Source organism: Streptomyces sp. NPDC055632, from assembly GCF_053618675.1.
The window spans coordinates 57,209-172,551 of the sequence record NZ_JBSHHY010000006.1 but is presented as its reverse complement, the minus strand read 5'-3'; the positions used below and the strand labels follow the sequence as shown (position 1 = coordinate 172,551).

General features: G+C 73.2%; 88 protein-coding genes, 1 tRNA gene and 3 pseudogenes (2 of these 92 running past the window's edge). 43 read left to right on the top strand and 49 right to left on the bottom strand.

The window, feature by feature from the left end; translation table 11 throughout:
- From ACWGSR_RS11480 to ACWGSR_RS11460, 5 genes are all read right to left on the bottom strand, one after another.
- Nucleotides 1-642: the 5' portion of a gluconeogenesis factor YvcK family protein gene (locus tag ACWGSR_RS11480; RefSeq protein ID WP_376237374.1), read on the bottom strand. Its footprint begins 384 nt before the window's first position; only the first 642 of its 1,026 coding nucleotides appear in the window; its start codon is at nt 640-642; its stop codon lies off the left edge, out of view.
- Entirely contained in the window at nt 639-1,547 is a 909-nt protein-coding gene (gene rapZ, locus ACWGSR_RS11475; RefSeq protein WP_366376715.1) for an RNase adapter RapZ, read from the bottom strand. The genes ACWGSR_RS11480 and rapZ overlap by 4 nt, the downstream gene beginning before the upstream one ends.
- Nucleotides 1,544-3,649 carry an excinuclease ABC subunit UvrC gene (gene uvrC, locus ACWGSR_RS11470; protein ID WP_453565616.1) on the bottom strand — a complete coding sequence of 702 codons (2,106 nt, stop codon included), beginning with the start codon at nt 3,647-3,649 and terminating at the stop codon, nt 1,544-1,546. The genes rapZ and uvrC overlap by 4 nt, the downstream gene beginning before the upstream one ends.
- 178 nt (nt 3,650-3,827) lie before the next feature.
- Nucleotides 3,828-4,694 (bottom strand): hypothetical protein, encoded by an 867-nt coding sequence (locus ACWGSR_RS11465; RefSeq protein WP_453565614.1) that lies wholly within the window; start codon nt 4,692-4,694, stop codon nt 3,828-3,830.
- Nucleotides 4,691-5,278 (bottom strand): papain-like cysteine protease family protein, encoded by a 588-nt coding sequence (locus ACWGSR_RS11460; protein ID WP_453565612.1) that lies wholly within the window; start codon nt 5,276-5,278, stop codon nt 4,691-4,693. The genes ACWGSR_RS11465 and ACWGSR_RS11460 overlap by 4 nt, the downstream gene beginning before the upstream one ends.
- Before the next feature lie 225 nt (nt 5,279-5,503).
- On the opposite strand from ACWGSR_RS11460, the gene ACWGSR_RS11455 reads away from it, so the two are divergent.
- Complete coding sequence (locus ACWGSR_RS11455; protein ID WP_453565610.1) at nt 5,504-6,433, top strand: hypothetical protein; 930 nt, start codon at nt 5,504-5,506, stop codon at nt 6,431-6,433.
- A 73-nt stretch (nt 6,434-6,506) separates the two neighbouring features.
- Here the strand turns inward: ACWGSR_RS11455 and ACWGSR_RS11450 are convergent, their stop codons facing one another.
- Both ACWGSR_RS11450 and uvrA read right to left on the bottom strand, forming a co-directional pair.
- Nucleotides 6,507-6,932, bottom strand: a complete 426-nt coding sequence (locus ACWGSR_RS11450) for a Rieske (2Fe-2S) protein (protein ID WP_376237386.1) — start codon at nt 6,930-6,932, stop codon at nt 6,507-6,509.
- Between the two features lie 363 nt (nt 6,933-7,295).
- A complete protein-coding gene (gene uvrA, locus ACWGSR_RS11445) occupies nt 7,296-10,337 on the bottom strand; it encodes an excinuclease ABC subunit UvrA (RefSeq protein ID WP_453565608.1) in 3,042 nt (1,013 codons plus the stop codon).
- Nucleotides 10,338-10,502: 165 nt separating this feature from the next.
- Between uvrA and ACWGSR_RS11440 the strand changes: the two genes are divergently transcribed.
- From ACWGSR_RS11440 to ACWGSR_RS11430, 3 genes are all read left to right on the top strand, one after another.
- Entirely contained in the window at nt 10,503-11,204 is a 702-nt protein-coding gene (locus ACWGSR_RS11440; RefSeq protein ID WP_376237390.1) for a maleylpyruvate isomerase family mycothiol-dependent enzyme, read from the top strand.
- A 9-nt stretch (nt 11,205-11,213) separates the two neighbouring features.
- A complete protein-coding gene (locus ACWGSR_RS11435; RefSeq protein ID WP_453565606.1) occupies nt 11,214-11,870 on the top strand; it encodes an MBL fold metallo-hydrolase in 657 nt (218 codons plus the stop codon).
- A gap of 132 nt (nt 11,871-12,002) precedes the next feature.
- Entirely contained in the window at nt 12,003-13,283 is a 1,281-nt protein-coding gene (locus ACWGSR_RS11430; RefSeq protein WP_376237477.1) for an MFS transporter, read from the top strand.
- A 119-nt stretch (nt 13,284-13,402) separates the two neighbouring features.
- Here the strand turns inward: ACWGSR_RS11430 and ACWGSR_RS11425 are convergent, their stop codons facing one another.
- The 5 genes from ACWGSR_RS11425 to ACWGSR_RS11405 all read right to left on the bottom strand — a co-directional run bounded on the left by ACWGSR_RS11425 (nt 13,403) and on the right by ACWGSR_RS11405 (nt 20,714).
- Nucleotides 13,403-14,410, bottom strand: coding sequence for a TerC family protein (locus tag ACWGSR_RS11425; protein ID WP_453565604.1), 1,008 nt, complete (start codon nt 14,408-14,410; stop codon nt 13,403-13,405).
- 232 nt (nt 14,411-14,642) lie between these two features.
- Nucleotides 14,643-16,700: a TerD family protein gene (locus ACWGSR_RS11420; protein ID WP_453565602.1), complete on the bottom strand. Its 2,058-nt coding sequence runs from the start codon at nt 16,698-16,700 to the stop codon at nt 14,643-14,645.
- Between the two features lie 164 nt (nt 16,701-16,864).
- On the bottom strand, nt 16,865-17,443 hold the full coding sequence (locus ACWGSR_RS11415; protein ID WP_366376694.1) for a TerD family protein: 579 nt from the start codon (nt 17,441-17,443) through the stop codon (nt 16,865-16,867).
- Nucleotides 17,444-17,616: 173 nt separating this feature from the next.
- Complete coding sequence (gene uvrB, locus ACWGSR_RS11410) at nt 17,617-19,746, bottom strand: excinuclease ABC subunit UvrB (RefSeq protein ID WP_376237400.1); 2,130 nt, start codon at nt 19,744-19,746, stop codon at nt 17,617-17,619.
- 71 nt (nt 19,747-19,817) lie between these two features.
- Complete coding sequence (locus tag ACWGSR_RS11405; RefSeq protein ID WP_453565599.1) at nt 19,818-20,714, bottom strand: MHYT domain-containing protein; 897 nt, start codon at nt 20,712-20,714, stop codon at nt 19,818-19,820.
- Nucleotides 20,715-20,943: 229 nt separating this feature from the next.
- Between ACWGSR_RS11405 and ACWGSR_RS11400 the strand changes: the two genes are divergently transcribed.
- Both ACWGSR_RS11400 and ACWGSR_RS11395 read left to right on the top strand, forming a co-directional pair.
- The gene (locus ACWGSR_RS11400) at nt 20,944-21,480 is read left to right on the top strand and encodes a methylated-DNA--[protein]-cysteine S-methyltransferase (protein ID WP_453565597.1); all 537 of its coding nucleotides are present in this window, start codon (nt 20,944-20,946) and stop codon (nt 21,478-21,480) included.
- Nucleotides 21,481-21,720: 240 nt separating this feature from the next.
- Nucleotides 21,721-23,025 carry an MFS transporter gene (locus tag ACWGSR_RS11395; RefSeq protein WP_453565594.1) on the top strand — a complete coding sequence of 435 codons (1,305 nt, stop codon included), beginning with the start codon at nt 21,721-21,723 and terminating at the stop codon, nt 23,023-23,025.
- Between the two features lie 129 nt (nt 23,026-23,154).
- Here the strand turns inward: ACWGSR_RS11395 and ACWGSR_RS11390 are convergent, their stop codons facing one another.
- Nucleotides 23,155-23,511, bottom strand: a complete 357-nt coding sequence (locus tag ACWGSR_RS11390; protein WP_366376685.1) for a cupin domain-containing protein — start codon at nt 23,509-23,511, stop codon at nt 23,155-23,157.
- A 264-nt stretch (nt 23,512-23,775) separates the two neighbouring features.
- Here ACWGSR_RS11390 and ACWGSR_RS11385 point away from each other — a divergent pair.
- Nucleotides 23,776-24,678: pseudogene (locus ACWGSR_RS11385) on the top strand (pseudouridine-5'-phosphate glycosidase); the annotation flags it as partial.
- Nucleotides 24,679-24,818: 140 nt separating this feature from the next.
- Nucleotides 24,819-25,733, top strand: a complete 915-nt coding sequence (locus tag ACWGSR_RS11380; protein ID WP_453565592.1) for a carbohydrate kinase family protein — start codon at nt 24,819-24,821, stop codon at nt 25,731-25,733.
- Between the two features lie 33 nt (nt 25,734-25,766).
- Here ACWGSR_RS11380 and ACWGSR_RS11375 read toward each other — a convergent pair whose 3' ends face one another.
- Entirely contained in the window at nt 25,767-26,402 is a 636-nt protein-coding gene (locus tag ACWGSR_RS11375; RefSeq protein ID WP_453565590.1) for a uridine kinase, read from the bottom strand.
- Between the two features lie 351 nt (nt 26,403-26,753).
- Between ACWGSR_RS11375 and ACWGSR_RS11370 the strand changes: the two genes are divergently transcribed.
- Together ACWGSR_RS11370 and ACWGSR_RS11365 are read left to right on the top strand one after the other, a co-directional pair.
- A complete protein-coding gene (locus ACWGSR_RS11370) occupies nt 26,754-27,506 on the top strand; it encodes an SDR family NAD(P)-dependent oxidoreductase (RefSeq protein WP_453565588.1) in 753 nt (250 codons plus the stop codon).
- Nucleotides 27,507-27,554: 48 nt separating this feature from the next.
- A complete protein-coding gene (locus ACWGSR_RS11365) occupies nt 27,555-27,911 on the top strand; it encodes a MerR family transcriptional regulator (RefSeq protein WP_376237426.1) in 357 nt (118 codons plus the stop codon).
- On the opposite strand, the gene ACWGSR_RS11360 is transcribed toward ACWGSR_RS11365, so the two are convergent.
- Nucleotides 27,901-28,575 (bottom strand): winged helix-turn-helix transcriptional regulator, encoded by a 675-nt coding sequence (locus ACWGSR_RS11360; protein ID WP_376237429.1) that lies wholly within the window; start codon nt 28,573-28,575, stop codon nt 27,901-27,903. The two genes, ACWGSR_RS11365 and ACWGSR_RS11360, sit on opposite strands and share 11 nt — an antisense overlap.
- Nucleotides 28,576-28,675: 100 nt before the next feature.
- On the opposite strand from ACWGSR_RS11360, the gene ACWGSR_RS11355 reads away from it, so the two are divergent.
- From ACWGSR_RS11355 to ACWGSR_RS11345, 3 genes are all read left to right on the top strand, one after another.
- Complete coding sequence (locus ACWGSR_RS11355) at nt 28,676-29,887, top strand: pyridoxal phosphate-dependent aminotransferase (RefSeq protein ID WP_453565584.1); 1,212 nt, start codon at nt 28,676-28,678, stop codon at nt 29,885-29,887.
- A gap of 84 nt (nt 29,888-29,971) precedes the next feature.
- A complete protein-coding gene (locus tag ACWGSR_RS11350) occupies nt 29,972-30,430 on the top strand; it encodes a hypothetical protein (protein WP_376237434.1) in 459 nt (152 codons plus the stop codon).
- An 11-nt stretch (nt 30,431-30,441) separates the two neighbouring features.
- Entirely contained in the window at nt 30,442-31,119 is a 678-nt protein-coding gene (locus ACWGSR_RS11345) for a DUF2293 domain-containing protein (RefSeq protein ID WP_453565581.1), read from the top strand.
- Nucleotides 31,120-31,166: 47 nt separating this feature from the next.
- Here the strand turns inward: ACWGSR_RS11345 and ACWGSR_RS11340 are convergent, their stop codons facing one another.
- The 3 genes from ACWGSR_RS11340 to ACWGSR_RS11330 form a co-directional block, all read right to left on the bottom strand.
- Entirely contained in the window at nt 31,167-31,958 is a 792-nt protein-coding gene (locus tag ACWGSR_RS11340; protein WP_453565579.1) for a chaplin, read from the bottom strand.
- 162 nt (nt 31,959-32,120) lie between these two features.
- Nucleotides 32,121-33,389 (bottom strand): SWIM zinc finger family protein, encoded by a 1,269-nt coding sequence (locus ACWGSR_RS11335; protein ID WP_453565576.1) that lies wholly within the window; start codon nt 33,387-33,389, stop codon nt 32,121-32,123.
- Entirely contained in the window at nt 33,386-36,298 is a 2,913-nt protein-coding gene (locus tag ACWGSR_RS11330) for a DEAD/DEAH box helicase (protein ID WP_453565789.1), read from the bottom strand. The genes ACWGSR_RS11335 and ACWGSR_RS11330 overlap by 4 nt, the downstream gene beginning before the upstream one ends.
- A 332-nt stretch (nt 36,299-36,630) precedes the next feature.
- Here ACWGSR_RS11330 and ACWGSR_RS11325 point away from each other — a divergent pair, with 332 nt between their 5' ends.
- Both ACWGSR_RS11325 and ACWGSR_RS11320 read left to right on the top strand, forming a co-directional pair.
- The gene (locus tag ACWGSR_RS11325; protein WP_376237443.1) at nt 36,631-36,966 is read left to right on the top strand and encodes a hypothetical protein; all 336 of its coding nucleotides are present in this window, start codon (nt 36,631-36,633) and stop codon (nt 36,964-36,966) included.
- Nucleotides 36,967-37,100: 134 nt separating this feature from the next.
- The gene (locus tag ACWGSR_RS11320) at nt 37,101-37,373 is read left to right on the top strand and encodes a DUF6343 family protein (protein WP_376237446.1); all 273 of its coding nucleotides are present in this window, start codon (nt 37,101-37,103) and stop codon (nt 37,371-37,373) included.
- An 85-nt stretch (nt 37,374-37,458) separates the two neighbouring features.
- Here the strand turns inward: ACWGSR_RS11320 and ACWGSR_RS11315 are convergent, their stop codons facing one another.
- The 3 genes from ACWGSR_RS11315 to ACWGSR_RS11305 all read right to left on the bottom strand — a co-directional run bounded on the left by ACWGSR_RS11315 (nt 37,459) and on the right by ACWGSR_RS11305 (nt 39,489).
- A complete protein-coding gene (locus tag ACWGSR_RS11315; protein WP_366376656.1) occupies nt 37,459-37,827 on the bottom strand; it encodes a tetratricopeptide repeat protein in 369 nt (122 codons plus the stop codon).
- A gap of 86 nt (nt 37,828-37,913) precedes the next feature.
- On the bottom strand, nt 37,914-38,519 hold the full coding sequence (coaE, locus tag ACWGSR_RS11310; RefSeq protein WP_376237449.1) for a dephospho-CoA kinase: 606 nt from the start codon (nt 38,517-38,519) through the stop codon (nt 37,914-37,916).
- A gap of 31 nt (nt 38,520-38,550) precedes the next feature.
- Nucleotides 38,551-39,489, bottom strand: coding sequence for a PAC2 family protein (locus ACWGSR_RS11305; protein WP_366376652.1), 939 nt, complete (start codon nt 39,487-39,489; stop codon nt 38,551-38,553).
- A gap of 262 nt (nt 39,490-39,751) precedes the next feature.
- Between ACWGSR_RS11305 and ACWGSR_RS11300 the strand changes: the two genes are divergently transcribed.
- Nucleotides 39,752-40,699: a right-handed parallel beta-helix repeat-containing protein gene (locus ACWGSR_RS11300; RefSeq protein ID WP_376237452.1), complete on the top strand. Its 948-nt coding sequence runs from the start codon at nt 39,752-39,754 to the stop codon at nt 40,697-40,699.
- Nucleotides 40,700-40,794: 95 nt separating this feature from the next.
- Here the strand turns inward: ACWGSR_RS11300 and rpsA are convergent, their stop codons facing one another.
- Complete coding sequence (gene rpsA, locus ACWGSR_RS11295; protein WP_030325237.1) at nt 40,795-42,309, bottom strand: 30S ribosomal protein S1; 1,515 nt, start codon at nt 42,307-42,309, stop codon at nt 40,795-40,797.
- A gap of 346 nt (nt 42,310-42,655) precedes the next feature.
- Between rpsA and ACWGSR_RS11290 the strand changes: the two genes are divergently transcribed.
- Together ACWGSR_RS11290 and hrpB are read left to right on the top strand one after the other, a co-directional pair.
- Nucleotides 42,656-43,495, top strand: a complete 840-nt coding sequence (locus ACWGSR_RS11290; RefSeq protein WP_453565570.1) for a class I SAM-dependent methyltransferase — start codon at nt 42,656-42,658, stop codon at nt 43,493-43,495.
- Between the two features lie 194 nt (nt 43,496-43,689).
- Entirely contained in the window at nt 43,690-46,245 is a 2,556-nt protein-coding gene (gene hrpB, locus ACWGSR_RS11285; RefSeq protein ID WP_453565568.1) for an ATP-dependent helicase HrpB, read from the top strand.
- Nucleotides 46,246-46,376: 131 nt separating this feature from the next.
- Here hrpB and ACWGSR_RS11280 read toward each other — a convergent pair whose 3' ends face one another.
- Nucleotides 46,377-48,245, bottom strand: coding sequence for a lytic transglycosylase domain-containing protein (locus tag ACWGSR_RS11280; RefSeq protein WP_453565565.1), 1,869 nt, complete (start codon nt 48,243-48,245; stop codon nt 46,377-46,379).
- Nucleotides 48,246-48,506: 261 nt separating this feature from the next.
- On the opposite strand from ACWGSR_RS11280, the gene ACWGSR_RS11275 reads away from it, so the two are divergent.
- On the top strand, nt 48,507-49,454 hold the full coding sequence (locus tag ACWGSR_RS11275; RefSeq protein WP_453565563.1) for a DUF4184 family protein: 948 nt from the start codon (nt 48,507-48,509) through the stop codon (nt 49,452-49,454).
- A 226-nt stretch (nt 49,455-49,680) separates the two neighbouring features.
- On the opposite strand, the pseudogene ACWGSR_RS11270 reads toward ACWGSR_RS11275, so the two are convergent.
- Nucleotides 49,681-50,007 (bottom strand): annotated as a pseudogene (locus ACWGSR_RS11270) (serine hydrolase); the annotation flags it as partial.
- A gap of 623 nt (nt 50,008-50,630) precedes the next feature.
- A complete protein-coding gene (polA, locus tag ACWGSR_RS11265) occupies nt 50,631-53,342 on the bottom strand; it encodes a DNA polymerase I (protein ID WP_376237464.1) in 2,712 nt (903 codons plus the stop codon).
- A gap of 122 nt (nt 53,343-53,464) precedes the next feature.
- On the opposite strand from polA, the gene ACWGSR_RS11260 reads away from it, so the two are divergent.
- The 8 genes from ACWGSR_RS11260 (at nt 53,465) to ACWGSR_RS11225 (ending at nt 63,498) form a co-directional block, all read left to right on the top strand.
- Nucleotides 53,465-55,747 carry an FdhF/YdeP family oxidoreductase gene (locus ACWGSR_RS11260; protein ID WP_453565560.1) on the top strand — a complete coding sequence of 761 codons (2,283 nt, stop codon included), beginning with the start codon at nt 53,465-53,467 and terminating at the stop codon, nt 55,745-55,747.
- 71 nt (nt 55,748-55,818) lie between these two features.
- Nucleotides 55,819-56,310, top strand: a complete 492-nt coding sequence (locus ACWGSR_RS11255; protein WP_376237469.1) for a PaaI family thioesterase — start codon at nt 55,819-55,821, stop codon at nt 56,308-56,310.
- A gap of 420 nt (nt 56,311-56,730) precedes the next feature.
- Entirely contained in the window at nt 56,731-57,111 is a 381-nt protein-coding gene (locus ACWGSR_RS11250; RefSeq protein ID WP_453565557.1) for a hypothetical protein, read from the top strand.
- 507 nt (nt 57,112-57,618) lie between these two features.
- Nucleotides 57,619-58,863, top strand: coding sequence for a branched-chain amino acid ABC transporter substrate-binding protein (locus ACWGSR_RS11245; RefSeq protein WP_453565555.1), 1,245 nt, complete (start codon nt 57,619-57,621; stop codon nt 58,861-58,863).
- Nucleotides 58,864-58,999: 136 nt separating this feature from the next.
- Complete coding sequence (locus ACWGSR_RS11240; RefSeq protein ID WP_366376632.1) at nt 59,000-59,932, top strand: branched-chain amino acid ABC transporter permease; 933 nt, start codon at nt 59,000-59,002, stop codon at nt 59,930-59,932.
- Nucleotides 59,929-61,671, top strand: coding sequence for a branched-chain amino acid ABC transporter permease (locus tag ACWGSR_RS11235; RefSeq protein WP_376240157.1), 1,743 nt, complete (start codon nt 59,929-59,931; stop codon nt 61,669-61,671). The genes ACWGSR_RS11240 and ACWGSR_RS11235 overlap by 4 nt, the downstream gene beginning before the upstream one ends.
- A 4-nt stretch (nt 61,672-61,675) precedes the next feature.
- Nucleotides 61,676-62,785 (top strand): ABC transporter ATP-binding protein, encoded by a 1,110-nt coding sequence (locus tag ACWGSR_RS11230; protein ID WP_453565551.1) that lies wholly within the window; start codon nt 61,676-61,678, stop codon nt 62,783-62,785.
- On the top strand, nt 62,782-63,498 hold the full coding sequence (locus tag ACWGSR_RS11225) for an ABC transporter ATP-binding protein (RefSeq protein ID WP_376240152.1): 717 nt from the start codon (nt 62,782-62,784) through the stop codon (nt 63,496-63,498). Before ACWGSR_RS11230 ends, ACWGSR_RS11225 begins: the two co-directional genes overlap by 4 nt.
- An 81-nt stretch (nt 63,499-63,579) precedes the next feature.
- Here the strand turns inward: ACWGSR_RS11225 and ACWGSR_RS11220 are convergent, their stop codons facing one another.
- Nucleotides 63,580-64,239: an ANTAR domain-containing response regulator gene (locus ACWGSR_RS11220; protein WP_376240150.1), complete on the bottom strand. Its 660-nt coding sequence runs from the start codon at nt 64,237-64,239 to the stop codon at nt 63,580-63,582.
- 112 nt (nt 64,240-64,351) lie between these two features.
- Here ACWGSR_RS11220 and ACWGSR_RS11215 point away from each other — a divergent pair.
- Both ACWGSR_RS11215 and ACWGSR_RS11210 read left to right on the top strand, forming a co-directional pair.
- Nucleotides 64,352-64,426, top strand: a tRNA-Leu gene (locus ACWGSR_RS11215).
- Nucleotides 64,427-64,536: 110 nt separating this feature from the next.
- Nucleotides 64,537-65,226 carry a hypothetical protein gene (locus ACWGSR_RS11210; protein ID WP_453565547.1) on the top strand — a complete coding sequence of 230 codons (690 nt, stop codon included), beginning with the start codon at nt 64,537-64,539 and terminating at the stop codon, nt 65,224-65,226.
- A gap of 4 nt (nt 65,227-65,230) precedes the next feature.
- On the opposite strand, the gene ACWGSR_RS11205 is transcribed toward ACWGSR_RS11210, so the two are convergent.
- Nucleotides 65,231-65,992 (bottom strand): isocitrate lyase/PEP mutase family protein, encoded by a 762-nt coding sequence (locus tag ACWGSR_RS11205; protein ID WP_376240145.1) that lies wholly within the window; start codon nt 65,990-65,992, stop codon nt 65,231-65,233.
- A 47-nt stretch (nt 65,993-66,039) separates the two neighbouring features.
- On the bottom strand, nt 66,040-67,467 hold the full coding sequence (gene pyk, locus ACWGSR_RS11200; protein WP_383318240.1) for a pyruvate kinase: 1,428 nt from the start codon (nt 67,465-67,467) through the stop codon (nt 66,040-66,042).
- A gap of 283 nt (nt 67,468-67,750) precedes the next feature.
- On the opposite strand from pyk, the gene ACWGSR_RS11195 reads away from it, so the two are divergent.
- Nucleotides 67,751-69,559, top strand: coding sequence for a bifunctional metallophosphatase/5'-nucleotidase (locus tag ACWGSR_RS11195; protein ID WP_453565543.1), 1,809 nt, complete (start codon nt 67,751-67,753; stop codon nt 69,557-69,559).
- Nucleotides 69,560-69,567: 8 nt separating this feature from the next.
- On the opposite strand, the gene ACWGSR_RS11190 is transcribed toward ACWGSR_RS11195, so the two are convergent.
- The 6 genes from ACWGSR_RS11190 to ACWGSR_RS11165 form a co-directional block, all read right to left on the bottom strand.
- On the bottom strand, nt 69,568-71,016 hold the full coding sequence (locus tag ACWGSR_RS11190) for a lysine N(6)-hydroxylase/L-ornithine N(5)-oxygenase family protein (protein ID WP_376240136.1): 1,449 nt from the start codon (nt 71,014-71,016) through the stop codon (nt 69,568-69,570).
- Nucleotides 71,013-72,398 carry a pyridoxal phosphate-dependent decarboxylase family protein gene (locus ACWGSR_RS11185; RefSeq protein ID WP_376240134.1) on the bottom strand — a complete coding sequence of 462 codons (1,386 nt, stop codon included), beginning with the start codon at nt 72,396-72,398 and terminating at the stop codon, nt 71,013-71,015. The genes ACWGSR_RS11190 and ACWGSR_RS11185 overlap by 4 nt, the downstream gene beginning before the upstream one ends.
- A 319-nt stretch (nt 72,399-72,717) precedes the next feature.
- Nucleotides 72,718-75,204 (bottom strand): aminopeptidase N, encoded by a 2,487-nt coding sequence (gene pepN, locus ACWGSR_RS11180; RefSeq protein WP_376240131.1) that lies wholly within the window; start codon nt 75,202-75,204, stop codon nt 72,718-72,720.
- A 255-nt stretch (nt 75,205-75,459) separates the two neighbouring features.
- Nucleotides 75,460-76,449: an asparaginase gene (locus ACWGSR_RS11175; protein ID WP_453565539.1), complete on the bottom strand. Its 990-nt coding sequence runs from the start codon at nt 76,447-76,449 to the stop codon at nt 75,460-75,462.
- A 46-nt stretch (nt 76,450-76,495) separates the two neighbouring features.
- Nucleotides 76,496-76,831 (bottom strand): chorismate mutase, encoded by a 336-nt coding sequence (locus ACWGSR_RS11170; RefSeq protein WP_453565536.1) that lies wholly within the window; start codon nt 76,829-76,831, stop codon nt 76,496-76,498.
- Between the two features lie 11 nt (nt 76,832-76,842).
- Nucleotides 76,843-77,730 carry an AraC family transcriptional regulator gene (locus tag ACWGSR_RS11165; protein ID WP_453565534.1) on the bottom strand — a complete coding sequence of 296 codons (888 nt, stop codon included), beginning with the start codon at nt 77,728-77,730 and terminating at the stop codon, nt 76,843-76,845.
- A gap of 108 nt (nt 77,731-77,838) precedes the next feature.
- Here ACWGSR_RS11165 and ACWGSR_RS11160 point away from each other — a divergent pair, with 108 nt between their 5' ends.
- Complete coding sequence (locus tag ACWGSR_RS11160) at nt 77,839-79,593, top strand: glycoside hydrolase family 35 protein (RefSeq protein ID WP_453565532.1); 1,755 nt, start codon at nt 77,839-77,841, stop codon at nt 79,591-79,593.
- A 137-nt stretch (nt 79,594-79,730) separates the two neighbouring features.
- Here the strand turns inward: ACWGSR_RS11160 and ACWGSR_RS11155 are convergent, their stop codons facing one another.
- Entirely contained in the window at nt 79,731-80,501 is a 771-nt protein-coding gene (locus tag ACWGSR_RS11155) for a S1 family peptidase (protein WP_376240164.1), read from the bottom strand.
- A gap of 178 nt (nt 80,502-80,679) precedes the next feature.
- Between ACWGSR_RS11155 and ACWGSR_RS11150 the strand changes: the two genes are divergently transcribed.
- Together ACWGSR_RS11150 and ACWGSR_RS11145 are read left to right on the top strand one after the other, a co-directional pair.
- On the top strand, nt 80,680-81,564 hold the full coding sequence (locus ACWGSR_RS11150) for a hypothetical protein (protein ID WP_453565529.1): 885 nt from the start codon (nt 80,680-80,682) through the stop codon (nt 81,562-81,564).
- Between the two features lie 67 nt (nt 81,565-81,631).
- Nucleotides 81,632-83,110: an ankyrin repeat domain-containing protein gene (locus tag ACWGSR_RS11145; RefSeq protein WP_453565526.1), complete on the top strand. Its 1,479-nt coding sequence runs from the start codon at nt 81,632-81,634 to the stop codon at nt 83,108-83,110.
- 14 nt (nt 83,111-83,124) lie between these two features.
- On the opposite strand, the gene ACWGSR_RS11140 is transcribed toward ACWGSR_RS11145, so the two are convergent.
- From ACWGSR_RS11140 to ACWGSR_RS11120, 5 genes and pseudogenes are all read right to left on the bottom strand, one after another.
- Entirely contained in the window at nt 83,125-83,547 is a 423-nt protein-coding gene (locus tag ACWGSR_RS11140) for a ribonuclease domain-containing protein (protein ID WP_376240115.1), read from the bottom strand.
- Nucleotides 83,548-83,722: 175 nt separating this feature from the next.
- Nucleotides 83,723-85,429 carry a DEAD/DEAH box helicase gene (locus tag ACWGSR_RS11135; protein WP_376240112.1) on the bottom strand — a complete coding sequence of 569 codons (1,707 nt, stop codon included), beginning with the start codon at nt 85,427-85,429 and terminating at the stop codon, nt 83,723-83,725.
- Nucleotides 85,430-85,793: 364 nt separating this feature from the next.
- Nucleotides 85,794-86,303 (bottom strand): pyridoxamine 5'-phosphate oxidase family protein, encoded by a 510-nt coding sequence (locus ACWGSR_RS11130; RefSeq protein ID WP_453565523.1) that lies wholly within the window; start codon nt 86,301-86,303, stop codon nt 85,794-85,796.
- 72 nt (nt 86,304-86,375) lie between these two features.
- A pseudogene (locus tag ACWGSR_RS11125) lies at nt 86,376-86,747 on the bottom strand (VOC family protein); the annotation flags it as partial.
- A 52-nt stretch (nt 86,748-86,799) separates the two neighbouring features.
- On the bottom strand, nt 86,800-87,519 hold the full coding sequence (locus ACWGSR_RS11120; RefSeq protein WP_453565520.1) for a vWA domain-containing protein: 720 nt from the start codon (nt 87,517-87,519) through the stop codon (nt 86,800-86,802).
- Between the two features lie 146 nt (nt 87,520-87,665).
- On the opposite strand from ACWGSR_RS11120, the gene ACWGSR_RS11115 reads away from it, so the two are divergent.
- From ACWGSR_RS11115 to ACWGSR_RS11105, 3 genes are read left to right on the top strand one after another with little or no spacing between them, the layout of a single operon-like run.
- Nucleotides 87,666-92,819, top strand: coding sequence for an HD domain-containing protein (locus ACWGSR_RS11115; RefSeq protein ID WP_453565518.1), 5,154 nt, complete (start codon nt 87,666-87,668; stop codon nt 92,817-92,819).
- A complete protein-coding gene (locus ACWGSR_RS11110; RefSeq protein WP_453565516.1) occupies nt 92,816-93,142 on the top strand; it encodes a hypothetical protein in 327 nt (108 codons plus the stop codon). The genes ACWGSR_RS11115 and ACWGSR_RS11110 overlap by 4 nt, the downstream gene beginning before the upstream one ends.
- Complete coding sequence (locus tag ACWGSR_RS11105) at nt 93,139-93,591, top strand: hypothetical protein (RefSeq protein ID WP_453565514.1); 453 nt, start codon at nt 93,139-93,141, stop codon at nt 93,589-93,591. The genes ACWGSR_RS11110 and ACWGSR_RS11105 overlap by 4 nt, the downstream gene beginning before the upstream one ends.
- Nucleotides 93,592-93,717: 126 nt before the next feature.
- Here the strand turns inward: ACWGSR_RS11105 and ACWGSR_RS11100 are convergent, their stop codons facing one another.
- From ACWGSR_RS11100 to ACWGSR_RS11090, 3 genes are all read right to left on the bottom strand, one after another.
- Nucleotides 93,718-95,178 (bottom strand): glutamate synthase subunit beta, encoded by a 1,461-nt coding sequence (locus ACWGSR_RS11100; RefSeq protein WP_376240107.1) that lies wholly within the window; start codon nt 95,176-95,178, stop codon nt 93,718-93,720.
- Nucleotides 95,171-99,730 carry a glutamate synthase large subunit gene (gene gltB / locus ACWGSR_RS11095; protein ID WP_453565512.1) on the bottom strand — a complete coding sequence of 1,520 codons (4,560 nt, stop codon included), beginning with the start codon at nt 99,728-99,730 and terminating at the stop codon, nt 95,171-95,173. The genes ACWGSR_RS11100 and gltB overlap by 8 nt, the downstream gene beginning before the upstream one ends.
- Nucleotides 99,731-100,169: 439 nt before the next feature.
- Nucleotides 100,170-100,898, bottom strand: a complete 729-nt coding sequence (locus tag ACWGSR_RS11090; RefSeq protein WP_376240103.1) for a VIT1/CCC1 transporter family protein — start codon at nt 100,896-100,898, stop codon at nt 100,170-100,172.
- A gap of 256 nt (nt 100,899-101,154) precedes the next feature.
- On the opposite strand from ACWGSR_RS11090, the gene ACWGSR_RS11085 reads away from it, so the two are divergent.
- The 7 genes from ACWGSR_RS11085 to ACWGSR_RS11055 all read left to right on the top strand — a co-directional run bounded on the left by ACWGSR_RS11085 (nt 101,155) and on the right by ACWGSR_RS11055 (nt 109,850).
- Nucleotides 101,155-102,150, top strand: coding sequence for an ADP-ribosylglycohydrolase family protein (locus tag ACWGSR_RS11085; RefSeq protein ID WP_376240101.1), 996 nt, complete (start codon nt 101,155-101,157; stop codon nt 102,148-102,150).
- 593 nt (nt 102,151-102,743) lie between these two features.
- The gene (locus ACWGSR_RS11080; RefSeq protein WP_453565785.1) at nt 102,744-104,054 is read left to right on the top strand and encodes an ADP-ribosylglycohydrolase family protein; all 1,311 of its coding nucleotides are present in this window, start codon (nt 102,744-102,746) and stop codon (nt 104,052-104,054) included.
- Entirely contained in the window at nt 103,963-105,186 is a 1,224-nt protein-coding gene (locus tag ACWGSR_RS11075; protein ID WP_453565508.1) for an ADP-ribosylglycohydrolase family protein, read from the top strand. The genes ACWGSR_RS11080 and ACWGSR_RS11075 overlap by 92 nt, the downstream gene beginning before the upstream one ends.
- Before the next feature lie 35 nt (nt 105,187-105,221).
- Nucleotides 105,222-106,811, top strand: coding sequence for an ADP-ribosylglycohydrolase family protein (locus ACWGSR_RS11070; RefSeq protein ID WP_453565782.1), 1,590 nt, complete (start codon nt 105,222-105,224; stop codon nt 106,809-106,811).
- On the top strand, nt 106,808-107,728 hold the full coding sequence (gene rbsK / locus ACWGSR_RS11065) for a ribokinase (protein WP_453565506.1): 921 nt from the start codon (nt 106,808-106,810) through the stop codon (nt 107,726-107,728). Before ACWGSR_RS11070 ends, rbsK begins: the two co-directional genes overlap by 4 nt.
- Complete coding sequence (locus ACWGSR_RS11060; protein ID WP_376240090.1) at nt 107,725-108,972, top strand: CaiB/BaiF CoA transferase family protein; 1,248 nt, start codon at nt 107,725-107,727, stop codon at nt 108,970-108,972. Before rbsK ends, ACWGSR_RS11060 begins: the two co-directional genes overlap by 4 nt.
- On the top strand, nt 108,969-109,850 hold the full coding sequence (locus ACWGSR_RS11055; RefSeq protein WP_376240087.1) for an HpcH/HpaI aldolase/citrate lyase family protein: 882 nt from the start codon (nt 108,969-108,971) through the stop codon (nt 109,848-109,850). Before ACWGSR_RS11060 ends, ACWGSR_RS11055 begins: the two co-directional genes overlap by 4 nt.
- Nucleotides 109,851-109,927: 77 nt before the next feature.
- Here ACWGSR_RS11055 and lgt read toward each other — a convergent pair whose 3' ends face one another.
- The 6 genes from lgt to trpC all read right to left on the bottom strand — a co-directional run.
- Complete coding sequence (gene lgt / locus ACWGSR_RS11050) at nt 109,928-110,884, bottom strand: prolipoprotein diacylglyceryl transferase (RefSeq protein ID WP_453565503.1); 957 nt, start codon at nt 110,882-110,884, stop codon at nt 109,928-109,930.
- Between the two features lie 99 nt (nt 110,885-110,983).
- Entirely contained in the window at nt 110,984-111,805 is an 822-nt protein-coding gene (locus tag ACWGSR_RS11045) for a DsbA family protein (RefSeq protein WP_453565500.1), read from the bottom strand.
- Between the two features lie 64 nt (nt 111,806-111,869).
- Nucleotides 111,870-112,700 (bottom strand): tryptophan synthase subunit alpha, encoded by an 831-nt coding sequence (trpA, locus tag ACWGSR_RS11040; RefSeq protein ID WP_453565497.1) that lies wholly within the window; start codon nt 112,698-112,700, stop codon nt 111,870-111,872.
- Complete coding sequence (trpB, locus tag ACWGSR_RS11035) at nt 112,697-113,986, bottom strand: tryptophan synthase subunit beta (RefSeq protein WP_453565494.1); 1,290 nt, start codon at nt 113,984-113,986, stop codon at nt 112,697-112,699. Before trpB ends, trpA begins: the two co-directional genes overlap by 4 nt.
- A gap of 575 nt (nt 113,987-114,561) precedes the next feature.
- Nucleotides 114,562-114,834, bottom strand: a complete 273-nt coding sequence (gene trpM / locus ACWGSR_RS11030; RefSeq protein WP_376241808.1) for a tryptophan biosynthesis modulator TrpM — start codon at nt 114,832-114,834, stop codon at nt 114,562-114,564.
- 7 nt (nt 114,835-114,841) lie between these two features.
- A protein-coding gene (gene trpC, locus ACWGSR_RS11025) for an indole-3-glycerol phosphate synthase TrpC (RefSeq protein ID WP_453565491.1) crosses the window boundary here: on the bottom strand, nt 114,842-115,343 show its 3' portion. Its footprint extends 308 nt past the window's final position; only the last 502 of its 810 coding nucleotides appear in the window; its start codon lies beyond the right edge, outside the window — the gene reads right to left on this strand; the stop codon is at nt 114,842-114,844.

Sequence of the window (115,343 nt, the reverse complement as noted above, 5' to 3'; positions counted from 1 at the left end):
CAGGACGACCCAGTCGGCGTCCAGGACGGCGGCGACCGCCTCGGGGACGGCCGGCGGGTCGTTCGGCACGAGGTGCACGGACTGCACCTCGCCGGGGGTGAGCGCCACGGTCGCCTGGCCGCACACGGTGTCCACGTCGTCCGGCCGCTCCGGGTCGTGGCCCTTGACCAGGGCCTGGAGCTCCAGGGGCACGGCGGACATGGGCAGCACCCGGCCCTGGGCGCCGAGCAGCAGGCCGACCAGGTCCAGGGCCTGCACGGGGTCGCCGAGCTGCTCCCAGAGGGCGACGATCAGCAGGTTGCCGACGGCGTGTCCGTTGATCTCGCCCTTGGACTGGAAGCGGTGCTGGATGACCCGGGCCCAGGTCTGGCCCCAGTCGTCGTCGCCGCAGAGCGCGGCGAGCGCCTTCCGCAGGTCGCCGGGGGGCAGCACGCCCAGCTCCTCCCGGAGCCGGCCGCTGGAGCCGCCGTCGTCGGCGACGGTGACGACGGCGGTGAGGTCGCCGGTGATCCGGCGGAGCGCGGCGAGGGAGGCCGAGAGGCCCATGCCCCCGCCCAGCGCGACGACCTTGGGCTGGGTGCCGCGTCTGCGGAGCGTGCGCCGCACCGTGAGGGTGGAGGCACGCCGACGGTACGGCTTCACTCTCGCCCCATGTCCCGGTGCACGACGACGGTCTCGACCCCTTCGGCGGCGAGGCGGGCGGCGAGGCGCTCGGCGGTGGCCACCGAGCGGTGCTTGCCGCCCGTGCAGCCGACGGCGATCGTCACGTACCGCTTGCCCTCGCGGCGGTAGCCCGCGGCGATCAGCTGGAGCAGCTCGGTGTAGCGGTCCAGGAACTCCTTGGCGCCGGGCTGGTTGTAGACGTAGTTCGACACCTCCTCGTTGAGGCCGGTGAAGGGGCGCAGCTCGGGGACCCAGTGCGGGTTCGGCAGGAAGCGCATGTCCACGACGAGGTCGGCGTCGACGGGCAGGCCGTACTTGAAGCCGAAGGACATCACGGTGGCCCGCAGCTCGGGCTCCTCGTCGCCGGCGAACTGGGCGTCCATCTTGGCGCGCAGCTCGTGGACGTTGAGGCTGGAGGTGTCGATCACGAGGTCGGCGTCGCCGCGCAGCTCGCGCAGCAGGTCGCGCTCGGCGGCGATGCCGTCGGTGATGCGGCCGTCGCCCTGGAGCGGGTGGGGCCTGCGGACCGACTCGAAGCGCCGGACGAGGGCCTCGTCGGAGGACTCCAGGAAGACGATCCGGCGGGTGACCTGCTTGGCGTCCAGGTCGGCGAGGGACTCCCGCAGGTTGTCGAAGAACTGCCGGCCGCGGACGTCCACGACGACGGCGATCCGGGCGACGTTGCCCTGGGAGCGGGCGCCGAGCTCCACCATGGTGGGGATCAGCGCGGGCGGCAGGTTGTCCACGACGAACCAGCCGAGGTCCTCCAGACACTTCGCCGCGGTGGACCGGCCGGCCCCGGACATGCCGGAGATGATCACCAGCTCGGGAATGGCCGCCTCGGCGCCGCTGTCGCCGGGGATCTCCTTGGTGCCCGTACTCACGTGTCCTGCTCCGTCTTCTCGGTGGTGCTCGTCGTGCCGTGCGCGCGCGGCCGTGCCGTGACGTCCGCGTCGTCCTCCATGATCTCCCCTGTCGCCGTGTTCACGGCGGGGGCGGCCGGGGCCGCCTGTGCGGGAGCCGTGTCGTCCTCCATGATCTCCCCTGTCGCCGTGTTCACGGCGGGGGCGCCGGGAGCCGCCCCGGCCAGGGCCGCGACGACCGCCTCCGCGGTCTTCCGGCCCATGCCGGGGACCTCGCAGATCTGCTCGATTGTCGCCTGCCGGAGCCGCTTCACCGAGCCGAAGTGCTTGATCAGGGTCTGCTTCCGGGTCTCCCCGAGGCCGGGGACGGCGTCGAGGGGCCCGGTCCTGATGCGTTTCGTCCGCTTGGACCGCTGGTAGCGGATGGCGAAGTCGTGAGCCGTGTCACGCACCCGCTGGAGAAGGTACAGGCCTTCGCTGGAGCGGGGCAGCACCACGGGATCGTCGTCGCCGGGCAGCCAGACCTCCTCCAGGCGCTTGGCGAGGCCGCAGACCGCGATGTCGTCGATGCCGAGCTCGTCGAGGGCGCGCTGCGCGGCGGCGACCTGGGGCTGTCCGCCGTCGACCACGACGAGCTGCGGCGGGTACGCGAACCGCTTGGGCCGCCCGTCGTCCTCGGGGTCCTCGGCCGGGACCTCGCCGTCCCCCCACTCCCCCGTCCTCTCCTTCTCGGCGAGGTAGCGCTTGAAGCGGCGGCCGATCACCTCGTGCATGGAGCGGACGTCGTCCTGCCCCTCGAAGCCCTTGATCTGGAAGCGGCGGTACTCGCTCTTGCGGGGCAGTCCGTCCTCGAAGACGACCATGGAGGCGACGACGTCCTCGCCCTGGAGGTGCGAGATGTCGAAGCACTCGATCCGCAGCGGCGCCGAGTCCAGGTCCAGGGCCTCGGCGATCTCCTCCAGGGCCCGGGAGCGGGTGGTGAGGTCGCTGGCCCGCTTGGTCTTGTGGAGCACGAGCGCCTGCTGGGCGTTGCGCGCGACGGTCTCCATCAGGTCCTTCTTGTCGCCGCGCTGGGGCACCCGCAGCGAGACGAGGGAGCCGCGGCGGCCGGAGAGCCAGGCGGAGACGGCCTCGGCGTCCTCGGGGAGCGCCGGGACCAGGACCTCCTTGGGGACCGTCTCGCCGCTCTCCTCGCCGTACAGCTGCTGGAGGGCGTGCTCGACGAGCCCGGCGGTGTCGACGGCCTCGACCTTGTCGGTGACCCAGCCGCGCTGGCCGCGGACGCGTCCGCCGCGCACGTGGAAGATCTGCACGGCGGCCTCCAGCTCGTCCTCGGCGAGGGCGATCAGGTCGGCGTCGGTGGCGTCGGCGAGGACGACCGCGTTCTTCTCCATGGCCCGGCGCAGGGCCGCGATGTCGTCGCGGAGCCGGGCGGCCCTCTCGTACTCCATGTCCTCGGCCGCGATCGTCATCCGCTTTTCGAGCCGGCGGATGTACGTGCCGGTGCGGCCGGCCATGAAGTCGCTGAACTCCTCGGCGAGTTCGCGGTGCTCCTCGGGGGTGACCCGGCCGACGCAGGGCGCCGAGCACTTGCCGATGTAGCCGAGGAGGCAGGGCCGGCCGGCCGAGGCGGCGTTCCGGAAGACGCCCGCCGAACAGGTGCGGACGGGGAAGACCCGCAGCATGAGGTCGACGGTCTCGCGGATCGCCCACGCGTGCGCGTACGGCCCGAAGTAGCGCACGCCCTTCTTCTTGTGGCCGCGCATGACCTGGACGCGGGGGAACTCCTCGTTCATGGTCACGGCGAGGTACGGGTAGCTCTTGTCGTCCCGGTACTTGACGTTGAACCGGGGGTCGAACTCCTTGATCCAGGAGTACTCCAGCTGGAGCGCCTCGACCTCGGTGGACACCACGGTCCACTCCACGGAGGCGGCCGTGGTCACCATGGTGGCCGTGCGCGGGTGCAGGCTCGTGAGCGGCTGGAAGTAGTTGGCGAGGCGCTGGCGCAGGGACTTCGCCTTGCCCACGTAGATCACCCGGCGGTGCTCGTCGCGGAACTTGTAGACCCCCGGGGAGTCGGGGATCTGACCCGGCTTGGGGCGGTAGCTGGAGGGGTCTGCCATGGTCCCCACCCTACTGGCGGGGACCGACACTCCGGCCGGGCGCGCACGTGCGTCCGGCCCCGTGCGGACGGGGCGGGGACCCGCCCGCACGGGGCCCGCCCCGGTCGGGACCGGGACGGGCTTGAGCGGGGCCGGGACGGGCCTGAGCGGGGCCGGATCAGGCCCGAGCGGGGCCGGATCAGGCCGCCGGGCCGCTCCCGGCCGCCCGGCGGCGGCGTATCGCGGCCGTGGCCGCCAGGGCGAGGCCCAGGGCGGCGCCGACGCCGGCCACGGTGGCGGCGGCCTCCCCGGAGGCGTCCGTACGGGGCGCCGGGGCCGCCTGGGGCGCGGCAGCCGCTTGTGCCACGGCCTCCTGCGGCCCGTACCCGCCCGCCGCGCCCTTCTTCGCGTAGGCGGAGCCGGGGAGCTTGTCGCCGTACGCCCGTGCGACCCGCTCGCGGTACGCGGCGAGGCTCGTCCCGTTCTTCCCGACGGCCCGCACCGCGTCCTCGTCCAGCGGGAGCACCTTCGCGCCCTTGTGGACGTACCAGGCGTCGATCTGGGGCTCGCGGAAGACGAGGCCGCCGGGCAGCAGGCGCCCGCCCTGCTCCGCGTACCGGATCTCGTCGTCGCCGGTGGCGATGTTCACCACCCGCCAGCCGTCGGCCCCCCGGACCGTCCACAGGGAGGCCTTCTGCCCGTCCGGGGCGACGGCCCGGCTCGCGCGGAACTCGACGCGGGCGACCGGGGCCCCGGCCTTCCCGGCGACGAAGTCCGGGGAGAGGATCCGGACGGGGACGGAGGCGCCCTCGATCCGCGGGGCGCCCGCCGGGCGGGCGGCGTCCGCGGCGGCCGCCCCGGCTCCCTTCCCGTCCCGGGCGAAGAACCGGGACAGGGTCTCCAGGGTCTGCGGCGCGGAGGCGGCCCGCTCGGGGGTGGGAGCGGACGGCAGGCTCTCGGCGGCGGACGCGGGGAACGTGCCGAGGGCGACGAGGGCGGCGGCGGTCAGGAGGCCGGCGGCGGTGGCACGCGCGCGTGTCGTGGTCGCGGTGATCACGGTGGTCACGCCCCGATCCGGTAGAGCGAGTGGGTCCAGGAGAAGGAGTTGTTGTCGACGTACCAGGCGTGCGAGGCCCAGTTGTAGCGGTCGCTGGAGGGCCAGGGGTCGCCCCAGTAGACCCAGCTGCTCGCGTCGTCGTAGCCGTAGATCACGTGCATGTGCCCGCCGCCGCTCGACCACTGGATCCGGGTCTCGATCGGCCGGTCGGCGTTGATCTCGGTCTGCACGGTGGGGTAGCGCAGCCAGCCGGTGACGTACGAGCCGGGGCGGACGCCGGCCCAGCTCAGACCGGTCTGGACGTTGCCGAGGGTGGCCTGGTTGTTGGGGCAGTCGTAGCCCTGCTGACGGTTGAAGGCGGCGTTGCAGAACTGGTTCTGGCTGTAGCCGCGGCCGAACCAGGTGGCGATGGTGTTGCCGCCCGCCGCCCAGCACCAGTTGCTCTTCTGCTGGGCCTGCATGGTGATGTTCAGGCGCTTGGCGGCGAGGGCGGAGGCGTCCTCACCGGCCGGCGCGGCGGACGCCGAGGTGGTGGGGACGAGGAAGAGGGCGGCTGCGGCGAGTGCCGCGAGGTTCAGCTTTCTTCTGCGCATCGCGTTCCTCCCGGGTGGGGTGGGGGTGTGGAGGAGCGCGTCCGGACGCTGGTCAGGAGCATCTGCCGTTGTCCGGTCCGGGTCAACACGCTTCAATGCGGGATGACATCGGACTGTGAACGGTGTGACCCGGGTGTGAACGGACGCCCTCGGCCCACCTGCCCGCCCGTCCCCAGCGGTGCGACGGTCCGCTCCCCCACCGTGAACGTTCACCGAGGAGTCCTCGTGAGCCACACCGAGGCCGATCTTGCGCAGTTGCTGCACACCGGTCCCTTCCATCTGGCGCTGCGCACCGCGCTCGCCGTGCGCGGGCTGCCGCTCCAGCGGGTCCAGCACCATCTGGCGCACCGGGGCGTGAAGGTCGGGGTGACGAGTCTGAGCTACTGGCAGCAGGGCGCCCGCCGTCCGCAGCGGCCGGAGTCCCTGAAGGCCGTCCGGGCCCTGGAGGAGGTGCTCCAGCTCCCGGGCAACTCACTGCTGCGGCTGCTTTCGGAGGACACGGCCGCCCGGCCCGAGGTGGAGCGCCCGGCGGGCCGCTCGTACCGCTCGCTGGTGGAGGCGTCCGGCTCGGTGGAGGAGCTGCTCGCGGAGATGGAGTGCCCGACGGACGGGGGGCTGCACACGGTGGGGCACCACGAGCGGGTGCGGATCGGGGCGGGGCGGGAGCTGGTGGGGCGCGAGTCCCAGCACGTGGTGCGGGCGCACCGGGACGGGGTGGACCGCTATCTGGCCATCCACCACGGGGACCCGGGCTGCGACCCGTCGCGGGTGGTGGTGCGGGCGGTGGAGAACTGCCGGACCGGGCGGGTGCGGTGGCACGCGGGGACGGGGGTGCTGGTCGCGGAGCTGCTCTTCGACGCACGGCTGCGCGCCGGGGACACGTACCTCTTCTCGTACGGCTTCGAGGACGGTACGGCGGGGGCGAGCGGGGAGTACGTGCGCGGGTTCAGCTTCGCGGGCGGGCAGTACGTGCTCCAGGTGCGCTTCGACGAGGCGGCGCTTCCGGTGCGGTGCCGGAGGTTCGCGCAGGTCTCGGCGGGTGCGCCGCGCGGCGGCCGCGCGGAGCTGACCCTGAGCGGCCGGCACCGCACGGTGCACCTGGTGGAGCAGGGGGTGCGCCCGGGGATCCTGGGGGTCGACTGGGACTGGTCCTGAACCGTCCGCCCGTCAGGCCTAGGGTCCGGAATCGTCCGTACCGTCAGGCCTCGGGTCCTGAACCGTCCGTGCGTCAGGCCTCGGGTCCGGCGACGAGCTTGCCGCCCTCGACGCGGACCGGGACCTCGGGGAGCGGGACGGTGGCCGGGCCCCGGAGCGCCTTGCCGGTCGTGACGTCGAAGCGGCTGCCGTGGCAGGGGCAGTTGCCCTCGTTCTCCTCGACCTTGTCGAGGACGCAGCCCGCGTGGGTGCACTGGGCGCTGAAGGCCTTGTACCGGCCCTCGGCGGGGCAGCTCACCACGAGGCGCTGCTCGCGGTAGAGCTTGGAGCCGCCGACCGGGACCTCGTCCGGGGAGCCGAGGGAGACCGGGGCGGTCGGGGTCGGGACCTCGGCGTGGCCGAGCTTGGACTCGGTGGAGCAGGCGGCGACCCCCAGCCCGGCGGCACCGGCGAGGGCGGCGCCTTTCAGTACGGTGCGGCGGCTGGACTGGCCGGACATGAGCGCTCCACGGTGAGATCGGGGACGAGACACCCCAGCGGTGACCGAACCGACGATACCGGCGCGTCCCGCGCACGGGTCGCGGGGGCTCCGCGCACGGGCCGCGGGGGCCCGTGTGGGTACGGGCGGGGTCTCCGGGGCGGGAGCCGTGGGTACGGACGGGGTCTCCGGGGCGGGGCCCGTAGGTACGGACGGGGTCTCCGGGGCGGGAGCCCGCCCGTACGGAGGGGCCCCGTACCCATGAACCGCGGGTACGGCGGCGCCCCCGGCGCGGAACCCCGCCGGTGGGGCGGAGGTCCGTGCGCGGGGGCGCACCGGCCCGGCGGAGGCCCCGGACGGGGCCCTGCCGGGTGACGGCCCGGGTCAGGCCTTGCGGGCCCGGGTCGCCGTCTTCTTGGCGGCGGCCTTGGTCGCGGTCGCCTTGGTCGTGGTCGCCTTCGTGGCGGCCGTCTTCTTCGCCGGGGCGGCCTTCGCGGTGGCGGCCTTCTTCGCCGTCGCCGTCTTCTTCGCCGCCGTCTTCTTCGTGCCGCGCGCCGCCGGGATCGCCGCGTCGCTGATCCGGTCGGCACCGAGGACCTCGCGGAGGAACTTGCCGGTGTGGCTCGCCGGGACCGAGGCGACCTCCTCCGGCGTGCCCTCGGCGACCACCAGGCCGCCGCCGCTGCCGCCCTCCGGGCCCATGTCGACGACCCAGTCCGCGGTCTTGATGACGTCGAGGTTGTGCTCGATGACGATCACCGAGTTCCCCTTGTCGACCAGGCCGGAGAGGACCTTGATCAGCTTCGAGATGTCCTCGAAGTGCAGACCGGTGGTCGGCTCGTCCAGGACGTAGACCGTGCGGCCCGTCGAGCGCTTCTGGAGCTCGGAGGCGAGCTTCACGCGCTGGGCCTCGCCGCCCGAGAGCGTCGGCGCGGACTGCCCGAGGCGGACGTAGCCGAGGCCGACCTCGTTGAGCGTGCGCAGGTGGCGGGCGATGGTCGGGACGGCCTCGAAGAAGTCGAGGGCCTCCTCGATCGGCATGTTCAGGACTTCGGCGATGGACTTGCCCTTGTAGTGGACCTCCAGGGTCTCCCGGTTGTACCGGTCGCCGTGGCAGACCTCGCACGGGACGTAGACGTCCGGGAGGAAGTTCATCTCGATCTTGATCGTGCCGTCGCCGGAGCAGTTCTCGCAGCGGCCGCCCTTGACGTTGAAGGAGAAGCGGCCGGGCAGGTAGCCCCGGACCTTCGCCTCCATCGTCTCGGCGAAGAGCTTGCGGACGTGGTCGAAGACGCCGGTGTAGGTCGCCGGGTTCGACCGCGGGGTGCGGCCGATCGGGGACTGGTCGACGTGCACGACCTTGTCGACGAGGTCGTCGCCGTCCACGCGCGTGTGCCGTCCGGGCACCGACTTGGCGCCGTTCAGCTCGCGTGCCAGGTGGGTGTAGAGGATGTCGTTGACCAGGGTCGACTTGCCGGAGCCGGAGACGCCGGTGACGGCGGTGAGGACGCCGAGCGGGAAGGAGACGTCGATGTCCCGCAGGTTGTTCTCGCGGGCGCCGTGCACGGTGAGCCTGCGCTCGGGGTCCACCGGCCGGCGGACGTCCGGGGTGGTGATCGACCTGCGGCCGGACAGGTACTGCCCGGTCATCGACTCCTCGTTGGCGAGGAGCTCCTTCAGGGAGCCGGAGTGGACGACCTTGCCGCCGTGCTCGCCGGCGCCGGGGCCGATGTCCACGACCCAGTCGGCCACCTTGATGGTGTCCTCGTCGTGCTCGACCACGATGAGCGTGTTGCCCATGTCCCGGAGCCGCACCAGGGTCTCGATCAGCCGGTGGTTGTCGCGCTGGTGGAGGCCGATGGAGGGCTCGTCGAGCACGTAGAGCACGCCGACCAGGCCGGAGCCGATCTGGGTGGCGAGCCGGATGCGCTGGGCCTCGCCGCCGGAGAGCGTCCCGGCGGCCCGGTTGAGCGAGAGGTAGTCGAGGCCGACGTCGACGAGGAAGCGCAGCCGCTCGTTGACCTCCTTGAGGACCCGCTCGGCGATCTTCTTGTCCCGGGCGCTGAGGGTGAGCCGGGAGAGGAACTCGGCGCAGTCGCTGATGGACATCGCGGAGACCTCGGCGATGGACTTGTCCATGACCGTGACCGCGAGGACGATCGGCTTCAGCCGGGTGCCCTCGCAGGTGGGGCAGGGCACCTCGCGCATGTAGCCCTCGAAGCGCTCGCGGCTGGAGTCGCTCTCGGCCTCGGTGTGGCGCCGCTTGACGAAGGAGACGGCTCCCTCGAAGGCCGGGGTGGTGTACGCCCGCTCCCGCCCGTACCGGTTCCGGTAGCGGACCTCGACCTGGGTCTTGTGGCCGTGCATCAGCGCCTTCTTGGCGCGCTGCGGCAGCCCCGCGTACGGGATGTCCGTGCGGAAGCCGAGGGCCTGGGAGAGGCCGCCGATGAGCCGGCCGAAGTACTCCTTGGTGTGGCCGTGCGACCAGGGGTGGATGGCGCCCTCGTCGAGGGACTTGTCCTCGTCGGGGACGATCAGCTCCGGGTCGACCTCCATGCGGGTGCCGATGCCGGTGCAGTCCGGGCAGGCGCCGAAGGGCGAGTTGAAGGAGAAGGAGCGCGGCTCCAGCTCCTCGAAGGAGAGGTCGTCGTACGGGCAGTAGAGGTGCTCCGAGTACATCTTCTCGCGCTCGGGGTCGTCCTCGGGGAGGTCGACGAAGTCGAGCACGACCATGCCGCCGGAGAGTCCGAGCGCGGTCTCGACGGAGTCGGTGAGCCGGCGCTTGGCGCTGTCCTTGACGGTGAGGCGGTCGACGACCACCTCGATGGTGTGCTTCTCCTGCTTCTTCAGCGCCGGCGGCTCGCTGAGCTGCACGGTCGCGCCGTCGACGCGGGCGCGGCTGTAGCCCTTGGTCTGGAGGTCGGCGAAGAGGTCGACGAACTCGCCCTTGCGCTCGCGCACGAGCGGGGAGAGCACCTGGAAGCGGCTGCCCTCGGGCAGCTCCAGGACCCTGTCGACGATGGCCTGCGGCGACTGGCGCGAGATGGGGCGGTGGCACTCGGGACAGTGCGGCTTGCCGATGCGCGCGAAGAGCAGGCGGAGGTAGTCGTAGACCTCCGTGATGGTGCCGACCGTCGAGCGCGGGTTGCGCGAGGTCGACTTCTGGTCGATGGAGACGGCGGGCGACAGACCTTCGATGAAGTCGACGTCCGGCTTGTCCATCTGGCCGAGGAACTGCCGGGCGTACGAGGAGAGCGACTCGACGTACCGGCGCTGCCCCTCGGCGAAGATCGTGTCGAACGCGAGGGAGGACTTGCCCGACCCCGAGAGCCCGGTGAAGACGATGAGGGAGTCACGCGGGAGATCGAGGGAGACGTTCTTGAGGTTGTGCTCGCGAGCGCCACGGACGATGAGACGGTCGGCCACGCCGGTCCGCACCTTTCTTGAGAGAGCGGATGTGCCTACACACCAACAACCGGGGACGCCGGATGCTTCCATCGAGCGTATAGCACGTACATTCGATTTCCGGTCTTCCGGAGACCTCTTCACCCGAACGAGTGGTCCGGCCCGGTCGGCGCTAGGGTCGGCGCCATGATCGACCACGAGCGTGACCTTGTTTCCGTACAAGAGGCGACCGATCGGCTCCTGGAAGCCGCCGCCTCCTGGGACAACGCCGCGACGGCCGAGCCGTCACGGCTTCCCGGCTGGACCCGCGGCCATGTCCTCGCCCACCTGGCCCGCAACGCCGACGCCCTGGTGAACGTCCTCGAAGGACGCCCCATGTACCCGGACGCCGCGACCCGCGAGGCCGACATCGAGCGCGACGCGTACCGCCCGCTCGACGTGCAGCTCGCCGACGTGCGCGAGAGCGCCGACCGGCTGCGGGCCGTGGGCGAGAAGCCCGCCGACTGGGGCCGGACCGTCGAGCTGCGCAACGGCGTCACCGACAGCGCGGCCCGGGTCCCCTTCCGCCGCTGGGTGGAGGTGGAGCTGCACCACGTCGACCTGGGCGCCGGCTACGACTTGGACGACCTTCCGGAGGAGTTCGTCCTGCGGGAGATCGAGTTCCTCGCCGACCGCTGGTCGGGACGGCCGGAGGTCCCCCCGGTGACGCTCGGCCTCGGACAGGACGGATCCGGCCCCACCTGGCGGACCGGCGGTACCGAAGGCACTCCCGTCGTCCTCGCGGGCACCGGCCCCGAACTGCTCGGCTGGCTGTCCGGCCGCGGCGACAAGGGCGCCCGTCTCGTCGTCCTCTCCGGCGACGGCCTCCCGGACCTGCCCCCGCTATAGGCTGAGCGCATGACGTACAGCGGAGTGGTGAGGGTCGGCGGCCCTGCGGACGTGCACGAGCTGGCGGACCTGATGATCTCGAAGGTCGCGGTCGGGCCGATGGACAACAACGCGTACCTGCTGCGCTGCCGGGCCACCGGCGAGCAGCTGCTGATCGACGCGGCGAACGACGCCGAGACGCTGCTCACGCTGATCGGTGACGACGGCATCGGCGCCGTCGTCACCACCCACCGGCACGGCGACCACTGGCAGGCCCTGGCCGAGGTGGTCGCCGCGACCGGCGCGCGCACCTACGCGGGCGCGTACGACGCGGAGGGCATCCCGGTCGCGACCGACGTGCCCGTCGAGGACGGCGACACGATCCGGGTGGGCCGGGTCGGGCTGACCGCGCGCCGGCTCGTCGGCCACACCCCGGGCTCGATCGCCCTCGTCTACGACGACCCGCACGGCCACCCCCACGTCTTCACCGGCGACTGCCTCTTCCCCGGTGGCGTGGGCAACACCCACAAGGACCCGGAGGCCTTCGCGAGCCTGCTCCACGACGTGGAGACCAAGCTCTTCGAGGCCCTCCCGGACGAGTCCTGGGTCTACCCGGGCCACGGCAAGGACACGACGCTCGGTGACGAGCGCCCCCACCTCGGGGAGTGGCGCGAGCGCGGCTGGTGACCCGAGGGCGGACGGAGGGCGCGCGCCCCACCAGCGGCGCGCTCCCGCACGCCCCCGTAGCGGGGGTGGTCGGCGGGTAGATCGCGGGACATGCACCGCCGTCACTCTCCGTCGCCGCCCACCGGCCCCTCGATGGGCCGGATCGCCGCCGCCTCCCTGGTCGGCACCGCCATCGAGTTCTTCGACTTCTACGTCTACGGGACCGCCGCCGCCCTCGTCCTGGGGCCGCTCTTCTTCCCGACCTTCTCCCCGCTCGCCGGAACCCTGGCCGCCTTCGGCACCTTCGCCGTCGGCTTCGTGGCCCGGCCGCTCGGCTCGGTCCTCTTCGGCCACGTCGGCGACCGGTACGGCCGGCGCCCGGTCCTCTTCGCCTCGCTGCTCCTGACCGGCTGCGCCACGGTCGCGGTCGGCTGCCTCCCCACGTACGCGACACTCGGCATCGCCGCCCCCGTGCTGCTGCTCCTGCTCCGCTTCCTCCAGGGGCTCGGTCTGGGCGGCGAGTGGGGCGGGGCGGTGCTGCTCACCGCCGAGCACGCGCCGGAGCACCGGCGCGCGCTGTGGGCGAGCTTCCCGCAGATCGGCCCGGCGGTCGGCTTCCTCCTGGCGAACGGGGTGATGCTGGGGCTCACGGCCGGGCTGAGCGACGCGGAGTTCCGCTCCTGGGGCTGGCGGGTGCCGTTCTGGGCGGCGGGGCTGCTCGCCGCGGGCGGGCTGCTGCTGCGCTCCTCGCTCGCGGAGACCCCGCAGTTCGAGGAGCTGTCCGCGTCCGGGCGGCGCGCGGGCGCCCCGCTGACCGAGGTGGTCCGGGACCACTGGCGGCTGGTGCTGCTGACGGCGGGGGCCCTCGCCGTCGGGTACGCCGTCTTCTACGCGGTCTCCACCTGGGCCCTGGCCTACGGCACCGGGCGGCTCGGCCTGAGCGGTCCGGTGATGCTGGGCTGCGTCATGGCGGCGGTGGCGGTGATGGGCGCGGCCACCCCGGTCGCGGCGCTCCTCGCCGACCGCTGGGGCCGCCGGACGCTCTGCCTGGCCGGGTGCGCGGGCTGCGCGCTCTGGATGTTCCCGATGGTGGCGCTGCTGCACACCGCGCGGCCGCCGCTGATGTTCCTCGGCTTCCTGGGCGCGCTGCTGGCCTTCATCACCATGTTCGCGGTGGTCTCCGCGTACCTGCCGGAGCTGTACGAGCCCCGGGTCCGCTGCACGGGCGCGGCCGTGGGCTACAACCTCGCGGGCGTCCTCGGCGGCGCCCTGACCCCCCTCGCGGCCACCGCGCTCTCCGAGGGCGGCTCCGGCCCGCCGTGGGGCGTGGCGGCGTATCTGACCCTGGTGGCCCTGGTCAGCCTGGGCTGCTTCGCGCTCCTCCCGGAGACCCTGCCGGCCCGCACCGCGGTGAAGGAGCCCGCGCCCGCCTAGGGCCTGTCCGACCCCGATCCGCCGGACAGGCCCTGGAGCCCGTTCGGGACAGGAGCGCGGAAACGGCGAAGGCCGGCCGGGGAGGGGGTCCCGGGCCGGCCGTCGCCGTGTGTGCCGCGTCAGGCGCCGATGCTGTCCTTCTCGGTGCCGTCGGCGTCGGCCACGCTCTCGGCGGCCTCCCGCTCGGCCTGCCGCTTGGAGGCGATCAGGCTGGTGATCGTGGTGATGATCAGAACACCGCAGATGACCGCGAGGGAGACCGGGATGGAGATCTCCGGAACGTGCACCCCGGACTCGTGCAGGGCGTGCAGCACCAGCTTGACGCCGATGAAGCCGAGGATCACCGACAGGCCGTAGCTGAGGTGGACCAGCTTCTTGAGCAGGCCGCCGATCAGGAAGTACAGCTGCCGCAGGCCCATGAGGGCGAAGGCATTGGCGGTGAAGACGATGTACGGGTCCTGGGTGAGGCCGAAGATCGCCGGGATGGAGTCGAGGGCGAAGAGGATGTCGGTGGTGCCGATGGCGAGCATGACCACCATCAGCGGGGTCATCACCCGCTTGCCGTTGGCCCGGATGAAGAGCTTGGTGCCGTGGTAGCGGTCGGCGACGCCGAACTTCTTCTCGACGCTCTTGAGGAGCCTGTTCTCCTCGAACTCGTCCTCCTCCTCGTCGGAGCGCGCCTCCTGGATGAGCTTCCAGGCGGTGTAGATCAGGAACGCGCCGAAGATGTAGAAGACCCAGGAGAAGCTCGCGATGATCGCGGCGCCGGCGGCGATGAAGATCGCGCGGAGCACCAGGGCGATCAGGACACCGATCAGCAGCACGCGCTGCTGGAGGTGCGAGGGGACCGAGAACTTCGCCATGATCAGGACGAAGACGAACAGGTTGTCGACACTGAGCGACTTCTCGGTGATGTATCCGGCGAAGAACTCTCCGGACGCCTGGGCGTTGCCGAAGAAGAGCAGGCCGATCCCGAAGAGTGCGGCGAGCACGATCCAGACGATCGTCCAGATTCCGGCTTCCTTGACCGACACGTCATGGGGCTTGCGCCCGATGAAGAAGTCGGCACCGATCAGGGCACCCAGACCGAGAATGGTCAGGACCCACATGGTCGTTGAAACGTCCATTGCGCCTCCGGCGTCGTACGGCTACTGATCAGCGTCGTCGCTGCCGGAGGTCTCTTCCACCCGGGCGGCGGGCTGACCGCCGCCGGGCCGACGCCCCGGGATCGGATCACTGGGATCCGTCCGTACTGACGGGCACGCCGCGCTTGGGGAGTACTCCCCTCCGCACGAAGAACACTACCCGAAACACCAAGAGAAGGTAAAGGCGAGGCTAAAGGATCATCAAAACTCCAGTTCAGAACTGCTTCCCTCGGCGAGCTTCCGCCATCTGGGCGAGGACCTGCCCCAGCACCCCGCTGCCCGGCGGGAGCATCGGCGGCTCGTACGACCAGGCGTGCCCCACCCACGGGTCGGCGAGGTGGTCGTCGGGCACGGGGGTGAGCCGCAGCAGCGACCGCCACAGGGGGTCGAGCAGCGGGCCGTACGCGGCCGCGTCCGCCCGGTCCGCCACCATCAGCAGGTGGACGCCGACCGAGGGGCCCTCGTCGGCGAGGTACCGGAGCCGGGTGACCGCCCGGTCGTCGAAGCCGTGCGGGAAGTCGTGCACGATCAGGAGCTGCCGGGCCGTGTCCAGGCCGGGCGGCAGCGCGTCGGCCGCGCCGCCCCGCAGCGCCATCTGGAGCAGGTCGACCCGCTCGGTGAGCTGCTCCAGGACCGCCGAGACGCCGGCCGCGCCCCGGGCCGGCGGGGCGGCGAGGACGCCCGAGTCCACGAGTGGCGCGAGGGAGGCGGCGCCCGCTCCGGCCGCGTCGAGGACGTGGACGGAGAAGCCGTCCGCCGGGTGCGCCGCGAGCAGCCGGGCCGCGTGCGCGACCGCGCTGTCCAGGGCGAGCCGTCGCAGCTCGGTCTCGTCGAGGAGGCCGGCCGCCTCCGAGTGGCCCCGGCCGCTGTCCACCCACAGCCCCCGCTCCAGCGGCAGCCGGACGAGCATGGGGATCCGCAGCTCGGCCCGCTCGGGCAGGTGGAGGTCGCCGAGCCGGACGGCCATCGGCTCCTCGGTCGGGACCCGGTAGGCGTGCCAGACGGGGTTGTCCCAGCGGGCGTAGGCGGGCGGCAGGGCCGGCTCGACCACCTCGGACTCGGCCGCGAGCTGGGCGAGGTCCCGGTCCAGGACCGCCCGGGCCCGCTCCACCAGCTCGTCGTGCCGGGCCCTGGCGGTCGCCCGGGCGGCGTCGTTCGCGCCCCCGTTCCGCGCGCGGTAGTCGGAGAGCGTCTGGTCCAGCTCGCGGTCGAGCCGGGACTCCGCGAAGTCGCAGGCGCTGCGGTAGGCGGCGGCGGTGCGGGCCAGGTCCTCGAACATCCCCCACACCTGGTTGTACAGGCGCTCGTCCATGGACCAGCCGGAGGCGTCCCCGGCGACCGGCGCGGGCGGCGCCTGGGGCGGGGCCTGCGGCGGCTCGGGCGCGGCGGGCCTGCGGCGCGGGTGGGAGTAGTCGATGGGGCCGCCCGGGGCGCGCGTGTCCGTGCCCCGCGGCGGGGTCACCGGCACGGTCGGCGTCGGGTCGGAGACGACCGGCGGGAGGGGCGGGGGCGGAGGCGTGGGGTCCGAGGTCGTCGGGGAGGCGGGGGCCGGGACGACCGGGGTGGCCAGGGGCGTGGGGTGGTCCGAGCCGGCCGGGGCCACCGGGGCCGGGAGGACGGGGTCCGGGGCCGCCGGGGGTACGGAGTCCGGGGCCGGGGGCGTCGACCGGGGCACCCGCTCCGGCTCGGGGGCGCGCGGCCGCGGGGCGGTCGCCGCGGGGGCGGGCTCCGGGGCGGCCGCCGCCAGGATCGCCGCGGCCGCGTCGGCGGACCGCTCCAGGCCCTGGTCGCCGAGGAGGGCGGCGAGCCCGCCCTCGTACCCCTGGCCCATGGCGCGGACCTTCCAGGCGCCCTGGCGTCGGTACAGCTCCAGGGCGACGACGGCGGACTCGCTGTCGAGCCCCGTGAGGGTGTAGCTGGCGATCTCGTCGCCGTCGGGTCCCGCGACGGCGACGAAGGGGGCGGCGACGGCCCCGAAGCGGGTGACTCCGCCGTGTCCGGGCAGCGCCAGGAGGACCGAGATCCGGTGGACGGTCCCGGGCATCGCCCCCAGGTCGACGGAGAGGCGGTGGTCGGCCGCGGCGGCCCGGGAGACGTCGACGCCGGGGAGCGAGGGCGCGCCAGGATGGGCGATCCACTCCGCGCCGGGGACCCTGCCCGCCTCGTCGCCGAGGGTGGCTCCGGCGAGGACCGGATGACCGGCCGACACCCGGATCTCCAGTCGGGTGTCGGGCAGGGGGTGGTTCTGCCCCCGGACCAGCTCGGCCGTCATCGACTCTGTCCCCTCGGTGCTTCCCGGCGCGGATTCGCGTGTTCCGGTGCGGTTCAAACGGGTCGTTCGCGGGCCGTCCGGATCAGGGCGCCGGACGGGTCATGCGGGACAGCTCCCGGCGGCGGCTGCCTCCGGGAGCTGTGGGTGCGGGGCGCGCGGGCCGCCTACAGGTGCGGCAGGATCGCCGGCATCAGGTCCTGGAAGGTGCGGCCGTTGGCCGGGTTGCCCAGGGCCGTCATCTGCCAGCCGGAGCCGGCCCGGTGCACCTTCGCCATGATCTGCGCGGTGTAGCGGCCGCCGCCGTCGAGGGTGTAGCGCGCCAGCTCCTGCCCGTTCGTCTCGTCGACGAGCCGGCAGAAGGCGTTCTGCACCTCCTGGAACGTCTGGCCGGTGAAGGAGTTCACCGTGAAGACGATCTGGTCGATGTGGACCGGGATCCGCTCCAGGTCGACGAGGATCGCCTCGTCGTCGCCGCCCTGGCCGGCACCGCCCACCAGGTTGTCGCCGGTGTGCTTGACCGAGCCGTCGTCGCTGACCAGGTGCCGGAAGAAGACCACGTCGACCGGCTGCTTGTCGGCGAAGAGGACGGCCGAGGCGTCCAGGTCGATCTCGCGGGTGCGCGAGCCGAACAGACCGCGGCGCGGCGCCGCCTGCCAGCCGAGCCCCATCCGCACCTGGGTGAGGCTGCCTCCGCCCTGCTTCTCCAGGCTGATGGCCTGACCCTTGGTCATGTTCACGGTCACGCGCGTGCCCCTCTCGTTGCGTTCCCCGCGCCCGCGGTCCGGTGCGTGCGGTTGTCCAGCACCCTACGCAGGGTCACTGACACCGCGGAGGGGCGGTCCGGTTTTGTGTCGGTCTTGCAACACACCGGACCGCCTCCGGCCGGGCGGGACCTGTCGTCGGGCGAGACCCGCTGTCAGGCGAGGCCCGCCTCCTTCATCTGGCGCAGCTCCTTCTTCAGTTCTCCCACCTCGTCGCGGAGCCGGGCCGCCACCTCGAACTGGAGCTCGGCGGCGGCGGCGCGCATCCGATCCGTCATCTCCTCGATGATCGCGGCCAGTTCGGTGGCGGGCCGGTCGCCGAGCTCGACCGTGGACCCGGCCCTGCCCCGGCCCCTGGGCGCGTGCGCGGCGAGCGCGGGGACGGGGGCCTTGGCGCCCTTGCCCTCCTTCGCCTGGCGGTAGCCGGTGCCGAGCAGTTCCTCGGTGTCGATCTCCTCGCGCGCGATGGTCGCCACGATGTCGTTGATCTTCTTGCGGAGCGGCTGCGGGTCGATGCCGTGCTCCGTGTTGTACGCGATCTGCTTCTCGCGGCGCCGGTTGGTCTCGTCGATGGCCTGCTCCATCGCCGGGGTGATCCGGTCCGCGTACATGTGGACCTGGCCCGAGACGTTCCGCGCGGCGCGGCCGATCGTCTGGATGAGGGAGGTCCCGGAGCGCAGGAAGCCCTGCTTGTCGGCGTCGAGGATGGCGACCAGGGACACCTCGGGGAGGTCGAGGCCCTCCCGGAGGAGGTTGATGCCGACCAGGACGTCGTACTCGCCGGCGCGCAGCTCGCGCAGCAGCTCGATGCGGCGCAGGGTGTCGACGTCGCTGTGCAGGTAGCGCACCTGGATGCCGAGCTCCAGGAAGTAGTCCGTGAGGTCCTCGGCCATCTTCTTGGTGAGGGTGGTGACGAGGACCCGCTCGTCCCGCTCGGTGCGCAGCCGGATCTCGTGGACCAGGTCGTCGATCTGGCCCTCGGTGGGCTTGACGACGACCTCGGGGTCGACGAGGCCGGTGGGGCGGATGATCTGCTCGACGAAGCCGTCGCCCCGGGAGAGCTCGTACGTGCCGGGGGTCGCGGAGAGGTAGACGGTCTGGCCGATCCGCTCCTGGAACTCCTCCCACTTCAGCGGGCGGTTGTCCAGGGCCGACGGGAGCCGGAAGCCGTGGTCGACCAGGGTCCGCTTGCGGGAGGCGTCGCCCTCGTACATGGCGCCGATCTGCGGCACGGTGACGTGCGACTCGTCGATGACGAGGAGGAAGTCCTCGGGGAAGTAGTCCAGGAGCGTGTTGGGCGCGGAGCCGGGCTCGCGTCCGTCGAAGTGCATCGAGTAGTTCTCGATGCCGGAGCAGGAGCCGATCTGGCGCATCATCTCGATGTCGTACGTGGTCCGCATGCGCAGCCGCTGGGACTCCAGGTGCTTGCCCTGCTTGTCCAGCTCGGCGAGGCGGCCCTCCAGCTCGCGCTCGATGTCGTTGACGGCCCGCTCCATGCGCTCGGGTCCGGCGACGTAGTGGCTGGCCGGGAAGACGTACAGGTGCTCGTCCTCGCTGATGACCTCGCCGGTGAGCGGGTGGAGGGTGGAGAGGGCCTCGATCTCGTCGCCGAACATCTCGATGCGGACGGCGAGCTCCTCGTACACCGGGAAGATCTCGATGGTGTCGCCGCGGACGCGGAAGGTGCCCCGGGTGAACGCCAGGTCGTTCCGGGTGTACTGGATGTCGACGAAGCGGCGGAGGAGCTGGTCGCGGTCGATCTCCTCGCCGACCTTGAGCGGGACCATCCGGTCCACGTACTCCTGGGGCGTGCCGAGGCCGTAGATGCAGGAGACGGAGGCGACGACGATCACGTCCCGGCGGGTGAGCAGGGAGTTCGTCGCGGAGTGGCGGAGCCGCTCCACCTCCTCGTTGATGGAGGAGTCCTTCTCGATGTAGGTGTCCGACTGCGGGACGTACGCCTCGGGCTGGTAGTAGTCGTAGTACGAGACGAAGTACTCGACGGCGTTGTTGGGCAGGAGCTCGCGGAACTCGTTCGCCAGCTGGGCGGCCAGCGTCTTGTTCGGCGCCATCACCAGGGTGGGGCGCTGGAGCTTCTCGATCATCCAGGCGGTGGTCGCCGACTTGCCGGTGCCGGTGGCACCGAGGAGGACGACGTCCTTCTCGCCCGCGCGGATCCGCCGCTCGAGGTCGGCGATGGCCGTCGGCTGGTCACCGCTGGGCTGGTAGGAGCTGACGACCTCGAAGGGCGCCACCGTACGTTCGATCTTGGAAACGGGCCGCATGCAACCACCGTACGACCCGGCACTGACACTCGGGCGGCGATCGGCTCACCGCACGGCCTCCGGGCCGCTCCTCACCAGTCCTGGGAGCGGTGCACGCCGTGGAGCGCGGCGGCCCCGCGGGTGGCGCGGCGGGCGGGCCGGCGGACGGGCTCGCCGTAGTGGGTCGGCACGTGGCGCGGGGCGGGCACGCCGGGGCGGTGCACGGTCCGGGCGGGGGTCCGCCTCCATTCGGGGTCGCCCATCACGAGCAGCGGGTCGAACATGACGACGACCGCGGCGAGGATCAGGAAGACCGCCGGGCCGATCAGCATCGGCAGGAGGAGCGAGGCGGCGGGGGCGGTGGCGGCCCCGGGGGCCACGGCCCCGTTCAGGTGGACGGTGACGGCGGCCATGGCCGTGTAGTGCATACCACTGACGGCGACGCCCATCACCAGGCTCGCACCGAGACTGGCCAGAAATCCATGGACGGAGACGGCCGCCCAGAGGGCCGTGGTGGCGGCCACGACGGCGATGACCACGGAGAGGGCCACGGTCGCCGTGTCGTACTCGATGCGGCCGTGGAGGCGCATGCCGGCCATGCCGAGGTAGTGCATGGTGGCGATGCCGAGACCGGTGATGGTGCCGCCGGTGACCAGGGTGAGGGCGGTCGCCCCGCGGTAGCCGACGATGAGGATGCCGATGCCGACCATGAGGATGGCGACGCCCAGGCTGGCGAAGGTGAGGGGCCGGTCGTAGTCGACCGGGGCCTGCTGGACCGAGAAGCCCATCATGGCGATGAAGTGCATGGTCCAGATGCCGGTGCCGATCGAGGTGGCGCCGAGGACGAGCCAGCCCGCCTTGAAGCTGTCGCGGTGGCGGAGGGATCTGGTGGTGCACCTCAGGCCGAGGGCGCCGCCGAGGCAGGCCATGAGGAACGAGGCCACCGGGGTGACGAGCCCGTAACTGAATCCGTCGACCGTGCCCTGCATGAGCTGTGTCCTCCACCCCTGGTGCGACGTCGGCCGAAAACAGTCGGTTCCGCCGGCTCCTGACTCCCCGGGGCGAGATTATGGCGCGCGGGAGTCGCGGCGACCATGTGACCGGGGAATTTCCCGTCGCGAGTCCGGAGCGAGACCGGTCCGTGATCTTGGCGCCGGTCCCGGACGGCTCCCCGTGGTCGCGGCCGGGTTGTCGGTGGGGGGTCGTAGCGTGGTCGGCATGGACATCGAAGCGGTGGAGTGGGCGGTCGTGGAGAGCGACGTCGGGCCGCTCTTCCTCGCCGCGACCGGGCGGGGGCTCGTACGGGTCGAGTTCCACGCGGACGCGGTGCGGCGGGAGCGGATGCCGGACCGGCTGGGGTCCCGGCTCGGCGCGGAGCCGGTGGAGCGCGCCTCGGGGCTGCTCGCGGAGCCGATACGCCGGCTGGAGCGGTACTTCGCGGGCGATCCGGACGAGCTCGACCTGCCCCTGGACTGGAGCCTGACGGCCGGGTTCAACCGGCAGGTGCTGCGCGAGCTGGCGACCGGCGTCCCGTACGGGACGGTCGTCGGGTACGGGGAGCTGGCGAGGCGCGTGGGGCAGCCGGGCGCCGCGCAGGCGGTGGGGGCGGCGATGGGCTCCAATCCGCTGCCGGTGGTGGTGCCGTGCCACCGCGTGGTGGAGAGCGACGGCGGGCTCGGCGGCTTCGGGGGCGGCCTGGAGACCAAGCGGCGGCTGCTGGCCCTCGAAGGCGTGCTGCCGGCGCCGTTGTTCTGAGGGGGTTGCTCTGAGGGTGGTTGCTCTGAGGGGGGTTGCTCTGAGGGTGGTGTTGTTTCGAGGGCCGCCGCTCCGAGGGGCGCCGTAGGGCGGAGGGGCGTCGTAGGGCGGAGGGGCGTCGTAGGGCGGAGGGGCGTCGTAGGGCGGAGGGGCGCTGCCGGCCGGGCCGCATCGGCGGTCGGCGGCGCATCGGCGGTCGGGACGTTCCCATCAGGTGGGACGGCTGGCACACTCTCGTAAGTGACCCAGACCCCCGGTGCCCCTGACGCCACCCTGCCCGGCCGCATACCCGGCCCCGCCCCCGTCACCGCCGCCGAACTGCCCGCGCTGCGCCGCCGCGTCCAGGCCGTGCTGATCGCCACCCAGATCCTCGGCGGACTCGGCATCGCCATCGGTGTCGCGCTCGCCGCCGTCCTGGCCACGGAGGTCGGCGGCACCGAGGCGCTGGCCGGTCTGGCGTCGACGGCGACGGTGGCCGGTCCCGCGCTGCTCGCCATGCCGCTGGCCGCCCTGATGGCCTCGCGGGGGCGCCGGGCGGGGCTCGTCCTCGCGTATCTGCTCGGGGCGGTGGGCGCCGGGGTCGTGGTGCTCGGGGCGGTCGTCGGGAGCTTCGCCCTGCTGCTCGCCGGGCTCGTCGGCTTCGGCGCCGGTTCCTCGGCCAATCTGGCGGCCCGTTTCGCCGCCGCCGACCTGGCCGAGCCGGACCACCGGGCCCGGGCCATCTCCACGGTGGTGTGGGCGACCACGATCGGCGCGGTGCTCGGGCCGAACGTCGCGGCGCCCGCCGGGAAGAGCGTCGCGGGCCTGGGCATACCGGCCACGGCGGGCCCCTTCGTCTGGGCCGCCGGCGTCTTCGTGGTCTCCGCGGCCGTGGTGGCCCTGCTGCTGCGCCCGGACCCGCTGCTCACCGCCCGCGCGCTGAACGACGAGGAGCCGGGCGGGAAGGCGGCGGTCGAGGGCCGCTCCCTGCGGGCCGGGATGCGGGCGGTGCGGGAGTCCCCGAAGGCCCGCCTCGCCCTGGTCACCGTCGCGGGCTCGCACACCGCCATGGTGTCGATCATGTCGATGACCCCGGTGGCGCTCACCCACCACGGCGCGGACATCCAGCTGATCGGCCTCGTCATCAGCGGCCACATCGCGGGCATGTACGCCTTCTCGCCGCTGATGGGCTGGCTCTCCGACCGGCTGGGGCGCCTGTCGGTGATCGGGCTCGCGGTCGGGCTGATCGGCGCGGCGGCGCTCGTCGCGGGCACGGCCGGGGCGAGCCACGGCCGGGTCGCCCTGGGGCTCTTCGTCCTCGGCCTGGGCTGGTCCGCGGGGCTCGTGTCCGGTTCGGCGCTGCTCACGGACTCGGTGCCGCAGGCCGCCCGGGCCGCCGTCCAGGGGCTCTCCGACTTCATCATGAACACGGCCGCCGGGCTCGGCGGCCTCGCGGCGGGCCTGATCGTCTCGCAGGCGGGCTACGGGCCGCTGAACGCGATCGCCGCCTGTCTGCTCCTTCCGATGGCGGCGCTCGCCCTGCGGAGCGTCTTCCGGAAGGCCTGAGCAGAGCCCCCGGAAGACGCGCCGTCAGCGCGGTGCCGCCGGGGAGGGGGCTCCGGCGGCCGGGCGGCGCGGGGCGCCCGTGCAGTGGAGGGCGAGGGGCATTCGACGTTCTCCCGCAGGGCGCGGGCCTCAGAGACTGATGTGGTACGCCTTGCGCAGGGTCTCGTGGACGGTCCAGGTGGTCCGGTCGCCCTCGCGCAGGACACAGGCGTCGCCGGGGCCGATCTCCAGGGTGTCCCCGCCCTCGACGGCGACGGTCGCGCGCCCGGAGACCACCACGAACAGCTCGTTCGCCTCGGTGTCGGTGACGACGCCGGGCGTGATCTGCCAGATGCCGCGCACCTGCTTGCCGTCGGCGGACTCCCACAGCACCCTGCCCGTCACCTCGGGCGTGCCGGAGACGATCTGGGCGGGGTCGAGCGGCTCCGCTTCGAGCTCCGCGTCGGGGATGTGGACGGCGAAGGAGGGCAGGTCGTGTGTCGTCATGGGCGGTGACTGTAGCGGGGATCCGGGGGCCGTCCGAGACCGGGACCACACGAACGGCACGGCTCCCACCAGGCACGATGCCCGGTACCGGAGAAGGCGACGGAATCCGTACCCCCGTCCCGGCGCGGCGCGGCAAGGGTGCCGCGGACGCCAGGGAGGGTCGCCGGGGGTGGCCGGTGACGGATTCCGCAGGGCGCGGCGACCGCGTTGGCGGGAGGTCGCCAACGAGGTTTGCGGGGCCCGTGGGTGCGCCAGGAATGGGGCATGTCCACACAGGTGTCCGAAGAGGTACGGGAGGCGCTCTACGAGGGCCGTCCCGTCGTCGCGCTGGAATCGACGCTCATCGCCCACGGCCTGCCGCGCCCGCGCAACCTCGCGGTGGCCCGTGAGCTGGAGGAGCTGGTACGGGCCGGGGGCGCCGTCCCCGCCACGATCGCCGTGGTGGACGGCAGGGCCAGGGTGGGCCTGGACGAGGCGGCGCTGATACGGATCGCCGAGGACCCGACGGTGCGGAAGCTGGGCCACCGCGATCTGGCCCCCGCCCTGGCGACGGGCGCGACCGGCGCGACGACGGTCTCGGCGACGGCCTGGCTGGCGGACGCGGCGGGCGTCCGGGTGTTCGCGACGGGCGGCCTCGGCGGGGTGCACCGCGAGTGGAGCGAGACGCAGGACGAGTCCGCCGATCTGCGGCTGCTCGCCCGGGTCGGGACCACCGTCGTCTGCGCCGGGGTCAAGTCGATACTCGACGTGCCGGCGACGCTCCAGCGCCTGGAGACGCTGGGGGTGACGGTCGTCGGGTACGGCACGGAGCACTTCCCCGGCTTCTACCTCTCCTCCTCGGGCGAGCCGGTCGACTGGACCCTGCGGACGCCGGAGGAGGTGGCGGCGGTGATGAGCGCGCAGGACCGGCTCGCGGGCCTCCGGACCGCGCTCGTCGTGGCCAACCCCGTGCCGGAGGCCGAGCAGTTGGATCCCGTGCTGCACGACCGGGTGCTCGCGGACGGCCTGGCGGCGGCCAAGGAGAAGGGGATCACGGGCCAGGCGGTGACGCCGTTCCTCCTCGAATACCTGACGGTCCACACGGAGGGCGCGTCCCTGGAGGCCAACCTGGCGGCGATACGGGGGAACGTGCGGCTCGCGGCGGAGATCGCGGGGGCGTACGGGGCGGGCATATCCGGTACGGGAGGGACGAGCGGCGGCACGGAGAGACGTGAAGGGACGCACGTCGCGGGAGCATCCGACGGAGGGGGCGGTACGGAGGCGCACGGCGGAGAAGTCGGTACGGAGGCGCACGGCGCGGGCGGCCGGTGAACCGCGCCGGGCGGGCGCTGCTCGTCGTCGGGGACGTGGTCACGGACGTCGTCGCCCGGCACCGGACCCCGCTCGCGGCGGCCACGGACACGGCGGCGGAGATCCGGACCCTGCCGGGCGGCGCCGGGGCCAACGCGGCCTGCTGGGCGGTGCGTTCCGGTGGCGGGGAGGTGCGGCTGCTCGGCCGGGTGGGGACGGACGCGGCCGACTGGCACGAGCGGGCACTGCGGACGGCGGGGGTGCGCCCCCTGCTCGTCCGGGACGCGGAGGCGGCGACGGCCACCGTCATCGCGCTCGTGGACGCGGCGGCGGAGCGCACCTTCCTGACCGACAGCGGCGCCGCACTGCGCCTCTCCCCCGCCGACTGGTCCCCCGGGCTGCTCGACGGCGTGGGCCGACTGCACCTCTCGGGATACCTGTTCTTCGCGGATCCGAGCCGCGAGACGGCCGGGCGGGCGCTGCGGGACGCCGCCGGGGCGGGGGTTCCGGTGAGCGTGGACCCGGCTTCGGCGGGGTTCCTGACGGCGCTGGGCACCGACCGGTTCCTGGCGGCCGTGGCGGGGGCCGAGGTGCTGCTGCCCAACGCCGACGAGGCCCGGCTGCTCACCGGGCACGCCGAACCGGAGCGGGCGGCGGCGGAGTTGAGCCGGCGCTTCCCGCTGGTCGTGGTCACCCTCGGGGCGGCGGGCGCGCTGGTCGCCGAGGGCGGCGCGGTCACCGCGCGGGTGGCGGCGCCTCCGGTGCGGCCGGTGGACTCGACGGGCGCGGGCGACGCGTTCACCGGGGCCTTCCTGGCGGCCCGGCTCGCGGGCGCGGACCCGGCGAAGGCGGCGGAGGCGGGGTGCGGGGCGGGCGCGGAGGCGGTCACGGTGGTGGGCGGCAGACCACCGGCACCACCGGCGGGCGGCTGATCGGCCTCCTGAGGAACGGCAGGTCCGGGGCGCCTACCGCTCGAACCCCGTCCAGGCCGGGTGGCGCGGGTCGTCGGCGCGCACGACGACGTCCGCCGTCCCGGCCGGGTCGACCTCCGTCTCGTACCGGGCGAAGGCGGGGAGGGTCCAGGCCTCCTCCGTGCGCCGGGCGAGGGCGGCGGGCGAGAGCCGCAGGTGCACGGCGAGGTCGAAGGGGAACCAGTGGCCGAGCAGGAAGGGGCCGTGCAGGACGAGGACGCCGCCGGGCGGCAGCGTGACGTACGGACTGCGGGTGGCCCGGTCCCTGACCGGGTCCCACAGGTCGGGCAGAACGCGCCCGGTGCCGCCGGGCTCCAGCGGGCCGAAGACCTCCCGCCACAGGGCCCCGGTGTCGGTCCACCCGCCGTAGTACGCGTCGGGGTCCTGCTTGCCGTACTCGTACCGGAGGGAGGCGGGTCGCAGGAAGCCGTCCGTGCCCGCCAGGTGGACGGGGCGCCCGCGCGCCCGCAGGGCCTCGGCCAGCGCGGCGGCGAGTCCGCCGCCGGACGCGGCGGGCGGCCCGTCGATGCCGACCTTGAGCCACTCGCCGCCGTCGCCGGGGGCGGACGCGTCGACGTGCCCGGCGAGCGCCTCCGCCAGCCGGTCCCAGGTGATCGCCTCGTACCGCATCCCCTCACTCTGCCCGTACGCACGGCGGACCGTCGCCACCGGGTCCGCGCGGCGGCACGGGGAGCCGGTCGGCGCGGGCCTCCCCGTGCGTACGGCGACGAGGTCGGCACAGTCGTACGGGCCGGGCCGGGCCAGGTTAGGGCCAGGTGGGGCCGAGCCGGGCCAAGTCGGGCCGGGGCGGGCCGGGGCGCGACGCCGGGCTCCCGTATCTCCTGGGCCGCCCGGATCTCGCTCCGTCGGACGACGAACGCGTCCACGTGCTCGCGCGCCTCCCCGGGCAGGGCCGTCCACGGCTCGTGCGGGGGCATGGCTTGACCTTGTCACTGGCGTCACCGTTCGACCATCGGATTCATGGACACCATCACACCCACCAGGGTCGTCGTCATCACGGGCGCGGGCACCGGCATCGGCCGGGCCGCCGCACGGGCCTTCGCCGGGCAGGGGGCGACCGTCGTCGCCGTCGGCCGCAGGGAGGAGCCGCTGCGGGAGACCGCCGGGGGCCGGCCCGGGATCCACCCGTTCGCCGCCGACGTCACGGCGGAGGGCGCCGCCGAGGAGATCGTCCGGGCCGCCCTGGACGCCCACGGCCGCCTCGACGTGCTCGTCAACAACGCCGGGATCTCCGCCGGCGGCCCGCTCGGCACCCTCGACCGCTCGGTGATCACCCCGCTCCTGGAGACGAACCTCGTCGCGCCGGTCCTGCTCACCCGGGCCGCCGTCCCCGCGCTCCGGGAGTCCCGGGGCGTGGTGGTGAACGTGTCGACGACCGTCGGCCAGCGGGGCTGGCCCGCCAACTCCCTCTATCCGGCGACCAAGAGCGCCCTGGAGACCCTGACCCGCTGCTGGGCGGTGGAGCTGGCGCCGGCCGGGGTCCGGGTGGTGGCGGTCGCCCCCGGGCCGATCGACACCCCGATCGGCCTGCACGCGGGCCTGTCCCCCGAGGAGTTGGAGGAGGTGCGGGCCTGGCAGCTCGCGCACGTCCCGCTGGGGCGGCTCGGCAGGCCCGAGGAGGTCGCGTGGGCGATCACCTCCCTCGCCGCGCCCGACGCCGCCTTCCTGACCGGCACGGTGCTGCCCGTCGACGGGGGCGCTCTGGTCGCCTGAACGGCGGTCCGCCGGGCCGTGGTACGACTGTGCGAGGAGGTGGCGCCCTTGCGCATCGGCGAACTGGCCCGGCGGACCGGGGTGTCGGCCCGGGCCCTGCGGCACTACGAGAAGGCGGATCTGATCACGTCGTCCCGGGCCGCCAACGGCTACCGGGTGTACGAGGAGGGCGCCGTCACGCGGGTGGCGAACATCCGGTACCTGCTGGACGCCGGGCTCACCCTGGACGACGTGTCCGCCTTCCGCTCCTGCCTGGACGGGGACGTGCCCTCGGCTCCGCCGTCCGGCCGCGGCCTGGAGATCGCCCGCGAGCGGCTGGCCGTGCTCGACGCCCGGATCGCGGCGCAGACCGCGGCCCGCGACCGCCTGGCGAGGGCCCTGGAGGCGGAGTCCGTCAGGACGTGAGGCCGGGGGCCGTGACCGGAAGCGGGACCGGCTCCGCCCCTGCTCCCCGGAACTCCGCCCCCGCTCCTTCGAGCTCCGCCCGTCCCGACGCCACCGCCTCGGCGAGCGTCAGCTCCCCGCCCGCGAGCGCCCGGCACGTCGCCGCGTCGGTCCGCAGCCGGGCGTCGGGGGACTCGGCGGGACCGTCCCCGTACGCGACGTCTCCCCCGGCCCCGACCCGTACGTGGAACTCCCCCTCGTCCAGGGTGACCTGGACGGTCCCGGCGCCCAGCTCCGCGAGCGCCCCGAGGAGCGGGATCGCGTACCAGTGGGCGCGCACGGCGTCGGTCGGGCGCGGCTCCCCCAGGTCGGGCGCGCCCCACGCGGCGAGGGCGCGCAGGACGGGCAGCAGGTCCCGGCCGCGCGGGGTGAGCTCGTAGACGGACGCCGAGGCGGGCGGGGGCAGTCGGCGGCGGGTGACCAGTCCGGCGCCCTCCATGTCCTTGAGGCGGCCGGCCAGCATGTCCGTGCTGACGCCGGGCAGGTCGGCGTGGAGGTCGGTGTAGCGGCGCGGACCGGCGAGGAGTTCGCGGACGACGAGCAGGGTCCAGCGGTCGCCGACGAGGTCGAGGGCGCGCGCGGCGGCGCAGTGCTGGTCGTAGCTGCGGCGTGTCTGACGTGGCATGCGACGCAGTCTAGACATGTCGTTGGACTTTCCAAGCTCGAACTTGGTAAAACCAAGCAACAACGAGCGGTGCTGGTTCCGGGAACTGGGGAGGTCGGACATGGAGTTCCGGCAGTCGAGCAAGCTGAACGAGGTCTGCTACGAGATCCGCGGCCCGGTGATCGAGCACGCCAACGCCCTGGAGGAGGCGGGCCACAGCGTCCTGCGCCTCAACACCGGCAATCCGGCCCTCTTCGGCTTCGAGGCGCCCGAGGAGATCGTCCAGGACATGATCCGGATGCTCCCCAAGGCCCACGGCTACACCGACTCGCGCGGCATCCTCTCCGCCCGCCGCGCGGTGGCCCAGCGCTACCAGGAGATGGGCCTCCCCGAGGTCGACGTCGACGACATCTTCCTCGGCAACGGCGTCTCGGAGCTGGTCTCCATGGCCGTGCAGGCCCTCCTGGAGGACGGCGACGAGGTCCTGATCCCCGCCCCCGACTTCCCGCTCTGGACGGCCGCCACCACCCTCGCGGGCGGCAAGGCCGTGCACTACCTCTGCGACGAGTCGGCCGACTGGTACCCCGACCTCGACGACATGGCGTCGAAGATCACCGACCGGACCCGGGCCGTCGTCATCATCAACCCCAACAACCCCACCGGCGCGGTCTACCCGAAGGAGATCGTCGAGGGGATCCTCGACCTCGCCCGCCGCCACGGCCTGATGGTCCTCGCCGACGAGATCTACGACCGGATCGTCTACGACGACGCCGTTCACCACCCGGCCGCCTCCCTCGCCGACGACCTGGTGATCCTCACCTTCGGCGGCCTCTCCAAGACGTACCGGGTGGCGGGCTTCCGCTCCGGCTGGCTGGTCGTCACCGGCCCGAAGCGGCACGCCGCCAACTACCTGGAGGGCCTCACCATGCTGGCCTCCATGCGCCTGTGCCCCAACGCCCCCGCCCAGTACGCCATCCAGGCCGCGCTCGGCGGCCGCCAGTCGATCCACGAGCTGACCGCTCCGGGCGGCAGGCTGCGCGAACAGCGCGACCGCGCCTGGGAGAAGCTCAACGAGATCCCCGGCGTCTCCTGCGTGAAGCCGAAGGGGGCCCTCTACGCCTTCCCGCGCCTCGACCCGGCCGTGCACAAGATCCACGACGACGAGAAGTTCGTCCTCGACCTGCTGCTCCGGGAGAAGATCCAGGTCGTCCAGGGCACCGGCTTCAACTGGCCGCGCCCGGACCACTTCCGCATCCTCACCCTGCCGTACGCCGACGACCTCGACGCCGCGATCAGCCGCATCGGCCGCTTCCTGAGCGGATACCGGCAGTAGCGGACACGAGCGGTGACGTACGCCCTCCCGGCTGTCATGATCAAGGGGTCCGAGTGGCCGAGGGAAACGGGAGGGCGGCCGGTCATGGACGCCGCACTGATAGCCGTGGCGGGAACCCTGCTGGGTGTCGTCTTCACGCACTGGTTCCAGGCACGGGCCACCGAGCGCACGGCCGCGCTCGCCCGGTCCGAACAGCTCCGGCAGGAGCGGATCGCGACCTACAGCGCCTTCGCCGGCGCGGTCGTCGACTACCGGCACAGCCAGAACGACCGCTGGTTCCGGGCGGCCGAGGAGCCCGGTTCGGAGGAGGCGGAGGAGTCCCGCTACGCCTCCTACCGGCAGCGCACCGCCGCCCGGCAGGCCCTCTTCCGCGTCCAGTTGGTGTGCGACGACCCCGAGACCCGGCGCCTGGCGGAGAGGGCCTTCGAGGAGACCCACTGCATGCACGAGGCGGTGGGGACCGCGGACCGGGCCGGCCGCTCCGAGCGGGCGAAGGAGGCCCTCGCCCTGTTCGTCGCCGCCGCCGCGCCCGGCGTCCGCTGACGGGGGCGGCCGTGGACCTCGTCGCGCCGGTCGTCGTCGAACCGCTCAAGCGCCGCCGCTGCTCGGAGTGCCGCCGGGGGCCGCTGGAGCGGATGATCCTCGAGTTCAACGCGCCGGTCTGCCTGGACTGCGCCGACCTCGGACACCTGGTCTTCCTGCCCCGGGGCGACACGGCCCTCACCCGCCGCGCCCGCGAGGGCAGCACCCTCTGGGCGGTGGTGGTACGGCACAACCGGCGGCGCACCCGGTACGAGCGCCAGGGCCTCCTCGTCGAGGAGGCGGCGCTGGCCTCGGCGGAGCGGACCTGTCTGGCGGACGCGGAGGCGCGCGCCAGGCGGCGGGCCCGGGACGCGGCGCGGCGCGCGGTCCTCGACACCGAGGTGACCGCGGCCCTCCGGGCGGAGATCCTGCGGCTCTTCCCGTCCTGCCCGGTGGACCGGGCCGGCGAGATCGCCGCCCACGCCTCGGCGAAGGGCAGCGGGCGGGTGGGGCGCACGGCCGCGGGCCGCTCGCTCGACCACGGCGCGGTGACCGCCGCGGTACGGGCCGGCGTACGGCACGTCGACACCCCGTACGACACCCTGCTGATGCAGGGGGTGCCCCGTCACCAGGCCCGGACGAGGGTCGCGCCCGCCATCGAGGCGGTGCTCCGGGCCTGGCGCGGTGGCGGCGGGGACGCGCGCGGCTGACGGCTCGGGCGTCGGCGCGCGCCGGTCCCGCCGCACGGGGCGCTTCCTCAGGCCCGGTCTCCGGCGCGGCGCGCGCGGCGGTACAGCAGGGCGCCGCCGAGGAGCAGCGCGGCACTTCCCGAAGCGGCGTAGCCGAGGCCGTCCGACGAACCGGTGTGGGCCAGCGCGGCCTCGCCCGTCTCGCCCTGCGGCGCGGGGGCCGGGACGGGGGCGGGCGGCACGGTCTGCGGGGCCGGGATGTTCCGCACGGGGGTCTGCGGGCGCGGCGTCGGCTTCTCGATCGGCTGGGCCGGCTTCGAGGGGCCGTTGACCGCGGTGTTGCCGAAGGCCGGGTTGCCGATGCCGACCACGTTGACCGAGTTCCCGCTGACGTTCGCGGGGACGTCGACGGGAAGCTGGAGGCCGTTCCCGGAGAGGACGCCGGGCGAACCCTGGGCCTGGCCCTCGGCGGTGGAGCCGCCGCCGTTGGAGGAGCCGCCGCTCTGGGCGCCGCCTCCGGAGCCGCCGGCCTGCTCTCCGCCGCGCGGGGTGCCGGGCTCGTCCTTGTGGGAGTGGGAGCGGCCGTCGTCGTCCGATCCGTAACCCGTCGGCCCGTCCGAGACGTTGGCACAGCTGTTGCCGAAGGCCGGGTTGAGCAGCCCGACGACGTTGACCGTGTTGCCGCAGACGTTGACCGGCACGTGCACCGGCAGCTGAACCGTGTTGCCGGAACCGACTCCCGGCGAACCGACCGCGGCGCCCTGGGCGCCGGCGTCGGCGTGCGCGGCGCCCGCCGAGAGGGCGAGCGCTCCGCCCGTGACCAACAGTGTGGCCAGACCACTTCGGCGAATCTGCCTCATGGCTTCCTGCCTTCCGGAGGTGTGCACGGGCAGTCGCCCGTACCCGAATCAACGCGGCGGACGTGCGCGCCGGATCCGGCCCCCGGAGGGTTTCACCCCAACGAGTGGGACCTGTTCGAGTGTGGACCGTCCTCGGGTTCGTCGGCCGGGCCGGTCGCGGGATCAGCGTCCGAGGAGGCCGTCGAGGGTGTCGACGGGGTCCGGGCCGGGGTCGCCGCGCGGCCACCAGTCCTCGCGGTCGGCGTCCGACTCGTAGCCGTACCAGAGGCCGTCCCGGCCCAGGCGGAGCTGGAGGGACCTGCCGGAGAGGCGGTTGCGCCAGGGGCGGAAGGCGGGGAGTCCGGCGGCGAGCAGCGCGGGTCTGGCCCGGTCGAACGGGCCCGCCGGCGGGTCCCAGGCCTCCTCCAGGACCGCGAGGCCCTCGGCGCCGCCCTGCCGCCAGGCGGCGACGGCGCGGGCCAGGTCGGTGGGGGTGCGGTCGAGGGCGTGGGCCAGGTCGCGGTAGAGCGCGCGGGTGGAGGCGGTGAGGCCGGAACCGGGGTGCGCGGCGGCGAGCCGGACCGCGTCCTGCCAGGGGGTGAGGGCGGCGACCGGGTCGAGGCCGGTGGCGAGGAACGCGTGGGCGCGGGCGGCGGCCTCGGTGGCGAGGAGGTCGAGCGCGAGCGGGTCGGGGGCGGCGGGGTCGGGCGGGAAGACGGCCGGGCGGCCGGGCCGGTCGGGGAGCGGCAGCGGGGCGGGCAGCGGCGGGAGCCCGGCCCCGGCGGCGTCGAGGGCGGCCCGGGCGGGGACGGTGGGCATCGGGGGCGCGGCGGCGTCCGCCTCGGCGGCGGACCGGGCCGCGTTGCGCCGGGTCAGCTCGGCGAGGAGCTCCTGCTCGCCGCGGCCGCGCATCAGGAAGAGGACGAACGGGTCCTCGTCGAGGAGCCGCGCGGCCTGGTAGCAGAGGGCGGCGGCGTGCTTGCAGGGGTAGCCGTCGTCCGGGCAGGAGCAGTCGGGGACGAGGTCGCCCGGCGCGGGAAGCAGCCCGGCGACCGCCTCCAGGGCGTGCGGCACGTCCTTGTCGAGGAGGGCGGCGATGTGGTCGGGGCGCGCGGTGGCCCCGTCGAGGAACTCCTCCCAGCCGTCGTCACCGAGGGTCCGCATCCTGATCTCGGTGCGGTACGGGCGGGGCCGGCTGCCGTGGACGTAGGCGACGACCCGGCCGGGGGTGACCGTGATCGCGTCGACGTGGCCGCGTCCCGCGTAGGCCCTGCCGCGGGCGAGCCGGGCCGGGTCGAGGGCGGTGTCCTCCAGGGCGTCGACCCAGGCGTTCCCCCACCAGGTGGCGGCGAACCGCCCGTCGGGTGCCTCGCGGGGCGCGACCTGCGGGAAGGAGCGGCGGCGGTCGTCGTGGCGGGGGGCGGCCCCGCGCGCGGCCCGGGCGCGGTTCACGAGGGCCTCCTCAGGGACACCAGGTCGGCGAGCTCCCGGTCGGTGAGTTCGGTGAGGGCGGCCTCGCCGGAGCCGAGGACGGCGTCGGCCAGGGCCCGCTTGGCGCGGAGCATGTCGGAGATCCGGTCCTCGACCGTGCCCTCGGCGATCAGCCGGTGGACCTGCACCGGCTGGGTCTGCCCGATGCGGTAGGCGCGGTCGGTGGCCTGCTCCTCCACGGCCGGGTTCCACCAGCGGTCGTAGTGGACGACGTGGCCGGCCCGGGTGAGGTTGAGGCCGGTGCCCGCGGCCTTCAGGGAGAGCAGGAAGACGGGGACCTCGCCGTCCTGGAAGCGGTCGACCATCCGCTCCCGCTCGGCCACCGGGGTCCCGCCGTGCAGGAGTTGGGCGGGGACGCCGCGCGCGGCCAGGTGGTCGGCGAGGAGCCGCGCCATCGACACGTACTGGGTGAAGACGAGCACGGCCCCGTCCTCGGCGAGGATCGTGTCGAGGAGCTCGTCGAGGAGGGCGAGCTTCCCGGAGCGGCCGGCGAGGCGGGCGGTGCCGGGGCCGCGCGGGGCCTCCTCCTTGAGGAACTGGGCGGGGTGGTTGCAGATCTGCTTGAGGGAGGTCAGCAGCTTCATGACGAGGCCGCGCCGTGCCATGCCCTCGGACTCCTCGATCCGCGCCATGGTCTCGCGGACGGTCGCCTCGTAGAGGGAGGCCTGCTCGCGGGTGAGGGGGACGGGGTGGTCGGACTCCGTCTTGGGCGGCAGCTCGGGGACGATGCCGGGGTCGGACTTGCGGCGGCGCAGCAGGAAGGGCCGCACGAGCCGGGCGAGCCGCTCGACGGCCTCGTCGTGCTCGATCTCCTCGTGGTTCTCCACGGCCCGGGCGTGCCGGGAGCGAAAGGCCTTGAGCGGCCCGAGGAGTCCCGGGGTGGTCCAGTCGAGGAGGGCCCACAGCTCGGAGAGGTTGTTCTCGACGGGGGTGCCGGTCAGGGCGACCCTGGCGGGCGCGGGGATCTCGCGCAGCGCCTTGGCCGTCGCGGAGAACGGGTTCTTGACGTGCTGCGCCTCGTCGGCGACGACCATCCCCCACTCGTGCGCGGCCAGCCGGGCGGCGCTGGTGCGCAGGGTGCCGTACGTGGTGAGGACGATGCCGCCCCCGGTGCCGTCCAGGTCCCGGTCGGCGCCGTGGAAGCGCCGCACGGGCACGTCGGGGGCGAACTTCCGCACCTCCCGCTGCCAGTTGCCGAGCAGGGACGCCGGACAGACGACGAGGGTGGGGGCACTGCGGGCGCGGCGCAGGTGGAGGGCGATGAGGGTGACGGTCTTGCCGAGGCCCATGTCGTCGGCGAGGCAGCCGCCGAGGCCGAGCGAGGTCATCAGGTCCAGCCAGGCGAGGCCGCGGAGCTGGTAGTCGCGCAGGGTGGCGGTGAGGCCGGGCGGGGCCTGCACGTCCTCGGGTCCGGCCAGGAGCCGGTCGCGGAGGGCGGCGAGCGCCCCGACGGGGACGGCGGGGACGGTCTCGCCGTCCACCTCGGCGGTGCCGGTGAGGGCGACGCCGAGGGCGTCGACCGGTTCGAGCAGGCCGAGCTCCCGCTTGCGGGCCTTGCGGACCAGGTCGGGATCGACGACGACCCACTGGTCGCGCAGGCGCACGACGGGCCGGTGGGCCTCGGCCAGGAGGTCCATCTCGCGCTCGGTGAGCGGATCGCCGTCGAGGGCGAGTTGCCAGTCGAACCGCAGCAGCTCCTCGCTGTCGAAGAACGAGGTGCCGTCGGTCGCGGAGCCGGGCGCGGCGAACGCCGGGCGGACGACGGCGGAGGCGCTGAGCGAGCGGGCCAGCTCGCGCGGCCAGTGGACGGCGACCCCGGCGTCGGCGAGCCGGGCGGCGGCGGGGCCGAGCAGCTCGTACAGCTCGTCCTCGGTGACGGCGAGGACGTCGGGCACGTCCCGCTCCAGGAACCGGGCCAGCGGGGGCCAGACCCGGGCGGCGCGACGCAGCGCGAGGACGGCGTCGATCCGGGCGCGGGGGCCGAAGTGCTCGCCCTCCCCCGCCCACAGGGCCGCGGCGTCGATGACGAGGGTGGGGTCGGCGAGGCTGTGGACCTGGAGGAGGGCGGCGGCCGCGTGGCGCTCGCCGCCGTTCGTAGCGGAAAGGGCCGCGTGGCGCTCGCCGCGCTTCTCGCCGGACGCGGCGTCCGTCTCTCCGGACGTGCCGCTCTTCTCCCCGGGGGCGCCGATGTCGAAGAGTTCGTACGCCGACAGGTCGAGGCGGAGCGAGACGCGGACCCCGGCGTCCATCCCGGCCGCCGCCTCGGCGGCCCAGGCACGCGCGCGGGGCAGGTGCTGCGGGGCGCGGGCGGCGAACGGCGCCCCGACCGCGTGGGCGGCGGCCGGGGTGCGGGGCAGGACGTCGGCGATGGCGTCGAGGAAGGCGCGGACGAGGGCCTCGGGCTCGGGCAGCCGCAGCGGCCCTCGGCCGGGGACGGGCACGGCGTACGCCTCGGCCGGCAGGGCGGCGGCGACGGCCCGCAGGTGGGCGATGTCGTCGGCGTCCAGGGGTCCGGCCCGCCAGGCGTCCAGGTCGTCGGCGGTGAGTCCCGGCAGGAGCCTCCCCCGGGCGGCCAGGTGCAGGGCGTGCAGGGCGGCGGCGCCCCAGCCGGCGGTGGCGGGATGGGCGGCCGGGTGGTGGCGGGCCGCGACGAGGTGGGGCAGGGCGGCCTCGACGGGGAGCGTGACGGCGGGGACCCCACGGCTCCGGGCGCCGCCGCCGTGCCGCCGGGCGACGGTCAGCTCGACGCGCTCCGCGCCGGCCGCCGTCTCCGGGTCGGGCAGCGCGCCGCCGTCGGGGGCCCAGAAGGCGACCCGGCCCTCGCGGGGAAGGGCGGCGGGCAGGAAGACGGCCGCGCCGGTGGTCCAGATGTGTGTCACGGTTCCGCTCTCCTCCCCCGGCTCTCCGCCGTGCGACGGAGCCCCGACCTGCTCCGACGCGGTCCTCCCACGTGGATCTCCGACCTTACGGGTGAGGTCTGACAACCGGGTCCGGCCACCGCCGCCGGCCGTGGCCGCCGGGCGGTTCCCCCGGGCGGCCCAGCAGCGGATGACACGGGGCCCGGCGGGCGGGAGGGTGGGCCTGGACCGGGGTCGGGCCCGAGGGGCGCCGCCCGCCGGCCACCGCCCTCCGCGGCCCACCGCCGTCCGCCGTCCTTCGTCCCGCAGAAGCCCGGCGGAAGCCCGACAGAAGAGGAACCGCCATGTCCGTTCGCCGGCGTCTCACGACCGCCACCGGGGCCGTGCTGCTCACCCTCGCCGTCGCCGGCTGCTCGGGCCTCGGCCGCACCGCCGTGGGCACGATCGAGTACGAGACGGAGCGCGAGGTGGGGGTGCAGGTGACGAGCCCCTCGGTGAAGGGCTGCCACCGCCTGGCACCGTCCGGCGCGACCAAGGTCGAGAACAACACCCTGGTGGACATCGTGCTGTACCGGACCCGTGACTGCCGGGGCGAGGACCCCACCTACCTGCCGTCCAGCACCGGGGACCGGATCGTTCCGGACACCCTGCCCTGGCGCAGCTACAGCGTCATCCACTGAGCATCCCCGGCTCCGCCTCCCCTCCGGCCCGTCTTCCGTTCGGCCCGGCTTCCCTCCGGCCCGGTTTTCCGTTCGGTCCGGGGCGGGTCCATGCTGGAAGGGTCCGAGGAGGCCTCACGGGAGGGGTGACCGCCATGCGGACCGGGAACGAGCCGGTGACCGCGCGCAGTCCCCTGCGGATGCGGTTCTGGCTGAGCGTGTGGGGGCTGCTGTGGGCGGCCTTCGGCACGATCGCGTTCGCCCTGGTGGGCCGCCCCGGCTGGGCCGCGGCCTGCGGGGTGCTGTTCCTGGTGGTCCTGGTCGACATGGTCCTCGTGGTGCGCCGCATGCGGCAGGGACCGCACTGGCAGCCGGGCCGGGACGTCCCTCCGTACGACCCCGACCGGAGCGGCGGCGGGAAGCGCTGAGCGCCGCCCTTGCTCCCGTACACCCTCAGCTCGTACGTCCCGCGTCCGTGCGCCCTCAGCTCGTACGTCCCACGTCCGTGCGCCCTCAGTTCGGCGAGTCGAAGCCCGCCGCCTCCAGGTACTCCGGCTTGGGGTCGAGCGCGGCGGCGAGGCGGAAGTGCCGGGTGGCCCGGTCGGTCTGTCCGGAGCGCTCGAAGGTGCGGGCGAGGGCGAAGTGGGCGAACGCGTTGTCCGGCTCGCGCTCCAGGACCAGTTCGAACTCCAGCTGCGCGGGACGCAGCTGGGCGGCGGCGAAGAAGGCACGCGCGCGCAGCAGGCGCGCGGCCGTGTTCTCGGGGTGGGCGGCGATCACCGAGTCCAGCAGCTTCACGGCGCCACGGGGGTCCCGCGCGGCCAGCAGGTGCTCCGCGGCGCGGAAGTCGATGACGTGCGTTTCCGGATTGCTGTCGGCCACGATGGCATCCTTCCCCTCGTCCGGTGGTTGAACACCGGACCCGGCGACCGCATTCCGTCGGCCCGTGGGCAGGCCCCGGGCGGGCCCTAGACGGAGGGCGCGGCCCGCCGGGCCAGCTCGTCCCAGACCTTCCGGACCTGCGGTTCGAGGGCGTCGAGCGGTCCGTCGTTGTCGATCACGAGGTCCGCGACGGCCAGCCGCCGCGCGCGCGTGGCCTGGGCCGCCATCCGGGCCCGGGCCTCCGACTCGTCCATGCCCCGGAGCCGTACGAGCCGGTCGAGCTGGGTCTCGGGGGACGCGTCCACGACCACGACCAGGTCGTAGAGGGGCGCGAGTCCGTTCTCGGTGAGCAGGGGGACGTCGTGGACGACGACGTCCCCGGTCTCCGCCCGGCTCTCCAGCTCCGCGGACCGGGCTCCGACCAGGGGGTGGACGATGGCGTTGAGGGTGGCCAGGCGCTCGGCGTCGGCGAACACGACGGAGCCGAGCTTCGGCCGGTCGAGCGTCCCCTCCGCGGTGAGGACGCCGTCGCCGAAGGCCTCCACGACGGCCGCGAGCCCCGGGGTGCCTGGCTCCACGACCTCGCGGGCGATCCGGTCCGCGTCGATCAGCACGGCCCCGTACGAGACGAGCAGCCGTGACACTTCGCTCTTGCCGGCGCCGATCCCGCCGGTCAGGCCCACCTTCAGCATGAGCGGCAGCTTAGGGCCTGCCCCGGCGGTGCTACGCGTCGCCCTCCCGCTCCGCGAGGAAGCGCTCGAACTCTCGGCCCAGCTCGTCCGCCGACGGCAGGTCGGCGGGCTCCGCGACGAGGTTGCCCCGGGTCTCGGCCCCGGCCACCGCGTCGTACTGGTGCTCCAGGCCCTGCACGAGCGCCACCAGCTCCTCGTCGCCCTCGCCGATCTGGCGGTCGATCTCGGTCTGGGTGCGGCGGGCCTCCGTCCGCAGGGAGTGGGCGATGCCGGGGAGGACGAGGCCCGTGGCGGCGGTGACGGCCTCCAGGGCGGTCAGGGCCGCGTCCGGGTACGGCGAGCGGGCCACGTAGTGCGGGACGTGGGCGGCGACGCCGAGGGTGTCGTGGCCGGCCTCCGTGAGCCGGTACTCGACGAGCGACTCGGCGCTGCCGGGGACCTGGGCCTCGTCGAAGGGGCTGCGGTGGCCGGGCATGAGGTCGGTGCGGCTGCCGTGCGGGGTGAGCCCGACCGGGCGGGTGTGCGGCACGCCCATGGGGATGCCGTGGAAGTTGACGGAGAGGCGCACGCCGAGGCGCTCGACGATCTGCTGGACGGCGGCGGCGAACCGCTCCCACTCCACGTCCGGCTCCGGGCCGGAGAGGACGAGGAAGGGGGCGCCGGTGGCGTCCTGCACGAGGCGGACCTCCAGGGACGGCGTCTCGTACGCGGTCCAGCGGTCGCGCCGGAAGGTCAGCAACGGGCGGCGGGCCCGGTAGTCCACGAGCCGGTCGTGGTCGAAGCGGGCCACCAGCTGGTGCGGAAGGGTGTCGAGCACGCGCTCGACGATCTGCTCGCCGGTCTCGCCCGCGTCGATGTAGCCGTCGAAGTGGTACAGCATGACGAGGCCGGCCGACTCCTGTGCCAGAGCCATGTCGACGACGGCCACGCCCTTCGGGTCCCATTCGTACAAATCCTGCGGATCAAGCACGATTACCGCTCCTCCTCGTGTTCTCTCTGGGAACGCGCCGGGCGGCGCCGCCATTCCCGGGGGTGCGATCTTTCGGCGGCGACGGCCCGAACTCCGGCCATTGGTCCAGACCTTGACACGGTCAGGGCGGCTCCCTACCGTCTCCGGACAGCGTCGCGTCCTGCCCTCTCACCCCCGCGCACCCCGGCGGGGACCGCCCCCGCTCCCGCCCCCGTGCACCCCAACGGGGACACCCCCCACCCCCGCCCCGGAAGGCACCCCCATGCGCCCTCGCACGCTGCTCCTTCCCCTCCTCCCGGCGCTCCTCGCCGTTCCCCTCGCGACCACTCCGGCCACTGCGGCGACCATCGAGGTCACGACCGCCGCCCAGCTCAAGTCGGCGCTCACCGCCGCGCGCCCCGGCGACACGATCCACCTCGCGGACGGCACGTACACCGGGAACTTCAAGGCCACCGTGGCGGGCACCCCGGCCGCCCGGATCACCCTGACCGGCTCCTCTCGCGCGGTGCTGACCGCTCGCGGCGGCTACGGGCTGCACCTGAACGGCGCCTCGTACTGGACGGTGAAGGGGGTCACGGTGACCGGCGGCCAGAAGGGGATCATGGCCGACTCGGCGGACCACGTGGTGATCGACGGGGTGACCGTGCACAACCTGACCATGGAGGGCGTGCACTTCCGCAACTCCAGCAGGAACGGCGTCCTCAAGAACTCGCGGATCCACGACACCGGGAACGACGGCCGGGGCATGGGCGAGGGGGTGTACGTCGGCACCGCCAACGACCTCTCCGACCGGAGCGACGGCGCGCAGATCCTGAACAACGTCATCGGGCCGGACGTGGGCGGCGAGAGCGTCGACATCAAGGAGGGCACGACGGGGGCGCGGATCGTCGGCAACACCTTCGACGGGCGCGGGCTGACCGGCGCCAACTACGACGACTCCTGGGTCGACGTGAAGGGCAACGACGTCCTGGTGGAGGACAACACCGGGGTGAACACGACGAACAACGGCTTCGAGACCCACAGCCAGCAGAGCGGCTGGGGCTGCGGGACGGTCTTCCGCGGCAACCGCGCGAACCTGACGGGCGCGACCGGTCCGCGGCGGCTGGCGATCGACGTCACCAACCAGAGCGGCTCGTGCCGGACCACGGTGTACGCCTCGAACACGGTGACCGGCGGGAACGGCCTGACGAACATCGCCGTCACGCCCTGAGCGGGCCCCTGCGGGAGGAAACGACCGAGGCCCGCTCCCCCGGAGGGGAACGGGCCTCGGTCTCACCAGCGACTAGCGCTCAGCGGAGAGCCTGTTCAGCTCTGGCCGCCGGCCAGCTTCTCGCGCAGGGCGGCGAGCGCCTCGTCCGACGCCAGGGCGCCGGAGTTGTCGTCCGACTCCGAGGAGTACGAACCGCCCGAGATGCCCGCACCGGCGTTGCCACCGGCGGCCGGGGCGGCAGCGCCCTCGGCAGCGGCGGCCTCGTCGGCCTCGCGGGACTTGATGACCTGGGCCTGGTGCTGCTCGAAGCGAGCCTGCGCCTCGGCGTACTGGGTCTCCCAGGCCTCGCGCTGGGTCTCGAAGCCCTCGAGCCAGTCGTTGGTCTCGGGGTCGAAGCCCTCGGGGTAGATGTAGTTGCCCTGGTCGTCGTAGGACGCGGCCATGCCGTACAGGGTCGGGTCGAACTCGACCGAGGCCGGGTCGGCACCGAAGGACTCGTTGGCCTGCTTCAGCGAGAGGCTGATGCGGCGGCGCTCGAGGTCGATGTCGATGACCTTGACGAAGATCTCGTCGTTGACCTGGACGACCTGCTCCGGGATCTCCACGTGGCGCTCGGCCAGCTCGGAGATGTGGACCAGGCCCTCGATGCCCTCGTCCACGCGGACGAACGCACCGAACGGAACCAGCTTGGTGACCTTACCCGGGACGACCTGACCGATCTGGTGGGTCCGGGCGAACTGCTGCCACGGGTCCTCCTGGGTCGCCTTCAGCGACAGGGAGACGCGCTCGCGGTCCATGTCCACGTCGAGAACCTCGACGGTGACCTCCTGGCCGACCTCGACGACCTCGGACGGGTGGTCGATGTGCTTCCAGGACAGCTCGGAGACGTGCACGAGACCGTCGACGCCACCCAGGTCCACGAAGGCACCGAAGTTGACGATCGAGGACACGACGCCGGAGCGGACCTGACCCTTCTGGAGGGTCGTGAGGAAGGTCTGGCGGACCTCGGACTGGGTCTGCTCCAGCCAGGCGCGGCGGGACAGGACCACGTTGTTGCGGTTCTTGTCCAGCTCGATGATCTTCGCCTCGAGCTCCTTGCCCACGTAGGGCTGGAGGTCGCGGACGCGACGCATCTCGACGAGGGAGGCCGGCAGGAAGCCACGGAGGCCGATGTCGAGGATGAGACCACCCTTGACGACCTCGATGACGGTACCGGTGACGATGCCGTCCTCTTCCTTGATCTTCTCGATGGTGCCCCAGGCGCGCTCGTACTGGGCGCGCTTCTTCGAGAGGATCAGGCGGCCTTCCTTGTCCTCCTTCTGGAGGACCAGGGCCTCGATCTCGTCGCCGACCTTGACGACCTCGTTCGGGTCGACGTCGTGCTTGATCGAGAGCTCGCGGCTCGGGATGACACCTTCGGTCTTGTAACCGATGTCGAGCAGGACCTCGTCCCGGTCGACCTTCACGATGACGCCGTCGACGATGTCGCCGTCGTTGAAGTACTTGATCGTCTCGTCGATCGCGGCGAGGAAGGCTTCCTCGTTACCGATGTCGTTGACCGCAACCTGCGGGGTGGTGCTGGTGGCGGTGGTCTCGGTGCTGCTCGTCATGTGGGAAAGGGCTCCGGTTACGGACAGAAAGTCGTAGGTACTGCTACGCCGTGAGCCCGTATCGCACCAAGAAGCCGGACAGCCAATGAGACCCCCTACCCGCGGACGGGAGGAGCCTCGAAAACCGAGGGGACATATACCAGGTACGAGCGCGGCCTGCTCCGTCTGAGGCACGCAGACCCGCAGCGCAACCTTTAGCATACGGAAGCGGCCGGACAGGGTCAATGCGCGAAGCGCGCACCCGGGGCAGAACGGCTCAACTCCGGCACCATTCATGTCCTTCCACGCCGTGTCGGCGTGGTCCGCCGCACGGCGGCACTGAGCGCAAACTACATCGGCGGGCGAGATGAACCAAGAGTACGGACGGGAAGACGCGGACCGGGACGGGGCCGACGGGGCCGAGGCCACCCGGCGTGACGCGGGGGACGCGGAGAGCAGCCGGGCGAGCCGCGGATGGTGGGACCGGAACGCCGACGAGTACCAGAGCGAGCACGGCTCCTTCCTCGGTGACGACCGGTTCGTGTGGGGCCCCGAGGGGCTCGACGAGGCCGAGGCCGGGCTCCTCGGTCCGGCCGCCTCGCTGAAGGGCCTCGACGTCCTGGAGATCGGCGCGGGCGCCGCGCAGTGCTCGCGGTGGCTGGCGGCGCGGGGGGCGCGGCCGGTGGCGCTCGACCTCTCGCACCGGCAGCTCCAGCACGCGCTGCGGATCGGCGGCGAGGTGCCGCTCGTGGAGGCCGACGCGGGGGCGCTGCCGTTCCGGGACGGCTCCTTCGACCTGGCCTGCTCGGCGTACGGGGCGGTGCCGTTCGTCGCCGATCCGGTACGGGTGTTCCGGGAGGTGCGCCGGGTGCTGCGGCCGGGCGGCCGCTGGGTGTTCTCGGTGACGCACCCGATCCGCTGGGCCTTCCCCGACGAGCCGGGGCCCGAGGGGCTCTCGGTCGCGGCCTCCTACTTCGACCGCACGCCGTACGTCGAGCAGGACGAGGAGGGGCGGGCGGTGTACGTGGAGCACCACCGGACGCTCGGGGACCGGGTGCGGGACGTGGTGGCCGGCGGGTTCCGGCTTGTGGACCTGGTCGAGCCGGAGTGGCCCGCCTGGAACGGCCAGGAGTGGGGCGGCTGGTCCCCGCTGCGGGGGAACCTGATCCCGGGGACGGCGATCTTCGTGTGCGAGCGGGCGGAGTAGGGGGAGCAGGTGGAGCGAGGGCGTCGGCTTCGCCGGCGGCCTCGCTTCGTCGGCGGTCTCGTCGTCGGCGGTCTCGCTTCGTCGGTGGTCGTGTTTCACCAACGGCCCCACCGGCGGTCTTATCAGTCGTACTTATAGGTGGGCCCTGTGGACAACGGAGCCCACCTTTTTCTTGCTCGTACGAGACTGAGTGCGTGATCCGAAACGAAGCGCTCGACCGTCTCCCCGTCCGCCATGCCGTCCCCGGGCTGCTCTCCGTGCTCGCGGAGCGCGGCACGGCGGTGCTGTCCGCTCCTCCCGGCACCGGCAAGACGACGCTGGTGCCGCTGGCGCTCGCGGGGCTCATGGGGGACGGGCCGGTGCGCCGGGTGCTGGTGGCCGAGCCGCGCCGGATGGCGGTGCGGGCGGCGGCCCGGCGGATGGCGTGGCTGCTCGGCGAGGAGGTCGGCGGCGCGGTCGGCTTCTCGGTGCGCGGCGAGCGGCGGGCCGGGCCCGCGACCCGGGTCGAGGTGGTGACCACGGGCATCCTGCTCCAGCGGCTCCAGCGCGACCCGGAGCTGGCGGGGGTCGATGTGGTGCTGCTCGACGAGTGCCACGAGCGGCACCTGGACGCCGACACGGCGATGGCGTTCCTGATGGACGTGCGGGCGGCCCTGCGGCCGGAACTGCGGCTGATCGCGGCCTCGGCGACGAGCGACGCCGAGGCCTGGGCGCGGCTGCTGACCTCCCTCGACGGCGCCGGGCCCGCGCCGATCGTGCGGAGCGAGGGCGAGGGGCACGGGTACGAGGTCCGGTTCGCCGCCCCGCCCGCCGGGATCAGGCCCGCGCACGGCACCTGGGTGGATCCGGCGCTGCTGCGGCACGTGGCGGCGACGGTCCGGCTCGCCCTGGAGCGGCACGAGGGAGACGTCCTCTGCTTCCTGCCGGGTACGGGGGAGATCGCGCGGACGGCGGGGCTCCTGTCCGGTCTGGACGCCGAGGTGCTCCAGCTGCACGGGCGGGCTCCGGCGGCGGTGCAGGACGCGGTGCTGCGGGGCGCCGAGCCGGGCGGGCGGCGCCGGGTGGTGCTCTCGACGTCGGTGGCGGAGTCGAGCCTGACGGTTCCGGGGGTGCGGATCGTGGTCGACTCGGGGCTCGCGCGGGAGCCCCGGACGGACCACGCCCGGGGGCTCGGGTCGCTGGCGACGGTGCCGGTGTCGGCGGCCGCGGCGACGCAGCGGGCCGGGCGCTCGGGACGCGAGGCTCCCGGCGTGGTCTACCGCTGCTGGGCGGAGGCGGAGGACGGCAGCCGGGCACTGTTCCCGTCGCCCGAGATCAGGATCGCGGACCTGGCGGACTTCGCCCTGCGGGCCGCCTGCTGGGGCGACCCGACGGCCGGGGGGCTCGCGCTGCTCGACGCGCCGCCGGCCGGGGCGATGGAGGCGGCCCGTGCGGTCCTCGGGTCGATCGGGGCCGTGGACGCGACGGGCCGGGCCACGGAGCGGGGGACGCGGATGTCCCGGCTCGGGCTCCACCCGCGGTTGGGCCGGGCCCTGCTGGACGGAGCGCCGGAGGTCGGGGTCCGGCGGGCCGCCGAGGTGGTGGCGCTGCTCAGCGAGGAGCCGCCGCGCGACTACGGGGACGACCTGGCTGCGGCCTGGCGGGCGGCCCGCCGGGGCGCGGACGGGTACGGAGCGCGGTGGAAGGCGGAGGCGCGCCGCCTGGAGCGAGCGGCCGGCGAGGCGGTGGCCGGCGGAAACGACGGTGCCGCTCCGGCGGTCGGGGAGAGCGAGGACGCCGTGGCCGGTCTGGTGACGGCGCTCGCCTTTCCCGAGCGGGTGGCCAGGGCCCGGGAGCAGGGCGGCCATCTGATGGTGTCGGGGAGCGGGGCACGGCTCGCCGAGGGTTCCGGGCTGCGGTCCGCTCCGTGGCTGGCCGTGGCGGTGGCGGACCGCACGGCCCGGGACGCCACGGCGCGGGTGCGGCTCGCGGCGGCGGTGGACGAGGCGGTGGCGCGTCGGGCGGCCGGGCACCTGCGGTCCACCGGTGAGGAGATCCGCTGGGAGGACGGGGACGTGGTCGCGCGCTCGGTGGACCGGCTGGGCGCGGTCGAGCTGACGGTCCGTCCCCTGGGTGCCGGGGCCGACCGGGCGCTGGTCCGGGAGGCCCTGCTCGACGGTCTGCGGCGCGAGGGGCTCGGGCTGCTGCGGTGGAGCCGTGAGGCCGGGGAGCTGCGCGAGCGGCTGGCCTTCCTCCACCGGGAGGTGGGCGAGCCGTGGCCGGACGTGTCGGAGGAGGCGCTGGTCGACCGGGCCGGGGAGTGGCTGGAGCCGGAGCTGTCCCGGGCCGGGCGCCGCGCCGACCTGGGACGGATAGGCGCCGGTGAGGCCCTGCGGCGGCTGCTGCCGTGGGCGACGGGCGAGGCGGGCCGGCTGGACGAACTGGCGCCGGAGCGGATCGAGGTGCCGAGCGGTTCGCGGATACGGGTGGAGTACGGGGGCGATCGGCCGGTGCTCGCGGTGAAGCTCCAGGAGATGTTCGGTCTGGCCGAGACGCCCCGGGTGGCGGGGGTTCCGGTGCTCGTCCACCTCCTCTCCCCCGCCGGGCGGCCGGCGGCGGTGACCGCCGACCTGGCGTCGTTCTGGCGGGACGGCTACCGCGCGGTGCGGGCGGAGCTGCGGGGGCGGTACCCGAAACACCCGTGGCCGGAGGATCCGTCGGCGGCGGTGGCGACCCGGCACACCAGCGCGCGGCTCAGAGGGGAGCGGTGACGCCGGGCCGGGTCCGCTCGGGTCCGCTCGGGTCCGCTCGGGTCCGCTCGGGTCTGCTGGGGGGGAACGAAGCGCCGCCCCTCGTCCGGTGCGGACGGAGGGGCGGTGCGGAGAAGCGGTGCCGCGGCCGGTCAGGCCTTGGACGCGGAGGGGGACGGAGAACCCGTCGGCGCGGAGGTGGATGCCGAGGGAGAGGCGGACGGCGAGGAGGAGGCTGACGGCGTGGGAGAGGTGGACGGCGAGGGGGAGGCCTCGGGCGTACCGGTCTGGGAGGGGTCCGGCTCCGGGGTCGGGGCGGGCGCGGTGACCGTGAGCTCGACGAAGAGGGCGCCGCCGCCGGGTGCGGTCAGCTTGAGGTAGTACGTGCCCTCCTTGTCGCCCGCGAGGAGGTCGCCCGCCTCGAAGGCGAGGGTGCCGTTCGTGGCGGTCGTGAGGGTGGCGGTGCGGGAGGACGTGCTCTTGAAGGTCGGGCCCTCGGTGACCGGCTTCGGGTCCGTCTTCGAGTCGACGATCTCCGCGGTGACGAGCACGCCGGGGGCGAGGGCTCCCTTGTCGGTGGCCTTCACCTGGACCTGCTGGTCGAAGGCGGTGCCGGCGGTGGCCTTCAGAGGGGTGCCATCGACGCGGACGAGGGTGTCCGCCCGCCGCTCCGTGACGGAGACGGCGAAGTCGGCCGGGGTCAGGGTCCGGCCCACGACGGTGGCCCGGATCTTGAACGGTCCCGTCTGGTCGCCGGCCCGCAGGGCCGGGGAGGAGGCGACGCCGGCCGCGGTGGTGGTGGCGGTGACGCCGGTCTTGCCCCCGGCGAAGCGGGTGTCGGTGGTCCCGACGATCTCGAAGCGGACGGTCACCCCGGAGACCGGCTTGCCCGAGGCGTCGAGCGCCGCGACCCGGGGGACTCCCGTGAAGTCGCTGTCGGTGGTCGCGGTCAGCTGCCCGTTGGCCGCGACCTTGAGCAGCGACACCTTCTCGGCCGGCGAGGTGACCGGCGGCGTCGGGTCGGTGGTGGGGGGCTTGGTCGGGACGGTCGGCGGCTTGCTCGTCCCGGGGTTCGGCTTCGGTTCCTGGGCGCCCGGCTTCGGCGCGGGGGACGTCGGGGAGGGGGACGTCGGCGCGGTGGGGCGGGGGAAGCCGCCCGGGCGGCGGTTGTCGCTGCGGTCGATCGGCAGCACGCCCGTGCCGTCCGGGACCTGGTGGGTGCCGCGCTTGTAGTACTCGAACCAGGACAGGACCGTGTTCAGGTACTCGGTCGAGCGGTTGTAGCTGAGGACCGCGCGGTCGAGGTCGGCCTTGAGCAGGAGGTTGCGGTCGTTGGCGCAGAGGTAGCGACCGGCGGCCTGCGCCGCGTCGTAGATGTTGTTCGGGTCCTTCTTCCCGTCGCCGTTGGCGTCCTGGCCCCAGGTGGCCCAGGTGGACGGGATGAACTGCATCGGGCCGACGGCGCGGTCGTGGACCTTGTCGCCGTCGTAGGCGCCGCCGTCGGTGTCGGAGATGTTGGCGAAACCGACGCCGTTGAGGGCGGGGCCGAGGATCGCCTTGAAGGTCGTGCCGTTGGCGTCGACCCGGCCGCCGCTCGCCTGCCCGGACTCGACCTTGCCTATGCCGGCGAGCAGTTGCCACGGCAGGTTGCAGCCGGGGTCGGTCGAGCGGGACGACTGCTCGGCCCGCTTGTAGGCGGCGAGGACGGTCGCGGGTATGCCGGCTTCCGCGGGGCCGGTGACCACCAGCGGACCGGTGCCCGTCCCGGGCTTGCCCGGCTGGTGGGGCGGCGCGTTCAGCGGCGGCAGCGCCGTGTAGTACGGCGAGTCGCCGGTGGCGGAGCCCTTGTCGGACGGCGGGGCGCTCTCCCCGGCGCCGGTGGCGCGGTCGCCGCCGGCGTTGTCCGTGGTCGGCTGGATCGCCTCCGGTGCCTGCGAGGCGGCGAGCGCGGCGACCGCCGCGGCCACCACCGCACCGCTGGTGGCCCCCCTGCGCAGCCGGCGGCCGATGTCCGGTGCCATATCCGTCGTCCCTCCCCGATCGACTGCGGCCCCGTGCTCCCCGCGCGTGGCCTCCGGCGACTTTATGCCAACTCCGTACCGGCGAGTACCGGCCCTTGACCGTGTTTCACTCTTTCGTCACCTCTTGACCGCCTCCCGATCAAAGGGAGGCGGGAACCGACCGGGGTGTCCGGTGGCTCTTGCACTGCGGCCGATCATGGACCGGCCCGCGCCCGTGCCCGTGCCCGTGAGCCGTCGCCGTCCGAACCCCGGGAGTCCTCCTTGCCGTTCACGCTGAGCCATGCCGCCGCCGTGCTGCCCGGACTGCGCCGGGACGGGACCGCACGGGGGCCGCTGGTCGCGTCCGCCCTCGTCGCGGGTTCCTTCGCGCCCGACATGACGTACTTCGCCGCGACGGCGCTGCCCGGCGCGATGGCCTTCGGCGACGTCACGCACTCCGCCGTCGGGATCGTCACGGCCGACGTCCTGATCGCGGCCGCACTCGTCGCCCTGTGGCTGACCGTGCGCGAGCCGCTGGTGGCGCTGCTGCCCGCCCGCTGGCGGGGCAGGGTGTACGGGCTCGTCGTGGGCCGCCGGTGGCGGGACCGGTCCCCGGTCGCGCTCGCGGGCTGGTTCCTCCTGTCGGCGGTGCTGGGCGCCACGACCCACGTGGTGTGGGACTCCTTCACCCACCTCGACCGCTGGGGCACCCGCGCGCTCCCCTTCCTCGGCGAGATCGTGGCCGGCTTCCCGGTCTACCTCTACGCGCAGTACGGGGGTTCGGCGCTGGCCCTGGGGCTCCTCTGCTGGTTCGCCGCCCGGGCGCTGCGGGCCACCGCGCCCGGTGCGGAGCTGCCCGCCGGCGTGGCGGTCCCCGACCGGCGCGGGCGGCTCGTCGCGGCCGTACTCATCGGCGGCTGCGTCCTCGCCGGGATCGCCCACCGGGTGCTGCGCTGGGCCGCGTACTGGGGCTGGGACCGGATCGAGACGCCCCTGGACGTCATTCCGACGGCGTGCTTCGGGGCCGGCGCCGGGCTCGCCGCCGGGCTCGTGCTGTACGGGACGGGGGCGCGGCTCCTCGGAGCGTCGCCGGCTCGGCGGGCGGGGAGCCCGGCGACGGGCCCGGATCCGGAGCGGAGGGACCGGGAGTCGAAGGGCTCGGAACGGAAGGGCTCGGCGCCGAAGGACCGGGAGCGCCTGTCGGAGCACTCCCGTCCGGGATCTCGCTGACGTTCTCCGAGGGGGTGAAGTCGCGGGCCGCCGCGCTGCCGGAGAGTCTGCGGTGCACGGCCAGGGCGACCCCCTCCAGGGTGCGGATGCCGTACCGCATGGTGGGGTTGCCGTGGCTCAGGAGGGCGAGCCGGTAGTCGGTCGCGGAGGCGCCGGCCGCCCCCGGGACGGCGCCCGCTCCCCCGCTCTTCCCCTTGCCCGTGCCGACGGCCGGGCGCACCACGCCGACGCTGTGGACGCGCCAGGCGTGGGTGGCGCGGGGCAGCCAGCCGTTCTTGAGGTGGACCTTGACCGTGCGGGGCGCGCCCGAGGTGACGCCCCAAGCCTGGTCGCGGACGACCTGGCCCATCAGGGACAGCGCCTCGGCGCGGCGGGACACCGCGGCCAGGAGGGCCAGTTGGTCGCGGGCGGTGGTGCGGGTGAGGCCCCAGTAGCCGCCGTGGCCGAGGACGGTGTCCCGGGCCCCGACGTCGCGCAGCACCCTGTCGAGGCGGGCGCGGGAGAGCCCCTTCCACAGCTCGCCGGCCGCCTTGTTGTCCGAGCGGGTGATCATCGCCCTCATCCGCTGGGACTCCGGGCCGGTGGGCGCGCGGCCCAGCTCGGCCGCCCGTCCGAGGACGGCCTCCAGGATGAGGATTTTGGCGATGCTGGCGGAGTCGTACGCCCGGGTGTCGTCGAGCCGGCAGCGCAGTCCGCGTGCGGGGTCGTGCAGGGCGACGGAGACCGTGCCGTCACGGCCCTTGAGCGCCGTCGCGATGTCCTGGGACAGCCGGGTGGCGAGGGCCGGTTCGCGGGACGAGGTGCAGAGTGCGGGGGCCCGGTGCGCCTCGGCGGGCCAGGCGGTGCCCGATGCCCCGAGTACGGCTCCGAGCAGGGCCCAGGCGCGGAGGCGGGCGCGGCGGCTCGTGATCATGATGCTCAGTTTCATGAGCCCGGCCGCCGGGACGCCCTCCGGAGTGGTCCATCCGGCGCACATCACCCGCTCCTGGGGCTCGTGCCGACGGTCCCCGCCCCGTACCGACGGGCCCGGACGGCACCCCGACCCGTACCGACGAGGCCCGGACGCACCCCCCGACCCGTACCGACGGGCCCGGACGCACCCCCGACCCGCGTACGACAGGGCCCTGAGCGCCCCCGGGCCCGTACGGCGTCCGTACGGGCCCGGGGCGGGTGGTGTCAGTGCGCGGCGGAGTCCCAGTCCCGGCCGACGCCGACGGAGACGTCGAGCGGGGCGCGCAGATGGGCCGCGCCGGACATCTGCTCGCGGACCAGGGCCTCGACCTGCTCGCGCTCGCCGGGGGCGAGTTCGAGCACGATCTCGTCGTGGACCTGGAGGAGCATCCGGGAGGTGAGGCCCGCCTCCGTGAGCGCCCGGTCGACGTTCAGCATGGCGATCTTCACGATGTCGGCGGCGGTGCCCTGGATGGGCGCGTTGAGCGCCATCCGCTCGGCGGCCTCGCGGCGCTGCCGGTTGTCGCTGTTGAGGTCGGGCAGGTAGCGGCGGCGGCCCAGCATCGTCTCGGTGTACCCGGTGGCGCGGGCCTCGTCGACGACCCGGCGCAGGTAGTCCCGCACCCCGCCGAAGCGCTCGAAGTAGGTCTCCATCAGGATCCGGGCCTCGGCCGGGTCGATGGTGAGCTGCTGGGCGAGGCCGAAGGCGGAGAGGCCGTAGGCCAGGCCGTACGACATGGCCTTGATCTTGCGGCGCATCTCGGCGTCGACGGCGGTCCGCTCGACGCCGAAGACCTGGGAGGCGACGGTGGTGTGCAGGTCCTCGCCGGAGGCGAAGGCCTCGATGAGGCCCTCGTCCTCGGAGAGGTGGGCCATGACCCGCAGCTCGATCTGGCTGTAGTCGGCGGTCATCAGGGCCTCGAAGCCCTCGCCGACGACGAAGCCGTGCCGGATGGCCCGGCCCTCGTCGGTGCGCACCGGCACGTTCTGCAGGTTCGGGTCGGTGGAGGAGAGGCGGCCGGTGGCGGCGACGGTCTGGCTGAAGGTGGTGTGGATCCGGCCGTCGGCGGCGACGGTCTTGATCAGGCCCTCGACCGTGGAGCGGAGCCGGGCCTGCTCGCGGTGGCGGAGCATGATCACGGGCAGTTCGTGCTCGGTCTGGCCGGCCAGCCAGGCGAGCGCGTCGGCGTCGGTGGTGTACCCGGTCTTGGTCTTCTTGGTCTTCGGGAGGTTCAGCTCGCCGAAGAAGACCTCCTGGAGCTGCTTGGGCGAGCCGAGGTTGAACTCGTGGCCCACGGAGGCGTGCGCCTCCTTCACGGCCTGCTGGACGGCGCCGGCGAACTGCTGCTCCATGGCCTCCAGGTGCTCGCGGTCGGCGGCGATGCCGTGCCGCTCAAGACGGGCGAGGAGGACGGAGGTGGGCAGCTCGACCTCGTGGAGGAGCTCGCGGGCCCCGACCTCGCCGAGCCGCTCCTCGAAGGCCCCGCCGAGGTCGAGGACGGCGCGGGCCTGGGCCATGAGGGCCTCGGCCTCGGCGGTGTCGTCGGCGCCGAAGGCGAGCTGCCCGTCGGAGGCGGCCGCGGGGGCCAGCTCGCGGCCGAGGTACTCGACGGAGAGCGCGTCCAGGGCGAAGGAGCGGCGGCCGGGCTTGACCAGGTAGGCGGCGAGGGCGGTGTCCATGGCGACGCCCGCGACGCTCCAGCCGTGCTCGGGGAAGACCCGCAGGGCGCCCTTGGCGTTGTGCATCACCTTGGGGCGGTCGGGGTCGGAGATCCACGCGGCCCAGGCCCGCTCGTCGGCCTCGTCGAGCTCGCCGGGGTCGAACCAGGCGGCGGCTCCCCCGGCGGCGGCGAGGGCGACCTCGGCGACGTTTCCGGTGCCGAGGGCCCAGCTGTCGACGGTGGCGACGCCGAGCGGCCCGGTGCCGTGCTCGGCGAGCCAGGGGGCGAGCTCGCCGGCGGAGAGGACGGAGGCGTCGAGCTCGACGCCGGCGGCGGGCGGCGGGACGTCCTCCTCGGCGGAGCCGGGGTCGACGGCGAGGAGCCGCTCGCGCAGGGAGGGGTTGCGGATCTCCAGGGTGTCGAGGACGAGGGCGAGGGCCGCGCGGTCGTAGGGCTCGCGGGCGAGGTCCGCCACCGTCTTCGACAGCTCGACGTCCCGGACCATCTCGGTCAGGCGCCGGTTGAGCTTCACCGCTTCCAGGTGGTCCCGGAAGTTCTGCCCGGCCTTGCCCTTGACCTCATCGGCGCGCTCGACGAGCTGGTCGAAGGAGCCGAACTGGTTGATCCACTTCGCGGCGGTCTTCTCACCGACGCCGGGGATGCCCGGCAGGTTGTCCGACGGGTCGCCGCGCAGGGCCGCGAAGTCGGGGTACTGCGAGGGGCTCAGACCGTACTTCTCCTGGATCTTCTCCGGGGTGAAGCGGGTCAGCTCGGAGACGCCCTTGGTCGGGTAGAGCACGGTGACGTGGTCGGTGACGAGCTGGAAGGAGTCCCGGTCGCCGGTGACGATCAGCACGTCGAAGCCCTCGGCCTCGGCCTGCGTGGCGAGGGTCGCGATGACGTCGTCCGCCTCGAAGCCGTCGACGGCGAAGCGCTGCGCGTGCATCGCGTCGAGCAGCTCGCCGATCAGCTCGACCTGCCCCTTGAACTCGTCGGGGGTCTTCGAGCGGTTCGCCTTGTACTCCGGGAACTCGTCCGACCGCCAGGTCTTGCGGGACACGTCGAACGCGACCGCGAAGTGGGTGGGCGACTCGTCGCGCAGCGTGTTCGCCAGCATCGAGGCGAATCCGTAGATCGCGTTCGTCGGCTGCCCCGTCGCGGTGGTGAAGTTCTCCGCGGGCAGCGCGAAGAACGCCCGGTACGCGAGCGAGTGCCCGTCCATCAGGAGCAGGCGGGGACGGGTGTCTGCGGTGTTCTTCGATGCTGTCTGGGCCACGGGACGATCCTGCCACGGCCCACCGACAATCCCCTCCTCACCGGCCGGGGTGCCGGGCTGTCGGTGCCGCGTGACAGGATCGGAGACGTACGCCGAAGGACGACCGCTCAAGGGAGAGCGCGATGGTCAGCAAGCCGCCGGTCGGTGACCCGGTCCAGGACGCACCGCAGGTCACGCCGCCGCAGCACGCCGCCGCCGGGCTGCACGCCGTCGGACACACCCTGCGGATCGCCCGGGAGCAGATGGGGTCCCTGCGCACCGCGCGGACCCTCCTGAAGGTCAACCAGAAGGACGGCTTCGACTGCCCGGGCTGCGCCTGGCCCGAGGAGGACAAGCGGCACGTCGCGGAGTTCTGCGAGAACGGCGCGAAGGCCGTCGCCGAGGAGGCGACGCTGCGCCGGGTCACCCCGGAGTTCTTCGCCGCGCACCCGGTGGCGGACCTGGCGGAGCGCAGCGGGTACTGGCTGGGCCAGCAGGGCCGCATCACCCAGCCGATGCTCCTGCCCGAGGGCGGCGACCGGTACGAGCCGGTGACCTGGGAGCGGGCCTTCGGGATCCTCGCCGAGGAGCTGCGGGCCCTGGACTCCCCCGACGAGGCGCTCTTCTACACCTCGGGCCGCACCAGCAACGAGGCGGCCTTCCTGCTCCAGCTCTTCGCCCGCGAGTTCGGCACGAACAACCTCCCGGACTGCTCCAACATGTGCCACGAGTCCTCGGGCTCGGCGCTGACGGAGACCATCGGCGTCGGAAAGGGCAGCGTCTCCCTGGAGGACCTGCACAAGGCCGACCTGATCGTCGTGGCCGGGCAGAACCCGGGGACGAACCACCCCCGGATGCTGTCCGCCCTGGAGAAGGCGAAGGCCGCGGGCGCCCGCATCATCTCGGTCAACCCGCTGCCGGAAGCCGGCCTGGAGCGGTTCAAGAACCCGCAGACCCCCCGCGGCATGGTCCGGGGCGCCGCGCTCACCGACCTCTTCCTCCAGATCCGGATCGGCGGCGACCAGGCCCTCTTCCGCCTCCTCAACAGACTGGTCCTGGCGACCCCCGGCGCCGTCGACGAGGAGTTCGTACGCGAACACACCCACGGCTACGAGGAGTTCGCGGCGGCCGCCGAGGAGGCCGACTGGGACGAGACCCTCGCCGCGACCGGCCTGGAGCGCTCCGAGATCGAGCGGGCCCTGGAGATGGTCCTCGCCTCGGAGCGGACGATCGTCTGCTGGGCGATGGGCCTCACCCAGCACAAGCACTCCGTGCCAACCATCCGCGAGGTGGTCAACCTGCTGCTCCTGCGCGGCAACATCGGACGGCCGGGCGCGGGCGTCTGCCCGGTGCGCGGCCACTCGAACGTGCAGGGCGACCGGACCATGGGCATCTTCGAGCGCCCCGCGCCCGCGTTCCTCGACGCCCTGGACAAGGAGTTCGGGATCGTCTCGCCGCGCCACCACGGCTTCGACGTGGTCCGCTCGATCCAGGCGCTGCGCGACGGCGAGGCGAAGGTGTTCTTCGCGATGGGCGGCAACTTCGTGGGGGCGACGCCCGACACGGAGGTGACGGAGGCGGCCATGCGCCGCGCCCGGCTGACCGTCCACGTGTCGACGAAGCTGAACCGCTCGCACGCGGTCACGGGCACGCGCGCGCTGATCCTGCCCACCCTCGGCCGCACCGACAAGGACGTCCAGAAGGGCGGACGGCAGTTCGTGACGGTCGAGGACTCGATGAGCCTGGTGCACGCCTCCCGGGGCAACCTGCCCCCGGCCAGCCCCCACCTGCTGTCCGAGCCGGCGATCGTGGCCCGGATGGCCCGCGCGGTCCTCGGCGGCGGATCGGCCACGCCCTGGGAGGAGTTCGAGGCCGACTACGCCCGGATCCGGGACCGCATCGCGCGCGTGGTGCCCGGCTTCCAGGACTTCAACGCCCGGCTCGCCGCGGACCCGGGCGGCTTCGCGCTGCCGCACGCCCCGCGCGACGAGCGCCGCTTCCCCACCCGGACCGGCAAGGCGAACTTCACGGCCGCGCCCGTCGAGTACCCGAGGGTGCCGCAGGGCCGGCTGCTCCTCCAGACGCTGCGCTCGCACGACCAGTACAACACCACGATCTACGGCCTGGACGACCGCTACCGGGGCATCAAGGGGGGCCGCAGGGTCGTCCTGGTGCACCCGGAGGACGCGACGGCCCTCGGCCTGGCCGACGGGGCGTACGCGGACCTGGTGAGCGAGTGGACGGACGGCGTGGAGCGGCGGGCGCCCGGCTTCCGGGTGGTGCACTACCCGACGGCCCGGGGATGCGCGGCGGCCTACTACCCGGAGACGAACGTCCTGGTGCCGCTGGAGTCGACGGCGGACGTCAGCAACACCCCCGCGAGCAAGTCCGTGATCGTCCGTCTGGAACAATCGCCCTCCGCCTAAGCGTTTGCTCAGGCGGAACCACGCGATCGAACGATCAGCGACCACCGTACGAAGACGAACGGAGCCGGGCCATGGGTGAACAGCAGCACGTGAAGTTCCCGCAGGAGGTCATCGACGAGTACGCGGCGCTCGGCGTCGACCTCCCGGCCCTCTTCTCGGCGGGGCACCTCGGCAACCGGATGGGCGTGCAGATCCTGGAGGCCTCGGCCGAGCGGGTCGTCGGCACCATGCCGGTGGAGGGCAACACGCAGCCGTACGGGCTGCTGCACGGCGGGGCGTCGGCGGTCCTCGCCGAGACGCTGGGCTCCGTGGGCTCGATGCTGCACGGCGGGGTCTCCCGGATCGCCGTCGGCGTCGACCTCAACTGCACCCACCACCGCGGGGCCCGCAGCGGCCTGGTGACCGGCGTGGCGACCCCGGTGCACCGCGGGCGGTCCACCGCCACGTACGAGATCGTGATCACCGACGAGCAGGACCGGCGGGTCTGCTCGGCGCGGCTGACCTGCCTGCTGCGCGAGGTCACCCCCAAGGACGCGGAGAACGTGCCGGGCGCGAGCGCCTGAGACCCGCGCGGGGGTACTGGCCGAACGGCCCCTGAAGGCCCGCGCGGACCGGAGCGGACCGGTCCGGCGTGGACGAGGTCCCGTGCGGACGAGCCCTGCGGGGGCGGTGCGAGAGAGCACCGCCCCCGTCGGCGTTTCCGCGCCAACTCCCTTTCTCCCGGCCCCTCTTGCCCCTCGCGGTCCGAGGCGCTTCACTGGCGGGCCTCCCCACGGGGAGGATCCGGCCCGCCCGTCCGCCCGCGCACCCGCCGAGGGGCCCTCCATGACCGCCGCACACCCCGCCGCACGCTCCGCCTCCGCCCCAACTCCCCCCGGATTCACCGCAGTCACGCCCGACACGGCCTGTCACGCCGCCGATGTCACACACCGGCCGGACGCGGTCTCCGCCCGCCCCCTCCCGAAGCCGTGGGTCCGACTCCCGTGAAGGGCCGGCGATCCGGCACCGCCGGGGCCGCGCTCGCCGCGGTCCTGACCGCCTGCGCGCTGGCCCTGACGGGCGGCTGCGGCACGCCGGGGGAGTCCGGGCCCCCCGCCAGGACCCCCGCGGACATCTGCGCGGACCTCGTGTCGTACTGGGTGGAGGAGGCCCTGAAGGGCAGCTCGTGGGCGGGTCTGGACTGGGAGCAGAAGGGCCTCTCCAACGAGCAGTACGAGATCCACGACGAGGTCCTCGCGGCGGCCCGGGCGGAGGAGCGGCGGGCGGGACGCGCGGCCGCCTCCGCCTTCGCCGGCCGGGAGTCGCGACGGCGCTGCGAGGAGGCGAAGGGCGCGACGGGGAGTTCGGAGAACTGGCGCCCGTGACCGCCGGCGCCGGCCGGACGGCCCGACCCGGCACGCCGACCGAACGATCTCGGCCGACAGCTTCGTGACCCTGCGTGACGGCCGTGCAATGTTCCGGCGGGGCGTCCCGGGCGACTCCTCCGTCCGCTCAAGGAAAGACCACTGTCCGATATCCGGATACCCCTCGAAGGGGCCCGTCAGGAGCATGATCCGCCCAAGCCCCTTAGCGGAACTGGGGATTCTCACTATGTGAACACCGCGCTACAGACCGATACGCCCCGATTTGCCCACCCGATGCACACGGCATCCGCCCGTCGGCATAACAAGACAGTCACATCATGACCTCGGCGCTCCCCGACCCTCCCCACCTGCGCTTAGAGTCACGGCCAGTCACCGCGCCGCCGGGCGCTTCCACTGCACGGCCCCGCTCGAACCAGTACGGCCCGGCATCGAGAACGGCACCTCTAGCTACACAGCTTCACGGCACCGCCTCAGCTCGAGGGGGCCGCGCCAGGGAAAGGATTCTTCGTGCGACACCGTTCACTCCTCATCCTCACCAGTGTGCTCACCACCGGAGCGCTCACCCTCACCGCCTGCGGTTCGCGCGACGACAAGGGCGGCTCCGGCGACGGAAACGGTGGCGGTGGCAGCACCACGACCGTCGTCATCGGCGTCGACGCCCCCCTGACCGGCTCGCTCTCCGCCCTCGGCCAGGGCATCAAGAACTCCGTGGACCTCGCGGTCAAGACCGCGAACAAGAACAACGAGGTTCCCGGCGTCACCTTCAAGATCGAGGCCCTGGACGACCAGGCCGTCCCCGCCTCCGGCCAGGCCAACGCCACCAAGCTGGTCGGCAACAAGGACGTCCTCGGCGTCGTCGGCCCCCTGAACTCCGGCGTCTCCCAGCAGATGCAGGGCGTCTTCGCCGCCGCCAAGCTGGCCCAGGTCTCCCCCGCCAACACCAACCCGGCGCTCAGCCAGGGCGACAACTGGGGCAAGGGCGAGTTCAAGCGCCCCTTCCCCACCTACTTCCGCACCGCCGCCACCGACGTGGTCCAGGGCAAGTTCGCCGCCCAGTACCTCTTCAAGGACGCCGGCAAGAAGAAGGTCTACGTCGTCGACGACAAGCAGACCTACGGCGCCGGCCTCGCCGCGATCTTCAGCGACGAGTTCAAGCGCCTCGGCGGCCAGGTCGTCGGCACCGACCACGTCACCGTCAAGGAGACCGACTTCTCGGCCACCGCCGACAAGGTCAAGACCTCCGGCGCCGACTCCGTCTACTTCGGCGGCCAGTACCCCGAGGGCGGCCTGCTCTCCGACCAGATCAAGAAGACCGGCGCCAAGATCCCCGTCATGGGCGGCGACGGCATCTACGACCCCGCCTTCATCAGCGCCTCCGCCGAGGCCAACGACGGCGACCTCGCCACCTCCATCGGCTACCCGGTCGAGAAGCTCGACACCGCCAAGAAGTTCATCGCCGACTACAACGCCGGCGGCTACAAGGACCCCTACGCGGCCTACGGCGGCTACTCCTACGACGCCGGCTGGGCCGTCATCCAGGCCGTCAAGGCCGTCGTCGCCGCCAACAACGGCAAGCTCCCCTCCGACGCCCGCGCCAAGGTCACCGAGGCCCTGGGCAAGGTCTCCTTCGACGGCGTGACCGGCAAGGTCTCCTTCGACGAGTTCGGCGACACCACCAACAAGCAGCTCACGGTCTACAAGGTCGAGGGCGGCAAGTGGATCGACGTCAAGAGCGACACGTTCAACCAGTAATCCGGTAGTACAGCAGCACCCCCAGTCACCACCCCGGCCCCGGCCGGAACCCCGCACCACCTGACCCAAGCCGCGCGAGGGCGCAAACAGCGCCCTCGCGCGGAGTCTTATCCGACAAGCTCATCGGAGGCCTGCGGTGCACGAACTGCCGCAACAGCTGGCCAACGGCCTGGCCCTCGGTGCCCTCTATGGCCTCATCGCCATCGGGTACACCATGGTCTACGGCATCGTCCAGCTCATCAACTTCGCCCACGGCGAGATCTTCATGATCGGGGGCTTCGGTGCCCTCACCACCTACACCGCTCTCCCGAGCGGAACGTCCCTGCTGGTGGCGATACCGCTCATGATCGTCGGTGGCGCGATAGCCTCCGTGGCCGTCGCCACCGCCGCCGAGCGCTTCGCCTACCGCCCCCTGCGCGGCGCCCCCCGGCTGGCACCCCTCATCACCGCGATCGGCCTGTCCATCGCCCTCCAGCAACTCGTCTGGCAGTTCTACCCCGACGCCAAGAAGGCCGTCAGCTTCCCCGAGTTCAAGGGCGAGGCCTTCCAGATCGCCGGAAACCTGTCGATCCAGCGAGCCGACGCCTTCGTCCTCGCCCTCGCACCCCTGTGCATGCTCGCCCTCGGCGTCTTCGTCTCCAAGAGCCGCAGCGGCCGCGCCATGCAGGCCACCGCACAGGACCCCGACACCGCCAAGCTGATGGGCATCAACACCGACCGCATCATCGTCATGGCCTTCGCCATCGGTGCCGCGTTCGCCGCCGTCGCCGCCGTCGCCTACGGCGTCGACAAGGGCCAGATCAACTTCGAGATGGGCTTCATCCTCGGCCTCAAGGCCTTCACCGCGGCCGTCCTCGGCGGCATCGGCAACATCTACGGCGCCATGGTCGGCGGCGTCGTCCTCGGCATCGCCGAATCCCTCTCGATCGCCTACATCGAGGACGTCCCCGGCATGCAGCAGCTCGGCGGCGGCGCCTGGGCCAACGTGTGGGCCTTCGTCCTCCTCATCCTCGTACTCCTCGTGCGGCCCCAGGGCCTGCTCGGCGAACGCGTCGCGGACAGGGCGTGAGCACCATGACCGAAAACCTGCCCAAGAACCCGGCCACGCCGAAGCCCACCGCACTCCTGTGGGCCGTCGTCGGCGGCAGCCTCGTCACCCTCGCCAGCACCTTCCTCGCCTGGACGTGGACCACCGCCTTCCCCGGCAACCTCACCGTCTACGGCTACCCGGCCGAACTCCAGCTCCTCACCCTCGTCGGAGCCGTCCTCACCGCCGCCCACGCGCTCTCCGCGCTCGGCATCAAGGGCCTCGGCTGGCTCACCCCCACCGGCGCCCGCAAGGCCACCTGGATCCTGGCCCTCGGCACCTTCGCCACCACCCTCTTCACCGCGCTCGCGATCATCGTCGAACTCGGAGCCCTGGTCGACCTGGAGCCCGGAGCCGGCATCGCCGTCCTCGCCTCCGTCATACCCGCGATCGCCGCCTACAAGCTCCCCGACGACACCCGCAAGGCCACCCCGGCCAAGGAACTCCCCTCCTGGGCCGAGATCCTGCTCATCGTCGTCGTCTTCGCCATCGGCCTCTTCGTCGTCACCTTCGGCATCGACACCGACGACTCCGAGCCCCAGCTCTTCATCGCCTTCCTGATCCTCGTCGGCTTCACCGCCACGGCCCTGATCAAGTCCGGACTCATCGCCCGCATCTCGGCGATCACCGCCCGGAACCGCCAGGTCACCGTCACCGCGAGCCTCGTCGCCGCGATCGCCTTCCCCTTCATCCAGCAGAGCGGCGACACCTACACCCTCATCGCGGTCAACATCCTCATCTTCGCGACCGTCGCCCTCGGCCTGAACATCGTCGTCGGCCTCGCCGGCCTCCTCGACCTCGGCTACGTCGCCTTCCTCGGCGTCGGCGCCTACACCGCCGCCCTCGTCTCCGGCGCCACCTCCTCCGCCTTCGGCGTCCAGTTCCCCTTCTGGGCCTCGGCGCTCACCGGCATGGCCGCCTCCCTGGTCTTCGGCGTGGTCATCGGCGCACCCACCCTGCGCCTGCGCGGCGACTACCTCGCCATCGTCACCCTCGGCTTCGGAGAGATCTTCCGCATCGCCATGGGCAACCTCGACGGCACCTCCGGACCGAAGATCACCAACGGCCCCAACGGCATCCCGAACATCCCCCAGCTGGAGTTCTTCGGATACAACTTCGGCGAGTCCCACACCGTCCTCGGTGTCGAACTCGGCGCCTACGCCAACTACTACCTGCTGATGATCCTGGTCATGGCCCTGGTCATCATCGTCTTCTCCCGCGCCGCCAACAGCCGCATCGGCCGCGCATGGGTCGCCATCCGCGAGGACGAGACCGCCGCCACCGCCATGGGCATCAACGGCTTCCGCGTCAAGCTCGTCGCCTTCGCCCTCGGCGCCGCCCTCGCCGGCCTCGCCGGCACCGTCCAGGCCCACGTCAACACCACGGTCGTCCCCGAGAACTACGTCTTCGCCGGCCCCGTACCGCCGAACTCCGCGTTCCTCCTCGCCGCCGTCATCCTCGGCGGCATGGGCACCATCAACGGACCCATCCTGGGCTCCGCGCTCCTCTTCCTGATCCCGGCCAAGCTGCAGTTCCTCCAGGACTACCAGCTCCTCGGCTTCGGCATCGCGCTGATCCTCCTCATGCGCTTCCGCCCCGAGGGCCTGATCGCCAACAAGCGCGCGAAGCTGGAATTCCACGAGAACGACGAGCAGCCCGCCGTACCCGAACCACGACCCTCCGAGGAGTCGGGCATCGGCACGGCGAAGGCGGAGGCGTGACGCCATGACCACCATCACCAAGGACACCGCCACGGCCGCCACCGTCCTCGACGCCAGCGGCGTGACCATGCGCTTCGGCGGCCTCACCGCCGTCCGCGACGTCAACCTCACCGTCCGCGAGGGCGAGATCGTCGGACTCATCGGCCCCAACGGCGCCGGCAAGACGACCTTCTTCAACTGCCTCACCGGCCTCTACGTCCCCACCGAGGGACAGGTCAGCTACAAGGGGACTGTCCTCCCCCCCAAGCCCCACCTGGTCACCCAGGCCGGCATCGCCCGCACCTTCCAGAACATCCGTCTCTTCTCCAACATGACGGTCCTGGAGAACGTCCTCGTCGGCCGACACACCCGGACCAAGGAGGGCCTCTGGTCCGCCCTCCTGCGCGGCCCCGGCTTCAAGAAGGCCGAAACCGCCTCCCGGAACCGGGCCATGGAACTCCTCGAGTTCGTCGGCCTCGCCCACAAGGCCGAACACCTCGCCCGGAACCTCCCCTACGGCGAGCAGCGCAAGCTGGAGATCGCCCGCGCACTCGCCAGCGACCCCGGCCTCCTCCTGCTCGACGAGCCCACCGCCGGCATGAACCAGAGCGAGACCCGCACCACCGAGGAACTCGTCTTCGCCATCCGCGACCTCGGCATCGCCGTCCTGGTCATCGAGCACGACATGAAGTTCATCTTCAAGCTGTGCGACCGGGTCGCCGTCCTCGTCCAGGGCGAGAAGCTCGTCGAGGGCACCTCCGAGGTCGTCCAGAACGACGAGCGCGTCGTCGCCGCCTACCTGGGCACGCCCTACGAAGGCGCGCCCGGCGCGGAGGAGGCCGCCGAGGTCAAGGCCGCCGAGGCCCACGCCCACGGCACCACGGTCCCGGCCCCGGCACCGGTCCCGGCCGTGGAGACGGACGCGGACACGGACGACACCGACGCGGCCGCCGAAGCGGGCACGGACGCGGACGACGCGGGCACGGACGCGGACGACGCGGCCCCGGCCGACACGGACCCGGCGACCGACACGGACGCCGACAACGGTCCCTCCGCCGCACCGGACGACGCGGACACCCCCGCCAAGACCGGCACCGGCGACGCGAACAGCACCACCGAAGGAGACTCCAAGTGACCGCACTCCTGGAGGTCGAGGACCTCAGGGTCGCCTACGGCAAGATCGAGGCCGTCAAGGGCATCTCCTTCTCCGTCGAGGCGGGCCAGGTCGTCGCCCTCATCGGCACCAACGGCGCCGGCAAGACCACGACCCTGCGCACCCTCTCGGGCCTCATCAAGCCCACCGCGGGCAGGATCTCCTTCGACGGCCAGGAGCTCAACGGCATCCCGGCCCACAAGGTCGTCTCGCTCGGCCTCGCCCACTCCCCCGAAGGACGCCACATCTTCCCCCGGCTCTCCATCGAGGAGAACCTGCGGCTCGGCGCCTTCCTCCGCAAGGACAAGGGCGGCATCGAACGGGACATCCAGAAGTCCTACGACCTCTTCCCCATCCTGGGCGAACGTCGCAAGCAGGCCGCGGGAACCCTCTCCGGCGGTGAGCAGCAGATGCTGGCGATGGGCCGGGCCCTCATGTCCGAGCCCAAGCTCCTCATGCTGGACGAGCCCTCCATGGGCCTCTCGCCGATCATGATGCAGAAGATCATGGAGACGATCGCGACCCTGAAGTCCGAGGGCATGACCATCCTGCTCATCGAGCAGAACGCGCAGGCCGCCCTCTCCCTCGCGGACCACGGATACGTCCTGGAGGTCGGCACCATCAAGCTGTCCGGCACCGGACAGGACCTCCTCGTCAACGACGACGTCCGCAAGACGTACCTCGGCGAGGACTGACCCTCCCCGTACGTACGGAAGCCGAAGGCCCGCCCCCACAACGCCGTGGGGACGGGCCTTCTTCCGTACGTACGGAGCCGCTCACTGCTCCTTGTTCCTGGCCGCCTTCTTCTCCTCGGCGTCCTCGATGACCGCCTCGGCGACCTGCTGCATCGACATCCGGCGGTCCATCGACGTCTTCTGGATCCAGCGGAACGCGGCGGGCTCCGTCAGGCCGTACTGCGTCTGCAGGACCGACTTGGCCCGGTCCACGAGCTTCCGGGTCTCCAGACGCTGCGAGAGGTCCGCGACCTCCTTCTCCAGGGCCTTCAGCTCGGCGAACCGGGAGACGGCCATCTCGATGGCCGGCACCACGTCGCTCTTGCTGAACGGCTTCACCAGGTACGCCATGGCACCGGCGTCCCGGGCCCGCTCGACCAGCTCGCGCTGCGAGAAGGCGGTGAGCATGAGGACGGGGGCGATGGACTCGCCGGCGATCTTCTCGGCGGCGGAGATGCCGTCGAGGACGGGCATCTTCACGTCGAGGATGACGAGGTCGGGGCGGTGCTCGCGGGCGAGCTCGACGGCCCTGGCACCGTCCCCGGCCTCGCCGACGACCGTGTAGCCCTCTTCTTCGAGCATCTCTTTGAGGTCGAGGCGGATCAGGGCCTCGTCCTCGGCGATGACGACACGGGTCGTCAGCGGCGGAACGTGCGGCGCCTCGGCGTCGTCGGCGGGCTGGGGCGACTCGGGGGCGGTCACGGGGGCTCCTCGTTCGATGGCCTCGTTCCGAGGCGGATACAGCTCCCCATGAGCCTACCCACCTCCTGTAAGGTAGTGATCCGCAGGGCCCTTCTGGACCTGCGTTTCGAAGGCCCCAGTACTCCAACTGGTCAGAGAGGCCGCTCTCAAACAGCGGACAGTGTGGGTTCGAATCCCACCTGGGGCACTTTTCCTTTGTTTCGAAGGTTGAGCCGCGAGCGCTCCCATTCACTCACACGAGTGGACGCAATTTCGAATTCGGCACGCCTTGGCGCGGTCTCCACAAAGCTCGCATCCATGTACGAGATCGCAACACGTGCGCAGACTCCCACCCTCCCTCGTGCGCGCAGAACATCCGCGCCATGCCCGAGATGCCGTCCGCTCCCCGGGCCGCCGGACGACACTGCTGCGTACGCCTATCTGCTCGGGCTCTACCTGGGCGACGGCTGCATCAGTGATCACCCCCGGGGCGGCCATTACCTCCGCATCGCCTGCGCGGACGCCTGGCCCGGACTGATCGAAGCGTGCCGCTCGGCAGTGCTGGCCGTACAACCCGCGAGAAGTGTCTGCGTGCTGCAAAAACAAGGGTGCGTCATGGTCACGAGCTACGGTCGACACTGGAAGTGCCTCTTCCCCCAGCACGGCCCCGGCAAGAAGCACGAACGCGCGATCGTCCTGGAGCCCTGGCAGCAAGCGATCGTCGACGCGCACCCCTGGGAGTTCGTTCGTGGGCTCGTCCACTCCGACGGGTGCCGGATCACCAACTGGACCACCCGCGTCGTGAACGGGGAGCGCAAGCGGTACGAGTACCCCCGCTACTTCTTCACCAACGTCTCGGACGACATCCGGCAGCTGTACACCGACACGCTCGACCGTCTCGGCGTCGAGTGGACGCGATGCAGTCGCGGCGGGAGGCCCTACAACGTCTCCGTCGCCCGTAGGGCCTCCGTCGCGCTCATGGACCTGCATGTGGGGCCCAAGCGGTGACGAACTAGGGCGCCCAGGGCTTCAGTACGTCCTTCATCGTGTCCGTGAGGGCGAACTGGAGCAGCGGGCCGTAGGTGACGCGGCCGACGCCGAGGCGGCGGAAGCGGGCGAGGTCGTGCTTGACGGGGTGGGCCGTGGAGTTGACGGGGACGGTGACCGCGCCGACGACCGCCGTGAGGAGGTCGTCGTCGTCCTGGATGCCCACCGGGTAGACGCTGTCGGCGCCGGCCCGTTCCATGGCGCGGAGGCGGTCGATCGCCTGGTCGAGGACGGCGGAGGGGTCGTCCGCGTGCATGAAGAGGTCGGTGCGGCCGTTGATCCAGAGGGGGACGCCCGCGGCGTCGGCGGCGGCGCGCAGGTCGGCGATGTAGTTCGCGTGTTCCTGGGTGTCGCGTACGCGTCCGCCGTCCGAGTGGACGGTGTCCTCGAGGTTGAGGCCGGCGCCGCCGGCCTCGACGAGTCCGGCGACGAGGTCGGCGGGCTTCTGTCCGTAGCCGGCTTCGAGGTCGACGGAGACGGGGACGTCGACCGCGGCGATGATCGGTCGGACGGCGGCGAGTACTTCTTCGAAGGTCTGGCCCTCGTTGTCGTCGGCTCCCCGGGAGTCGGCGAGGGGGTGGCTGCCGATGGTCAGGGCGGGGAAGCCGGCGTCGGCCGCCGTCCGTGCGGACCAGACGTCCCAGACGGTCGGCAGCACGAGCGGCTTGTGGTCGGCGTGCAGTTGCTTGAGGCGCTGGGCGCGCTCGACGGTGGTGCGAAGATCCATACCGAGGACGCTACCCCCGAAATGCCGTGAACAACGTGATGTCGGGGTTATGTCAGGGGTTCTCCGATGTGGTGGACCCGGACGAGGTTGGTGGAGCCGGCGACGCCGGGCGGGGAGCCGGCGGTGATGACGACGATGTCGCCCTTGGCGCAGCGGCCGATGCGGAGGAGTTCTTCGTCGACCTGGGCGACCATGGCGTCGGTGGAGTCGACGTGGGGGCCGAGGAAGGTTTCGACGCCCCAGGTGAGGTTGAGTTGGGAGCGGGTGGCGGGGTCGGGGGTGAAGGCGAGGAGGGGGATCGGGGAGCGGTAGCGGGAGAGGCGTTTGACGGTGTCGCCGGACTGGGTGAAGGCGACGAGGAACTTGGCGCCGAGGAAGTCGCCCATTTCGGCGGCGGCGCGGGCGACGGCGCCGCCCTGGGTGCGGGGTTTGTTGCGTTCGGTGAGTGGGGGGAGGCCCTTGGCGAGGACGTCTTCTTCGGCGGCTTCGACGATGCGGCTCATGGTGCGGACGGTTTCGACGGGGAAGCGGCCGACGCTGGTCTCGCCGGAGAGCATGACGGCGTCGGTGCCGTCGATGACGGCGTTGGCGACGTCGGAGGCTTCGGCGCGGGTGGGGCGGGAGTTGTCGATCATGGAGTCGAGCATCTGAGTGGCGACGATGACCGGTTTGGCGTTGCGCTTGGCGAGTTTGACGGCGCGCTTCTGGACGATGGGGACCTGTTCGAGGGGCATTTCGACGCCGAGGTCGCCGCGGGCGACCATGATGCCGTCGAAGGCGGCGACGATCTCGTCGATGTTGTCGACGGCCTGGGGCTTCTCGATCTTGGCGATGACGGGGAGGCGGCGGCCTTCCTCGTCCATGATGCGGTGGACGTCGTCGATGTCGCGGGCGCTGCGGACGAAGGAGAGGGCGATGACGTCGGCGCCGGTGCGGAGGGCCCAGCGGAGGTCTTCGATGTCCTTGTCGGAGAGGGCGGGGACGGAGACGGCGACGCCGGGGAGGTTGAGGCCCTTGTGGTCGGAGACCATGCCGCCCTCGATGACGCGGGTGCGGACGCGGGGGCCGTCGACGGCGGTGACTTCGAGGGTGACGCGGCCGTCGTCGACGAGGATGCGTTCGCCGGTGGTGACGTCGTCGGCGAGGCCGGGGTAGGTGGTGCCGCAGGTGTGGCGGTCGCCTTCGACGTGTTCGACGGTGATGGTGAATTCGTCGCCGCGTTCAAGGAGTACGGGGCCTTCGCGGAAGCGGCCGAGGCGGATCTTCGGGCCTTGAAGGTCGGCGAGGACGCCGACGCTGTGGCCGGTCTCGTCGGAGGCTTTGCGGACGCGCTGGTAGCGCTCCTCGTGTTCGGCGTAGGTGCCGTGGCTGAGGTTGAGGCGGGCGACGTCCATTCCGGCCTCGATCAATGCCTTGATCTGGTCGTATGTTTCGGTGGCGGGCCCAAGGGTACAAACGATTTTCGCTCGGCGCATGGGACGAGCCTAGGGCTTACCCATGAGTAGTGAATCAGCCTGGCATGACTGCTCAACGACCTTTCCGTGAAAGGTCGTTGACAAGACTTGAATCTGTGCGGCGGGGTGCTCCGATGAGCGTTTTCCGGCCCTTTTCGGGGTCTTTTCGGGCGGCTCCGCGACGTGTGTACGTCGAACACTTTTCCACTCCGTAACCCGCGGGGCCTGTTGCGGGCGGTTCTCCTGGGCCAGAATCTACGCGCGTTGTGCAGCTGGGCGACGCCACTGAACCGAGGAGAAGCACATGCCGTTGAACCGCCGGACGTTCCTGGAGGGCTCCGTGGCCGTCGGGGCCGGGGCCGCCCTCACCGCAGGGGCCGTCGCCCACGCCGAGGCCCACGGACCCGGGCACGGGCACCGTCCGAAGCCGGCCGAGCGGTACTCCTTCACCGTCATGGGGACGACCGATCTGCACGGGAACGTCTTCAACTGGGACTACTTCACGGACAAGGAGTTCGACGACAAGGCGCACAACGACGTCGGCCTCGCGAAGATCTCCACGCTCGTCGAGCGGGTGCGGAAGGAGAAGGGGCGGCGCAACACCCTCCTCATCGACGCCGGTGACACCATCCAGGGCACCCAGCTGTCGTACTACTACGCCAAGGTCGACCCGATCACCGCGCGGCGCGGTCCGGTGCACCCGATGGCGCAGGCGATGAACGCCATCGGCTACGACGCCGCCGCGCTCGGCAACCACGAGTTCAACTACGGCATCCCGGTGCTGCGCAAGTTCGAGGAGCAGTGCGACTTCCCGCTGCTGGGTGCCAACGCGCTGGACGCGAAGACGCTGCGGCCGGCGTTCGCGCCGTACAGCATGCACCGGCTGCGGACGCCGTGCGGCCGGGGCGTGAAGGTGGCCGTGCTGGGTCTGACCAACCCGGGGATCGCGATCTGGGACAAGGCGAACGTCGGCGGGAAGATGGTCTTCCCGGGTCTGGAGGAGCAGGCGGCGAAGTGGGTGCCGAAGCTGCGGTCGATGGGTGCGGACGTGGTGGTGGTCTCGGCGCACTCCGGTTCCAGCGGTACGTCGTCGTACGGTGACCAGCTGCCGTACGTGGAGAACGCGGCGGGGCTCGTGGCCGAGCAGGTGCCGGGCATCGACGCGATCCTCGTGGGGCACGCGCACACCGAGATCCCCGAGTACCGGGTGAAGAACAAGGAGACGGGCGAGGAGGTCGTCCTCTCCGAGCCGCTGAAGTGGGGGCAGCGGCTCACGCTCTTCGACTTCGACCTGGTGTGGGAGCGGGGCCGCTGGACGGTCGAGAAGGTCGGTGCGCAGGTCCTGAACTCCAACACGGTGGAGGAGGACCGGAAGATCGTGCGGCTGCTCTCGGACGAGCACCGGAAGGTGGTCGCGTACGTCAACCAGGTCATCGGCACCTCGGTCTCGGCGATGACCACGGCGGACGCGCCGTGGAAGGACGAGCCGATCATCGACCTGATCAACGTGGTGCAGGCGGAGACGGTGAGGGCGGCGCTGGCGGGTGGCGCGTACGCGGGTCTGCCGGTGCTCTCGCAGGCCTCCTGCTTCTCCCGTACGGCCCGGATCCCGGCCGGTCAGGTGACGATCAAGGACGCGGCGGGTCTGTACCCGTTCGAGAACACCCTTGAGGCGCGGCTGCTCACGGGTGCCCAGCTGAAGGACTACCTGGAGTTCTCGGCGCGGTACTACGTGCGGACTCCGGCGGGGGCTGCGGTGGACACGGCGAAGCTGACGAACGCGGACGGCACGCCGGACTACAACTACGACGCGGTGTCGGGTCTGACGTACGAGATCGACATCGCGAAGGAGGTGGGGTCGCGGATCGTGAACCTGGCCTTCGGGGGGAGGCCGCTGGATCCGGCGGCGAAGTTCGTGCTCGCGGTGAACAACTACCGGGCGAGCGGTGGCGGCGCGTTCCCGCACGTGGCGAGCGCGCAGCAGGTGTGGGCGAACTCGGACGAGATCCGGAACACGATCATCCAGTGGGTGCGGGCGAAGGGGACGGTCGACCCGGGGCAGTTCGCGTCGGTGGACTGGAGGCTGACCCGGGACGGCGTGCCGGTGTTCTGATCCGTAGGTCAGTACTGGACGAGAGGCGTCAGCTTCCGGCCCTGGGCCGGGATGCCGGGCGCCTCTCGTGTTTCCAGGCCGAAGCTGGTGAAGGCGGTGCGGCGCGGGAGGGGGTAGGGCTCCTTGCCGGTGATGGCGTTGAGGATGGTGGCGCTGCGCCAGGCGGCGAGGCCGAGGTCGGGGGCGCCGACGCCGTGGGTGTGGCGTTCGGCGTTCTGGACGTGGACGGCGCCGGTGACGGAGGGGTCGAGGACGAGGCGGTGGTGTTCGTCGATCCGGGGGCGTCCGGCGGAGTCGTGGCGCACGTAGGGGTCGAGGCCGGTGAGGATGCGGTCGAGGGGGCGTTCGCGGTAGCCGGTGGCGAGGACGACGGCGTCGGTGGTGAGGCGGGTGCGGGCGGACTGCTGGACGTGTTCGAGGTGGAGTTCGACGCGGGTGGTGGCGACGCGGCCGGCGGTGCGGACGCGGACGCCGGGGGTGAGGACGGCGTCGGGCCAGCCGCCGTGGAGGGTGCGGCGGTAGAGCTCGTCGTGGATGGCGGTGATGGTGGTGTCGTCGATGCCCTTGTGGAGCTGCCACTGGCGGGGGACGAGGTCGTCGCGGACCTGTTCGGGGAGGGCGTGGAAGTAGCGGGTGTAGTCGGGGGTGAAGTGTTCGAGGCCGAGTTTGGAGTACTCCATGGGGGCGAAGGCCTCGGTGCGGGTGAGCCAGTGGATGCCTTCGGCTCCGGCGGGGCGGGCGCGGAGGAGGTCGAGGAAGATCTCGGCGCCTGACTGGCCGGAGCCGATGACGGTGACGTGTGCGGCGGCGAGGAGGGTCTCGCGGTGGGTGAGGTAGTCGGCGGAGTGGACGACGGGGACGCCGGGGGCGTCGGCGAGGGGGCGGAGGGGTTCGGGGACGTACGGTTCGGTGCCGACGCCGAGGACGATGTTGCGGGTGTGGGCGCGGCCGAGGGCTTCCGTTTCGCCGTCGGGGTCGATCTGGGTGTAGTCGACTTCGAAGAGGCGGCGTTCGGGGTTCCAGCGGACGGAGTCGACCTGGTGGCCGAAGTGGAGGCCGGGGAGGCGTTCGCTGGCCCAGCGGCAGTAGGCGTCGTACTCGGCGCGCTGGATGTGGAACTTCTCGGCGAAGTAGAAGGGGAAGAGGCGTTCGCGGCTCTTCAGGTAGTTGAGGAAGGTCCAGGGGCTGGCGGGGTCGGCGAGGGTGACGAGGTCGGCGAGGAAGGGGACCTGGAGGGTGGCGCCGTCGATGAGGAGTCCGGGGTGCCAGTGGAAGGCGGGGCGCTGTTCGTAGAAGGCGGTGGAGAGGCCGCCGGGGACGCCGTGGGCGAGGGCGGCGAGGGAGAGGTTGAAGGGGCCGATGCCGATGCCGACGAGGTCGTGGGGGTGGTCGGGGTCCGGTGTGTGCGGGGGGTTGTGGGGCCGGTCGGTGTCCTGTTCGGGGGTGTTGCCGGTCATGGGTGCGCGCTGCCTTCCACGAGGGTGATGAGGTGGTCCAGGTCGCCGGGGGTGGCGTGGGGGTTGAGGAGGGTGGCTTTGAGCCAGAGGCGGCCGTCGGCGCGGGCCCGGCCGAGGACCGCACGGCCTCCGGTGAGGAGGGAGCGGCGGATCGCGGCGACGGTGGTGTCGTCGGCGTCGTGGGGCCGGAAGAGGACGGTGGTGAGGGTGGGGCGGGCGCGCAGGTGGAGGCCGGGGGTCTTCTCGACGCGGTCGGCGAGGTCCTGGGCGAGGTCCATGCAGGTGTCGACGAGGGCGCCGAGTCCGGTGCGGCCGAGGGCGCGGAGGGTGACGGCGGCCTTGAGGACGTCGGGGCGGCGGGTGGTGCGCGGGGAGCGGCCGAGGAGGTCGGGGAGGCCTGCGTCGGTGTCGTCGTCGGCGTTGAGGTAGTCGGCGGTGTGGGCGAGGGGGGTGAGGTCGGTGGTGTCGCGGACGGCGAGGAGTCCGGCGGCGGCGGGCTGCCAGCCGAGTTTGTGCAGGTCGACGGTGACGGTGCGGGCGCGGTCGAGGCCGTCGAGGAGCCGGCGGTGGGTGCGGCTGAAGAGGAGGGGGCCGCCGTAGGCGGCGTCGACGTGGAGGTCGGCGCCGTGGGTGGCGCAGACGTCGGCGAGTGCGGGCAGCGGGTCGATCAGGCCTTCGTCGGTGGTGCCGGCGGTGGCGGCGACGAGGAGCGGGCCTGGGGTGGCGGTCAGGGCCGCGTCCAGGGCTTCGGGGTCGAGGGTGCCGTGGGGGGTGGGGACGACGAGGGGGGCGGGGAGGCCGAGGAGCCAGGCGGCGCGGCGGAAGGAGTGGTGGGCGTTGGCGCCGACGACGGTGCGGAGGGGGCCTTTCCCGGTGTGGCGTTCTCTGGCGAGAAGGAGGGCGAGTTGGTTGGACTCGGTGCCGCCGGTGGTGACGAGGGCGTCGGGGTGGGGTGCGCGGGGGTGGATCTCGGCGGCGAGGGCGGTGGTGACGAGGGTTTCGAGGGCGGAGGCGGCGGGGGCCTGGTCCCAGGAGTCCATGGAGGGGTTGAGCGCGGAGGCGGCCAGGTCGGCGGCGGCGGCGAGGGCGAGGGGCGGGGTGTGGAGGTGAGCGGCGCAGAGGGGGTGGGCGGGGTCGGCGGCGCCGGCGGCGAGGGCGTGGACGAGGGTGCGGAGGGCTTCGTCGGGGCCGGTTCCGGTCTCGGGGAGTACGGCTCCGAGTGCCGCCGTGCGGTGGGCGACGGCGTCGGGTCCTCCGGCGGGGAGGGGGCCGCCGCGTTCCTCGGCTCCGGTGCGCAGGGCTTCGAGGACGGTGCCCAGGAGGGGCCGCAGGGCGTCGGCGCCGGGGGCGCCTCCGGCGAGGGGTGGGGGTGCGGCACGCATGGACGACAGGGTGCCGGGGGGTGCGGGGGTTTGTCCGGGGAGTGCGGGGGTGTGACCCGAACGGGGGACACGGGGTGGTGTTTCGGGGGCGGTTGGTGGGGGGGCCGGGGGGGCCCCCCCCCCCCCCCCCCCAAACAAACCCCCACCGGCCCGCGGAGGTGGGCGAGGGGGGCGACGGGGGTGGGGCGGGGGGGGGGGGGGGGGGGGGGGGGGGGGGGGGGGGGGGGGGGGGGGGGGGGCGGCGGGGGGGGGGGGGGGGGGGGGGGGGGGGGGGGGGGGGGGGGGGGGCGCGCGCCCCCCCCCCCCCCCCACGCCCGGCTCAGCCTTCCCTGACCCGCAGGGCCCGGCGGAGGTCGTCGAGCTGGTCGACGAGCTTGCGGCGGAGGGCGGGGATCATGGGGGTGTCGGCGAGGTGGCGTTCGCCGAGGGTGAGGGAGTCGGTGTCGACCGCGTACGCCGGGAAGGCGTGGCGGCCGGCGGCTTCGGCCATGGCGGGGCCGCGCCGGTCGCCGAGGGCGGCGGCGGCCTCGTAGAAGCGGGGCACGTACTCCCTTACCAGGTCGGCCTGTTCGGGCTGCCAGAAGCCCTGGGCGGTGGCGGTGAAGAGGTAGTTGGAGAGGTCGTCGGAGTCGAAGAGCGCGGACCAGGCGGTCGCCTTCGCCTCCGGGTGGGGCAGGGCGGCGCGGCAGCGGGCGGCGCCCTCCTGGCCGGTGGCGCTGGGGTCGCGTTCCAGTTCGGCGGCGATGGCGGGCTCGTCGGTGGCGCCGAGGACGGCGAGGCGGGCGAGGATGCGCCAGCGCAGTTCGGGGTCGAGTTCGGGGCCGCCGTGGACGGTGCCCTCGTCGAGCCAGGAGGCGATCTTGTCGGGGGTGGTGGCGCTGTCGACGAGGGTGCGGACGGCGGTGAGGCGCAGTCCGGGTGCTTCGCCGTCCTCGGTGCGGCGCAGCAGGGCGCGGGCGATCCCGTTGATCGTGGCGAGGGCGGCGGGGCGTTCGTCGGCGGTGACGTAGCGGTCGGCGATCTGGTGGCGGGCGAAGGCCAGGACGCCCTGGACGAGGGCGAGTTCGGTCTCCTCGGTGAGGTGGGCTCCGGCGACGGCGAGGTATTCGACGGGGGCGAGGTCTCCGTCGCGGACCATGTCGCGCAGGGCGTTCCAGACGACGGCGCGGGTGAGCGGGTCGGGGATGCGGGAGAGGCCGCGCAGGGCGGATTCCTCGGAGGTCTCGTCGAAGCGGAGCTTGGTGTAGGTGAGGTCGCCGTCGTTGAGGACGACGAGGGCGGGGCGGGGGCCGGTGAGTTCGGCGGGGGTGTCCTGGGGGACGTCGAGTTCGCGGCGTTCGCGCGGGACGAGGTCTCCGGAGGGGTCGCGGTCGTAGAGGCCGGCGGAGATGCGGTGGGGTCGGGTGCCGGCGCGGTCGACGGTGAGGTTCCAGTGGAGGCCTTCGCCGTCGAGGCGGGGGGTGAGGGTGTCGACGCCGGTGGTGCGCAGCCACTGTTCGGCCCAGCCGTGGACGTCGCGGTCGGTGGCGGCGGCGAGGTTGTCGATGAAGTCGGCGAGGGTGGCGTTGCCGAACCTGTGCCGCTTGAAGTGGATGTTGATGCCGGCGAGGAAGTCCTTCTCGCCGAGCCAGGTGACGAGCTGGCGGAGGGCGGAGGCGCCCTTGGCGTAGGAGATGCCGTCGAAGTTGAGGAGGGCGGAGGCGGTGTCGGGGACGGCCTCGGGGTCGGGGGCGACGGGGTGGGTGGAGGGCCGCTGGTCGGCCTCGTACCCCCAGGCCTTGCGGGTGACGCCGAAGTCGATCCAGGTGTCGGGGAAGAGGTCGGAGCAGGCCTCGTTGACGGTCTGGTAGCCCATGTACTCGGCGAAGGACTCGTTCAGCCAGATGTCGTCCCACCAGCGGAGGGTGACGAGGTCGCCGAACCACATGTGGGCCATCTCGTGGGCGATGACCATGGCGCGGGTCTGGCGTTCGGTGACGGTGACGGCGGAGCGGAAGACGAACTCGTCGCGGAAGGTGACGAGGCCGGGGTTCTCCATGGCGCCGGCGTTGAACTCGGGGACGAAGGCCTGGTCGTAGGAGTCGAAGGGGTAGGGCTCGTCGAACTTCTCGTGGTAGCGGTCGTAGCAGGCCTTGGTGACGGCGAGGATCTCGTCGGCGTCGGCGTCGAGGTGGGGGGCGAGGGAGCGGCGGCAGTGGATGCCGAAGGGGAGGCCGGCGTGTTCGGTGCGGACGGAGTGCCAGGGGCCGGCGGCGACGCAGACGAAGTAGGTGGAGAGCAGGGGGGTGGGGGCGGCCTTCCAGGTGCCGTCGGGCTGCCGTTCGGTGATGCCGTTGGCGAGGACGGTCCAGTCGTCGGGGGCGGTGACGGTGACCTCGAAGACGGCCTTGAGGTCGGGCTGGTCGAAGGCGGCGAAGACGCGCTGGACGTCCTCCATGAAGAGCTGGGTGTAGACGTAGGACTCGCCGTCGGTGGGGTCCGTGAAGCGGTGCATGCCCTCGCCGGTGCGGGAGTAGCGCATGGTGGTGGTGACGCGCAGCTCGTGTTCGCCCTCGGTGAGGCTCAGCGGGAGCCGGTTGCCGTCGAGGGCGGCGGGGTCGAGGGGCTCTCCGTCGAGGGTGGCGGAGTGCAGGGTGACGGGCTTGAGCTCGACGAAGGTGTCCCCGGCGGCGCGGGCGGTGAATCGGACGGTGCTGGTGGACTCGAAGGTCTCGGCGCCGGTGGTGAGGTCGATGTCCACCAGGTAGCGGTGGACGTCGAGGAGCTGGGCACGGGTCTGCGCTTCGTCGCGCGTCAGTACGGACATGGGCCCTATGCTGCCCGATGGCCGGGGCGGCGGGCAGGGGGGTGGGAAGAACCTTGCCGGGGCTTGGGACGCCCTGTGGACCGGGGAGGGCCGGGGCGGATCGGCGGGGCCGTCCCCCGGGGCCCGTCCGGTTGAGGGCCGGGGAGGACCGGGGCGGATCGGCGGTGCGTGCCCTGGGTCCCGTCCGGTTGAGGGCCGGGGAGGACCGGGGCGGATCGGCGGGCCGTGCCCCGGGGCCCGTCCGGTGGACGGGCCCTAGACGGCGGTTCGGGTGCCGTTCAGGCGGGCGAAGGCGGCGGTGATGCGGGGGCGGTCGTAGCCGGCCGGGCCGGCGGCGCCGTCGGAGAGCAGGACGTGGAGCAGGATCCGGGCCTTGGCGGGGTCGAGCGGGCCGGCCGGGACGAGTCCGCGGCGCAGCAGGTCGTGTTCGGAGCCAGGGCCCCGGTAGGTGTGCGAGAGGGTCGTTCCGCCGCCGGTGCGGGAGGCGAGGACGACGGGGACGCGGGCGGCGATCCCGGCGAGGGGTTCGACGAGCGGTGCGGGGACGTGTCCGGCGCCGAGGGCGGCGACGACGAGGCCCTGGAAGCGGTGGTCGACGGCTTCGAGGAGTTCGCCGCGGTCGCCCAGGGAGAGGGTCACCAGGGCCACCCGGATCTCGGGGTCGAGGGCCAGCGGGCGGTGCGTGGCGGGTGTGGCGGGGCGGAGCAGGATCCGGGGCTCGCCCTCGACGACGGTGCCGAGGGGGCCGGCGCCGGGCGAGGCGAAGGTGGCGACCGAGGTGGTGTGGGTCTTGCGGGCGTGACGGGCGGCGTGGATCTCGTCGGCGAGGACGACGAGGACGCCGAGGTTCCGGCAGGCGGGGTCGGTGGCGACGGCGAGCGCGGCGGCGAGGTTGGCGGGGCCGTCGGCGCCGGGCAGGTCGGGGCGGCGCATGGCCCCGGTGACGGCGATCGGGCGCTCGGTGGTGCAGAGCAGGTCGAGGAGGAAGGCGGTCTCCTCCAGGGTGTCGGTGCCCTGGACGACGACCACGCCGGAGCCGGCGGCGACGGTGGCGCGGACCTCGGCGGCGAGGTCGGCGAGGTCGGCGTGGGTGAGGGTGGAGCTGGGGACGCGGCGGAAGTCGCGGAGGACGACGTCCTCGGGGGCGCCGAGCGCGGTCAGGACCTCCCGGCCGGTCATGCGGGCCGCGTCGCCGCCGCGCGCGGAGATGGTGCCGCCGAGGGTGAAGACGGTGACGCGGGTCATCGGGGCTCCGTGGGTGTTCGTGTCGTGTCGTGCCGGGGGCGCTTCGTCAGCGCGTTCCGTCCGCGATCGTCTCGTGGTGGCGGATGACCTCGGCGATGATGAAGTTGAGGAGCTTCTCCGCGAAGGCGGGGTCCAGTTTGGCGCTCTCGGCGAGTTCCCGGAGGCGGGCGATCTGGCGGGCCTCGCGGGCGGGGTCGGCGGGCGGGAGCTGGTGCTCGGCCTTGAGGACGCCGACCTGCTGGGTGCACTTGAAGCGTTCGGCGAGCATGTGGACGACCGCCGCGTCGATGTTGTCGATGCTGTCGCGCAGCCGGGTCAGCTCGGCGCGCGCGGCCTCGTCGGTGGCTGCGGAGGGGGCGGGGGCCGGGGTGGAATCGCTCATGACCTGCGAGCTTAGACGGAGCGCGGGAGGATCGTCGGAGGGTGTTCGGGATCCGGGACGCGGTTGCTCCAGCCGCCGGGCACGGACCGGCCCTGCTGTTCGCGGAAGCGGATCGGGGCGGTGCCGACCCGGCGGGTGAAGAGCCGGGAGAAGTAGGCGGGGTCGTCGTAGCCGACGCGGCGGGCGACGGCGGAGACGGGGAGTTCGGTGGCGGCGAGGAGTTCCTTGGCGCGGCCGAGGCGGACGGTGAGCAGGTAGTCCTTGGGGCTGCAGCCGGCGGCGCGGCGGACGGCGGTGCGCAGTTCGGCGGGGGTCATGCCGTGGCGGGTGGCGTGTTCGGCGACGGAGAGCGGCTGGAAGGCGTCGCGGGCGAGGGCGGCGAGGACGGGGTCGCCGTCGGCGTTGGTGTCGGCGCGGGCGCGGCGCAGGGCGACGAGCAGTTCGTGGACGGCGGCGCCGGTCTCGACCTCCAGGAGGGGGTTGCCGGGGCGGGCGGCGCGGGCGATCCGGGCGATGGCGGCGCGGGCGGGGGCGGCGTCGGCGAGGGGGACGACGGGCCGGTCGGGTTCGATGTAGCCGAGTTCGGTGTAGGTGGCGGTGGCGGGTCCGGAGAAGTCGACAAAGGCCTCGTCCCAGCCGGTGCCGGGGTCGGCGCCGTAGTGGTGGGGGGTGCCGGGGGTGAGCCAGATCAGGGCGGGGGCGGTGACGGTGGTGCGCCGTCCGTCGGCGCCCCGGTACCAGCCGCCGCCGGCGGAGACGACGACGGCCACGTGGTGGTCGAGGGTGCGGGGTCCGACGGTGGGCAGGGTGCCGTGCTGGAGTCCGACGCCGAGGCAGACGAGGCCGAGGCGGTGGTGGACGGGGCTGGGCGTGAAGTAGCGCATCCAGGTGTGGTACATGCCGGTGGTGCCCCTTCCCCAGGGCCCCGGGCGGGCGGGCCCTAACGTCCAAACTGCGACGATCTTTGTCCATGGACGGGTTCGCCGCCAGGGGGTGAGGTGGTGCCCATGAGCACGTTCGCTGTGGGTGACGAGGACTTTCTGCTCGACGGGCGGCCGGTGCGGCTGCTCTCGGGGGCGCTGCACTACTTCCGGGTGCACGAGGGCCACTGGGAGCACCGGCTCGGGATGCTGCGGGCGATGGGCCTCGACTGCGTCGAGACGTACGTCCCGTGGAACCTGTACGAGCCGGGGCCGGGCCGGTACGGGGACGTGGCGGCGCTCGGCCGGTTCCTGGACGCGGTGGGGCGGGCGGGGATGCGGGCGATCGTGCGCCCGGGGCCGTACATCTGTGCCGAGTGGGAGAACGGCGGGCTGCCGCACTGGCTGACGGGGCCGCTCGGGCGGCGGGTGCGGACCCGGGACCCGGAGTTCCTGGCGGCGGTGGAGTCCTGGTTCCGGCGGCTGCTGCCGCAGGTGGTGGAGCGGCAGGTCGACCAGGGCGGTCCGGTGGTCCTGGTGCAGGTGGAGAACGAGTACGGGAGTTACGGCAGCGATCCGGTGTATCTGGAGTGGCTGGCGGGGCTGCTGCGGGAGTGCGGGGTGGTGGTGCCGCTGTTCACCTCGGACGGCCCGGAGGACCACATGCTGACGGGCGGGTCGGTGCCGGGGGTGCTGGCGACGGCGAACTTCGGTTCGGGGGCGCGGGAGGGCTTCGCGGCGCTGCGGCGGCACCGGGCGTCGGGGCCGTTGATGTGCATGGAGTTCTGGTGCGGCTGGTTCGACCACTGGGGCACGGAGCACGCGGTGCGGGAGGCGGGGGACGCGGCGGTGGCGCTGCGGGAGGTCCTGGAGTGCGGGGCGTCGGTCAACGTGTACATGGCGCACGGCGGGACGAACTTCGGCGGCTGGGCGGGGGCGAACCGGGACGGGGAGCTGCACGACGGTCCGCTGCGGCCGACGGTGACGTCGTACGACTACGACGCGCCGGTGGACGAGGCGGGGCGGCCGACGGAGAAGTTCTGGCGCTTCCGGGAGGTGCTCGCGGAGTACGCGGAGGGTCCGCTGCCGGAGGTGCCGGAGCCCCCGGCCCGGCTCGCGGTCCCGGTGCGGGCGGGTTTCGAGGGGTGGGCGCCGCTGGACGCGGTTCTGGAGGTGCTCGGCGACGGGGAGGTGGTGGCGGCGGTGCCGCCGACCTTCGAGGAGCTGGGGGTGGACCGGGGTCTGGTGCGCTACCGGGTGGCGGTGCCGGGTCCCCGGCAGCCGTATCCGCTGGGGGTGACGGGGCTGCGGGACCGGGCGGTGGTGTACGTGGACGGGGTCCTCGCGGGGGTCCTGGACACGGGCGGCGGGGAGGACGTGGCGCTCGTGGAGCCGGTGGCCGGTCCGGCGGTGGTGGATCTGTGGGTGGAGTCCCTGGGCCGGGTCAACTACGGGCCGCGGCTTGCGGAGCCGAAGGGGATCACCGGGGGCGTGCGGCACGAGCGGCAGTATCTGCATGGGGTGCGGGCGCGGGGGCTGCGGCTGGACGCGTTCGGGGCGGCGGCGGTCGGGAAGGTGTCCTTCGAGGAGGTCGGCTCCGGGCCGGGGCTCCTGCGGGGGACGCTCGACGTGGCGGGCGCGGGGGACGCGGTGCTGCGGCTGCCGGGGGCGACCCGGGGCTTCGTGTGGGTGAACGGCTTCTGTCTGGGCCGCTACTGGTCGGCCGGTCCGCAGGAGGCGCTGTTCGTGCCGGGTCCGGTGCTGCGGGAGGGGGCGAACGAGGTGTGGGTGCTTGAGCTGGAGGGGGCGGCGGGGGCCGGGGTCGAGCTCGACGTGCTGTGACCGCACACCGAATGACTGCGCACTGAATAAGGGGATCCTGCGGGCCGTGCACACCGGGCCGGCCCACACCGGCCCGGTGTACGGGAGGGGCGCTCCGGGGCCGAGGCCGCCCCGGAGCGCCCGTTCACGGGGTGCCGCTACAGCGTGGCGGCGGCGGACTTGATCGCGGCGGCGAAGGTCGAGACCTCCGTGTAGACGCCGGGGTAGTTGGGCCGGGCGCAGCCCTGGCCCCAGCTCACGATGCCGACCTGGACCCAGGCGCCGGCGTTGTCCTTGCGGAACATCGGGCCGCCGGAGTCGCCCTGGCAGGTGTCGGTGCCGCCCTGGGCGTAGCCGGCGCAGATCTCCTCGGCGGGGACGAGGTCGCTGCCGTAGGAGGCCTTGCAGGAGGTGTCGGAGACGAAGGGGACGTTCGCCTTGAGCAGGTAGCGCTGCTGCGCCCCGCCCTCGCGGGCGGCACCCCAGCCGGCGACCGTGAAGGTGCCGGTGTTGTAGGCGGTGGTCTCGGCGAGCTTGAGGGTGGGCAGGGAGGTGATGGGGCTGGCGAGCTTGATGAGGGCCCAGTCCTTGCCCTGGCCGTTGTAGCCGGGGGCCTGGAGGACCTTGGTCGACTTGACCTTGATGGCGCTGCTGCTCTGGAGGTCCACGACTCCGGCGGTGGCGGTGATGCTGGTGTTGTTGCCGGAGCCGCTCACACAGTGGGCGGCGGTGAGGACGACCTGCGGGCTGATCAGCGAGCCGCCACAGCCCATGGAGAGCCTGACCATCCAGGGGAACTCGCCCTGGGCGGCGCGGGTGCCGCCGACGACGGGGGCCGGGGCGGCGGAGGCCGTGGTCGTGGGCTGGAGGCTGACGGCCGCGAGGACGACGGCGCCGGCGGCGGCCAGCTTCTGGAGCGCGCGGACCATTCTGTTCTTCTTCACGTATCTGCCTTCTCTCGTGGGGGGTCGACCCCGACGGCTCATGACATGCGCCCGTCAAGGTGTGGTCCGCATTATGAACAGCGCTCAACCTCCGTCACAAGGAAGCCTTTTCGGCCAGATGCGATGTGAGGGACCGTACAGTGAACGGAAGGAGGGATCCGGCATGCCGCACCGTCGAGAGGCCGACCGTGTCGTCCACGGCTTTCCGCACCGGGCCGTGGTCGGGGCCTCGCTCACCGCGCTCCACCGCCGCCTCTCCCCCGACGGGATACGGCGTTATCCGGTCAGCGTGCCCGCCTCCGAGACGGCGATCGGCGACGACGAGGACCTGCGACTGGCCACCCGCCGGGTGGCCCGCGCCCTCGTCCGGCACCTGGGGCTCCCCGACGCCCGGATGGTGGTCGACTTCCGGCCGATGGAGCACGCGGGCGCCGTCGAGCTCACGCCCGGACCCGAGTACTCCGTGGAGGTGCACGAGCGCTTCCGGACCCGCCGCCGGGACATCGGCGCGGTCCTCGCGCACGAGATCGCCCACGTGCTGCTGCACCGCCTCGGCCTGAGCTTCCCGCGCACCGCCGAGAACGAGATCCTCACCGACGTGACCGCCGCCTACCTGGGCGCCGGCTGGCTGCTGCTCGACGCGTACCGCGAGGACGGCGTCGAGCGCCAGCGGCTCGGCTACCTGACCCCGGAGGAGTTCGGCTACGTCCTCGCCAAGCGGGCCGAGGTGTTCGGCGAGGACCCGTCGCCGTGGTTCACCAGCCCGGTCGCGTACGACGCGTGGGTACGGGGCCGGGCGGAGGCCCGCCGGGAGCGGACGGCGCCGCCGCTCGCCGGGGCCGGGCCGGTCGAGCGCCGCCGGTACGCCTGGGAGCGGCGCCGGGGCCGGGCCGGCGGGGACGCCCCGTACGCCTTCGACGGCGGGGCCCCCGCGACCGGCGTCTCCTTCCCCTGCCCGGTCTGCCGCCAGCGGCTGCGGATCCCGGCGGGGCGGACGCTGCGGGCCCGGTGCGGGGTGTGCGGCACCGTCCTGGAGTGCGCCTCCTGACCCTCCTCCCCCGCGCCCGACCGCAATCGATTTGCGCCATGTGCCGACGGCGGGTCAGGGTCGGTGCATGAGCACGTTGTTCGACGCGATCCGGGCCGGGGACGAGGACGGGGCCGTACGGGCCCTGAGGGGCGGGGCCGACCCCGAGGGGCGGGAGGACGGGGAGACCGCCCTGTACCGGGCGGCCGTCGGCGGCGAGGCCGGAATCGTACGGGTGCTGCTCGCCGCCGGGGCGGACCCCGGCCGGGGCAGCGGCGAGGAGGACGGCGACCTGCCGCTGTGCGGGGCGGCCTGTGCCGGACACACCGGGACGGTGCGGGCGCTGCTCGCGGCGGGCGCGGACGCGGACCAGGAGGAGGCGTACGGCTTCACGGCCCTCGCCTGGGCCCTGCGGCTCGGACACGCCGACGTCGCGCGGCTGCTCCTGGAGCACGGCGCCGACCCCGGCCGGCGCGGCCCCGACGGGCTCGCCCCGCTCCTCGCCGCCGCCCGGCGCGGCTCCACCGGCTGCGTGCGGGCGCTCCTCGACCACGGGGCCGGGGGCGCGGAGGCCGCGCTGCGGGAGGCGCGGCGGTGGATCGGCGCCGACGTCGCGGCCGAGCTGCGGCGCGGGCTCGTCGCGGGGAACGAGGGCGGGCAGACGTACGAGGCGGTGGTCCGCCGGGTCCGGGAGGACGGCGGGATCACGGTCGTCGTGGAGCTGCTGCGGGAGGACGGCGCTCCCGGGCGCGGCGACGACCGCCAGACCGGGCACGCGGCGATCGCCACGCTCCTGGAGGCCTCGCTCGGACTGCGCACCCCCGCCGAGGAGCTGGCGGCGCGGGCGCTGCGCTGCGGCGACCCCGGACTCGACGACTGGACGACGGCGGTGGCCGAACTCGCGGGCCGGGCCGACGAGGAGACCTTCGTGGCGGCGGCCGGCTGGTGCGCCTACCGGGACCCGCTGCGGCGGGCGCTCGGCGCGCGGGTCCTGGGCGCGCTGCCGGGCTTCGCGCAGAGCGCCCTGCCGGTCCTGCGGCGGCTGGCGGCGGAACCGGCGGGCACGGCGGGCCCGGCGCGGGAGCCCGCCCTGTCGGTGGTGACGGCGCTCGGGGCGTGCGCGGACCCGGCGGCCGTGCCCGAACTGCTCGCGGCCGCCGGGCATCCCGACGCGGTGGTGCGCGGGGCCGTCGCGGGCGCCCTGGCCGGAATCGTCCCGGCCGGGCACGTCGAGGCCCTCGGGGTGCTGCTCGCGCTGAGCCGGGACGGCGACGCCCGGGTGCGGGACTGGGCGACGCTCGCGCTCGCCGAACTGCCCGACGACACCCCGCTCGTACGGGAGGGGCTCGCCGAGCGGCTCGACGACGCGGACCCGGAGACGGCGGCGGAGGCGGCGCGCGGGCTCGCGATCCGCCAGGACCCGCGCGCCGTCGACGCGCTCGCGTCGGTCCTCGCGGACGGCGAGGCGGACGGCGCGGCGCGCGAGACGGCGCTCGCCGCCCTCGAACACGTCCGGGACCCCCGGGTCAGGACCCGCCTGGAGTGGACGGCACCGCGCCGGTCCTGAGGACCGGCGGACGCTCAGCAGCCGTGGTCGATCCGGTCGAACGAGGCGTAGTGGTCGGCGGTGTAGTAGTCCTCCTGCGTCGCGTTCCCGGTGACGATCCGGCGGGCACCCCGGGTCGTGGAGCCCGGGGTCTTCACCGTGTACTCGTGGTAGTACCCGGAGGTGCGGGCGGGCAGGATCCCCTCCCTGTTCCGGAAGACGGACCCGTCCTGGCTGTAGGGGAAGGGGCCGCCCGCGTCGATCAGGCCGAGGGTGGTGTGGGCCTGGGAGGGCAGGGCGGAGGAGCAGATCTCCCCGACGGCCGCGACGGCGGCGCGGGCGGAGACGGGGGCGGGCGCGGGGGCTTGGGCGGCGGTGGCCGGGGCGCCGAGTAGGAGGGAGGAGAGGAGGGCGGTGGCGACACCGCCGGCGAGGGTGAATCGAGGGGGGATTCGCATGCCTGTGATGATGATGCGCGTAGATCCCGGCCGGGAACCCCGACGGCCTTCAATTCCCCGGATGTTGACCGCTCGTTCCCGTACGTACGGGACCTGTGAAGACGGGGCGCGTGCGGTGACGGACGCGGGCGGCGCCGTTGTCACGACACCGCCCGCGTCCGGACCCCGTAGGGGGTTACGTGTTGTCGGCCGGCCGCTGCCGGGGGCCGCGGGGGCGGCCCGTGCCCGCCGTCCGGCGCCCGCCGCGACCGGACCCGGCGGAGGCGGAGGCGGACGTGGAGGCGGAGGCGCGACCGGCGCCGGTGCCCCGGCCCGTGCCGGAGCCGCGGCCGCCGCCCGTAGCGGAAGCACGGCCCCCGGCCGTACCGGAACCGCGACCCCCGGCCGCGGCCGCACCGGAGGCGGTGCCGCGTGCCGAGCCGGTGGACGTGCCGGTGCCGGAGGCGCCGGAGGCGGCCGGGCGGCGACGGCGGCGACCGCCGCCGTTCCCGGCGCCGGCACCGGAGGCGGCCGGCTTGCGGGGCGGGGTGGGCTGCGGGGTCTCGATGACGACCGGGACGCCGGAGGGCTCCCGGGCGCCGGTGAGCTCGGCGAGCTCCTCGTCGCTGGACTTGATCTGCGCCGTGCGGGGGCTGATGCCCGCGTTGGACATCAGTCGGCCCATGTCGCGCTTCTGGTCGGGCAGGACCAGGGTGAAGACGCTGCCGGACTCGCCGGCGCGGGCGGTGCGGCCGCCGCGGTGCAGGTAGTCCTTGTGGTCCATCGGCGGGTCGACGTTCACGACCATGTCGAGGTCGTCGACGTGGATGCCGCGGGCCGCCACGTTCGTCGCGACGAGCGTGGTGACCTGCCCGTTCTTGAACTGGTCCAGGGTGCGGTTGCGCTGCGGCTGCGAGCGGCCGCCGTGCAGGCCGGAGGCCCGTACGCCGTTGGCGAGGAGCCGCTTGACCAGCCGGTCCACGGACCGCTTGGTGTCGAGGAAGAGGATCGTGCGCCCGTCGCGGGCCGCGATCCGCAGCGTGACGGCCTTCTTGTCGGTCTCGTCGGCCACGTACAGGACGTGGTGCTCCATGGTGGTGACCGCGCCGGCCGACGGGTCGACGGAGTGCACGACCGGGTCGTCGAGGAACATCTTGACCAGGCGGTCGATGTTCCGGTCGAGGGTGGCCGAGAACAGCAGGCGCTGGCCGCCCGGCTCGACCTGCTTCAGGAGCTTGGTGACCTGCGGCAGGAAGCCCATGTCGGCCATCTGGTCGGCCTCGTCGAGGACGGTGACGGCGACCTGGTCGAGCCGGCAGTCGCCCCGGTCGATGAGGTCGTGGAGGCGGCCGGGCGTGGCGATGAGCACCTCGGCGCCGCGCCGCAGCGCGGAGGACTGCCGGCTGATCGACATGCCGCCGACGACGGTGGTGATCCGCAGCCGCAGGGCGCCCGCGTACGGGGTGAGGGCGTCGGTCACCTGCTGGGCGAGCTCGCGCGTGGGCACCAGGACGAGCGCGAGCGGCGCGCCCGGCTCGGCGCGGCGGCCCGCGGTGCGGGCGAGCAGGGCGAGGCCGAAGGCGAGGGTCTTGCCGGATCCGGTGCGGCCGCGGCCGAGCACGTCGCGGCCCGCGAGCGAGTTCGGCAGGGTCGCGGCCTGGATCGGGAACGGCTCCGTGACGCCCTGCTCACCGAGGGTCCGCAGCAGGCCCTCGGGCATGTCGAGGTCGGCGAAGGAGGCCACCGAGGGCAGCGCGGGCGTCACCGACACCGGCGGCGTGAACTCGCTCGGCGGCGGGGGCGCGGCGGGACGGCGGCCGCCGCGGGAGGCCTTCGGCTGGGACGTGGACTTCGCCTGCGCGGTGCGGGGGCCGCGCTTGTGGGGGCGCTCGGAGCGGGTCATTCGTGCCTTTCTGGCCGGTGCGCCGCCGAGCCCTGCTGGCCGGGTGCGCGGCGCAGCCGGGGCCCGCACCTGCGCGATGCGGGCCCCGGCTGCTCTGTCCGGAGCGCGCGGTGCGGGCTCCGGCTGTCTCTGCTGTCGCCGGAACACGCGATACGGGTTCCGGTCGTCTGCGCCGGCCCGCGCGGTGCGCGCCCCGGCTCGTTCCCACCGGAACACGTGCGTACGGGCTCCGGTCGTCTCTACCGGAACAATAGTGCGCCCCGGGACCTTCCCGCCCCGCCCGCCCGATGCCCGGACGGATCGGCCCAGCCCAGGCGGCCCCGACGTGGGCGACCTCACAGTCGCCGGGCCCGGGGGCCGGTGTTCACGCGTCCCTGCGCGGCGGGGCGTCGCCGTTGCCGCGCCGGGTCGTCCACGCGGGCCGCCCCGGCACCCAGCTGCGCAGGACGAGCTCCTCGCCGTCCACCCGGGTCCGTACGACCTCGGTCGGCTCCGTACGGAAGAGGTGGAAGGGCGGTGGCGCGCTCGCCTCGGCCGCGTACCGCTCCAGGATCCCGGGATCGGTGATCTCGACCGCCCGCCCGGAGACGCGGACGTCCCCGCCGCCCATGTCGGTGCCGGGGCCGGGGTTGGCGAGCAGCGTGAAGCGGGGGTCGCGGCGCAGGTCGAGCGCCTTGCGCGAGTTCGGCATCATGCCGAGCCACAGCTCGCCGTCGCGAAAATCCGCCTCGATGCCGCTGAGGCGGGGCGAGCCGTCCTTCCGCAGGGTGGCGAGGACGTGGTGGGTGTACTGCCCGAAGCGCTCCCGCACGGCGGCGGCGAGCTCGGGTTCGGCGGCCCCGAAGGCCGACCAGGTGGTTCCGGTGTCTTCCATGGTTCCAGGGAACACGGAATACCCGACACCCTTTGTCGGGTTCGCCTCCGCCCGGTCGCGCCGGGGTCAGGCGGCCTCGCGCTCCGCCCGGCTGCGCTCGACGCAGAACTCGTTGCCCTCGGGATCCGCCAGGGTGGCCCAGCCGGTGCCGTCCGGGTTCCGGCGGTCGTCGAGCAGTACGGCGCCGATGCCGATCAGCCGCTCGACCTCCTCGTCGCGGGTGCGGTCCTGCGGCTGGAGGTCGAGGTGGACGCGGTTCTTCGCCGCCTTCGGCTCGGGCACCTGGATGAAGAGGAGGGAGGCTCCGGGCGACTCGACGAGCGCCTCCTCGTCCCCCGGCCTGTCGTCGTCGGAGAGCCGGGCGTCGAAGACCCGCGCCCAGAAGGAGGCGAGGGCGTAGGCGTCGGCGCAGTCGATGGTCACGTGGCGTACGAGAGAGGTCATGGCGTCATGATCCACGCCGGGGCCGGAGGGCGGCCACCGCTTTCCGGCTGCCTCACCCCCGGACGATGCCCCGGGCCCGGGCGGCGGTGAGCCACATCGGGAACTCGGAGAGAAGCCGGTCGTACAGTTCGGCGTCCGGGACCCGGTCGGGGTCCTGTCCCGCGTGGAAGAACCCGGCGTTGTCGACGGGCCGTTTTCCCGGGACGTCCAGCTCGTCCAGCCTGCGCAGGAAGTCGAACTGCCGGCTGTCGGGGTCGCCGAAGCCGATGAACTGCCAGAAGAGCGGCAGCCGGGCCGCCTTGCACACGTACCGCTCGGCCGCCGGCTTGCTGGTCGGCCCGCCGTCGGTCTGGAAGACGACGAACGCGGGATCGGTCGCCCCGCTGTCCAGGTAGTGGTCGACGACCGCGTCCATGGCCAAGTGGTAGTTCGTCTGCCCCATGTGCCCGAGCTCGGCGGCGATCCGGTGGATCCGTCCCTTGTGGTCGTCGAGCCGTATCTCGGTCTCCGCGTCGACGTCGGTGGAGAAGAACACCACGGGCACCCGTCCGTCGTCGTCGAGGTGCGCGGAGAGCCCGAGCACCCGGTCGGCGAGCGCCTGCACGGCGCCGCTCCTGTAGTACGGCCGCATCGACCCCGAGTAATCGACGACCAGGTAGACGGCGGCCCGCTGCCCGTCGATCCCGTGCCGCCGCAGCGACTCCCCCGCCGACTTGTAGAGACTCACGAGCGCGGGCGCGGTCTCCTCGACCTTCCGCAGGTTCAGTGCCATGGGCGCTCCCCCTCGTACGTCGCCGTGCCCGGCGTGCCGTCGAGCGTACGACAGCTCCCGCATGACGATCCGTCAGTACGGCTCCGCTACCGGTGGGAGGTCTGGAATCATGGCCGCCCGGGACGGGGCGGCGGAAGCGGGGGCGCGTGGGCACGACGGTGGAAAGCAACGCGGAGACGGGCGCGGAGGCGGAGGACGCGGGCGTCCGCAGGGCCTTGCTGATCGGTGTCCGCGACACCCCGAACCTGGCCCGCAACCCCCGCTTCACCGACCGGTACCCGCCCCTGGAGTGTGTCGACGGGGACGTCCGGCGCATCGCGGAGGTCCTGGACGCCTCGGCCTACCAGGTGGAGTGCTACCACCCGGACCACGAGGACGAGGAACATCACGACACGTCCCGGGACATGATCAAGCAGGCCATCATGGACCTGTTCGACTCCTGTTCCCCTGGAGACACCGCCCTCGTCTACGTCTCCAGCCACGGCGTCATGATCGGAGACAGCGACTACATACTCCCCTCCAGCGTCCGGTCCAGTGCCGCGGGTGAGCTGATCACCGGGACGCTGATAGAGGCGACCGTCTCCGACCTCCTCGGCGAAGTCCCGGAAGGCGTGGCCGTCGTCGTCTGCCTGGACACCTGCCGTACGGACACGCCCGGCCGCGCTCCGAAGGGGAACAACCCCTACGTGGGCAACGCCCACGACAACGTGGTCTGGCTGCGTGCCGGCGGCCGCGGCCAGCCGACGTTCGCGGACCCCGAACGGGGCAGCTACTTCGGCCTCGCCCTGTCCGAGGCACTGTCGCCGATCAATTCCCCGCAGACCCTCGGAGAGATCAAGGACTTCGTCCGGGCCCGCGTCCGGGTCCTGACGCGGACACTCGACGGACCGGCGCCGACGGTCGAGCTCAAGGCCGCTGCGGGACGCGAGGACTGGGCGCGGGAACTGAGCCTGTGCAAGGGCTCCCGGGAGACCACCCACTGGAAGGAGGTCATCGGCGGCTCCGTCCTGTGGCAGCACACGTCGGGAACGGCCGCGACCCACGAGCGGGTGAAGGAGGGCCTGGTGGAGCTGGCGGCCGAGGTCGCCAGGGGTCGCGTCCTCACGAAGTCGGCGCTCGACACGCCTTGGCACGACCCCGACTACCCCGAACGGGTCGTCCGCCTGCTCGGGCAGCTCGTGGAGCGTGCCGGGCTGCGCGACGTCAATCGGCTCTCTCCCGCCGAAACCGCGGTCCTGCTCGCCGCACCGCTGCTGCACGAGGGCGTCGTCGCCATCGCCCTGGGCGAGCTCGCGGCCCTCCGGCCCGACCGGCTCGACCGCCTGGAGAATGACGGCCGGGGCAGGAAGCCGGCCACCCGTCACGAGGAGCTGGTGTGCGAGGCGGCAGCCGACACCTGCTGGGCCCATCCGCAGGTGCTCCGGACCGCCGGGACGCTGTGGCGGCGCAAGCCCGCCGACGCCGCGATAGCCGCCGACCACTGGCTGCGTCACCGCTTCATCGCCGACTGGGACCGGCTGTGGGACCGCACCGACAGCTACGAGTCCGTGAACAAACTCCTTGACATGGTGGTCAAGGCGGTCTCGGCGGCCGCCGAGGGAATGCCGGCCCCCCAGCCCTCCGAGGTGGACCAGCAGGTCCGCCGGATCCTCCCGCACATGACGGTGGCTCCCGGCTCCACCCCGCGCATCGACGCCTCCAGGAGCCCCGGCTGGAACCGCAAACACCTTCCCGTCCCCGGCAACGGATGGCGCGCCAAGGAACTCGCCCGCCTGCTGTGGCTGGCCGCGCTGCTGGCGGCCGACCCGCGCCGCATGTCCGGCGTGCTCGTGGACCACCTGGGCGCGCGCCGTCCCCTCGTCCCGGCCGACGTGGTGACGGCGCTGGCCGGCCTGGGCTGGGAGGTCATCGACCGGGACGGCACGACGAGCTACGCGCTCCGCCTCGCCTGCCCGCACCCCGCACTGCACGCCGCCCTGGAGGAGCTGGCAGCGACCGCCGACGCCTCGGTGCGGGACCTCCACCAGGAGTGGCACGACAGCGGGCAGCCCGCGCCGTACCTGCTCCGGGGCGTGCCCCAGCAGGTGACCACACAGCACCTCGAACCGGCCGACCCGAGCTACACCGCGCCCCTGGAGCGGTTCCGCCTCGCCGAGGACGAGATTCGTCCGCTGCTCATGGGAACCCAGCTCTACGGCGACCGGATGCTCGCGGTGCGGGAGCTGTACCAGAACGCCCTGGACGCCTGCCGCCACCGGAAGCAGCGCGCCGAGTACGGTGTCAGGCGAGGCCTGTTCGACGGCCCCGCGCCCGATCCTGAGATCCACTTCGTCCAGGCGTACGACGGGGACCGCCCGTACATCGAGTGCCGCGACGAGGGCTCCGGCATGAGCCGCTCCAAGCTCACCTCCATGTTCGCCCGTGCGGGCAGGCGGTACGCGCAGGACCCCGACCACGTCCAGGAACGGCGCAACTGGCGTCGGGCCGGCATGGAGCCGATCCCCTTCAACAGCCGCTTCGGCATCGGGGTGTTCAGCTACTTCATGCTGGCCGACGAGGTCACGGTCCACAGCGGGGCGATCGACCAGTACGGCAACCCCTCCCGTCTGGCCGCCCCACTCCGGGCCACGGTCCAGTCGGGCTCCGGGCTGCTCCAGATCCGCGAGGCCGAGAGCGGACCGGCGGGCGGAGGGACGGTGGTGCGGCTCTACCTGAGTCCCGAGGAAGACACGGACGACCTTCCGTCGGTGGTGAAGACCCTGCGGCGGCTGCTGTGGGTGAGCGACTTCCCGGTGACGGCGGTCGAGCTGGACCGGGACGGGGAGGTGATCCGCTCGGATGCCTGGAAGCCACGAGAACTCAAGGCTCCCTCGGCGCGCGCCGAGGGATGGCACGGCAAAAAACCGGCGCGGGCCAGCGAGAACAGCTGGATCGTGCAGGGGGATGGGCAACTACTCCTCGACGGCGTCGCCGTGGAGGACGCCACCAAAGTACAGGGCTATGTCTTCAATCTCAGGGAGAAGCACCGGCCGCAGCCGAGCGTGAGCCGGAACTCACTGCTTTCCTACGACGAGGGAGGCGTGCGAGAAGAGCTTCTCGCGGCGGTTCCGGCCGCGGCGTCCGCCATCACAGAGGTGCTGCTGCCGTGGCTGTGGCGCTTGGCGGGCGACGAACCCCGTCTCGCCGTCCCGATCTTCGATCACCTGTCGCCCGAGGCGATCGGTGTCATGGAGGCGGATTTCGACGAGTTCCCGCTGCCCTCGGATCCTGTGCCGCTGCGCCGGGTCGGCGTCTTCGAAATGGACCGCACCCATGCCGAGCTACAGGGCACCGAGAACACCAGACTGGCGCTCTCACAGGGCGAAGACAGGATCCTCAGAAAATGGCGGCTGACCGCGCTGGGAATGAGGCCGCCCGGAGGGAGTCCATTCACACCCGAGGGCTACCCCGAACCGACGGGCCTTGACCTCCTGCTCGTCTCCCCCGATTTGTTCAAAGGACCGTGGCTGGCCCCCCTCAAGGTCGCGGCACTCGCCGGCGTCCCGTTCTCCGAGAGCGTCCGGAAGGCACGTCGGTACGCGATCGCCGGCGCCCGTGTACCGGCCGCCCAGCTCGTCCGGGGCAGATCCACGGCAGGTACGCCCCTTACCCTGATGGTGGAGCTCTGCGAAGTCTACGAGGGCGGCACCGCCGCGGCGTCGTTCGCGGAGCACCCGGCCCCCTCCTTCCCCCTGTTGTATGTGGCGGCCCGGCACGAGGTGCCGCCGTCTCATCTGCTCCCCGCGTTCGAAGCGCTTCTCAGTCTCGGGGTGGAGCTCCCGGATGTGAGCGCCCTGTCTTCCGTCGGCATGCGGACCGAGCTCCTGGAAGCCGAGGTCGAATTCCTCCACTCTCAGCGCCCCCACTCGCCCGGGTGGGACGGGAAGGTCCATCCCATCGATCTACTGCTGCACGCGCCCCAACCCGCCCAGCGACGTCGACTGGCCGATTGGATCACGGCTTTGGAACCGCTCGGCATCTCCCACAGCGGCACCGTGCGCGAAGAGACCCTCGACCGCCCCGCGCTCACTCCTTTCGAGGAGAAGCTGATGTCGCGCGACTTCGACGGCCTGTACCCGTGGCTTCAGGCCGGTCGTCTGACCGTGCTGGAGCTCATCGCACACAGTGCTGGCCTGCTGCACCCATTGGGCGATATGACAGAGGAGATCACACGGCTCGCACCGGCCACCGGCGTCATAGCACCAGACGTGCCCCCGGAATGCCACGACTGGGTCCCAGCAGCATGGACCGGACAGGCAGCGATTCCCCGCAGCCACCCGACGCCGAAGAGCACGATCTCCATCTGGTACCTACTTTCCCACGCGTACCGTCACAAACCCCGCCCGTCGCCGGAGGAACTGCGGCGGGAACTCACTTTCCTGGACTCCTGCGGCTGCCTGACGGATCCCGTCGACAGGATCGTGGAGCAGTTCGAACAGCTTCCCCCCGCCCTCGGCAGGCTGTTGGGAAGTGAATGGCTCTGGAGAGTAGGATCGATTCGTTGGGACCTCGACGACGGGAACGTCGGAATCCCGCTGCTGTTGAGGTTCGCGTCCGAACGCCATTCCTCCCTCGGCGACATCGACGACATGGCGCGGATGAAGACTCTGTTCCCGCTACATATCCCCGAACTCCCGGCGCAGGTAAGCGACCTGATGACCGAGTTCGCCGATCTGTCCGCACTGTTGCACACTACCGAACGCGGAGATGCCTTTCGGGACCGACTGGAGATCAAGAATCTCCTCGACCTCGCCCGGAACCGTCACACCACCCTCGGCCGAGCCGTCTCCGTCCTCGACTCCTACCGCTGCCTCGGCGCACCCCCCGTTCCCGGAACCGTCACCGAAACCCTCGCGCAACTCCGCCCCACCGACTTCGACCTCGCCGCCTTCGAGCCGGGCCTGCTCGGTCCCGGCATCCTCGGTCCCCTTGAACTGGTGCTGGTGGCGGGCCGGTTCGGGCACACGCTCGGTGAGACCCACGACCGCTACGCGCCCTTCGAGGACCTCGGCCTCAAGGTCACTGTTCCCGCGCCCGAGGGCGCGGAGCGCGAGATCGTCCCCGACTGGCGTGACGTCATCGTCCTCACCGAGCAGCTGACCGGTCGCACCCCCGCCGTCTCGGGAACCATCACCGCCGAGCACATCGTTCTCTGTGCCGAGGAGACGGAGGAGTCCGAGGACGACGTCCGCGGCCGCCTCCGCCGCTACTCCCGACTGTTCTCGCTCGTCGTTCCCATCCCTGGAGGAGCACGCTCGTGAGCGCCACCGTCCCGTACGAGGACATGAGGTTCCCCGTCACCCAGCCCCTCACAACCTTCCTCTGGGAGGTGCGGGGCCCCGACCGCGTGGAGGCCAGGGGCGAGTGCCCCCGGTGCCGGTGCGTGACCGTGAAGGTCTGGCAGGAGGTCCAGTACGTCACCAAGGGCCCGTCCAAGCCCTTGCGGGGCCTCTTCGACGACGGCGAGCCGAGGCTTGCCATGTGCGAGTGCGAGACCTGGCACGTGAACCGACCGGCTCAGGTCCCGGACGGCTGCGGCGCCTCTTTCTGGCTCGCACCCCCGCCCCAGGGGCTCTCCCTTTGAGGGAGTTCAGCGAGCACGAGCTGCGGGAAGCCGACCTGCGGATACGGGCGATGGCGGCCCCGCCCGAGCAACTCAGGGCAGCGCTCCAGCAGGCGGAGGGGTACCGGAACTTCCTCACCACCCTCACCGGGCTGCTCACTGTCGTCTTCGTGCTTAAGGGGCAGGAGAACCTGAGCAAGATGACCACCGGCCCGAGGTGGTGGGTGATCGGATTGCTCGCCGGGGCCTTCCTGCTGCTCCTCGCGGCCTCCTGGATGATGGTCTCCGCCGTTCACGAGCGCCCCGGCCGGAAGCTGGAGACCGACGCGAAACGCCTCTTGGAGTACGAGGTGAAACGGGCGAAGTCGGTGGTGCGGATGACCGCCTGGGCCCGCTGGATGGGTCTCGTCGGCGTCCTCGCCGTCTCCGCCGCCTCGCTGGTCACCTGGATCTGGCCCGGAAAGAGCTGAGCCGACAAGAGCTGAGAACGCGCCGCGGCGCCCTCCCAGTCGTCCGGTCGGGGACATTCGGGGGGCGCCGCGCTCAGTTCCGTACGTCGTTGTACGGGACGTTCGGGGGGGGGTGATCCGGCGGGATCAGACCATCAGGGAGCGGTCCGTCGGGCGGATCGGGGCCGGCAGGGAGCTGGCGCCGGTCAGGTGGCGGTCGACGCCGCGGGCGGCGGAGCGGCCCTCGGCGATGGCCCAGACGATGAGCGACTGGCCGCGGCCCGCGTCGCCGGCGACGAAGACGCCGTCGACGTTGGTGGCGAAGTCCGCGTCGCGGGCGACGTTGCCGCGCTCGTCGAGCTCCAGGCCGAACTGGGCGACCAGGCCGTTCTCGACGTCCGTGCCGGTGAAGCCCATGGCGAGGGTGACGAGCTGGGCGGGGATCTTGCGCTCCGTGCCCGGCTTCTGGGTCAGCCTGCCGTCGACGAACTCGACCTCGACGAGGTGGAGGGACTGGACGTTGCCGTCCTCGTCGCCCTCGAAGTGGGTGGTGGAGACGGAGTAGACCCGCTCGCCGCCCTCCTCGTGCGCCGAGGTGACCTTGTACAGCATGGGGAAGGTCGGCCAGGGCTGGCCCGGGTTCCGCTCCTCGCCGGGGCGGGGCATGATCTCCAGCTGCGTGACCGAGGCCGCGCCCTGGCGGTGGGCGGTGCCGACGCAGTCGGCGCCGGTGTCGCCGCCGCCGATGACGACGACGTGCTTGCCCTCGGCGGTGATCGGCGGGGTGACGAAGTCGCCCTCGACGACCTTGTTGGCGAGCGGCAGGTACTCCATCGCCTGGTGGATGCCGTTCAGCTCGCGGCCCGGGACGGGCAGGTCGCGGGCGGTGGTGGCGCCGGCGGCGATGACGACCGCGTCGAACCGCTTGCGCAGGTCCGTCGCCGTCAGGTCGCGGCCGATCTCGATGCCGGTGCGGAACTTGGTGCCCTCCGCGCGCATCTGCTCGATGCGGCGGTTGATGTGCCGCTTCTCCATCTTGAACTCGGGGATGCCGTAGCGCAGCAGGCCGCCGATGCGGTCGGCGCGCTCGTACACGACCACGGTGTGGCCGGCCCGGGTGAGCTGCTGGGCGGCGGCGAGGCCGGCCGGGCCCGAGCCGATGACGGCGGCGGTCTTGCCGGAGAGGCGCTCGGGCACCTGCGGCTTGACGTCGTTCGCGTCCCAGGCCTTGTCGATGATGGAGACTTCGACGTTCTTGATGGTGACGGCCGGCTGGTTGATGCCGAGCACGCACGCGGACTCGCAGGGCGCCGGGCAGAGGCGGCCGGTGAACTCCGGGAAGTTGTTGGTGGCGTGCAGGCGCTCCTGCGCCGCCGACCAGTCCTCGCGGTAGGCGTAGTCGTTCCACTCGGGGATCAGGTTCCCGAGGGGGCAGCCGTTGTGGCAGAACGGGATGCCGCAGTCCATGCAGCGGCCGGCCTGCTTGCTGATGATCGGCAGCAGGGAGCCGGAGACGTAGACCTCGTTCCAGTCGCGGACGCGCTCGGCGACGGGACGGGTCTCGGCGACCTCGCGGCCGGTGGTGAGGAAGCCCTTCGGATCAGCCATGGGTCGCCGCCTCCATCATCTTCTCGGTGGTCTCGGCCTCGGAGAGACCGGCGAGCTCAGCGGCGTCCTTGGCGGCGAGCACTGCCTTGTACGTGGTGGGGATGATCTTGCTGAACCGGGTCGCGGCGGCGTCCCAGTCGGCGAGGAGCTTCTCGGCGACCGTGGAGCCGGTCTCCTCGTGGTGGCGGCGCACGACGTCGTGCAGCCAGGCCGCGTCGGTCTCCGACGGGGCCTCGATCGCCCCCAGGTTGCCGGAGTTGACGTTGTCCCGGTCGAGGTCGATCACGTAGGCGACGCCGCCCGACATGCCGGCCGCGAAGTTGCGTCCGGTCTCGCCGAGGACGACGGCCGTGCCGCCGGTCATGTACTCGCAGCCGTGGTCGCCCACGCCCTCGGAGACGACGAGGGCGCCGGAGTTGCGGACGCAGAAGCGCTCTCCGGTGCGGCCGCGGAGGAACAGCTCGCCGCCGGTCGCGCCGTACGCGATGGTGTTGCCCGCGATGGTGGAGTACTCGGCCAGGTGGTCGGCGCTCCGGTCGGGGCGGACGATCACGCGGCCGCCGGAGAGGCCCTTGCCGACGTAGTCGTTCGCGTCGCCCTCCAGGCGGAGGGTGACGCCGCTCGGCAGGAAGGCGCCGAAGGACTGGCCGGCGGAGCCGGTGAAGGTGATGTCGACGGTGTCGGCCGGGAGGCCGGCGCCGCCGAACTTCTTGGTGACCTGGTGGCCGAGCATGGTGCCGACCGTGCGGTTGATGTTGCGGATCGCGACCTGGGCGCGGACCGGCTGGGCCTCCTCGGCGGAGGCGGCGTTCAGGGCCTCGGCGGCGAGCTGGATCAGCTGGTTGTCGAGGGCCTTCTCCAGGCCGTGGTCCTGCTCGACCAGGGCGTGGCGGACCGCGCCCTCCGGGAGGTCCGGCACGTGGAAGAGGGGCTCCAGGTCGAGGCCCTGGGCCTTCCAGTGGGTGACGGCGCGGCTGGTGTCGAGCAGTTCGGCGTGGCCGACGGCCTCTTCGAGGGTGCGGAAGCCCAGCTCGGCGAGGATCTCGCGGACCTCCTCGGCGATGAACTCGAAGAAGTTGACGACGTACTCGGCCTTGCCGGAGAAGCGGTCGCGCAGGACCGGGTTCTGGGTGGCGATGCCGACCGGGCAGGTGTCGAGGTGGCAGACGCGCATCATGATGCAGCCGGAGACGACGAGCGGCGCGGTGGCGAAGCCGAACTCCTCGGCGCCGAGCAGCGCGGCGATGACGACGTCGCGGCCGGTCTTGAGCTGGCCGTCGGTCTGGACGACGATCCGGTCGCGCAGGCCGTTGAGCAGCAGGGTCTGCTGGGTCTCGGCGAGGCCGAGCTCCCAGGGACCGCCGGCGTGCTTGAGCGAGGTGAGCGGCGAGGCGCCCGTGCCGCCGTCGTGGCCGGAGATGAGGACGACGTCCGCGTGGGCCTTGGAGACGCCCGCGGCGACCGTGCCGACGCCGACCTCGGAGACCAGCTTCACGTGGATGCGGGCGACCGGGTTGGCGTTCTTGAGGTCGTGGATCAGCTGGGCGAGGTCCTCGATGGAGTAGATGTCGTGGTGCGGCGGCGGGGAGATCAGGCCGACGCCGGGCGTCGAGTGACGCGTCCTGGCGACCCACGGGTAGACCTTGTGGCCGGGCAGCTGGCCGCCCTCGCCGGGCTTGGCGCCCTGGGCCATCTTGATCTGGATGTCGTCGGCGTTGACCAGGTACTCGCTGGTGACGCCGAAGCGGCCGGAGGCGACCTGCTTGATGGAGGAGCGGCGCGCCGGGTCGTACAGGCGGTCCGGGTCCTCGCCGCCCTCGCCGGTGTTGGACTTGCCGCCCAGCTGGTTCATGGCGATGGCGAGGGTCTCGTGCGCCTCCTGGGAGATGGAGCCGTACGACATGGCGCCGGTGGAGAAGCGCTTGACGATCTCGGAGGCGGGCTCGACCTCGTCGAGGGAGATCGGGGCACGGCCCTCGGCGAAGCCGAAGAGGCCGCGGAGGGTCATGAGCCGCTCGGACTGCTCGTTCACCCGCTCGGTGTACTTCTTGAAGATGTCGTACCGCTTGTTGCGCGTGGCGTGCTGGAGGCGGAAGACGGTCTCCGGGTCGAACAGGTGCGGCTCGCCCTCGCGGCGCCACTGGTACTCGCCGCCGATGTCGAGGGCGCGGTGCGCCGAGGGGACGCCGGAGGCGGGGTACGCCTTGGCGTGGCGGGCGGCGACCTCCTTGGCGACGACGTCGAGGCCGGCGCCGCCGATCTTGGTGGCCGTGCCGTTGAAGTACGTGGCGACGAAGGTCTCGTCGAGGCCGACGGCCTCGAAGACCTGGGCACCGCGGTAGGAGGCGACGGTGGAGATGCCCATCTTGGACATGACCTTGAGGACGCCCTTGCCGAGGGCGTAGATCAGGTTCCGGATGGCCTGCTCGGGCTCCAGGCCCTCGATGAAGGTGCCGGCGCGGACCAGGTCCTCGACGGACTCCATGGCGAGGTACGGGTTGACGGCGGCGGCGCCGTAGCCGATGAGCAGGGCGACGTGGTGGACCTCGCGGACGTCGCCGGCCTCGATGAGCAGGCCCACCTTGGTGCGCTGCTTGGTGCGGATGAGGTGGTGGTGGACGGCCGCGGTGAGCAGCAGCGAGGGGATCGGGGCGTGCTCGGCGTCGGAGTGCCGGTCGGAGAGGACGATGAGGCGGGCGCCGCCCTCGATGGCGGTGTCGGCCTCGGCGCAGATGTCCTCGATGCGGGCGGCGAGGGCGTCGCCGCCGCCGGAGACCCGGTAGAGGCCGGAGAGGGTCGCGGCCTTCATGCCGGGCATGTCGCCGTCGGCGTTGATGTGGACGAGCTTGGCCAGCTCGTCGTTGTCGATCACCGGGAAGGGCAGGGTGACGCTGCGACACGACACGGAGGTCGGTTCGAGCAGGTTGCCCTGGGGGCCGAGCGAGGAGCGCAGCGAGGTGACGAGCTCCTCGCGGATGGCGTCCAGCGGCGGGTTGGTGACCTGCGCGAAGAGCTGGGTGAAGTAGTCGAAGAGCAGCCGGGGGCGGGCGGACAGGGCCGCGATCGGGGAGTCCGTGCCCATGGAGCCGAGGGGCTCGCCGGCGGTGCGGGCCATCGGGGCGAGGATGACGCGGAGCTCTTCCTCGGTGTAGCCGAAGGTCTGCTGGCGGCGGGTGACCGAGGCGTGGGTGTGGACGACGTGCTCGCGCTCGGGGAGGTCGGAGAGCTCGATCTCGCCGGTCTCCAGCCACTCCTCGTAGGGGTTCTCGGCGGCGAGGGCGGCCTTGATCTCGTCGTCCTCGACGATGCGGTGCTCGGCGGTGTCGACGAGGAACATCCGGCCGGGCTGGAGGCGGCCCTTGCGGACGACCTTGGCGGGGTCGATGTCGAGGACGCCGACCTCGGAGGAGAGGACGACGAGGCCCTCGTCGGTGACCCAGTAGCGGCCGGGGCGCAGACCGTTGCGGTCGAGGACCGCGCCGACCTGGACGCCGTCGGTGAAGGTGACGCAGGCCGGGCCGTCCCAGGGCTCCATCATCGTGGAGTGGTACTGGTAGAAGGCGCGGCGGGCCGGGTCCATGGTCTCGTGGTTCTCCCACGCCTCCGGGACCATCATGAGGACCGCGTGGGGCAGGGAGCGGCCGCCGAGGTGGAGCAGCTCCAGGACCTCGTCGAAGGAGGCCGAGTCGGAGGCGTCCGGGGTGCAGATCGGGAAGATCCGGTCCAGCGGTCCCTCGCCGAAGACCCGGGAGTCGAGCTGGGCCTCGCGGGCGGTCATCCAGTTCCGGTTGCCCTTGACGGTGTTGATCTCACCGTTGTGGGCGACGAAGCGGTACGGGTGGGCCAGCGGCCAGCTCGGGAAGGTGTTGGTGGAGAACCGGGAGTGGACCAGGGCCACGGCGGTGGCGCAGCGGCGGTCCGACAGGTCCGGGAAGAAGGGCTCCAGCTGGCCGGTGGTCAGCATGCCCTTGTAGACGAGGGTGCGGGCGGAGAGCGACGGGAAGTAGGTCGCGGCCTCGCGCTCGGCGCGCTTGCGCAGGACGAAGGCCTTGCGGTCGAGCGCGATGCCCGTGTTCTCGCCGTCGGCGACGAAGAGCTGGCGGAAGACCGGCATGGTGGACCGGGCGGAGGCGCCGAGCAGCTCGGGGGCGACGGGGACCTCGCGCCAGCCGAGGACGTTCAGGCCCTCCTCGGCGGCGACGGCCTCGATCTTCGCGACGGTGGCGTCGATGCCGTCCTCGGGGAGGAAGGCGATGCCGACGGCGTACGCGCCGGCCTCGGGGAGCTCGAACCCGGCGACCTCGCGGAGGAAGGCGTCCGGGACCTGGAGCAGGATGCCCGCGCCGTCACCGGAGTCGGCCTCGGCGCCGGTGGCGCCGCGGTGCTCGAGGTTGCGCAGTACGGTCAGCGCCTGCTCCACCAGCGCGTGGCTGGCTACACCGGTGAGGGTGGCCACGAACCCGACACCGCAGGCGTCGTGTTCGTTACGGGGGTCGTACATCCCCTGCGGAGCGGGGCGACCGTCCATGGGCGACCAGGCGTCGGAACGCATCGGCTCTCCCGTCGTCGTCGTGGCATATGCAGCTGCCGAGGGACGACGTTGGCCCTCCGCGAAATTTCGTGCAGGTTACATGATGGCTGGCTTCTCGCGAAGCGGATAGCTCGTTCCAACATGCGGACACCGCAGACACGCAGCGGTGGTACTGGTTCACCTGTGGGGTGCGGCGACAGGCACTGTCCCGCGGGGACGGATCGAGGGGGTCCGCACGATCTCCGGATCTCCGGCGAGCCGTCGCTGGGTGGGCTTCGTTGCCCACTGGCGCTCATGCCTCTTTCCCGTTGGTCACGGGTTCGAAACCGCCGAGTAACCGGCTATGTATGTGGCGCTCCGCATAGTGTCTCATCGCGGCGGCGGATCGGGCCAGGGAGATACGTCACAGGCGATATGCGGCTTGGGTCCGGAAAAGAGGGGCGCTCCGGGGGCCCCGGGGCTACAGCGCGGCGCCGAAGAGCATGCCGAGCCCGTACGTGACGGCCGCGGCGGCACCGCCGAGGACGAGCTGGCGCATGCCGCTGAAGAACCAGCCGCGGGCGGTCACCCGGGCCACCAGGGCACCGCAGGCGAAGAGCCCGAGGAGGGCGAGCAGCACGGCCGGCCAGAGGGCGGTCGCCCCGAGCAGGTACGGCAGGACGGGCAGCAGCGCGCCGAGCGCGAACGAGCCGAACGACGAGACCGCGGCGACCGCCGGCGACGGCAGGTCGTCGGGGTCGATGCCGAGCTCCTCGCGGGCGTGGATCTCCAGGGCCTGGTCGGGGTCCTTCGAGAGCTGCATCGCCACCTCGCGGGCGAGGGCGGGCTCGACGCCCCGGGAGACGTAGAGCGCGGCGAGCTCCTCCATCTCGTCGACGGGGTGCTTGCGCAACTGGCGTCGCTCGACCTCCAGTTCGGCCTGGACGAGTTCGCGCTGCGAGGCGACGGAGGTGTACTCGCCCGCGGCCATGGAGAAGGCGCCGGCGGCCAGGCCCGCGAGGCCGGTGACGGCGACGGTGCCGGAGGAGACCGCGCCGCCGGCGACGCCGGTCATCAGGGCGAGGTTGGAGACGAGTCCGTCCATCGCGCCGAAGACCGCCGGACGCAGCCAACCGCCGTTCACGTCGCGGTGCGTGTGGTTGTCGCGGTGGGCCTCGTGCAGCGGTGCCTGGGCTTCGACGATGGACATCGTGCTCCCCTCTTCACGGCGGGCCGGGACGTGCCCGCCTCCCCCTCGACTACCCTCGAAAATACGCTCGATGTAAGGGGCGCGCTAGCAAGGCAGGCCGTACTTACCAAGGCTCGCCTCACCGACGGTCCGGCCTCTGGCGGGGTGTCAGGCGGGTGACAGAGACGTTTCCGCGGCGAGTTCCCGGGCGGTGGTGGCACAGATCCAGGCAACGGGGCGCCGCCGGTGCGCCTCCCCGAGGAAGGAGCCGCCGCACATGGGCACCACCACGGCATGCGACACCCGCGAACGGGCGAGGGGGGCGCTCCTCGGCCTCGCCGTCGGCGACGCGCTCGGCGCGCCCGCCGAGAACATGCGGCCCTCCGAGATCCGGCGCCGCTGGGGCCGGATCGAGGGCTTCGTGACGGAGAGCCCGGCGGGCACGGACGACACCGAGTACGCCGTCTTCTCGGGGCTGCTGCTCGCCCGGCACGGCTCGGCCCTCACAGTCCGGCACGTCGAGCGGGCCTGGCACCGCTGGATCGCCGACCTCGACGAGGGCCCCTTCCGGGGCGCGGGCTTCTCGGAGCGGGGCACCCTGGAGAACCTCCGGCGCGGGCTCGCGGCGCCGATCTCCGCGCAGCACCGGCACGCCTGGAGCGACGGCCTCGCGATGCGCGCGGCGCCGTTCGGGGTGTTCGCCGCCGGGCGCCCGGCGGAGGCGGCCCGGCTCGTCGCGATCGACGGCAGCGTCAGCCACGAGGGCGAGGGCATCTACGGCGGCCAGGCGGTCGCGGCGGGGGTCGCGGCGGCGATGGCGGGGGCGAGCGTGACGTCGGTGATCGCGGCGGCGCTCTCCGCCGTCCCGATGGACTCGTGGACGGCCCGCTCGCTGCGCCGCGCGGTCGTGGCGGCCCAGCGGGTCCAGCCGGACCCGCTCGTCCGCGAGCGCCAGGTCCGCTCGGCGGTCGTCGTCGGCGGCTACCCGTGGACGGACCTGGCGCCGGAGGCGGTGGGCCTGGCGTTCGGCGCCTTCGCGGCGGCGCGCGGGGACTTCCGCACGGCCGTCCTGACCGCCGTCAACATGGGCCGCGACGCCGACACCACGGCGGCGGTCGCGGGCGCCCTGGCGGGCGCGATGTCGGGCGTCCGGTCGATCCCGGCGGAGTGGGCCACCGCCATCGCCCCGGTCACCGGAAGCTGCCTCCCCTCCATGCGCGGCTACCACGTCCTGGACATCGCGGACCTGCTGACCCCGGAGGAGGCGGCGTGAACGGGGAGAGGACGGATCCGCCGGGGACGGGGACGCTTGCGGACAGCGGTACGGCCACCGGTACGACCACGGGTACGGCCACCGGTACGACCATCGGTACGGCCACGGGGGCGGGGCCGCTCGCACCGGCCCCCACGGCGAACAGCACCCCGGGGCCGGACACCGCCCCTGCGGGCGGCACCGCGTCGGGGGCGGGCATCGCCGGGACCCTCGGGGACGGGACGGCGCCGAGTGCGGGCGGCACGGTGCTGGGTGCAGGCAGTACGACATCGGGTACGGGCGGCACGACACCGGGTACGGGCAGTACGACATCGGGTGCGGGCGGCACGACACCGGGTACGGTCACCGCTACCGCCCCCACCGGCAGCACCGCCCTGGGTGCGGGCATCGCCGCCACCCCCGTGGGCGGCACCGCGCCAGGAGGCGGCACCGGCACCGTCACCACCCCCGCGGGCAGTCGTCCCGTCGGGTACGGGGGTCCCTTCTCCGGAGGAGGCTGGGCACAGACCCCGGTGCGGGGCACCGGCCTGCTGAACGGGGCCCCCGTGGAGCCTGCGGCGCCCCCGGTGCGGGACGCGCACGACCGGACCCCGGTGCCGACCGACCGGACCGAGACGCGGACCGAGACGCCGACCGCCAAGGCCCAGCCGCCGAGCACCCAGGCCCAGCCACCGACCGCCCAGGTCCCCGCACACCGCGACGCGATCGAAGGACTGCTCCTCGGGCTCGCCGCGGGCGACGCCGCCGGGTGGCCCGCCGCCCGGCACCGGGCCGCCCGGATGCCCGAGTGGACCCGCCGCCTCACCCGGGAGCTCGACACCTTCGCGGAGCAGAACGCGACGACCACCCTCCCCGTGCCCCTCGCCCTCAACCAGCCGCCCGAGCCCCTCCTGCTCGGCCCCTCCGACGACGCCGAGTGGGCGGTCTTCACCGCCGAGGCGATCCTCGCCTCCGCCTCCCCCGCCCTCGCCGGGCTGCCCCCGGAGCGCCGGCTCCGCGCCGCCGTCGACCTCGCCTGGAACGCGCTCGCCGGCCAGGTCGCGGCCGCCGCCGACCGCGCCCCCGAGGTCGAGTCCGCCGTCCTGCCCCTCCGCGCCCGGATCTCCGTCCGCGCCGGCCTCGGCAACCTCGCCACCGGTCTGCGCCCGCCCGCGACCGGGCACGACAACCCGCACTACTTCGACGACGCCGCCTGCGTGCGGGCCGCCGTCCTGGCCCTCGTCCACCCGGGCGATCCGCGCGCCGCCGCCGAACTCGCGGAGTTCGACGCCCGGTACACCCAGGACGGCGACGGCGTCCACGGCGCCCGCGCGACGGCGGCGGCGGTCGCCGCGGCCCTCGGCGGGGCGACCGCCGAGGAGGCCGTCGGGGCGGCGCTCGCCGAACTCCCGCCCGCCACCGAGATCGGCCGCAACGCCCGGCACGCCGTGGAGCTCGCCCGGACCGCCGGCTCGGCCTTCGAGCTGGTCCCGCTCCTGGAGCACCGGATCGTGGACCACGTCTACAGCTACGGCGTCGCCGCCGCCGAGACCGTTCCGGTCGCCCTGGCGCTCGTGCTCGCCGCCCGGGGCGAGATGACGGCCGCGGTGCCGGCCGCCGCCTGCCTCTCCCGGGTCGCCGACTCGGCCCCGGCGCTCGCGGGCGCCCTCACCGGGGCGCTCGGCGGCGGCCGTTCGGTCCCGGCGACCTGGCGCGAGGCCTGCCGGACCCTCGCGGGCTGCGCGCTGCCCCGGCTCGCGGGGACGGACCTGGTGGAACTCGCCGGGCTGCTCGGAGCCACGGAACCGGCCGCCCCAGGTGGACAATTCCGACATGGACCCCACTCTGGACGTGCCCACCCCGGCTGTACGCACACCGAACACACCGAGCGCGCCGACCGCACCGGGCCTTCCCACCCTGGATGACCGGATCACCGGCAGTCTCGTCGGGGCCGCCGTCGGCGACGCGCTCGGCGGCCCCGTCGAGGGCTACACCCCCGAGCAGATCCTGGAGCGCCACGGCGGCCGCGTCACCGGGATCGTCGGCCCCTGGAACGGCGACGCCTGGCGCACCGCCCGCCCCATCGCCCCGTACCACAAGGGCGACGGGCACGTCACCGACGACACCCTGATGACCCACACCCTGATCCGGGTGTACGAGAAGGTCCGCGGCCACCTCGACGCGTACGCCGTCGCGGACCACCTCGTCCCCGAGCTCATGAACTCCCCCGTCTGGATCCCGGAGCTGGAGGCGGAGGCGCTGCCGCTCCAGCGGATCTTCCTCGCCGAGAAGTGGATCGTGACCCGGCTCCACTACGGCCACGTGGACCCCCGCGAGGCCGGCAGCGGCAACATCGTCAACTGCGGCGCCGCGATGTACATGGCGCCGGTCGGGCTCGTCAACGCCGCCAACCCCCGGGCCGCCTACGCCGAGGCCCTCGACCTGGCGGGCGCGCACCAGTCCTCGTACGGGCGGGAGGCGGCCGGCGTGTTCGCGGCGGCGGTGGCGGCGGCCTGCGTGCCGGGCGCGACGCCGGCCTCGGTCGTGGACGCGGCCCTGTCCCTGGCGAAGGACGGCACGGAGGCGGCGATCGAGGCGGTGGCCGAGGCCGCCGCCCGCCACACGGACTTCGAGACCGCCCTCGCTCCCCTGCGCGGGGCGGTCGCCCCCTTCGACACGGTCGGCCCCGACTACCGCGCGCCGTCCCTCGGCGCCCGGCGGCCCTCCCGGCTCCACGCGATCGAGGAGCTGCCGATCGCCCTGGGGATGCTGCTCGTCGGCGGGGGCGACTTCCGGCGCACGGTCCTGGGGGCGGTCAACTACGGCCGGGACTGCGACTCGATCGCCACGATGGCGGGGGCGATCGTGGGCGCGCTGCACGGCGAGGCGGCCGTTCCCGCCGACTGGGCGAAGCGGGTGGCGGAGGCGAGCCGCCTCGACCTGCACGCCCCGGCGCGGGCCCTGGCCGGGGTCGCCCGCGAGGTCTTCGCGCGGGACGCGGAGGCGCGCCGGGCCCACGAGTCGGCGTTCGCGGCGCTGACGGGCGAGGACCGGTGAACCTCCGTGTGACCTGGGTGCAGCCGGAGGACCTGGTGGGCCACGAGCTCCGGCAGGCGGCGGAGGACGGCCGCGACGCCCGCGTCCCGGCGGCCCGCTGGGCGGCGGCGGGCGGCCCGCCCGCCCCGGAGGCGGCCGGCGCCTCCGAGACCCCCCGCCCGGACCTCCGCCCCCTGGCGGAAGAACTCCTCGACGCCCTGGCCACGCTGCCCTCCCCTCTCGCGGAACACGAGCCGACCGCGCTCCCCGCGATCCAGGCCCTGACGACCGCATCCGCAGGAGGGCCCCACGGTGAGGCCGGGGACGGACAGACTCCGGCCCCGGTACCGGGCTCCCCGTACGACGGCCACGAGGCCCTGGCGCCGGGCGTCTCGCCGCACCCGCCCGAAGCGCCGGGACCCCGGGGATCCGGGGGCACGACCCGCCGGAACGCCCCGTCCGAAGGGACGGGACCCCGGGAGCACGGAAGTCTCGGGGGCCACGGGGGCGCGCCCCCCGGGCCCGGCAGGCTTCCGGAAAGCGGAGGTCCCCTCTTCCCGGGCGCGGGAAGGGGAACGGCGCACGACCCCGCGCTCCTCCCCCGTCTGCACGCCGCCTGGCTCGGGCGGGCCGTCGGCTGCCTGCTCGGCAAGCCCGTCGAGAAGCTGCCCCTCCCCGCGATCCGCGCCCTCGCCCGCGCCGCCGGCAACTGGCCCCTCACCACCTGGTTCACCGCCCGGGGCGTGCCTCCCGGACTGCTCGCCGCGCACCCCTGGAACCGGCGCTCCGCCGCCACCTCCCTCGCCGAGAACATCGACGGCATGCCCGAGGACGACGACCTCAACTACCCCCTCCTGAACCTCCTCCTGCTCCAGCGGTACGGCCGCGGCTTCACCACCTCCGACGTCGCCCGCCTCTGGCTCGACGAACTCCCCGCCGGCCGCACCTTCACGGCCGAGCGCGTCGCCTACCGCAACCTCCTCGACGGGGTCGAACCCCCGCTGACCGCCGTCCGCCGCAACCCCTTCCGCGAGTGGATCGGCGCCCAGATCCGGGCCGACGTGCACGGCTGGACCCACCCGGGCGACCCGGTCGCCGCAGCCGCGCAGGCGCACCGGGACGCGGTGCTCACCCACACCGCCAACGGCGTGTACGGCGCCATGTTCGTCGCCGCCACCGTCGCCGCCGCCGCGTCCGGCACCGCCGACGTCCACCGGGCGCTCGCCGCCGGACTCTCCGTGGTCCCGCCCCGCTCCCGCCTGGCGCGGGCGGTCCGCCGGGGCGTCGCGCACGCCCGCGCCCACGCCGGCTTCGACGCCGTCGTGGACCGGCTGCACGCCGAACTCGGCGGGTACCACTGGGTGCATGCCGTCCCCAACGCCGCCCTGCTCGCCGCCGCCCTCACCCACGCCGACGGCGACTTCTCCCGCTCCGTCTGCGCGGCGGTCTCGGGCGGCTGGGACACCGACTCCAACGGCGCCACCGCCGGTTCGGTCGCCGGGCTGCTCGCCGGACACCCCGACCGGCTGCCCGAACGCTGGACCTCCCCCCTCAAGAACCGCCTCGCGACCTCGGTCCCGTCCTTCGACGGCATCGGGTTCGACACCCTGGCCGAACTGACACACCTGGAGGCAGTACGCCCATGACCAGCATCGTCGTGCTCGGCAGCACGAACATGGACCTCGTCGCCTACGTGCCGAGGGCCCCGGCCCTCGGCGAGACCGTCACCGGCCGCTCCTTCCGCACGATCCCCGGCGGCAAGGGCGCCAACCAGGCCGTCGCCGCCGCCCGCGCCGGCGCCGAGGTCGCCATGATCGGGGCGGTCGGCACGGACGGCTTCGGCACGCAGCTCCGGGCGACCCTGGAGCACTGCGCGGTGGAGACCGATCTGCTGCGCACCGTCGAGGGCCCCTCGGGGACCGCCCACATCGTCGTGGACGACGAGGGCGGCAACGCGATCGTTGTCGTCCCCGGCGCCAACGGCACCGTCACCTCCCTCACCCACGGCGACGAGGCCCTCATCGGCACCGCCGACACCCTGCTCCTCCAGCTCGAACTCCCCCTCCCCGTCGTCGTCGAGGGCGCCACGGCCGCCCGCCGGCGCGGCGTCCGCACCCTCCTCACCCCCTCCCCCGCACGGCCGCTCCCGCCCGAACTCCTCGCCGTCACCGACCTGCTGGTGCCGAACGAGCACGAGGCCGCCGCGCTCACCGGTCTCACCGATCCGCGCGCCGCCGCCGAGGCCCTGCTCCAGGACGTCCCCGAGGTGGTCGTCACCCTGGGCGCGGCCGGCAGCCTGTACGCGGCGCGCGGCGCCGAGCCGGTCACCGTGCCCGCCCGCCGGGTGCGGGCCGTGGACACCACCGGCGCCGGCGACACCTTCGTCGGCGCCCTCGCGGTCGCCCTCGGCGAGGGCCGTCCCGCCCCGGAGGCGATCCTCTGGGCGCAGACCGCCGCCGCGCTCTCCGTCCGGCGGGAGGGCGCGTCGACCTCGATGCCGTACCGCGTCGACATCGAAGCGGCCTTCCGCTCCCCCGAGACCCTGGAGGCCGATCCCGTATGACAACCCTTCCCGCGCCGGACGGCACACCGGCCGACGCCGCCGCCGCACCCGCAGGCCCCGTCCCTCCCCTCCACGGACTGCGCGTCCTGGACCTCGCGACCCTCTTCGCCGGGCCGCTCGCCGCCATGATGCTGGGCGACTTCGGCGCCGACGTCGTCAAGGTCGAGCACCCCCGCAAGCCCGACCCGTCCCGCGGCCACGGCCCCGCCAAGGACGGCATCGGCCTGTGGTGGAAGGTCCTCGGCCGCAACAAGCGGACGATCACCCTCGACCTGTCCGCGCCGGGCGGCCGCGACACCCTCCTCGCGCTCGCCGCCGACGCCGACGTGATCGTGGAGAACTTCCGGCCCGGCACCCTGGAGCGCTGGGGCCTGGGCTGGGAGGAGCTCTCCGCCGCCAACCCGCGTCTGGTCCTGGCCCGGGTCACCGGCTTCGGCCAGTTCGGCCCGTACTCCCACCGTCCCGGCTTCGGGACTCTCGCCGAGGCGATGAGCGGCTTCGCCGCCATCACCGGCGAGCCCGACGGCCCGCCGACCCTGCCCCCCTTCGGCCTGGCCGACTCGATCGCCGCCCTGGCCACCGCGTACGCCGTGATGACCGCGCTCACCGCCAGGACGACGACCGGCCGCGGCCAGGTCGTCGACATGGCGATCATCGAACCGATGCTCTCCGTCATCGGACCCCACCCCCTCTGGTACGACCAGCTCGGATACGTCCAGCCCCGCACCGGCAACCGCTCCCGCAACAACGCCCCGCGCAACACCTACCGGACCGCCGACGGCTCCTGGGTCGCCGTCTCCACCTCCGCGCAGTCGATCGCGGAACGGGTCCTGAACCTCGTCGGCCGCCCGGAGCTGATCGACGAGCCGTGGTTCGCCGACGGCGCGGGCCGGGCCGCGCACGCGGACGTCCTGGACGAGGCGGTCGGCTCGTGGATCGCCCGCCACACCCGCGACGAGGCCATGGCGGCCTTCGAGAAGGCGGAGGCGGCCATCGCCCCCGTCTACGACGTCCGGGACGTCCTCGACGACCCGCAGTACCAGGCGCTCGGCACCGTCACCGAGGTGGCGGACCCCGAGCTGGGGCCGATCCGGATGCAGAACGTCCTCTTCCGGCTCTCCGAGACGCCCGGCGCCATCCGCTGGCCCGGCCGCCCGCACGGCGCCGACACCGCCGCCGTCCTCTCCGAGCTGGGCCTCAGCCCCGCCGAGATCGGCGCCCTCCGCGAGCAGGGGGCGGTATGAGCGGACCGCACGGCGTCCGGAACCTGGGCCGGGTCAGCGGCCCCCGCGAGCGGACCGGCGCGCCCGTCGCGAGCGGCACCGCCGGACCGCACACCCCGCTCACCTGGCTGTACGCGCCCGGCGACCGGCCCGAGGTCGTCCGCAAGGCCCTGGCCTCCGGCGCCGACGTCGTCATCGTCGACCTGGAGGACGCGGTCGCCCCCGACCGCAAGGCGTACGCCCTGGACGCCACGGCCGATCTCCTCGCGGACGTCCACCCCGTCCCGGTCCACGTCCGCGTCCACACCCCGCTCGACATCCCCGTCCTGACCCCCCTCCCCGGCCTCTGCGGTCTCCGTGTGCCCAAGGTGACACACGCCACTGACATCCACCGGATCGCCGGCCTCGCCCCGGGCCTCCCGCTCTACCCGCTCCTGGAGAGCGCCCTCGCCGTGGAGAACGCGTACGCCGTCGCCTCCGCCCACCCCGCCGTGCGCGGCATCGCGCTCGGCGAGGCCGACCTCCGCTCCGACCTGGGGGTGCGGGAGGACTGCGGGCTCGACTGGTCGCGCGGCCGGCTGGTGGTCGCGGCCCGCGCGGCCGCCCTGCCGCCCCCGGCCCAGTCGGTCCACCCCCACGTCCGCGACCTGGAGGGGCTGGCCGCCGACTGCGCCCGGGGCCGGGCGATGGGCTTCCTGGGCCGGGCGGCCATCCATCCCCGCCAGCTCCCGGTCATCGAGCGCGCCTACCTCCCCACCCCGGAGGAGGTCGACGCGGCCCGGGAGATCGTCGCCGCGACCGGGCAGGGCGCGCTGGCCCTCCCGGACGGGCGGTTCGTGGACGCGGCGGTGGTGGAGGGCGCCCACCGGGTCCTCGCCCTCGCCGCCCGGGCCGGGTGACCCGTACCCCCGTACGCGGAAGGGCCGCCGTAACCTTTCGGCTCCGGCGGCCCTTCCGATCTCCGCGGGCGGGGAGGTCAGCTCTTCCCGGCTCCGTGCTCCACGTCCTTGCCGAGGTCGACGGCGTCGGAGGAGGCGTCCGGCTTCGCGTCGCCGTCCGCGTCCGTCTCCGTGTCCTTGTCGGACTCCTCGGCCTTCTCGGACCCTTCCGGCGTCTTCTCCGCCTTCGGCTCCACGATCTCCTCTCGTCCCGGGCGGACCCGCGACGAGACGACGATGTAGACCACCGCGAGCACGAAGACGACGATCGCCGTCCACACGTTCAGGCGCAGGCCGAGCACGTGGTGCGCCTCGTCGACGCGCATGTACTCGATCCAGCCCCGGCCCGCGCAGTACGCGGCGACGTAGAGCGCGAAGGCGCGTCCGTGGCCGAGCTTGAAGCGGCGGTCGGCCCAGACGACGAGGAGGGCGACGCCGACGCACCAGAGCGACTCGTACAGGAAGGTCGGGTGGTAGGTCCCGGCCTCGCGGTTCGCGCCCTCGCTGATCTTCAGGGCCCAGGGCAGGTCGGTCGCCCGGCCGTACAGCTCCTGGTTGAACCAGTTGCCCCAGCGGCCGATGGCCTGGGCGAGGGCGATGCCGGGCGCGATGGCGTCGGCGTACGCGGGGAGCGGGATGCCCCGGCGGCGGCAGCCGATCCAGGCGCCCACCGCGCCGAGCGCGATGGCGCCCCAGATGCCGAGGCCGCCCTCCCAGATCTTGAAGGCGTCGACCCAGTTCTCACCCTCGCTGAAGTACAGCTGGTAGTCGGTGATCACGTGGTAGAGGCGTCCGCCGACGAGGCCGAAGGGCACCGCCCAGACGGCGATGTCGGCCACGGTGCCGGCGGTGCCGCCCCGGGCGATCCAGCGCTTGTTGCCGTACCAGACGGCGACGAAGACACCGATGATGATGCAGAAGGCATAGCCGCGCAGCGGGATCGGTCCGAGGTGGATCACGCCGGTCGACGGGCTGGGAATGTAGGCAAGGTCCATGGCAGGTCCGACGCTACCCTGCCGGGCGGGCGGGACGGCAGCCCGCCCGGCAACGTCTGGGTAACTAACCCCGGCGGACGGACCCGTCCGGAGGGCCGTTCAGCCGGCCGACGGGGAGGTCGTGCCGGGCTTCTTGCCCTTGTTGGCCTCGGCGACCCACTTCTTCAGGTTCTCCGGGGAGAGCTGCTCGTTCCCCTTGGTCGGGAAGATCGACTCGCCGTTGAGCAGGACGGTCGGGGTGCCGCGGAAGCCGCCCTTCTGGAAGGCCTCGTTGGACTTCACGACCCAGCTGTCGTGCGTGCCGTCCTCCACGCAGCTCCGGAACTCCGGCGTGTCGAGGCCGGGCACCTTCGCCGCCAGCTCGATCAGCTTCTTGTCGTCGCCGAAGGCGTCGTCCGTCTCCTGCGGCTGGTTGATGTAGAGCGTGTCGTGGTACGGGGTGAACTTCCCCGCGTCCTGGGCGCACGCGGCGGCGTTCGCCGCGCGCAGCGAGCCGCTGCCGCCCATGTTCCCGTCGATGAGGGTGGCGAGGTGGTACTCGGTCCTGAGCTGCCCCGAGGCCTCCAGCTCGTGGATGGAGTTCCGCATCACGTTCTCGAACTGGGCGCACGCCGGGCAGCGGAAGTCCTCCCAGATCTGGAGGGTGGCGGGGGCGTCCGGCCGGCCGGTGGGGATGGCGGGCTTGTCGCCCTCGACCGAGGTCGACGGCGCGACCACGGGCCCCGCCTTGTCGGATCCGCCGCCCTTGTCGGCGTTCGCGGCGATCACGCCGACGACCGCGGCCAGGGCGAGGACGCCGACCACCGCCGACGACACGATCAGCACGCGTCGCTGCCTGTCGCGGGCCTTGTCGCGCTCGCGCTGCTGCTGAAGGCGCTCCCGCGCGTTCCGGTTGCCGTCACCACGGCTGTTCTGGCTCACGCCCCGGACAACGAACCGGGGAGGCACGTGCGCGCCTCCCCGGTCCCAGATCCACCCGGACGGGTTACGGATCCCGGCGGACGCCCTCGGCGAGTTCGGCCGCCAGTTCCCTTACGGCGGCGAGTCCGGCGGCCTCGTCGCCCTCGGCGTCGAGGATCCGCTTCACGAAGGCGGAGCCGACGATGACGCCGTCGGCGAAGGCGGCGACCTCCTTGGCCTGGACGGCGTTGGAGACGCCGAGCCCGACGCAGACGGGGAGGGTGCGGCCGGGCTCGACGGCGGCGCGGGTGCGGCGGACGAGGTCGGCCGCCTGCTCGCCGACGGACGCGCGGGTGCCGGTGACGCCCATGAGGGAGGCGGCGTAGACGAAGCCGGAACCGGCGGCCGTGATGGTGGCGAGGCGCTCGTCCCTGCTGCTGGGCGCGACGACGAAGACGGTCGCGAGACCGTGCTTGTCGGCGTGCTCGCGCCAGAGCGCGGACTCCTGGACCGGCAGGTCGGGCAGGATGCAGCCCGCGCCGCCGGCCGCGGCGAGCTCCTCGGTGAAGCGCTCGACGCCGTACCGGTCGATCGGGTTCCAGTACGTCATGACGAGGACCGGCTTGCCGGTGGCCTCGTGGGCCTCGCGGACCGTGCGCATGACGTCGGCGATCCTGACGCCGCCGCGCAGGGCGATGTCGTCGGCGGTCTGGATGACCGGGCCGTCGAGGACGGGGTCGCTGTGCGGGAGGCCGACCTCGACGACGTCGGCGCCGCCGTCGAAGACGGCCTTGATCGCCGCGATGCCGCCGTCGACGGTCGGGAAGCCGGCCGGCAGGTAGGCGATGAGCGCGGCCCGGTTCTCCGCCTTCGCGGCGGCGAGGGTGTCGCTCAGCAGGTCGATGTTGCCGCTCACTTGGCGTCCCCCTCGATCTCGGCGGTGTCGTCGGCGCCGGCGTCCGCGGCGACCTCGGCGTCGGTGTCGTACAGGCCGAAGTAGCGGGCGGCGGTGTCCATGTCCTTGTCGCCGCGCCCGGAGAGGTTGACCACGAGGAGGCCCTCGGGGCCCAGCTCCCTGCCGACCTCGATCGCCCCGGCGAGGGCGTGCGCCGACTCGATGGCCGGGATGATGCCCTCGGTGCGGGAGAGCAGGCGCAGGGCCTGCATGGCGGCGTCGTCGGTGACGGCCCGGTACTCGCCGCGGCCGCTGTCCTTGAGGTGGGCGTGCTCGGGGCCGATGCCGGGATAGTCGAGACCGGCCGAGATCGAGTACGGCTCGGTGATCTGGCCCTCGTCGTCCTGGAGGACGTAACTGCGCGAGCCGTGCAGGATGCCGGGCTCGCCGGCGGTGAGGGTGGCCGCGTGCTCGCCGGTCTCGACGCCGTGGCCGGCCGGCTCGCAGCCGATCAGGCGCACGCCGGCGTCGGGGACGAAGGCGTGGAAGAGGCCGATGGCGTTGGATCCGCCGCCGACGCAGGCGATCGCCGCGTCGGGGAGGCGCCCGGCGCACTCCAGGATCTGGCGGCGGGCCTCGACGCCGATGACGCGGTGGAAGTCGCGGACCATGGCGGGGAAGGGGTGCGGGCCCGCGACGGTACCGAAGAGGTAGTGCGTGCGGTCGACGTTGGCGACCCAGTCGCGGAAGGCCTCGTTGATGGCGTCCTTGAGGGTGCGGCTGCCGGACTTCACGGCGACGACCTCGGCGCCGAGCATCCGCATCCGGGCGACGTTCAGCGCCTGGCGCTGGGTGTCGACCTCGCCCATGTAGACGGTGCAGTCGAGGCCGAAGAGGGCGCAGGCGGTGGCGGTGGCGACGCCGTGCTGCCCGGCGCCGGTCTCCGCGATGACCCGGGTCTTGCCCATGCGCTTGGTCAGGAGGGCCTGGCCGAGCACGTTGTTGATCTTGTGCGAGCCGGTGTGGTTGAGGTCCTCGCGCTTGAGGAAGATCCGGGCGCCGCCGGCGTGCTCGGCGAACCGGGGCACTTCGGTGAGGGCGCTCGGGCGGCCCGTGTAGTTGACCATCAGGTCGTTGAGCTCGCGGGCGAACTCGGGGTCGCCCTTGGCCTTGTCGTACTCGACGGCGACCTCGTCCACGGCGGCGACGAGGGCCTCCGGGATGAACTTGCCGCCGTAGGCGCCGAAGTAGCCCTCGGCGGTGGGGACCTGACCGTCCGGGTCGGGAATGAAGAACTCGCTGGACATGCGGTTGCTCCTCGCGGGGCGGTGCCCCGGGGTTACGTGTGGGTGATGGTCACGGTATGCGCGCGCCGCTCGCGTACGGCGTTGCCGCCGCCGGTGCGGTTGCGGTTGCCGTCGCCGGTGCGGTTGCCGTCGCCGTTGCCGGGCACCGGTTACGGGCCTCCGCTCCGGCGACACCCGCAGCTCGGCCTCAGGCCTCGCCCCTGCCCGTTGCGGGGCCTCCGCCCCACCGTTGTGGGCAGTCGTTCCGCTGGGGCGTGGGGGTGCCCCCTCTGGGGGAGGGTGGGCACAACCGGACGGCGCCCTTTGCCGGACCCAGGCTTCCGCGCCCTGACCCGCACCGCGCTGTGCGCCGCGCCGGTGGTGCGGGCGGGAACAGGTGCGGAGGCGCCCGCGATGGGCGCCGTCCCGTGTGCCCACCTGTCCCGCCCTGCGGGACGATTGCCCACACGGGGGGGGTGGAGGCCGGCAGCAGGGGCGGGGCGAAGGGCCGCGCCGAAGCGGGGTCGACCCACGAGGCGGGGGCCGCGCGGCACGGAGGTGCCCCGCACCGGCAAGGCGCTGGAAACCAGAAGCCGCTAGGCGTTGACGTCGCGCGCGAGGCGCGGGCGCCATCGCATGCCGTTGACCTGGCCGGGCTCGTCGCCGATCACGTACCGCACCCGGCGGCCGAGGACCCGCCGGGCGGGCGCGCGGCAGCCGCGCGGGCGGCAGCCCCGGGCCAGGGGGGCGTGCGCGGGGACGGGGGCCGCGGCGGTACGGAGCCGGCCGCGGCGCCCGGGTGCCGACGGCACGGCGACGTTCCCCCGGGCGGGGCCCGGAGGGGTCGGCGTGTCGCGGCGGGGGGTCATGGTCCGGTCAGCTCCGCCCGTGGCGGAGGGCCGGGTGGGCGCCGGCGGCGACCAGGTCGGCGACGGCGGCCTTCGGGTCGCGGCCGGTCACCAGGGACTCGCCCACGAGGACCGCGTCGGCGCCCGCGTTGGCGTACGCGATGAGGTCGTGCGGGCCGCGGACGCCGGACTCGGCGACCTTGACGATGTGCGCCGGGATCTCGGGGGCGACGCGCTCGAAGGTGGAGCGGTCGACCTTGAGGGTCTTGAGGTTGCGGGCGTTGACGCCGATGATCCGGGCGCCCGCGTCGACGGCGCGCTCGACCTCCTCCTCGTCGTGCACCTCGACCAGCGGGGTGAGCCCGATGGACTCGGCCCGCTCGATGAGGGAGACGAGTGCCTCCTGCTCCAGGGCGGCGACGATGAGGAGCGCGAGGTCCGCCCCGTACGCCCTGGCCTCCCAGAGCTGGTACGCGGTGACGATGAAGTCCTTGCGCAGGACCGGGATGTCGACCTTGGCGCGGACGGCC

Coding starts and splice junctions, on each gene's coding strand:
- ACWGSR_RS11440 (WP_376237390.1), top strand. CDS start 10,503: ATGATCGACCACGAGCGTGACCTTGTTTCCGTACAAGAGGCGACCGAT.
- gltB (WP_453565512.1), bottom strand. CDS start 99,730: ATGCGTTCCGACGCCTGGTCGCCCATGGACGGTCGCCCCGCTCCGCAG.
- ACWGSR_RS11195 (WP_453565543.1), top strand. CDS start 67,751: ATGCCGTTGAACCGCCGGACGTTCCTGGAGGGCTCCGTGGCCGTCGGG.
- ACWGSR_RS11435 (WP_453565606.1), top strand. CDS start 11,214: ATGACGTACAGCGGAGTGGTGAGGGTCGGCGGCCCTGCGGACGTGCAC.
- ACWGSR_RS11340 (WP_453565579.1), bottom strand. CDS start 31,958: ATGAGGCAGATTCGCCGAAGTGGTCTGGCCACACTGTTGGTCACGGGC.
- ACWGSR_RS11355 (WP_453565584.1), top strand. CDS start 28,676: ATGGAGTTCCGGCAGTCGAGCAAGCTGAACGAGGTCTGCTACGAGATC.
- ACWGSR_RS11205 (WP_376240145.1), bottom strand. CDS start 65,992: ATGGATCTTCGCACCACCGTCGAGCGCGCCCAGCGCCTCAAGCAACTG.
- ACWGSR_RS11135 (WP_376240112.1), bottom strand. CDS start 85,429: ATGACCCGCTCCGAGCGCCCCCACAAGCGCGGCCCCCGCACCGCGCAG.
- ACWGSR_RS11175 (WP_453565539.1), bottom strand. CDS start 76,449: ATGACCCGCGTCACCGTCTTCACCCTCGGCGGCACCATCTCCGCGCGC.
- ACWGSR_RS11190 (WP_376240136.1), bottom strand. CDS start 71,016: ATGACCGGCAACACCCCCGAACAGGACACCGACCGGCCCCACAACCCC.
- ACWGSR_RS11430 (WP_376237477.1), top strand. CDS start 12,003: ATGGGCCGGATCGCCGCCGCCTCCCTGGTCGGCACCGCCATCGAGTTC.
- ACWGSR_RS11325 (WP_376237443.1), top strand. CDS start 36,631: ATGTCCGTTCGCCGGCGTCTCACGACCGCCACCGGGGCCGTGCTGCTC.
- ACWGSR_RS11370 (WP_453565588.1), top strand. CDS start 26,754: ATGGACACCATCACACCCACCAGGGTCGTCGTCATCACGGGCGCGGGC.
- uvrB (WP_376237400.1), bottom strand. CDS start 19,746: ATGCGGCCCGTTTCCAAGATCGAACGTACGGTGGCGCCCTTCGAGGTC.
- ACWGSR_RS11230 (WP_453565551.1), top strand. CDS start 61,676: ATGACCACCATCACCAAGGACACCGCCACGGCCGCCACCGTCCTCGAC.
- ACWGSR_RS11280 (WP_453565565.1), bottom strand. CDS start 48,245: ATGGCACCGGACATCGGCCGCCGGCTGCGCAGGGGGGCCACCAGCGGT.
- ACWGSR_RS11075 (WP_453565508.1), top strand. CDS start 103,963: ATGGACCCCACTCTGGACGTGCCCACCCCGGCTGTACGCACACCGAAC.
- ACWGSR_RS11170 (WP_453565536.1), bottom strand. CDS start 76,831: ATGAGCGATTCCACCCCGGCCCCCGCCCCCTCCGCAGCCACCGACGAG.
- ACWGSR_RS11140 (WP_376240115.1), bottom strand. CDS start 83,547: ATGCGAATCCCCCCTCGATTCACCCTCGCCGGCGGTGTCGCCACCGCC.
- ACWGSR_RS11085 (WP_376240101.1), top strand. CDS start 101,155: ATGGGCACCACCACGGCATGCGACACCCGCGAACGGGCGAGGGGGGCG.
- trpM (WP_376241808.1), bottom strand. CDS start 114,834: ATGACCCCCCGCCGCGACACGCCGACCCCTCCGGGCCCCGCCCGGGGG.
- ACWGSR_RS11260 (WP_453565560.1), top strand. CDS start 53,465: ATGGTCAGCAAGCCGCCGGTCGGTGACCCGGTCCAGGACGCACCGCAG.
- ACWGSR_RS11165 (WP_453565534.1), bottom strand. CDS start 77,730: ATGTACCACACCTGGATGCGCTACTTCACGCCCAGCCCCGTCCACCAC.
- ACWGSR_RS11375 (WP_453565590.1), bottom strand. CDS start 26,402: ATGCGGTACGAGGCGATCACCTGGGACCGGCTGGCGGAGGCGCTCGCC.
- ACWGSR_RS11100 (WP_376240107.1), bottom strand. CDS start 95,178: ATGGCTGATCCGAAGGGCTTCCTCACCACCGGCCGCGAGGTCGCCGAG.
- rbsK (WP_453565506.1), top strand. CDS start 106,808: ATGACCAGCATCGTCGTGCTCGGCAGCACGAACATGGACCTCGTCGCC.
- ACWGSR_RS11460 (WP_453565612.1), bottom strand. CDS start 5,278: ATGCGCAGAAGAAAGCTGAACCTCGCGGCACTCGCCGCAGCCGCCCTC.
- rpsA (WP_030325237.1), bottom strand. CDS start 42,309: ATGACGAGCAGCACCGAGACCACCGCCACCAGCACCACCCCGCAGGTT.
- ACWGSR_RS11400 (WP_453565597.1), top strand. CDS start 20,944: ATGGACATCGAAGCGGTGGAGTGGGCGGTCGTGGAGAGCGACGTCGGG.
- ACWGSR_RS11060 (WP_376240090.1), top strand. CDS start 107,725: ATGACAACCCTTCCCGCGCCGGACGGCACACCGGCCGACGCCGCCGCC.
- uvrC (WP_453565616.1), bottom strand. CDS start 3,649: ATGGCAGACCCCTCCAGCTACCGCCCCAAGCCGGGTCAGATCCCCGAC.
- ACWGSR_RS11255 (WP_376237469.1), top strand. CDS start 55,819: ATGGGTGAACAGCAGCACGTGAAGTTCCCGCAGGAGGTCATCGACGAG.
- ACWGSR_RS11210 (WP_453565547.1), top strand. CDS start 64,537: ATGTACGAGATCGCAACACGTGCGCAGACTCCCACCCTCCCTCGTGCG.
- trpB (WP_453565494.1), bottom strand. CDS start 113,986: ATGTCCAGCGAGTTCTTCATTCCCGACCCGGACGGTCAGGTCCCCACC.
- ACWGSR_RS11150 (WP_453565529.1), top strand. CDS start 80,680: ATGCCGCACCGTCGAGAGGCCGACCGTGTCGTCCACGGCTTTCCGCAC.
- ACWGSR_RS11090 (WP_376240103.1), bottom strand. CDS start 100,898: ATGTCCATCGTCGAAGCCCAGGCACCGCTGCACGAGGCCCACCGCGAC.
- ACWGSR_RS11120 (WP_453565520.1), bottom strand. CDS start 87,519: ATGGCACTGAACCTGCGGAAGGTCGAGGAGACCGCGCCCGCGCTCGTG.
- ACWGSR_RS11290 (WP_453565570.1), top strand. CDS start 42,656: ATGAACCAAGAGTACGGACGGGAAGACGCGGACCGGGACGGGGCCGAC.
- ACWGSR_RS11350 (WP_376237434.1), top strand. CDS start 29,972: ATGGACGCCGCACTGATAGCCGTGGCGGGAACCCTGCTGGGTGTCGTC.
- ACWGSR_RS11130 (WP_453565523.1), bottom strand. CDS start 86,303: ATGGAAGACACCGGAACCACCTGGTCGGCCTTCGGGGCCGCCGAACCC.
- ACWGSR_RS11055 (WP_376240087.1), top strand. CDS start 108,969: ATGAGCGGACCGCACGGCGTCCGGAACCTGGGCCGGGTCAGCGGCCCC.
- ACWGSR_RS11320 (WP_376237446.1), top strand. CDS start 37,101: ATGCGGACCGGGAACGAGCCGGTGACCGCGCGCAGTCCCCTGCGGATG.
- ACWGSR_RS11155 (WP_376240164.1), bottom strand. CDS start 80,501: ATGGTCCGCGCGCTCCAGAAGCTGGCCGCCGCCGGCGCCGTCGTCCTC.
- ACWGSR_RS11425 (WP_453565604.1), bottom strand. CDS start 14,410: ATGGACGTTTCAACGACCATGTGGGTCCTGACCATTCTCGGTCTGGGT.
- ACWGSR_RS11405 (WP_453565599.1), bottom strand. CDS start 20,714: ATGCAGGGCACGGTCGACGGATTCAGTTACGGGCTCGTCACCCCGGTG.
- ACWGSR_RS11420 (WP_453565602.1), bottom strand. CDS start 16,700: ATGACGGCCGAGCTGGTCCGGGGGCAGAACCACCCCCTGCCCGACACC.
- ACWGSR_RS11390 (WP_366376685.1), bottom strand. CDS start 23,511: ATGACGACACACGACCTGCCCTCCTTCGCCGTCCACATCCCCGACGCG.
- ACWGSR_RS11185 (WP_376240134.1), bottom strand. CDS start 72,398: ATGCGTGCCGCACCCCCACCCCTCGCCGGAGGCGCCCCCGGCGCCGAC.
- pepN (WP_376240131.1), bottom strand. CDS start 75,204: ATGTCCGTACTGACGCGCGACGAAGCGCAGACCCGTGCCCAGCTCCTC.
- pyk (WP_383318240.1), bottom strand. CDS start 67,467: ATGCGCCGAGCGAAAATCGTTTGTACCCTTGGGCCCGCCACCGAAACA.
- ACWGSR_RS11145 (WP_453565526.1), top strand. CDS start 81,632: ATGAGCACGTTGTTCGACGCGATCCGGGCCGGGGACGAGGACGGGGCC.
- coaE (WP_376237449.1), bottom strand. CDS start 38,519: ATGCTGAAGGTGGGCCTGACCGGCGGGATCGGCGCCGGCAAGAGCGAA.
- lgt (WP_453565503.1), bottom strand. CDS start 110,884: ATGGACCTTGCCTACATTCCCAGCCCGTCGACCGGCGTGATCCACCTC.
- ACWGSR_RS11360 (WP_376237429.1), bottom strand. CDS start 28,575: ATGCCACGTCAGACACGCCGCAGCTACGACCAGCACTGCGCCGCCGCG.
- ACWGSR_RS11300 (WP_376237452.1), top strand. CDS start 39,752: ATGCGCCCTCGCACGCTGCTCCTTCCCCTCCTCCCGGCGCTCCTCGCC.
- ACWGSR_RS11450 (WP_376237386.1), bottom strand. CDS start 6,932: ATGTCCGGCCAGTCCAGCCGCCGCACCGTACTGAAAGGCGCCGCCCTC.
- ACWGSR_RS11160 (WP_453565532.1), top strand. CDS start 77,839: ATGAGCACGTTCGCTGTGGGTGACGAGGACTTTCTGCTCGACGGGCGG.